Below are 112277 nucleotides of genomic sequence, written 5' to 3' on the forward strand. Positions count from 1 at the left end.
GATCGTCGCGACCATCGGGATGCCGACCCGCGCCGACTTGCGCACCAGCTCGTAGCTCGCGCGGCTCGACAGGAACACGAAGCCGTCGGTTGCGTCCGCACGCGCGAGCACGAGCGAGCCGATCAGCTTGTCGAGCGCGTTGTGGCGGCCGACATCCTCGAACGCCATCCGGATCGCGCCCGTTGCGTCGCACCATGCGGCCGCGTGCAGGCCGCCGGTGAGACGCGTGAGCGCCTGGTGCACCGGCAGCGCATGGGCCGCGCGCGCGAGCGCATCGGGCGCGAGGCGCGCGAGGAAACCGGTGTCGGGCACGCGCTCGGGCGCGAGATCGAGCAGGTCGATGCTCTCGATGCCGCACACGCCGCAGCCGGTCCGGCCCGCGAGCGCGCGGCGGCGGTCCTTCAGCGCGGCGAACGCCTGCTGGACGACCTCCAGATGCACTTCCGCGTGCGGCAGCGGCGCGTCGGCGTGCAGGATCACCTCGATGTCCTTGATGTCGCTGCCGCGCTCGACGATCCCTTCCGAGATCGCGAAGCCGACCGCGAACGCCTCGAGGTCGCGCGGCGTGCACATCATCACCGCGTGCGAGATGCCGTTGAAGACCAGCGCGACCGGCCATTCCTGGCCGACGTAGTCGTGCGCGGTTTCGACGGCGCCGCCGCGCGTGCGGCGCACGGACAGCTCGATCGCGCCGCGCGGTTCTTCTGTTTCAGTCGGATTCACGAGCACTCCCGTTGATTCGATGCATGTGCGGCGACGATCGCGTGCGCCGCTTGCGCGCAGAGGTTCTAAAATACCTCAGGCAGGCCGGCCGCGCCGGCATCCGCCACTCAGGTAACGACCATGGGACTCAGCGACGCTCCGCTGCTATTCGATTTCGAACACGATTCGTCGGAAAACCTGACGTACATCCCGATGATCGTGCGTTTCAATCTCGACCGTTTCGGTCTGCGCATTTCCCTGGAGCAATGGCAGTTGCTGCCGCTCGAGGACCGCAAGCTGCTCGCGCGCTTTCCGGCCGACGACGACACCGCGATCGAGCCCAATTTCGATCACGCGCTGTTCGAAATGCTGCGCACGCACGCCGATCTCGAACCGTCGTGGTTCCAGCCGGACGAGCAGCCGAGCTGGCGTGTGACCGACTCGGTGCCCGACGCGCTCGTGCAGCAGAGCGCGCTGGCCGGGCTGCCGGCGCCCGCGCTCGCGCAGTGGCAACGGCTCGCGCCGTTCCAGCGCTACGTGCTGATGAAGCTGTCGCGCAAGCCGACGCTCAATCACGACTTCGTGCCCGCGATGCGCGAATTCGGGCTGACGGCCACCCACTGACGGGCCGCGCGCGGCGCCGCGGCGTGGATCAGAGCGGCGGCAGTTGCCGCGGCTTGCGGTCGGGGCCGGTCGCGACGTAGGTGAGCGTTGCTTCGGTGACCTTCACGACTTCGCCCATCAGGCGCATGCGCTGCGCGTACACCTCGACGTCGACCGTGATCGACGTGTTGCCGGTGCGCATGATCGTGGCGTAGAAGCTCAGCAGATCGCCGACGAACACCGGCTGCTTGAACACGAACGAATTGACCGCGACCGTCGCGACGCGGCCGTTCGCGCGCTGGCTCGCGGGGATCGAGCCGGCGATGTCGACCTGCGACATGATCCAGCCGCCGAACACGTCGCCGTGGACATTCGCGTCGTGCGGTTGCGGGACGACGCGCAGCGCGGGCTGTTTTTGCGGAAGTTCGAGGGTCGAATCGGTCATGGCGGAGGCTTTCATCCTGTAATAAGTGCGCCGCCACGCGCAGCCCGGCCGGCGAGGGCGCCGGCAGCGGCGCGTAGCGGCTTCTGCGACAATACAACGTTCGCAAATTGTACGAGAAAGCGGGCGAGCCGGCCGTCGCAGCAACGCGTGCCGCACCGCCGCCGATCCTTCCCCCATGCGCCGATATTCCGCTTCCGGCGAGCCCGCGCCGGCTCCGACCGGGCCTCGCAACGACTGGCAGACCATCCGGTCGCTGCTGCCGTACCTGACCACCTACAAATGGCGCGTCGCGCTCGCGCTCGGCTGCCTGATCGGCGCGAAGGTGGCGAACCTCGGCGTGCCGGTCGTGATGAAGCGCATCGTCGATCACTTGTCGGCCGTGCAGCAACTCACCGCGCTCGGGCGCGCGGAGCAATCGGCCGGCATCGTGCTCGCGGGCGGCGTCGGCCTGCTGGTCGTCGCGTATGCGCTCGTGCGGCTGTCGACGTCGCTCTTTACCGAGCTGCGCGAAATCCTGTTCTCGAAGGTCACCGAGAGCGCGGTGCGCCAGCTCGCGCTGCAGGTGTTCCGGCATCTGCACGGGCTGTCGCTGCGCTTCCATCTCGAGCGCCAGACGGGCGGCATGTCGCGCGACATCGAGCGCGGCACGCGCGGCATCCAGCAGCTGATTTCCTATTCGCTGTACAGCATCCTGCCGACGCTCGTCGAGGTCGGGCTGGTGCTCGGCTTCTTCGTCGTGAAGTACGACGCGTACTACGCGTATGTGACGTTCGCGGCGCTCGTCACGTACATCGTGTTTACCGTGAAGGTCACCAACTGGCGCACGCACTTTCGCCGCACGATGAACGAACTGGATTCGCGTGCGAACTCGCGGGCGATCGATTCGCTGATCAACTACGAGACGGTGAAGTACTTCGGCAACGAGGAGTGGGAGGCGCAGCGCTACGACGAGAACCTGAAGCGCTACCGCAAGGCGGCGATCCGCTCGCAGAATTCGCTTTCGCTGCTGAACTTCGGCCAGCAGGCGATCATTGGCACCGGGCTCGTGTTCATCCTGTGGCGCGCGACGCAGGGCGTGCTGGCCGGCAAGCTGACGCTCGGCGATCTCGTGCTGATCAACACGTTCATGCTGCAGCTGTACATCCCGCTGAACTTTCTCGGCGTCGTGTATCGCGAGCTGAAGCAAAGCCTGACCGACATGGACCGGATGTTCGGGCTGCTGTCGGCCGCCAAGGAAGTCGCGGACGCGCCCGACGCGCGGCCGCTCGCGGTCGCCGGCGCGCAGGTTCGCTTCGAGCACGTGAACTTCGCGTACGAAGCATCGCGGCAGATCCTGCACGACGTGACCTTCACGATCGACGCGGGCACGACGACCGCCGTGGTCGGTCACAGCGGGTCGGGCAAGTCGACGCTGTCGCGCCTGCTGTTCCGCTTCTACGATCTGGACCGGCAGACAGGCGGCGCAATCCGGATCGACGGCCAGGACATTCGCGACGTCACGCAGGACTCGCTGCGCGCATCGATCGGGATCGTGCCGCAGGACACCGTGCTGTTCAACGATTCGATCTACTACAACATCGCCTACGGCCGGCCCACCGCGACCCGCGACGAAGTGATCGCGGCCGCGCGCGCCGCGCACATCCACGACTTCATCGAGAGCTTGCCGAAGGGCTATGACACGCCGGTCGGCGAGCGCGGGCTGAAACTGTCGGGCGGCGAAAAGCAGCGCGTCGCGATCGCGCGCACGCTGTTGAAGGATCCGCCGGTGCTGCTGTTCGACGAGGCGACGTCGGCGCTCGATTCGCGCTCGGAGCGCGCGATCCAGCACGAACTCGACCAGATCGCGCGGCACCGCACGACGCTCGTGATCGCGCATCGTCTGTCGACGGTCGTGCACGCGCAGCAGATTCTCGTGATGGATCACGGGCGCATCGTCGAGCGCGGCACGCATGATGAACTCGTGCGCGCGGACGGGCTGTATGCGCAGATGTGGGCGCTGCAGCAGCAGCGCGCGGCGGCGGGCGGGGAGGCGGCCGAGGCCGCGTGAGCGCGAGCGTCGATGCCGTGCGGCGCGGCGCGGGAACGGCCGTTTCGCCGGCGATTCGCGATCGGGCGGCGTTGGGCCGTCACGACCGGATGATCGCGCGTCGCGACCGCCGCACTATTTCGACGGTGGCCTGACGCCGATCGACCGGGCAATCATCGCCCTTTCCGGCCTTTGGCAGCCGCCGCGTCGCCGGATGGCCCGGCAGCCAGCCGCGAAAGGTTCAGCGTGCTGCGGCGCGCAGCCGCGCGTCGAGCTCGCAGAGCTGCGCCGGCGTGCCGACGTTTTCCCAGATGCCTTCGTACAACTCGCCGCTCGCGCGGCCGGCCTCGATGGTCGCCTTGAAGTACGGCGTGAGCGGACGGTGGGTGCCCGGCACGATGTCGCGGAACATCCGCGTGTCGTACACGCCGATGCTGCCGAACGTGACGCGCGGGGCGCCGGCGAGCGCGAGCCGGCCGTCGTCGCAAAGCACGAAATCGCCGTCCGGATGGAACGGCGGGTTCGGCACCATCACGAGATGCATCCCCGGCGCGTCGAGCGCGGCCATCCGCGCGGCCCGGGCGGCGAGCGTCCGGTAGTCGAATGCGCAGTACACGTCGCCCGCGACCGCGGCGAACACCGTCGGACGGCCGTCGCGCTCGAGCAGCGGCAGCGCCTTCGCGATGCCGCCGGCGGTTTCCAGCGCGTCGCCTTCGGCCGAATACGCGAGCCGCACGCCCCAGCGCGAGCCGTCGCCGAGTGTCGCCTCGAGCTGCTCGCCGAGCCATGCGTGGTTGATCACGATCGTTTCGATGCCCGCGCGCGCGAGCGCCTCGATCTGCCAGACGATCAGCGGCTTGCCGCCGGCTTCGAGCAGCGGCTTCGGGCGGGTGTCGGTCAACGGGCGCATCCGTTCGCCGCGCCCGGCGGCGAAGATCATCGCCGTGGTCAGGGTAGTGCTCATGTTCGGCTGAATGTGAGGGCGGTCAGAACGTATAGCCGACGTCGGCCGCGCCTTTGCCCTCGAGCTCGTCGAGCAACTTCGCGAACGGCACGAGCGGGCGGTAGCGCAGCGCGACCTTGCGCGCATAGGCGAGGAAGCGCGGCAGGTCGTTCAGGTAATGCGGCTTGCCGTCGCGGTAGTTGATGCGCGCGAACAGGCCGAGGATCTTGATGTGGCGCTGCAGTCCCATCCACTCGAGCTGGCGGTAGAACTCGCCGAAGTCCGGATCGACCGGCAGGCCGGCCTTCTTCGCCTTTTCCCAGTAGTACGCGAAGCAGTCCAGCTCGAACTCCTCGTCCCAGCTGATGAACGCGTCGCGCAGAAGCGACACGACGTCGTACGTGAGCGGCCCGTACACGGCGTCCTGGAAGTCGAGCACGCCGGGGTTCGGATCGCAAACCATCAGGTTGCGCGGCATGAAGTCGCGCAGCATGAAGCCCTGCGGCTGCGCATGGGCGCTCGCGACCAGCAGCGCGAAGGTGCGTTCGAGCGTGCCGCGCATCGCGTCGGTGACGGGCTTGCCCAGGTGCCGGCCGACGAACCATTCGGGCAGCAGCTCCATCTCGCGGCGCAGGAATGCCTCGTCGAACGGCGGCAGCACGTCGGGTTTCGAGCTCAGCTGGAAGCGGATCAGTGCGTCGAGCGCGTCGCGCATCAACGGGCGCGCCGCAACCGGGTCGGCCGGATCGAGCACCGAGATGTACGACGTGCGGCCGAGGTCGGTCACGAGCATGAAGCCCGCGTCGCAATCGTGGGCCAGCACGTCGGGCACGTGGTCGCCGGCTGCGGCGAGCAACTGCGCGACCTGAACGAATTCGCGACATTTCTCGGGGGGCGGCGCGTCGACCGCGATCAGCGAGCCGCCGGGGCGCGTGGCCGACGCGACCCGGAAATAGCGGCGGAAACTGGCGTCCGACGACGCGGGCGCGAGGGTCGACAGGTCGAGGGCGAAGCGCTCGGCGAGCGGGCGCAGCCACGCGGTCAGTGCGTCGAGGCGGGCGTCGGGCTGGGATGCGGCGGATGGGGGTGTCATGAAACTCGGCGGAGGGGGGAACGTCTTGCCATATAATACCCCACGACTTTTTTGACGCGCCCCGCGTCAGCTTGCGCCGTGCAGGCCCGCCGCCTGTCGCGCCGTCCGCCCGATCGCGTCCCCGGTTTGCGCTCAGCCGCAGTCGCGGTGCGACGGCGCGGCCCGCCGCGCGCGAATGTGCCGTGCCGGTGCGGTTGACAAGGGGCGATTCGCCAAACGATAGATGCCGCCCAAACCGCTATTCCCGAATGTCTTCCCCGGTGACGGGGCGCCGCGCAAACGGCGGCTCGCGCTCGCGCTCCTGGCCGTGCCCGGCCTCGTGCCGGCCGTGTCGCACGCGCAGCTGTCGGGCGCAGCCGCGCAGCCGCAGCCGCTCGACTCGCCGTGGGACCTGCGTCTCGCCCCGCAACTCGAGGATCATCCGCTGAAGGACGGCGCGAAGCCGGCCACCTTCGTGATCGCCGACCATACGAGCGGCACGGCCGATCAGGACCTGGCCGCGAAGGGTTCGGCCGAGCTGCGTCGCGGCGATGCGGTCGTGAAGGCCGACGCGATCCACTACGATCAGGATACCGACATGGCCGACGCGTACGGCCAGGTCAGGGTGGTCAACGGCGGCACGTCGTTCGCGGGCCCCGAGGCGCATCTGAAGGTCGAGGCGAACCAGGGCTTCATGACGGCGCCGAAGTACCACTTCAATGTGACGGGCGGGTCCGGCAGCGCGGAGCGCGTCGACCTGCTCGACAGCGAGCGCTCGGTGTTCGTCAACGGCACCTACACGGCGTGCCAGTGCGCGACGGACCCGGCGTGGTACATCAAGGGCAGCCGCTTCGACTTCGACACGGGTGCCGACGAAGGCACCGCGCGCAACGGCGTGCTGTTCTTCCAGGGCGTGCCGATCTTCGCGAGCCCGTGGATGACGTTCCCGCTGTCGGGCGAGCGGCGTAGCGGCTTGCTGCCGCCGACGTTCTCGATGAACTCGAGCAACGGGTTCGAGCTGTCGCTGCCGTACTACTTCAACATCGCGCCCAACCGCGACCTGACGATCACGCCGCACATCATTTCGCGGCGCGGCGTGCAGACGGAAGCGACGTTCCGCTACCTGTCGCCGTCGTATTCGGGCACGTTTACGGCCAATTACCTGCCGGACGACCGGCTCGCGCACCGCAACCGCTACGCGATCTACTGGCAGCACCAGCAGAACTTCGGCGGCGGTTTCGGCGGCTACGTCTACTACAACAAGGTCTCGGACAATACGTATCCCGAAGACCTTGGGTCGATGAACCAGTTCGTCAACGGGACGCAGACGCTGTACCAGCAGGAAGCCGGCCTCACGTACAACAACGGCCCGTGGTCGGTGCTCGCGCGCTATCAGCACTGGCAGACGCTGCCGCCGTCGATCGCGCCGTACAGCCGCGAGCCGCAGTTGAACGTGAAGTACACGAAGTACAACGTCGGGGGCTTCGACTTCGGCGCCGAAGCCGACTATTCGCGCTTCCGCATCACGACCGCCGATTCGACCGAAGGCGACCGGATCGCCTTCAATCCGTATATCGCGTACGGCGTGTACGGCCCCGGCTATTTCGTCGTACCGAAGGTGCAGTATCACTTCGCTTCGTACGACCTGAACCATCTGTCGTCGAGCACGCCGAACAACCCGAAGCGCTTCACCGAGTCGATCCCGACCGTGAGCTTCGACTCGGGCCTGATCTTCGACCGCTCGGTGCGCCTGTTCGGCCAGGACTTCATCCAGACCCTCGAGCCGCGCCTGTACTACGTGTACACGCCGTATCGCGACCAGTCGAACGCACCGCTGTTTGACACCGCGGAATCGGACTTCGGCCTCGCGGAGATCTACCAGCCGAACACGTTCGTCGGCAACGACCGGATCGCCGACGCGAACCGGATCACGGCCGGGCTGACGTCGCGCTTCATCGATCCGCGCACGGGCGACGAGCGCGCGCGCTTCGTGGTCGCGCAGCAGTACTACTTCGCCGATCAGCGCGTGACGCTGAACTCGGGGCAATCGGCCGTGCAGGCCCGCCACTCGGACCTGATCGTCGGCGCGGCGCTGAAACTGGGCTCCGGCTTCATGTCGGAGACGGCGTTCCAGTACAACCAGAACAACAACCAGCTCGTGAAGTCGAGCGTCGGTTTCGGGTTCAGCCCGGGCGAGCGCAAGGTGATCAACGTCGGCTATCGCTACACGCGCGCGAACACCACGCTCGACGGCCAGCCGATCAACCAGTTCCTGGTATCCGCGCAGTGGCCGCTCACGCGTCGCCTGTACGCGATCGGCCGTTTCAATTACGACCTCGCGGGCGATCGCGTGGTCGACGGTCTGCTCGGCTTACAATACGACGCGGATTGCTGGGCGCTCGGGGTCGGCGTGCAGCGATTTGCGAACGGCATCAACTCGTCGGGACAGCAGAACTCGTCGACGCGATTCATGATGCAGCTGACGCTCAAGGGCTTGTCGACGATCGACAACGGCCTCGTGGCCGCATTCCGCGCCGGGGTGCCGGGCTACACGCCGCTGCCGTCCTCGCCGCCGCCGATGTCCCGCTTCAGCAACTACGAGTAACGCCGGCTTGTCTGCACCGGTCAGCACGATTTCAATGGAGTTCCAGTGGCAATGAAGAAAACCCTTCGTTTCGCGGCAGTCGTGTCCAGCCTTGCCGCCGCCGCCGCGCTGCTCGCCGCCGCGCCGGCCTCGGCGCAGGCGCTCGGGTCGCAAGGTGCGCAGCTCGCCGACGAAGTCGTCGCGGTCGTCAACAACGACGTGATCACGGGCCGCGAACTCGACCAGCGCGTCGGCCTGATCGCGCGCCGGCTGCAGCAGCAGAACGCACCCGTGCCGCCGGCCGATCAGTTGCGCGCGCAGGTGCTGAACCAGATGGTGCTCGAACGCATCCAGGTGCAGAAGGCCAAGGACGACGGGATCCGAATCGACGACGCGACCGTGCAGTCCACGCTGCAGCGCCTCGCGCAGGCGAACGGGATGACGCTCGACCAGTACCGCGCGCGGATCGTCGCGCAAGGCGTGCCCTGGAGCGTGTTCACGAGCGACGCGCGTACCGAGCTGATGCTGTCGAAGCTGCGCGAGCGCGAGGTGGACGGCAAGATCACCGTGTCGGACGCCGAGGTCGCGAACTACATCGCGAGCCAGCGCGGGCCGAACGCGTCGCAGCAGCAGGACCTGCGCTTCCAGCACATCTTCATCAAGGCGCCGACCAACGCGCCGCAAGCCGAGATCGAAGCCGCGCAGAAGAAGGCCGAAGCGCTGCTGCAGCAGGCCACGTCGGGCGCCGATTTCGAGAAGCTCGCGAAGAGCAACTCGGAAGCGAACGACGCGAAGAAGGGCGGCGATCTCGGCTTCAAGGCACCGTCCGCGTTGCCGGCCGACGTCGTCGAGGCTGCATCGAAGCTGCGCCCGGGGCAGGTCAACCCGACGCTGATCCGCGTGCCGGACGGCTTCGAGATCGTGCGTCTCGTCGACCGCCGCCAGAGCCAGGGCGCGACCGCCGCGGCACCGAAGATCGTCCAGACGCACGTGCGCCACATCCTGTTGCGTGTCGGCGAAGGCAAGTCGGAAGGCCAGGCGCGCCAGCAGCTGCAGGACATCCGCCGCCAGGTCGAGGCGGGCGGCGATTTCGCGAAGTTCGCGCGCACCTACTCGCAGGACGGGTCGGCGTCGCAGGGCGGCGATCTCGGCTGGATCAGCCCGGGCGAGACCGTGCCCGAATTCGAGCGCGCGATGAACAACCTGCAGGACGGCCAGATCAGCCAGCCGATTCGTACCGAGTACGGCTACCACCTGATTCAGGTGATGGAGCGCCGCGAGGCGGAAGGCTCGGTGCAGCAGCAGATGGATATCGCGCGCCAGGCGATCGGCCAGCGCAAGGCTGAGCAGGCGTACGCCGACTGGCTGCGCGAACTGCGCGATTCGTCGTACGTGCAGTACAAGATCGGCGGCGTCGGCCCGGCGAACTGAGCGAGCTTCACATGACGGCATCCGCGCTGCAGATCGCGATCACGACCGGCGAACCCGCGGGTGTCGGCCCGGAGCTGACCGTGCAGGCGTTACAGGATGCCGCGCGGCGCTGGCCGGGCGCGCATTTCACCGTGCTCGGCGACGCCGCGTTGCTCGACGCGCGCGCGGCGGCCGTCGGTGCCGACCGAGCGGTGCTCGCCGGCGGCGGGCCGGTGTCGGTCGAGCATCATTCGCTTGCCGTGCCCGCGCGGGCCGGCACGCTCGACGCGGCCAACGGCCGCTACGTGCTCGCGCTACTCGATGCCGCGATCGACGGCGCGATGGCGGGCCGCTTCGACGCGATCGTCACCGCGCCGCTGCAGAAGAGCACGATCAACGATGCCGGCGTGCCGTTTACCGGCCATACCGAATACCTTGCGGAACGCACGCACACACCGCGCGTCGTGATGATGCTGGCGGGCACGGGCGTGCGGCCGCTGCGCGTGGCGCTCGCGACCACGCACTTGCCGCTGAAGGACGTGTCGGCCGCCCTGACGATCGACGGGCTCGTCGAGACGCTGGCGATCGTCGATCGCGACCTGCGGCGCGACTTCGGCCTCGCATCGCCACGCATCCTCGTGACCGGGCTCAACCCGCACGCGGGCGAGAACGGCTATCTCGGGCGCGAGGAGATCGACGTGATTGCGCCGGCGCTCGCGCGCGCGCAAGCGCAGCGCATCGACGCGCGCGGCCCGTATCCGGCCGACACGCTGTTCCAGCCGCGCTATCTCGAGAATGCGGATTGCGTGCTCGCGATGTTCCACGATCAGGGCTTGCCCGTGCTGAAGTATGCGACCTTCGGCGAGGGCATCAACGTCACGCTCGGGCTGCCGATCATTCGCACGTCGGTCGATCACGGCACCGCGCTCGATCTCGCCGGCACGGGCCGCGCAGATCCGGGCAGCATGGTCGCCGCGCTCGACACGGCCGTTACGATGGCGCGCCATCGCCGCGCGGCCTGACGCGCACGGGCCCGGGCCTGACCTCATTCGTCGTATTTTTCGTTTTTCTCAGTCGATGTCGAACAGCAGACAGCACCAAGGCCACTTCGCGCGCAAGCGCTTCGGGCAGAACTTCCTCGTCGATCACGGCGTGATCGATTCGATCGTTGCGACGATCGGCCCCGCGCGCGGCCAGCGCATGGTCGAGATCGGCCCCGGCCTCGGCGCGCTGACCGAGCCGCTGATCGCGCGTCTCGCGACGCCCGAGTCGCCGCTGCATGCGGTCGAGCTCGACCGCGACCTGATCGGGCGCCTGCAGCAGCGCTTCGGTGCACTGCTGGAGCTGCACGCGGGCGACGCGCTCGCGTTCGACTTCGGCTCGCTCGCGGCACCTGGCGACAAGCCGTCGCTGCGCATCGTCGGCAACCTGCCGTACAACATTTCCAGCCCGCTGCTGTTTCATCTGATGACGTTCGCCCACGTGGTCATCGACCAGCATTTCATGCTGCAGAACGAGGTCGTCGAACGGATGGTCGCCGAGCCGGGCACCAAGGCGTTCTCGCGGCTGTCGGTGATGCTGCAGTACCGCTACGTGATGGACAAGATGCTCGACGTGCCGCCGGAGTCGTTCCAGCCGCCGCCGAAGGTCGATTCGGCGATCGTCCGGATGATTCCGTACGAGCCGCACGAACTGCCGGACGTGGATCCCGTGCTGCTCGGCGAAGTGGTCACCGCGGCGTTCTCGCAACGTCGGAAGATGCTGCGCAACACGCTCGGCGACTATCGCGAGTCGATCGATTTCGACGGGCTCGGCTTCGACCTCGCGCGACGTGCGGAGGATGTGGGCGTGGCCGAATACGTCGGCGTCGCGCAGGCGCTCGCGAAGGTGCGCAAGCCCGCGGAGTAACCGGACCACGCGGGCCGCGCGCGCGTGGTGCGCGCCGGCCCGAGATTCACGAGGCTGCCCCGATGGGCAGCCTTTTTGTTTGCCGCGCCATGCTCGCCGAGGCCGGAGCGCGGCCTGACGGCGTTACGCGCGCCCGCGCGGCGGCGCGTTGACGAGCGCGATTCCGGTCAGCACCAGCGCGGCCGCGGACATGAAGCGCCAGCCGACCGATTCGCCGAGCAGCAGCACGCCGAACGCGACGCCGAACAACGGCGACAGGAACGTGAACACCGACAGCCGCGAAGCGCTGTAGCGCGTCAGCAACCAGAACCACGACAGATAGCTGACGAACGCGACGATCACCGACTGGTACGCGAGGCTCGCGAGCGCGATCGGCGTGACCTGCGCGAACGACATCTGGCCGAGCAGTGCGGCGAGCGCGATCAGCACGACGGCCGACACCGCGAGCTGGTAGAACAGCGTCTTGCTCGCGCTGGCACGCGCGAGCGACGTCGAGCGCACGACGACCGTCGTCGCGGCCCACATCGCGCCGCCGAGGATGCCGAGCGCGTCGCCGGCCAGCCCGGCCAAGACCGATGCGCCGGGTGCGCGCGGCTTGAGGAAGCCGTCCGCGAATGCAAGCGCGATACCGGCGAACGCGAGGCCGACGCCGGCCCACTGGACGCGCTGCAGCCGCTCGCCCGGCGCGAACAGGTGCAGGCCGAGCGCGGTGAAGCACGGTGCGGTGTACAGGAAGATCGCCATGTGCGACGCGCTCGTCAGCGTCAGCCCGAAGAACACGCAGACGAACTCGCCGGCGAACAGCGCACCGGCCGCGATACCGGCGCCGAGCGTGCCGTCCGCGCGGAACAGCGGCGTGCCGCGCGAGCGGGCCCAGCACCAAAGCAGGAGCGCGGCGATCACCGAGCGCAGCCCGGCCTGAAACATCGGCGGGATCGCCGCGTTCGTGCTCTTGATCGCGACCTGCTGGAAGCCCCAGATCGCGCAGAGCAGCAGCATCACGCCGATGGCGCGCGTGTCGAGCGTGCGGCGCGCGGGCGTGCCGGCGAGCGCGGTCATCGGCGGACCTCCGCGATGCGGCGGCAACGGGGCACGGACATGGGCAGCGGCGGACGGATGTCGCGTCCGGCGCGCTCGATTCGGCGGTTTCGCACGGCAGGGTGTGGCTGAAAGAGGAGGTGGTCGCGTTCGAGCGGCGGACGGGATGCCCGCTTTTGGTGCGAGGTGGGACGATGTTACCCGATCGGTGGACTTGCCGGGGGGCCGTCGGGCACCCGTGACGACTGGCGCCGCACGCGCATCGCGCATCGCGCACGCCGTGCGGATGCCCGCTAGCGGCCATGGCGGCGCACGGGGCGCCGGCGGCGGGATTCACCCGACTCCGGTAGAATTTCCGCTTCTGGAAAGTCCCCACAGGAGTACAACACATGCGTTTGCTGCATACGATGCTGCGAGTCGGCGATCTCGACCGCTCGATCAAGTTCTATACCGAATTGCTCGGCATGAAGCTGCTGCGTCGCGAGGATTATCCGGAAGGCAAGTTCACGCTCGCGTTCGTCGGGTATGAAGCGGAAAGCACGGGCACCGTGATCGAGCTCACCCATAACTGGGATACGTCGTCCTACGATCTCGGCAACGGTTTCGGCCATCTGGCGCTGGAAGTCGACGACGCGTACGCGGCCTGCGACCGGATCAAGGCGCAAGGCGGCAAGGTGACCCGCGAGGCGGGCCCGATGAAGCACGGCACGACCGTGATCGCATTCGTCGAGGATCCGGACGGCTACAAGATCGAGTTCATCCAGAAGAAGGTGCACTGAGCGCGCAATGAACGGCGCGCGACGCACGACAGGCGTCGCGGGCAACGAAAACGGGCGATGCGGAGAAATCCGCATCGCCCGTTCGTATTTTTGGTTTGATCGATCGCGTTACAGCGCCGGCAGCAGCTCGGGCGGGTGATGCTTGAGCGTGTGACGCGCTTCGCGGAATTCCGGGAAGATCGATTCGACGGTTTGCCAGAAGGCCGGGCTGTGATTCATTTCGCGCAGATGCGACAGCTCGTGCGCGACGACGTAGTCGATGATCGACATCGGGAAGTGGATCAGCCGCCAGTTCAGCCGGATCTTGCCGTCGCTCGAGCAGCTGCCCCAGCGCGTCGCGGCCGACGACAGCGCAACCATCGAATACGTGACGCCGAGCTTTTGCGCGTAGACGACGAGGCGTTCGCCGAAGATCCGCTTTGCTTCGCCCTGGAGCCAGCCCTGCACGCGATCCTTGATCTGCTGCATGTCGGCTTGCGCGGGCAACGGCAGCGACAGGCGCTGCGCATCGGCGTCGAATGCGAGCGCACCGGCGCCGAGCGCGATCGTGATCGTCTTGCCGAGATACGGAAGTTGCGCGCCGTCGCGCCAGTCGATCTGCGGCAGCGCGCGCTGCTCGGTGCGGGTCTTCCACTCCGCGAGCTTCGCGAAGATCCAGCGTTGCTTCTCGGCGATGGCGGCTTCGATGTCGGCGAGCGTGACCCAGCGCGGCGCGGTGATCGACAGCCCGCTGCCGTCGATCGTGAATCCGATCGTGCGGCGCGCGGAGCGCTTCAGCCGATATTCGAGCACACGGCTGTCGATTGCGAGCGTGCGGACGCGGGAGCGATCGGGCGCGGGGCCAGGATCGAGCGGCGCGGCGGGCATCGCGGGCGCGGCAACCGCTTCAGGCGGCGAGGGCGGTGCGGCGGGCACCGGCGACGCCGGCGGCGCCGACGATGCGGCCGGCCCGTCGAAGAGCGGCAGGTCCATCTGGCGATGATCGAGGGCCACGACGGCAGGCCGTGGCCGCGGACGCTTTTTCATCAGTTCGCTTCGTTTCGTCGTTCGCAACGGCTGCAATCCGGGTGACTCAGACGCGCGCGGCATCGCGCGCGCCGGCATTGCCCGGCTGGCGATAGGCATCGGGATCGATGCGGCGCATTTCCGCTTCGATCCATGCTTCGACCTGCGAGTTCAATACGTCGGGCGTCTTGCCGTCGACCGGAATCGGCTTGCCGATCGACACGGTGACGACGCCCGGGAATTTCGTGAACGAATTGCGCGGCCACACGTGACCGGCATTGTGCGCGATCGGCACGACCGGCGTGCCGGTTTCGATCGCGAAGCGCGCGCCGCCCGTCTTGTACTTGCCCTGCTTGCCGACCGGCGTGCGCGTGCCTTCCGGAAACATGATCATCCACGCGCCTTCGGACAGGCGCTTCTTGCCCTGGCGGATCACCGACGCGAACGCGTTCTTGCCTTCCTTGCGGTTGATGTTGACCATGTGCAGCAGCCCGAGCGCCCAGCCGAAGAACGGCACGTACAGCAGTTCGCGCTTGAACACGTAGCAGAGCGGCTTGGGCATCAGCGCCGGAAACGCGAGCGTCTCCCACGCGGACTGGTGCTTCGACAGCAGCACGGCCGGACCGTCGGGCAGGTTTTCCATCCCTTCGATCCGGTAGCGGATGCCGTTCAGCCAGCGCACGACCCACAGCGTCGACTTGCACCAGCCGGCCGCCATCCAGTAACGCGCGTCGGGACGCATGAACGGGAACGCGATGAAGCACGCGGTGGCGTAAGGCACCGTGTACACGATGAAGTAGATCAGCAGCAGCAGGGAGCGGACAAAGCGCATCGGCGTGAGTCTGACAGTAGGGAGGATGCGCGCGGCGGCCGCATCACTCGTGTTCGTGTGAAAGGAAGTCGAGCGCGAACGCGCGCAGATCGTCGTGGACCTTCGTGCCGGCCGGCAGATTGCCTGCGGCGAGCGTTTTCTTGCCCTTGCCGGTCAGCACGAGGTGCGGCTGGAAGCCGACCGCGGCGCCGGCCTGCAGGTCGCGCAGGGAATCGCCGACGGCCGGCGTGTGACCGGGATCGGCCTCGAAGCGCTCGGCGATCATCTGCATCATGCCGGGTTTCGGCTTGCGGCACTCGCAGTGGTCTTCCGACACGTGCGGACAGAAGAACACCGCGTCGATGCGTGCGCCGACGGCGGCCGCCGCGCGATGCATCTTCAGGTGCATCGCGTTGAGCGCGGCCATGTCGAACAGCCCGCGGCCGATGCCGGACTGGTTGGTCGCGACGACCACGCGGTAGCCCGCGTGGTTGAGTCGTGCGATCGCCTCGAGGCTGCCGGGCAGCGCGATCCACTCGTCGGGCGTCTTGATGAACGCGTCCGAATCGACGTTGATCACGCCGTCCCGGTCGAGGACGACGAGCTTGCGGTTGGGGCTGGTCGGCATCGTTCGGCCCTTATGCGGCGAGCTTCGAGATGTCGGCGACGCAGTTCATCTGCTGATGCAGCGCGGCGAGCAGCGCAAGGCGGTTCGCGCGCAGCGCGGGATCCTCGGCGTTGACCATCACGTCGTTGAAGAACGTGTCGACCGGCGCGCGCAGCGCGGCGAGCGCCGACAGCGCGCCCGTGTATGCCCGCGCCTCGAGCTGCGACTGCACGTGCGGCGTCACGGCCGCGAGCTGTTCGTGCAGCGCCTTTTCGGCGGCCTCGACGAGCAGCGTCGGCTGCACCGCGCCGTTCGCGCCGCCTTCCGATTTCTTCAGGATGTTGGAGATCCGCTTGTTCGCGGCCGCGAGCGCTTCGGCTTCCGCGAGGCGCGTGAATTCGCGCACCGCGTCGAGGCGCGCGACGAGATCGTCGACGCGCGTCGGGTTCAGGCTCAGCACCGCATCGACTTCGCCGGCCGTGTAGCCGCGTTCGCGCAGCAGGCCGCGCAGGCGATCCATGAAGAATGCGAAGATCGCGTCGGTCGATTCCGCGACGCCCGGCACGCCTTCGAAACGCGCATGGGCCGTGCGCAGCAGCGACACGAGATCGAGCGGCAGTTGCTTCTCGACGAGCAGGCGCAGCACGCCGAGCGCGTGACGGCGCAGCGCGAACGGATCTTTCTCGCCGGTCGGCGCGAGGCCGATGCCCCAGATGCCGACGATCGTCTCGAGCTTGTCGGCCAGCGCGACGGCGGTGGACACCGGCGTGGTCGGCAGCGCATCGCCGGAGAAACGCGGCTGGTAGTGCTCGGCGCATGCGAGCGCGACGTCGTCGGGCTCGCCGTCGTGGCGCGCGTAGTACGTGCCCATCGTGCCCTGCAATTCCGGGAACTCGCCGACCATGTCGGTCAGCAGGTCGGCCTTCGCGAGGCGCGCGGCGCGCTTCGCGTGCGCGGCGTCGGCGCCGATCGCGGGCGCGATCTCACCGGCCAGCGCTTCGAGGCGCTCGACGCGCGCGAGCGCCGAACCGAGCTTGTTGTGATAGACGACGTTCGCGAGCAGCGGCACGCGTTCGGCGAGCGGCTTCTTCTTGTCCTGCTCGAAGAAGAACTTCGCATCCGCCAGGCGCGGGCGCACGACGCGCTCGTTGCCTTCGACGATTTCCTCGGGCGTCTTCGTCTCGATGTTCGACACGATCAGGAAGCGCGAGCGCAGCTTGCCGGCGCTGTCGGTCAGCGCGAAGTATTTCTGGTTCGTCTGCATCGTGAGGATCAGGCATTCCTGCGGAACCTGCAGGAATTCGTCCTCGAAGCGGCACGGATAGACGACCGGCCATTCGACCAGCGACGTCACTTCGTCGAGCAACGCTTCGGGCATCACGACGGTGTCGCCGTTCGCGTGCTCGTTCAGCTGCGTGCGGATCGTTTCGCGGCGATCGGCGAAGTGCGCGATCACGCGGCCCTTGTCGCGCAGCGTGTCGGCATACGCGCGCGCATGCTGGATCGCGACGAGGCCGTCGGACAGGAAGCGGTGGCCGAGCGTGGTGTCGCCGGCATCGACGCCGAACGCGGTGACGGGCACGATGCGATCGTCGTGCAGCACCGTCAGGCGATGCACCGGGCGCACGAACTTGACGTCGGTGCCGTCCGGGCGCTGGTAGGTCATGACCTTCGGGATCGGCAACTTCTCGAGCGTTTCGTCGAGCGCGGCCTGCAGGCCGTCGGCGAGGGTCGCGCCGGCCGCCGAGTAGTTGACGAAGAACGCTTCGGCCTTGCCGTCCTGCGCGCGCTCGAGATCGGCGATCGTCAGGTTCGGATGGCCGAGCGCCGCGAGTTTCTTCGCGAGCGGGGCGGTCGGCTTGCCTTCGGCGTCGAGCGCGACGGACACGGGCAGGACCTTTTCGCGGACCTGCTTTTCAGGTGCGACGGCGCGCACGTTCTGCACGACGACCGCGAGGCGGCGCGGCGTGGCGTAACGTTCGAATACGAGTTCGCCTTCGACGAGGTCGCGCGCCGCGAGGCGTTGCGCGAGACCTTCGGCGAATGCGTCGCCGAGGCGCGCGAGGGCCTTCGGCGGCAGCTCTTCGGTCAGCAGTTCGACGAGCAGGGGGGCGGGATGATTGTGCGTCATGTGTGGAATAAATCTCGTCTCGTCAGTCCTGATCGATCTTGCGTTCGACCTTGAGCGGCGGCGCCCAGGCCGGCTGGGCGGCATCCTGGGCGTCGGTGGTGAGGCCCGGCACGCCCGGCGGGTTGCCGAGCATCGGGAAGCCGAGCTTCTCGCGCGAGTCGTAGTAGGCCTGCGCGACGAGACGCGACAGCGCGCGGATGCGGCCGATGTACGCCGCACGCTCGGTTACCGAGATCGCGCCGCGCGCGTCGAGCAGGTTGAACGTGTGGCCGGCCTTCAGCACGAGCTCGTACGCGGGCAGCGCGAGCTGCGCGTCGATCATCTTCTTCGCTTCCGCCTCGTAGCTGTTGAAGAACGTGAACAGCAGGTCGACGTTCGCATGCTCGAAGTTGTAGGTCGATTGCTCGACTTCGTTCTGGTGGTAGACGTCGCCGTACGACAGGCGGCGCAGCTCCGGGCCGTTCGGGCCTTGCTCTTCCCACTCGGTCCATACGAGGTCGTACACGTTCTCGACTTTCTGCAGATACATCGCGAGGCGCTCGAGGCCGTACGTGATCTCGCCGAGCACCGGCTTGCAGTCGAGGCCGCCGACCTGCTGGAAATACGTGAACTGCGTGACTTCCATCCCGTTCAGCCACACCTCCCAGCCGAGGCCCCACGCGCCGAGCGTCGGGTTCTCCCAGTCGTCCTCGACGAAGCGCACGTCGTTCTGCTTCAGGTCGAAGCCGAGCGCTTCCAGCGAGCCGAGGTACAGGTCGAGGATGTTTTCAGGCGCCGGCTTGAGCACGACCTGGTACTGGTAGTAATGCTGCAGGCGGTTCGGGTTCTCGCCGTAGCGGCCGTCCTTCGGGCGGCGCGACGGCTGCACGTAGGCGGCGCGCCACGGCTCGGGGCCGACCGCGCGCAGGAACGTGTGAACGTGCGACGTGCCCGCGCCGACTTCCATGTCGATGGGCTGGAGCAGGGCGCAACCCTGCTTGTCCCAGTAGGACTGCAGCGTCAGGATGATTTGCTGAAACGTAAGCATGAAGAGCCTTCGTGGCGCTGGCGCTCCGTTGCGGGCGGCGCTCCGGGCGGGGCCCGGAGGGTCGGCTCGCGCGGCGGCGCGGCTTGTTAGTGTGCTGAAACGTGCAATTTTACCGGATCGGCGGGCGGATGCGGCCGGAACGCGGACGAAGGGGCCGCCGGCGCTGTTCCGGCGAGCCGGGCGCAGGCCGTGCACGCGTTGCCGGCATGCGCGGCGCGCTCGCGCGGGCGACGTGGCGATGCGCATGTTGCGCCGCGTGCCGCGCCGCCTCGCGCGGGCGTTAAGATGCGCGTATCGCGGTGCGCGCGACACCTGCCGCGCGACCGATTTTCCACTCCGGGCCGCATGGACGATTCGAACGACCTCCTCATTCCGTTGATGCCGCCGCTGCTCGCGCTGCTGGGGCAGGCCGCCGACGCGCAAGCGCGCGGCGAGCATGACGCGCACGCACTCTGGCTCGCCGCCGCCGACCATCTGCACGCGGTCGACATGGCCGCGCTCTCGCAACTTACCGTGACGCTCGTCGCGCGGCAGCGCACGGCCGACGCGCTTGCGCTGGCCGAGTGCGCGGCACGCATCCATGCGGACGCCGGCGCCCGTTTCAATCTCGGCTACGCGTTGCAGATGCTCGGCCGGCACGCGGATGCCGTCGCGCCGTACCGCGCCGCCTATGCGCTCGATCCGCGCTTGCCGTCGCTGCGCAACAACCTGGCGATCGCGCTGCGGCTGTCGGGTGGCGATCGCCGCGAGGAAATCGCGCTGCTCGCAGCGGCCGTGGAAGCCGACCCGCACGACGTGCAGGCATGGATCAACCTGATCGTCGCGCGGCTCGCGGCGCTCGACCTCGACGGCGCGCTGGCCGCCGCGGCGCGGCTCGCGGAGATCGCGCCCGACAATGCGCTCGCGTTGAACAACATCGCGATGGCGATGAAGGAGGCGCAGCGCTGGGACGACGCCGAGCGCTACGCGGCGCGTGCGTGCGAGCTGGCGCCCGACGACGCGTCGTTTCGTTTCAATCTCGCGATCATCCAGCTCGTGCGCGGCAACTACGCGGCCGGATGGCGCGGCCACGAGGCGCGCTGGGACGGCGCAGGCGAGCTGCGCGGCCGCCGCCCGGTGCTGCCCGGCCCGCGCTGGCAGGGCGAGCCGCTCGCGGGCAAGACGCTGCTCGTCTGGGGCGAGCAGGGGCTCGGCGACGTGCTGCAGTTCGCGCGCTTCGTCGCGCCGCTCGCCGAGCGCGTGCACCGCGAGGGCGGCCGGCTCGCGTGGAACACGTTCCCGCAAGTGGGCACGCTGATGCGGCGCAGCCTCGGTTCATGCGCGGATGCGTTCAGCGCGGGCGGCGGCGCCGACGAGCTGCCTGCCTTCGACTATGAAGTGCCGCTCATCGGCCTGCCGCTGATGCTCGGGATGGAGACGTCGACGCTCGGCGCGTCGGTGCCGTACCTGCACGCCGATTCGCGTGCGCGCGACGCATGGCGGGCGCGGCTCGCGGGCGACGGCCGGCTGAAGGTCGGGCTCGTGTGGACGGGCAGCGCGCAGCACCAGCGCAATCCGTTCCGGCGCGTCGGGCTCGAACGCTATGCCGATGCGTTTCGCGGTATCGACGGCGTCGCGTTCCATTCGCTGCAGCCCGGCGCGGACGCGGATGTCGCCGCGGCGCGCGCGGCCGGTTTCCCGATCGAGGACTTCACTGCCGAACTGAAGAGTTTCGACGATACGGCCGCGTTCATCGGCGCGCTGGATCTGGTGATCACGGTGTGCACGTCGGTTGCGCACCTGTCGGGCGCGCTCGGCGCGCGCACGTGGGTGCTGCTCGACGTGAATCCGCACTGGCCGTGGCTGCTCGAGCGCACCGACAGCCCGTGGTATCCGACCGCGACGCTGTACCGGCAGCCGACGTTCGGGGATTGGGCGACGGTGATGGACGCGGTGGCGCGGGATTTGCGCGGTCTGGCCGCGCACGCGTAGCGGGGGGCGGAGCGGCCGCCGCGTGGCACGCCGCGGCCGCCCGATGTATTACACGTTCCGGTCGTCGCCGGCTTTCGCGCCGTCGCGTCGCCGCAGCCCCGGCCCGAACGTGAACCCGAACGCAAGCAGGATCAACGACACCGCAAGCACGATGTTGTTGCCGCTCGTCACGTACGGCGTGAAGCCGCTCGTGCCTTCGATACGCACGTCGAGCGAGCCGACCGTGAACGGCTTCAACTGGCCGAGCAGGCGGCCGTGCGCGTCGATCGCGGCCGTCATCCCCGTGTTGGTCGAGCGCAGCATCGGCCGCCCCGTTTCGAGCGCGCGCATCCGCGCGATCTGCAGATGCTGGTCGAGCGCGATCGTGTCGCCGAACCACGCGAGGTTCGTCACGTTGACGAGCACACCGGGCGGCTGCGGGTTGTCGCGGATCGTCGCGGCGATTTCCTCGCCGAACAAGTCCTCGTAGCAGATGTCGGCCATCACCGGCTGGTTGTGCACGAGGAACGGCTTCTGCACCGGCGCGCCGCGCGCGAAGTCGCCGAGCGGCATCTTCATCAGGTCGACGAACCACCGGAAGCCCCACGGGATGAATTCGCCGAAGGGCACGAGATGATGCTTGTCGTAGTGATAGATGTCGCGCGAATGCGGCGTCACGCCGTAGAGGCTGTTCGTGTAATCGACGTAGTGGCCGTCCGGCGTCACCGACGCCCCCACCGCGCCGAACAGCACGGCCGAGCCCGTCGTGTCGCTGAACTTGCGGATCGCGACGGCGAACGGCTCGGGCAGCTCCTGGATCATCACCGCGATCGCGGTCTCGGGCGTGACGATCAGGTCGGCGGGCTTCTCGACGATCATCTGCGTGTACATCTTGATCGCCGCGTCGATGCCTTCCTGTTCGAACTTGATGTCCTGCTTCACGTTGCCTTGCAACAGCCGCACTGTGAGCGGCGCGTTCGCGGGCACGGTCCACGTGGCCTGCGACAGCCCGATGCCGGCCGAGACGAGCGCGACGGCGATGCCGGCCGGCGCGACGACGCGCACGCGTGCAGTGCCGGCGCCGCCGGATCCGGATGCGGGCGACCGGCGCGCGGCGACGAGCGCCTGCACGACCAGCGCCGCGAACAGCGCGAGCACCCACGCGATCCCGTAGACACCGACGACCGGCGCGAAGCCCGCGAACGGGCCGTCGACTTGCGGATAGCCGCTCGCGAGCCACGGGAAGCCGGTAAAGACGGTACCGCGCAGCCATTCGCCGAGCGCCCATGCGCTCGCGAACGCGAATGCACCGTGCCAGGTCGGCGAGAACGGCCGCGGATCGGCTTCGCGGCGATGCCATGCATGGCCCGCGCAGAACGACCAGAGCGCGGCCGAGAACGCCGGGTACAGCGACAGATAGAGCGAGAACAACACCAGCGCGCCGCCCGCGAGCGGCGCGGCCATCTCGCCGTACACATGCATGCTGATGTACAACCACCAGATGCCGGTGATGAAGTTGCCGAAGCCGAACGCGCCGCCGGTGAGCGCGGCGCCGCGCCAGCTCGACGTGCGTGTCAGCTGCGCGAAAAGCCAGACGAATACGGCGAGCTGCAGCCAGCCGCCGTGCGGAGTCGGTGCGAAGCTGAGCGTATTGGCCGCGCCGGCGAGCAGCGCGGCCGGATAGTGCCAGCGCGGCAGCGTGCGGCCGGGGGCCGGCGCGAAAAGGCCGCCAGCCGGGCGGGACGGGATCGGATCGTCCATGTGAAGCGAAAGAGGGCGAGCGGTTGAAGGAGACGCGGCCGGCGCGAGACGGTCAGTCTTCGTGCGAGGTTTCGGCGCGACGGCTCGCGAGCGGATTGCGGCGCACCAGCAGCACGTGGACCTGGCGCGCATCGCCGCGCTGGATCTCGAACACGAGATTGCCGAGCTGCAGCTTCTCGCCGCGATGCGGCACGCGGCCGAAGTGATGGGTGATCAGGCCGCCGATCGTGTCGACCTCGTCGTCGGGGAAGTCGGTGCCGAACGTCTCGTTGAACTGTTCGATCTCGGTGAGCGCGCGCACGCGGTAGCGGCCGTCCGGCCCCGAGATGATGTTGCCGGCTTCCTCGTCGAAGTCGTATTCGTCCTCGATGTCGCCGACGATCTGTTCGAGCACGTCCTCGATCGTGATCAGGCCCGCGACGCCGCCGTATTCGTCGACGACGATCGCAAGGTGGTTGCGGTTCACGCGGAAGTCGTGCAGCAGCACGTTCAGGCGCTTCGATTCGGGAATGAACACGGCGGGGCGCAGCATCCCGCGCACGTCGAATTCTTCTTCCGCATAGAAGCGCAAGAGGTCCTTCGCGAGCAGCACGCCGATCACGTTGTCGCGGTTCTCCTCGTACACCGGGTAGCGCGAGTGCGCCTTCTCGAGGACGAACGGGATGAAATCTTCGGGCTTGTCGGCGATGTTGATCGCGTCCATCTGTGCGCGCGGCACCATGATGTCGCGCGCGCACAGGTCGGACACCTGGAACACGCCTTCGATCATCGACAGCGAATCGGCGTCGATCAGATTGCGTTCGTGGGCGTCCTGGAGGATTTCCAGCAACTCGGTCCGGGATTCCGGCTCGGGCGAGATGAAGTCGGTCAGGCGCTCGAGCAGCGAGCGCTTTTCTTGCGGTTTGTCGGTGAGCTTACGACTGGGATACGAATCGTTCATGGTGGTGCGCCCGGGTCATGCCGGAGCGCGCGGTCACGGAGTAGGCAAGGATACACCAAGGGCATGGCGCGGCCGTGTCACACCGGCCGTCCGGCCAGGGGCACGCGGCGCGCGAGCCCCGCTCGGGAACGGCCGCGCCGGGCGCGGCGCGGTCCGTCGTCTCCATCCTATCTCAGAAAGAGGCGGCGGGGCAGCGGCGGCAAAAATGCGCGCGGCGACCGGCCGGCCGGTCAGTCGGCGTCAGCGGCATTTCGTCGCGTACGGGCTGAACCGACGTTCGGACCCTCAAAAGCGCATGCCGGCGGAACAGCCGCCCGCTGCCGCGCCGTTGGTCGCGGCGCCGCCGCAGCCGAAGATGCCGCAGCCGGACAGCGCGACGCTCGCGGCGACGAGCAGTGCGGCGAGCGTGATGCGCGATGTGCGTGACGGTTTCATGGGTGCAGTGCCTCCTTCGCATGCATGGGCGGTGCGGCCCGCGAGTCGAGCCTCACCGGCATCGCGCGAGCAGCCCTTCCAGCGCGCGATCGGGGATGCCGCTCGCGCGCAACGCGTCGACGGTGCGGCTCACGTAGTCGAGTGTCGTGCCGTAGCGGCCGGCCGCGCAGCTGAACACTTCCTTGACGACGGAGTCCGTCAGCTTGCCGGTGTAAGTGGGCACGTCGCGGCGCATCACGAACGCAAGCGCGTTCACGCGTTCGCCGGTCTCGAGCGAGCACGGCAGCCACGCGGGCCGGTACGAGCCCATCGGCATTTCGCGTTTCCACAACGTCTCGAGATGCGGCCGCGCGGTCGGGCCCGCGAGCCGGAATGCGATGCCGGCGCACGAGCCGCCGCGATCGAGCGCGAGCACGAGGCCCGGACGTTCGGGCGTGCCGCGGTTCACGCGCGACCACAGGTAGAGCCCGCGATGGTAGCCGTGCACCTTGCCGCGCACGGCGGCGACGGTCGGCAACCCCGGGTTCCAGATCAGCGAGCCATAGCCGAACAGCCAGAGATCCTGCTGCCCGTCCCAGTCGCGCATCGTGTGCGCGAGCGACGCGGCGAGCTCGTCTTCCGTCAGCAGCCGTCCCTCGCCGATCGACGGCGGGTAGGCGGGCGGCAGCATCGCGGCATGGTGCATGGTGCGGACGGCTTTACTGTTACCGGTACGGGTTCGGAAAGCCCAGTTTAGCGAGGATGTCGATTTCGAGCGCCTCCATCGCGGCGGCGTCCTCGTCGCTCGTCTCGTGATCGTAGCCCTGCGCGTGCAGCGCGCCGTGCACCAGCAGGTGCGCGTAGTGGGCCGCGAGCGGCTTGCCCTGTTCGTGCGCTTCCTTCTCGACGACCGGGCAGCACAGCACGAGGTCGCCGATCACGGTGCCGTCCGGCGCCGGATCGTACGCGAAGGTCAGCACGTTGGTCGGGTAGTCCTTGTGGCGGTAGCCGGCGTTCAGCGTACGGCCTTCTTCCTCGCCGACGAAGCGCACGGTGAGCTGCGCGCTCGCGAACAGCGCCGGCTCGATCCATTCGGCGATCAGCTTGCGCTTGGGCAACGTCTTGCGGACGTCGCCGGTGATTTCGTCGCCGTACTGCACGGACAGGTCGAGCTCCAGCTCGCGCACTTCGTCCGCCATCTCCGCGATTTCCTCGTCGCGCGGCGCGGGTTCGGCACCCACGTGCAGCGTCACGCTGTCGTAGTGCTCGGGCTGCAGCGCGAGCTTTGCGCGCATCGCCGGATCGTTGTGCTGCGCGACGATCGCGACGGCCGCCTCGCCGGAACTGCCCGACAGGTCGAACATCAGGCTGCGGCCGTCGGGGAAGTCGATTCGAAGCCCTTGCGCGTTGACGGCGCGGGCCTTGCCCTTCGCATCGAACAGCGAGAGACGGGGGGAATCGGGCGCGGCGGACTGGTCGCGCCCGGACTTGCGAGAACGGGAAGATTTCATGACGGGTGCGGCGATTGGAACGCGTTGAGGATACACCAAACGGCCGATCGCGCCCGAATTCGAACCGGCCGCGCGCAGGCGAAAAAAAGCCCGGCGCGCCGTCGGGCGGGCCGGGCCGTCGGCCGGGTGCGGCGCGCGGGCGCCGCCGGCTCGTCATGCGTCCTTGTGCTGCGCGTGGAAGTCGTCGTACGCCTCGACGATGCGCGCGACGAGCGGATGCCGCACGACATCGGCGCTCGTGAAGCGCGTGAGCGCGATGCCGCGCACGCCACCGAGCACCTGCTGCGCCTCGACGAGGCCGCTCTTGTGCCCGCGCGGCAGGTCGACCTGGCTCGTGTCGCCGGTGACGACGGCCTTCGAGCCGAAGCCGATACGCGTGAGGAACATCTTCATCTGCTCGGGCGTCGTGTTCTGCGCCTCGTCGAGGATGATGAACGCGTGGTTCAGCGTGCGGCCGCGCATGTACGCGAGCGGCGCGATCTCGATCATCTGGCGCTCGAACATCTTCGCGGTCTTGTCGAAGCCGAGCAGGTCGTACAGCGCGTCGTACAGCGGCCGCAGGTACGGGTCGACCTTCTGCGCGAGATCGCCCGGCAGGAAGCCGAGCCGCTCGCCGGCCTCGACGGCCGGGCGCGTCAGCACGATCCGCTTGACCTGGTCGCGCTCCAGTGCGTCGACCGCGCACGCGACCGCGAGGTAGGTCTTGCCGGTGCCGGCCGGCCCGATGCCGAACGTCACGTCGTGCTGCAGGATCTGCTTCAGGTATTCGCGCTGCGCGGGCGTGCGGCCGCGCAGGTCGGCGCGCCGCGTATAGAGCTTCGGCGCGGGCTCTTCGTCCGGCATGTCCGCGTCGAGCTGCACGACGGGCTCGTCGAACGGATGGTCGGGGTCGCCGCGAAAGCGCACGTCGATCGCGTCCTGGCGGCCGTTGCCGGACGTGTGGCGCACTTCGACCAGCGCAAGCTGGATATCGTCGACCGACAGCGGATCGCGCGCGCGGTTGTAGAAGTTCTCGAGCGCCGCGAGCGCGAGCTTCGCGCCGCGCCCGCGGATCGTGATCCGGTGGCCGCGCCGCGCGAGCGTGACGTCGAGCGCCTGTTCGATCTGCCGCAGGTTCTCGTCGAGCGGGCCGCAGAGGTTGGCGAGGCGCGCGTTGTCGTCGCGCGGCGCGGTGAATTCCAGTGCTTGGACGGTCTTCAAAGTAGCGTCGGGCTCCTGTTGAGCGTCAGTCGGTCAATGGGTGGCGGCGCTCGCGTCGTCGCTCACGAGCACGAGCTCGCCGCGCAACGAGTGCGGGTACGCATGGTTGATCTTCACGTCGATCATCTGGCCGATCAGGCGCGGGTGCGACGCGAGCGGCGCCGGGAAATTCACGACCCGGTTGTTCTCGGTGCGGCCCGACAGTTCGTTCGGATCCTTGCGCGACGGCCCCTCGACGAGGATCCGCTCGACCTTCCCGACCATCGACTGGCTGATGCGCGCGACGTTTTCCTCGATGGTCGCCTGCAGATGTTGCAGGCGTTTGAGCTTGACCTCGCGCGGCGTGTCGTCGTGCAGGTTCGCGGCCGGCGTGCCGGGGCGCGGGCTGTAGATGAACGAGAAGCTGGTGTCGTAGCTCATCTCGTGCACGAGCGCCATCATCTTGTCGAAATCTTCCTCGGTCTCGCCGGGGAAGCCGACGATCATGTCGGTCGACAGCGACAGGTCCGGGCGGATCGCGCGCAGCTTGCGGATCACCGACTTGTATTCGAGCACGGTGTAGCCGCGCTTCATCGCCATCAGGATGCGGTCGGAGCCGTGCTGGACCGGCAGGTGCAGGTGGCTCACGAGCTTGGGCACCTTCGCGTAGGTGTCGATCAGGCGCTGCGTGAATTCCTTCGGGTGCGACGTCGTGTAGCGGATCCGCTCGATGCCGGGGATGTCGGCGACGTATTCGATCAGCGTCGCGAAATCGGCGATCTCGGTCGAACCGGCCGTCAGCGCGCCGCGATACGCATTCACGTTCTGGCCGAGCAGCGTGACTTCGCGCACGCCCTGATCGGCGAGGCCGGCCACTTCGGTCAGCACGTCGTCGAGCGGACGCGATACTTCGTCGCCGCGCGTGTACGGCACGACGCAGTAGCTGCAGTACTTCGAGCAGCCTTCCATGATCGACACGAACGCGCTCGGCCCTTCGACGCGCGCGGGCGGCAGATGGTCGAACTTCTCGATCTCGGGGAACGTGATGTCGACCTGCGCGCGGCCGCTTGCGCGGCGCGCGTCGATCATCTGCGGCAGGCGGTGCAAGGTCTGCGGGCCGAACACGAGGTCGACGTACGGGGCGCGCGACACGATCGACGCGCCTTCCTGGCTGGCGACGCAGCCGCCGACGCCGATCAGCAGGCCCGGCTTCGCTTCCTTCAGCTCGCGCACGCGGCCGAGGTCGGAGAACACCTTTTCCTGCGCCTTCTCACGCACCGAGCACGTGTTGAACAGGATGATGTCCGCGTCTTCCGGGGTATCGGTCTTCTCGAGGCCTTCGGCCGCATTGAGCACGTCCACCATCTTGTCCGAGTCGTACTCGTTCATCTGGCAGCCGAAGGTCTTTACGTAAACTTTCTTGGTCATGGGGATTCGCCGTTCGCAGTGGTTGACCTGGGGGCGTCGTCAAGGGTGAATCGGGACGGCTGCTGCCGGTGCAGCGGCTCGTGCCGGTGCCGCGTGGCGGACCGGGTGCGCGGTGCGCGTCGTGCGAGCCTGTCGCGAATACGCGCGAACGCCTGAAAAGCCGTCGGGAAAGCCTTCCATTATAGCTTTACGCGCTGTCCCGGGCGGCATGCGGGTTGCAGCCGCGCGACGCCAGCGTGGCGCTCCGACCCCGATATGGCGACCACGCAGCCGTCAGCGGCAAGCGTTCAGCAAGTCGTCGAGCGCCGCTTCCTCGCGCGCGAAGCGTTCGGCGAGAAAGTCGAGCAGCACGCGCACGCGCGGCGCCATGTAGCGTTTGCCGTGATAGAGCGCGTGCAGCGGCGCGTCCTGATGGCGCCACTCGGGCAGCAGCACGCGCAGCCGGCCGGCGCGCACGTCGTCGGCGATGTCCCACAGCGACTTCAGGGCGATGCCGTGGCCGCGCAGCGTCCATTCGCGGGTAAGGCCGCCGTCGTTGGTTTCGAACGCTGTCGACACCGGGACCGTGTGAGTCTGCACCTCGTCGCCGCGCTTGAAGCGCCACGTGTTCATCGGGCCCGACGCGATCGTGATCACGTTGCAGGGAAAGCGGGCCAGATCGTGCGGGTCGGCCGGCATGCCGTGGCGCTCGACGAACGACGGCGCCGCGCACAGCACGCGCCGGTTCGCGGCGAGGCGGCGTGCGATCAGCGCGCCGTCGGGTGGGGCGGCGAAGCGGATCGCGAGGTCGATTTCGTCCTGCCACAGGTTCGACGACGAATCGGACGCGGTCAGCGAGAACGTGACGCCCGGATGCAGCGTGGTGAATTCGTCGAGCCAGTCGAGCAACTGATTGCGGCCGAAATCGGACGTCGACGACAGCCGCACCTTGCCGGCCACCACGTTGCGGCCTTCCTGCAGCAGCGCGTGCGCGTCGTCGAGTGCCTGCAGCGCCTGCCGGCAGCAGTTGAGGTAGAGCCGGCCCTCGTCGGTGAGGCGCAGCTGCCGCGTCGAGCGTTCGAACAGCCGCGTCGCGATCTTCGCCTCCAGCTTCGCGAGGCGCGCGCTCGCGGCGGCCGGCGTGAGGTTCAGCTTGCGCCCCGCCGCCGACAGGCTGCCCAGTTCCGCCGCCTCCACGAACAGCCGGATGTCGCCCAGTCGATCCATCGGATTTTCCAGAAATTTTTGAAAATGGTTCAAAGGCCACGCCAATTATCAAAGATAGGCGTATTCGGGACAATGCGCGCACATCCCGCCTTTTTGTGCGGTGCGGTACGGACCGGTTTGCGCGTCCGCCGCCTTTTCGGAGAACGTCATGCCCATTCCGCTCCTGGCGCTTGCGATCAGCGCCTTCGCCATCGGCACCACCGAATTCATCATCATGGGACTGCTGCCCGAAGTCGCGCACGACCTCGCCGTGTCGCTGCCGTCGGCCGGCCTGCTGGTCACCGGCTATGCGCTCGGCGTCGCGGTCGGCGCGCCGCTGCTCGCGGTGCTGACCAGCCGCATGCCGCGCAAGGCCGCGCTGCAGTTGCTGATGGCGATCTTCATCGTCGGCAACGTGCTGTGCGCGACCGCGTCCGGCTACGCGATGCTGATGGTCGCGCGGGTCGTCACGTCGTTCGCGCACGGCTCGTTCTTCGGGATCGGCGCGGTGGTCGCCGCGTCGCTCGTGCCGGCCGACAAGCGTGCGAGCGCGATCGCGCTGATGTTCACCGGCCTCACGCTGTCGAACGTGCTCGGCGTGCCGTTCGGCACGTTCGTCGGCCAGTTGCTCGGCTGGCGCGCGTCGTTCTGGATCGTCGCCGCGCTCGGCGTGCTGTCGCTCGGCGGCGTCGCGCTGCTGGTGCCGAACCGCCACGACAGCGGGCCCGTCGGCCTCGGCCATGAAGTGCGCGTGCTGAAGGAGCCGCAGGTATGGCTCGCGCTGCTGATGACCGTGCTCGGCTTCGGCGGCGTATTCGTCGTGTTCACGTACATCGCGCCGATCCTCGAAACCGTCACCGGCTATTCGCCGCGTGCGGTCGCATTGATCCTCGTGCTGTTCGGCGCGGGGCTGACGGTCGGCAATACGCTCGGCGGCAGGCTGGCCGATCGCAAGCTGATGCCGTCGCTGATCGCGATCCTGGTCGCACTGATGGCCGTGATGGCCGTGTTCGCGAAGACGAGCCACCTGCCGGTCGCGGCCGCGGTGACCGTGTTCGTCTGGGGAATCGCCGCGTTCGCGACGGTGCCGCCGCTGCAGGCGCGCGTGGTCGAAAAGGCCGCGAGCGCGCCGCATCTCGCGTCGACGCTGAACATCGGCGCGTTCAACGTCGGCAATGCGGGCGGCGCGTGGCTCGGCGGCCTTGCGCTGTCGCACGGCTTCGCGCTCGACGCGTTGCCGTGGGTCGCCGTCGCGGTGACGTTCGCGGCGCTCGTCGTCACGTGGCTCGCGATGCGGCTCGATGCGCGCGCACCGGCGCGCGGCGCGGCACCGGCCGCGCATTGAGCGGCGCGTCGGGCGGCGGGGCGCCGACGCGATGACGGCGCGCAAAGGTTCGCGAGAAACGCATTCCTCCGCGATGCTGATAACGGTGTGAAGATAACTTCGTTTGCCGGGTCGGGGCCCGGTGATAGCGTCTCGATACGCGCCGTTCGTGGCGCAACCCGATTCCGGCTTACCCCATTCGCAGGGCCGCGCGGCGGCCCGGAGGCCATGCTATGTCTTCACCCCTGGCGCTGGTGCGCGACGTGTCTTCCTTCGAGTCCGGCAATGCCGCCGACGCGCGGACGTCCGCGTCGCTCGACGTCCTCGAGCAGGTCGTCGGCGTGAATCTCGCGCGCCTGCGGGCCGAGCGGCAGTTGTCGCTCGATGCGCTCGCGCGGCTGTCCGGTGTGTCGCGCGCGATGCTCGCGCAAATCGAATCCGCGCGCAGCGTGCCGTCGATCAAGGTGCTCTGCAAGATCGCCGCGGCGCTGAAGGTATCGGTCGCCGCATTCCTGCGCCGCCATGCGGTGAACGGCTTCGAGCACCTGGCGGCCGAGCGCGCGGCCCGCGTCGTCAGCTCGAACGGCCGCTTCTCGGCGCGCGCGCTGTATCCGGAAGGCGAGCCCGCCGCGGCCGAATTCCACGAGCTGCGGATCGCGCCGCTGCACACGGAACCCGGCACGCGCCGTGCGCCGGGCACGACGGTCAACCTGGTCGTCAGCGAGGGCACGCTCGAAGTCAGCGTGCACGATCGCCGACAGTTGCTCGCGACCGGCGATGCGATCGTGTTCGATGCCGATCAGCCATACAGCTTGCGCAATCCCGGCGACAGCGAGGCGCGCGCGTTCCGCGTGACGGTGAGCCCCGAGGTGCCGCCGCGCTGGCACGTGCCCGACGCCGCGCACGCGGCCGGCTGAGCGCGCGAGGGCGCCGCGCCGCCGGCGCGGGTTCCGCTGGCGGCGGGCGCGAAGGCTGGATACCGGCCGTTCGGACGATGCCGTTAGACAGCGTCGTCGGTAAGGTTTTAGGTGTAGTGCGCTGCGCGGTGCGCGCAGCTGATGTATGCTTGGCCCGCCGGTCACGGGTAGATCCCGGCCGGCAATCAGTGCGTCTTCAGGGCGGGGCGAAATTCCCCACCGGCGGTAGGCTGGCGAAAGCCGGCGAGCCCGCGAGCGCCCGCGCATCCGCGCGGGGTCAGCAGATCTGGTCGAATGCCAGAGCCGACGGTCACAGTCCGGATGAGAGAAGATGTGCAGATAGTCATGTCCGTCAGGGCCGCTTTGCCATGCGTGCGAAGCGGGTTGTCGTTCTGTCTGTTTGCAATGCCCTGAAACGTTTTTCGCCCAAATCATCATTGCGAGGAGCGTTTCACATGTCCTTCATGTCCGTTTCGTCGGCACCCGCCGACGCCTTTGCCGATCTCCCGTTGCTCGATTCCGAACCGGTGCCGCCGCGCATCGCCGCCGCGCTCGACGCGTTGCGCGCGGGCCGCGCGGTCGTGTTGCAGGACGATCACGACCGCGAAAACGAGGCCGACCTGATCGTCGCCGCCGAGCGCATCACGCCCGAGACGATGGCGCTGCTGATCCGCGAGTGCAGCGGCATCGTGTGCCTGTGCCTGACCGACGACAAGGTCCGCGCGCTCGAGCTGCCGCCGATGGTGCAGACCAACGAGAGCCGCAACGGCACCGCGTTCACCGTGTCGATCGAGGCGCGCGAAGGCGTGCATACCGGCGTGTCCGCGGCCGACCGCGTGACGACCATTCGCGCGGCGATCGCCGACGATGCGAAGCCGTACGACATCGTGCGGCCCGGCCACGTGTTTCCGTTGCGTGCGCAACCGGGCGGCGTGCTGGCGCGGCGCGGTCACACCGAAGGGACGGTCGATCTGTCGATCCTCGCCGGCCTGAAGCCGGCCGGCGTGCTGTGCGAGCTGATGAATCCGGACGGCACGATGACGCGCGGCGACGACGTCGAGCACTTCGCGCGTCGGCACGGGCTGCCCATGCTGACGATCGCGGAACTGGTCGAGTTCCGCCAGGCGCTAGCAGCCGCGCGCGAGCGCTGCTGCGAACCGGCCTGAGTATCGTTCGGGCGGGCGCGGTTCGAGCGGGCGCGTCGATGCGCCCGCGATACGGCGTGCGCATCGCGCCGCACGCCGGTCGCGCCGGTTCGGCGCGGACGTCCGTCAGGACTGCACGTCGCCGAATTCGCCGCGCAGGCCGGCCGCGACGAGCGCCGGCAGTTCATCCATCCTTCGCATGATGCGCGTGATGCCCATCGCGCGCAGCGCGTCCGCGTAGTTGTCGGGGATGTGGCTCGCGCCGACGAACGCGATCGTCTTCATGCCCGCCGCGCGCGCGGCGTTCAGGCCCGACACGCTGTCCTCGACGACGATGCAGCGCGCCGGCTCGACGCCGAGCGTCTGCGCGGCGTGCAGGTACACGTCCGGGTAAGGTTTCGGTCGCGCGACCTGCTCGGAGCTGAACACGCGATCGCCGAAGATTTCGGTGAGCGACGCGCGCTTGAGCGAGCTGCGCACGCGCACGAGCCGGCTGTTCGATACCACCGCCGCCGGCAGGCCGACCTTCAGCAGCGCATCGCGCACGCCGGTGATCGGCGCGAGCGATTGGGCGAGACCGGTCTCGATGTTGCGCTCGACGGTCTCGATGAAGTTCTCGGGCATCCGGATGCCGAAATGCGCTTCGAGCCCGGCGAGAAAGCGCGACGTCTGCTGGCCGAAGGCGGACTTCGCGGCGTCTTCGAAATCGAGGTGAGGGAAGGTGGCGGACAGCGTTTCGAACAGCACGCGGTCGGCAATGACTTCGCTGTCGACGAGGACGCCGTCGCAGTCGCAGATAAGGTGATCGAGCATGATGGTGAAGAAGCGGAGTGTCGGCGACGCCGGGCATCCCGCCATGATACGTGCTTTCGCGGTGGCGCCGCGCTACCCGGGACGGCTGGATGCCGGGAGGAATCGTGCAGGCCGGTCGAGCGCGAAATCGACGCGACGCCGGATGCGTTCGCGCTCGCGAACGTGAAGCTGAAGTCGCGGGTGTCGGCCGTGGACGGTCGCCAGCGGCGGTGTGCGGTGCCGGCGCAGCAGCGGCAGTGGGCCGGGGGAAGGCGTTCGCGTTCGCGAACGTGAAGCTGAAGTCGCCCGTGTCGGCCGCGGGTGGTCGCCAGCGGCGGTGTGCGGTGCCGGCGCAGCGGCGACCGGGGGGAGGGGATCGGCGCTCGAGCGCGCGGCAGCCGTGGCCGCACGCTCGAGCACGCATTCTCGAATGAAACCGCGCTCAGGCCATCGCGTGCAGACGCAGATACAGGCCGGCCGCCGCGGCGCCGCCGAGCAGCGGGCCGACCACCGGCACCCATGCGTAGCGCCAGTCGCTGTCGCGCTTGCCGGGGATCGGCAGCAGCGCATGCATCAGGCGCGGCGACAGGTCGCGCGCCGGGCTCATCGCATAGCCGGTCGGGCCGCCGAGCGAGATGCCGATGCCGAGCACGAGCAGGCCGACGGGCAGTGCGTCGAGCGCGCCGAGGCCGACCTGCGGCGACGCGAGATACAGCACGCCGAGAATCAGCACGAACGTGCAGATCGCTTCGGTCAGCACGTTGTGCGTCGTGCTGCGGATCGCGGGCGCCGTGCAGAACACGGCGAGCTTCAGGTCGGCATCGGCTTCCTTCGCGAAGTGCTGGCGATACGCGAGCCACACGAGCAGCGCGCCGGCCATCCCGCCGAGCATCTGCGCGACGATGTAGCCGCCGACCTTCGACCACGCGAACTTGCCCGCGAGCGCGAGGCTGATCGTGACGATCGGGTTCAGGTGCGCGCCGCTGAACGACGCGGTCACGTAGACGGCGACGAATACCGCCATCGCCCAGCCCATCACGATCACGATGAGGTCCGCGCCTTTGCCCTTGGTCTTCGCAAGCAGCACGTTCGCGACCGCGCCGTTGCCGAGCAGCACGAGGATCGCGGTGCCGATGAATTCAGCAATATAAGGTGACATGTTGTCTCTCGTAGAGGACGGCGGACTCGCGCGCCGCGCGGTCCGCCGGTGTTGTTTTATTTCGTTCGGATTGCTTCCGGCTGCTTCGGGTTACTGCGTGTCGTCGGCCCACGCCTTGGCGGCGCGCACCGCGCGTTGCCAGCCGGCCATGCAGCGTTCGACCTGCTCCTTGGGCATCGACGGCGAGAAGCGGCGATCGAGCTGCCACTGGCTGCGCACTTCGTCGAGGTTCTTCCAGTAGCCGATCGCGAGACCGGCGAGGTAGGCCGCGCCCAACGCGGTCGTCTCGGTGATCTGCGGACGCACCGCGTCGACGCCGAGCAGGTCCGCCTGGAACTGCATCAACAGATTGTTCGCGCTCGCGCCGCCGTCGACGCGCAGCTCGCCGATGCTGATGCCGGAGTCGGCTTCCATCGCGGCCAGCACGTCGAGCGACTGGTAAGCGATCGCGTCGAGCGCCGCGCGCGCAAGGTGCGCGGACGTCGTGCCGCGCGTGACGCCGAACACCGAACCGCGCGCCCGTGCATTCCAGTGCGGCGCGCCGAGGCCCGCGAACGCCGGCACGAGATAGACGCCGTCGGTGTGCGGCACGCTCGCGGCGAGCGCTTCGATCTCGGCGGCGGTCTTGATGATGCCGACGCCGTCGCGCAGCCATTGCACGACCGCGCCCGCGATGAAGATGCTGCCTTCGAGCGCGTACTGCACGTCGTCGCCGATCTGCCAGGCGATCGTCGTGACGAGGTTGTTCTTCGACTCGATCGGCTTGTTGCCGGTGTTCATCATCAGGAAGCAGCCGGTGCCGTACGTGTTCTTCACCATGCCCGACGTCGTGCACATCTGCCCGAACAGCGCCGCGTGCTGGTCGCCGGCGATGCCCGCGAGCGGAATCTTCGACGCGAACACCGTGGTTTTCGTGTGGCCGTAGATTTCCGACGACGCCTTCACTTCCGGCAGCATGCTGCGCGGAATGTCGAGCAGCTCGAGGAGCTCGCTGTCCCATTCGCGCGTGTGGATGTTGAACAGCATCGTGCGCGACGCGTTGGTCACGTCGGTCACGTGCAGTTCGTGCTTCGTGAAGTTCCACACGAGCCAGCTATCGACGGTGCCGAACGCGAGCTTGCCCTGGCGCGCCTTGTCGCGCGCGCCCGGCACGTTGTCGAGGATCCAGCGGATCTTGGTCGCGGAGAAGTACGAGTCGATCGGCAGGCCGGTCTTCGCGCGCACCTTCGCTTCGAGGCCCTGCTTCTTCAGCGAATCGCAGAAGTCGGCGGTGCGGCGGTCCTGCCACACGATCGCGTTGTAGACGGGCTGGCCCGTCTCGCGATCCCAGACGATCGTCGTCTCGCGCTGGTTGGTGATGCCGATCGCGGCGATCGACGTGCCGTTCAGGCCCGTGCGCGTGACGGCTTCGGCGGCGACGCCCGCCTGCGTCGACCAGATTTCCTGCGGGTCGTGCTCGACCCAGCCGGGTTGCGGGTAGATCTGTTCGAACTCCTTCTGGGCGATCGATACGATGTTGCCCTGACGATCGAACAGCATCGCGCGGGAGCTGGTCGTGCCCTGGTCGAGCGCGAGGATGTACTGATCCTGCATGTCTCTCATCTCCATCCGTGGATTGGCGTAGTTGTGATGCGCGCCGCATGTTACGCGGCGCGTCGGTGAATCAACGTCGGTCAAGCAACTGCAACTGCAAACGAATCACGCGTGCGGCGCGTGCGCGGCGGCGAACCATGCGTCGAGCGCGGCCGTCACCGCGTCGAGCGTGCCGGGCGCTGCGTGCAGCCCGAGCTTCGAGCGGCGCCACAGCACGTCCTGCGCGCAGGTCGCCCATTCGACGTCGCGCAGGTAACGCAGTTCGGCGTCGTGGATGCCCGGCGCGACTTCGGCGCCGAGCTCGGCGAGCGAGGTCGCGCCGTCGATCACGCGTTCCGCGCGCGTGCCGTACGCGCGCGCATAGCGGCGCGCGAGTGCGGCGGGCAGCCACGGGTGGCGCTTCGCGAATGCGTCGGCGAACGTGTCGAACTTCGCGTTCGCGATGTCGCCGCCGGGCAGCGGCGCGCCGGCCGTCCAGGTTTTCGCATCGCGGCCGAGCGCGCGGCACAGCAGGTCGCCGGCTTCTTCCGCGAGCTTGCGGAAGGTCGTGATCTTGCCGCCGAACACCGACAGCAGCGGCGCGCCGGCCCCGTCGTCCATCTCGAGGCGGTAGTCGCGCGTGACGGCCGATGCGTTCGCGGCGTTTTCGTCCTCGAGCAGCGGGCGCACGCCCGAATAGGTCCAGTGCACGTCGGCCGGCGAGATCTTGCGCTTGAAGTAGCGGTTGATCGAATCGCACAGATACTGCGTCTCGTCGCGATCGATCGCGACCTTCGCGGGATCGTTCGTGTATTCGACGTCGGTCGTGCCGATCAGCGTGAAATCGTGCTCGTACGGAATCGCGAAGATGATCCGCTTGTCCGGGTTCTGGAAGATGTATGCGTGATCGTGATCGAACAGGCGGCGCGTGACGATGTGGCTGCCCTTCACGAGCCGCACGCTGTGTTGCGCGCCGCGGCCGAGCGCGCCGTGCAGCACTTCGCCGACCCACGGGCCGGCCGCGTTCGCGACCGCGCGCGCATGCACCACGCGAATCGAGCCGTCCGCGTGCCGCAGCCGTGCTTCCCATTCGTCGCCGCGTCGTTCCGCCGACACGAGCTTCGTGCGGGTCAGGATCTCGGCGCCGCGCTCCTTCGCATCGAGCGCGTTCAGCACGACGAGGCGTGCGTCGTCGACCCAGCCGTCCGAATACACGAAGCCGCGCTTGATCGAGTCGATCAGCGGTGCGCCGGCCGCATGGCGGCGCATGTCGATGCCACGCGAGCCGGGCAGCAGTTCGCGCTTCGCGAGGTGATCGTAGAGGAACAGGCCGATGCGGATCAGCCAGGCCGGCCGCAGGTTCGGCATGTGCGGCATCACGAAGCGCAGCGGCCACATGATGTGCGGCGCCGCGCGCAGCAGCGTTTCACGCTCCTGCAGTGCTTTGCGCACGAGGCCGAATTCGTTGTATTCGAGGTAGCGCAGGCCGCCGTGAATCAGCTTCGTGCTGGACGACGACGTGTGCGACGCGAGGTCGTCCTGCTCGCAGAGCAGCACCGACAGGCCGCGGCCGGCCGCATCGCGCGCGATGCCCGCGCCGTTGATGCCGCCGCCGACGACGAGCAGATCGTAGCGATTCGGTTGGGTCACCTGCTGTCCTTATCGTCTGATGGAAATGGGCGAACACGAAATGTTCGAATTCGAAATTTAACGAACGAAATCGAAAAAGTAAAGTTCGAAAAAGCGGGGCCAGTAGCGCGCGGCGCGATCCCGGACGATACTGACGGAATCGACCGTTTCGCGAGGTGAATCATGCGTATTGGGATGTGGGCCGGTGCGTGCGCCGTCGTTCTGGCAGGGTGCAGCGCCGGCATGCCGCCGCTGGCCGGGAACTGGCGCGCGCCGTCGTTCGTCGACCTGGAGACGTCGTGCGGCGGCGCCGCGCGCGACTGGGGCGCGGACGCGCAGCCGGTCTATTCGACGCTTTACGACGCGTACGTGGCGAAACGGTATCGCGGGCTGACGCAGGAGAACTATTGTGCGTTCGTAAACGAACTTTCGGCGCACTACGCGGCACCGGACGCGGCGGGGCGCGCCGGATGGATCGCGTATTTCAACGGCGCACGCGCGCAGGCCATCAGCTGGCGGGCCGCGGTCGATCCGACGCTGCGCGGCGGCTGACGCGGGAAAGCTGCGGGAGGCGGGAAAACCGGAAAAGGCGGCACGGCCGGAAATCCGGCCGGGGCGCTCAGGTCAGGAACAGCGGAGCTTTACGAATAGCGGTATTTGATGGATCGCAGCGCGGCGTCGCCGGTCTCGGTCACGCAGTATTTGCGTCCCGATCCCAGCCCTTCCAGCCGAACGAGCTGCTGTTCGAGCAGCGCGTCGAGTTCATCCCGATCCATGTCGCCCTGGTCAGGGGCGTCCTTCACAAGCAGTAGCGTGGCGAATTCATGCGGACTCAGCATCGTTCTCTCCATGGCAATCGGTCTGCCCGCGCGACCGGCGCGAACGCCGGTGCGCGATACCCCGCGGGGTATGGCTTGGGGGGAAAGCTGTATTCGCCGGCCTTGGGATTCGCACACGCCTTGGCACGGGCGTAACGGGCGAACGGGCCGGGGAACTGGAGTCTAGTCGAACGCGCGGGCAACGACAAATCGTGCCCCGTTAATTTTCAGTTTGACAGGCAGATGTGCCGCAAGCGGTTCAGTCGGCGCGCCAGCTTCTTGATTTCACTTGAAGTTTCAGGTGCGGTGCAGCAACGCAAGCATTATTCCGCGACATACACCTGGGTACCCGCGTTCGCCACCGCGTCGGCCATCTCCGGCGGCAGCGGCTTGTCGGTGAAGAGCGCATGCACCTGGCTCAGGTGCCCTTGACGCACCAGCGCCGGGCGGCCGACCTTCGAATGATCGGCGACGAGGTAGACCGTGCGCGCATGCTGCATGATCGCCTCGGCCACGCGCACCTCGCGCGTGTCGAAGTCGCGCAGTGTGCCGTCGGCCTCGATCGCCGACGTGCCGATGATCGCGTAGTCGACCTTGAACTGGCGGATGAAGTCGATCGCGAGTTCGCCGACGATGCCCTTGTCCCACGGCCGCACGATGCCGCCCGTGATCAGCACCTCGCAGTCGGGGTAGCCGCTCATCATCGACGCGACGTTCAGGTTGTTCGTGATCACGTGAAGGCCGTGATGGCGGTTCAGCGCGCGGGCGACTTCCTCGGTCGTCGTGCCGAGATTGATGAACAGCGATGCCTGGTCGGGGATGTGCGACGCGGCGAGTGCCGCGATGCGCCGCTTCTCGTCGTGGAACATCCGCTGGCGCGCGGTGTACGACACGTTCTCCGAGCTGGTCGGCAGGCTCGCGCCGCCGTGGTAGCGGCGCAGCAGGTTCAGGTCGGCGAGCCAGTTCACGTCGCGGCGGATCGTCTGCGGCGTGACCGCGAAGTGCGCGGCGAGATCGTCGACGGTCACGAAGCCGTCGCGCTGCACCCATTCGAGCAGTTCCTGCTGGCGCGCGTTGAGGGTGAGGCGGGGATCTCGGGTCATGGCTCGGCGGTCGGGTCGTGAGGCGGAGCGGGTATTGTAAGGGCGCGAAGGGCATTCGACCGGCCTGCGGCCTATCGCGGTCCGCAATTCATGCGCGAAGCACATGGATTCATGTCACAAATGAATTTGTGCGATCGCTCGGATCGCGCTGCAATGGCGGACTGTCCGCGCGCGCCGGTGGTGCGCGCGGCGCGTTCATTGAGCTTTCGACGAGGTGGAACCGATGACTGGCTTCAACTGGCACAACCCGTATCCGACGACCCGCATTCCGGTGTTCGCGCGCAACGTCGTGTCGACATCGCACCCGCTCGCGGCGCAGGCCGGGCTGCGGATGCTGTGGAAGGGCGGCAATGCCGTCGATGCGGCGCTGGCCGCCGCCGCCGCGATCACGGTGGTCGAGCCGGTGTCGTGCGGGCTCGGCGGCGATGCGTTCGCGCTTGTATGGGACGGCGCGCGGTTGTCCGGGCTGAATGCGTCGGGCGTCGCGCCGGCGGCGTGGAACCCGGACTACTTCCGCCGGCGCCACGGCGAGGACGCGCGCGGCATCGCGAACAAGCCGACGCGCGGCTGGGACACCGTCACGGTGCCGGGCGTGATCGCCGGCTGGGAAGCGCTGCACGCGAAGTTCGGTTCGCTGCCGTTCGCGGACCTGCTCGAGCCGGCGATCGAGATCGCCGAGCGCGGCTATTCGGTGCCGCCGATCGTCGCGCACAAGTGGGCGGCCGCGGTGCCCGAGCTGCAGGGACTGCCGGGTTTCGCCGATACCTTCATGCCGCGCGGGCGCGCGCCGCTCGTCGGCGAGCGCATGTGCCTGCCCGGTCACGCGCGCACGCTGCGCGCCCTCGCGAAGGACGGCCCGCGCGCGTTCTACGAGGGTGCGCTCGCCGGGCAGATCGCGGCCTTCGCGCGCGACGGCGGCGGCGCGCTGACCGAGGCCGACCTGAGCGCGTACCGGCCGGAATGGGTCGAGCCGATCGGCAAGCGCTTCGGCCGGCACACGATTCACCAGATTCCGCCGAACGGGCAGGGCATCGCCGCGCTGATCGCGCTCGGGATCGCCGAGCATGCGGGCGTGGCCGAATGGCCGGTCGATTCGGCCGACTCGCAGCACCTGCAGATCGAGGCGATGAAGCTCGCGTTCGCGGATGTCTATCGCTACGTCGCCGATCCGCGCGCGATGGACGTGACGCCCGCGCAGATGCTCGACGACGCGTATCTCGCGGAACGCGCGAAGCTGATCGATCGCGCGCGCGCGACGCACTTCGCTGCCGGCCGGCCGCATTCGGGCGGCACGATCTATCTGTCGGCGGCGGACGAGCGCGGGATGATGGTGAGCTTCATTCAGTCGAACTACATGGGTTTCGGTTCGGGGCTCGTCGTGCCGGGTACGGGCATTGCGTTGCAGAACCGCGGGCACGGCTTCTCGATGGACCCGGCGTCGCCGAACGTCGTCGCGGGCGGCAAGCGGCCGTTCCATACAATCATTCCGGCGTTCGTCACCGAGGAAGTCGACGGGCGCACCGAGGCCGTGATGAGCTTCGGCGTGATGGGCGGCGACATGCAGCCGCAGGGCCACCTGCAGACCGTCGTGCGGATGCTCGGCTACGGGCAGCAGCCGCAGGCCGCCTGCGACGCGCCGCGCTGGAAGGTCAATCGCGACTTCACGCTCGACGTCGAGTCGACGATGAATCGCGACACGATCGACGCGCTCGCCGCGCGCGGCCACACGATCAAGTCGATCGACGATCCTTACATGGATTTCGGCTCGGGACAGTTCGTGTGGCGCCTTGACCGCGACGATCCCGAGTGCGGGTACGTGGCCGCGAGCGACGGCCGTCGCGACGGCCTCGCGGCCGGTTTCTGACGGAACGCTTCCAGTCTCGGTCTCGCGCTCGACGGGCGGCCGCATGGCTGCCCGTCCTGCTTCATGCGGGGCATCTCGTCGAACGCGCGCAGCCGGTTCGAGCAACCCGTCTAACGAACCGCAACATGCGCGGCGGAACTGCGCCCGTCGGGTATGGTCAGTGCTTTGAAGCACGAACATAAAAGTCCGGCTAAGATGCCTGAATGGTTCGGCCGGACCAACTCACTAAAAACGCAAGCAAAACGTCGCCTGCGGGCGCGCCGGGCCTGTGCCGAAGATCGGGCCGGCCGGCCGCGCGACGACTGGGAGCGCACCACCATGCCTACTGAAACGACGCATGTCATGCCGTGGCGTATCGAGGACATCGACCTGAACCGGATCGATCGTCAGCGCGCCGCCGCGAACGAGGATCTGCTGCTGTTGCTGTGCGCGTCGTCGTTCATCGAGAGCGGCTCGGATCTCTACACGAGCAATCTGAGCGAGTTCTTCAACGACGATCCGGAAGTGTCCGCGTGGCTCAACAATGCATGGGAGCACGAGGAACTGCAGCACGGGCGCGCGCTGAAGGCGTACATCGCGCATGTATGGCCCGAGTTCGACTGGGATACCGCGTTCGCGAATTTCTTCGCCGAATATTCGAAGACGTGCTCGGTCGAAGCGTTCGAGAAGACCCGCGCGCTCGAGATGGTCGCGCGCTGCGTCGTCGAGACGGGCACCGCCACGCTCTATCGCGCGATCAACGAATGCTCGGACGAGCCCGTGCTGAAGGAAATCACCGACAACATCCGCACGGACGAAGTGCGTCACTACAAGCACTTCTTCAAGTTCTTCAAGAAGTACAACAAGCTCGAAGGCAACGGCCGGCTCGCGGTGCTCGGCGCGTTGATGCGCCGCGTGCTGGAAATCAAGAACGAGGATTCCGAGATCGCGCTGCGCCACGTGTTCGCGGTCCGCTACCCGGAGCGGGTCGGCGACGACCAATACAACCGCGAGCGCGCCGCGCGCATCAGCTCGCTCGTGCGGCGCAACCTGTCGGCCGACATGTGCGTGAAGATGCTGCTCAAACCGCTCGATCTTCCCGCGAAGATCCAGCCGAGCGTCCACTATCCGCTGACGAAGATTACGCGGCACGTGTTCATGCGCTGAGTGTCACTGAGTGTCACCGCCGGCCCCGCGGCGCGCGTATGCTTCGGCATCATCGACCGCTTTTCACCGGGGCCGCCATCATGACCGATACCCATCGCCACGCGCTCGAACAATGGACGTTCGACGCGTGGCCGCCGGCCGTCGTTTCGCTGTTCGACGGCACGGCGCTTGAACGCCATGCCGACTTCGCCGCATCGCTGATCGTCGCGACCGACGATGGCCAGTTGCGCACGACGCTGCTCAGCGTCGGCGAGATCCATGCACGCGACGCGCGCACGCTGCTGCTCGCGCTCTGGCCGCAGTCGCGTGCGGCGCGCGCGCTGGCGCAACGGCGCACGGCCGCGTTGACGCTCGTCGCGGACGGCGCATTCTTTCAGGCACAACTAAGGATCGAGCCGCTCGAAGGAGATTTCGGCGGGCTGGCCGGCTTCGCTGCGACGATCGCGCATGGCGATGCGCAGCGGGTCGGCTATGCGCGTCTCGCGACGGGTGTCACGTTCGCGCTGGAAGGGCAGGCGCGCGCCGAGGTGCTCGCGCGCTGGCAGCGCCAGGTCGAGCACCTGCGGCGCGCGGCCGCGCGGCTTCAGTGACCGCGCTGGCCGCTGCGCGACGAACGGTTGCGGTTCGCATGCGCGGCATTGCCGTTCGCGGGACGCGCGCCATTGCCGCCTGACGGGCGCGCACCGCCGCCGGCGTTGCCGCTCGCGCCGCCGCCCGTGCGCGGCTTGGCCGCCTTCGCGGCCTTCGGCTGCGCATTGCCGTCGCGCTTCGCGGCCGGCTGGCCGGAGCCGCCCGCGCGCGGCTGGCGATTGCCGCCGCCGCCGCCGCCGCCACCGTTGCCGCCACGCGGTTGCTGCCCGCGGCGTTGCTGGATCGGCTCGGGCTTCGCGTTCGGATCGGGTTCGAAGCCCGCGATCACTTCCTGCGGAATCTCGCGCTTGATCAGCCGCTCGATGTCGCGCAGCAGTTGCTTCTCGTCGACGCACACGAGCGACACGGCTTCGCCCGTCGCGCCCGCGCGGCCCGTGCGGCCGATCCGGTGCACGTAATCTTCCGGCACGTTCGGCAGGTCGAAGTTGACGACGTGCGGCAACTGGTCGATGTCGATCCCGCGCGCGGCGATGTCGGTCGCGACGAGCACCTGCAGCGTGCTGTTCTTGAATTCCGCGAGCGCGCGCGTGCGCGCCGACTGGCTCTTGTTGCCGTGGATCGCCATCGCGCTGATGCCGTCCTTCGTCAACTGTTCGGCGAGCCGGTTCGCGCCGTGCTTGGTGCGCGTGAACACGAGCACCTGGAACCAGTTGTGCTCGCGGATCAGATGCGTGAGCAGTTCGCGCTTGCGGTCGCGGTCGACCGGGTGGATCTTCTGCGCGACGGTCTCGGCGGTCGTGTTGCGGCGCGCGACCTCGATCAGTGCCGGCGAATCGAGCAGGCTGTCGGCGAGCGACTTGATCTCGTCGGAGAAGGTGGCCGAGAACAGCAGGTTCTGGCGCTGCGGCGGCAGCTTCGCGAGCACGCGCTTGATGTCGTGGATGAAGCCCATGTCGAGCATCCGGTCGGCTTCGTCGAGCACGAGGATGTCGAGATCCGACAGGTCGATCGTCTTCTGCTGCATGTGGTCGAGCAGACGCCCGGGCGTCGCGACGACGATGTCGACGCCGCGCTTGAGCGCATCGATCTGCGGATTGATGCTGACGCCGCCGAACATCACGGTCGAGCGCAGCTTCAGGTATTTGCTGTACGCACGCACGCTTTCCTCGACCTGGGCGGCGAGTTCGCGCGTCGGCGTGAGGATCAGCGCGCGCACCGCGCGTTTCGCGCCGCGATGTTCGGCGTAGAACGTGTGCAGGCGCTGCAGGATCGGCAGCGTGAAGCCGGCGGTCTTGCCGGTGCCGGTCTGCGCGCCGGCGAGCAGGTCGCCGCCGCCGAGGACGGCGGGGATCGCCTGCTGCTGGATGGGAGTCGGCGACGTGTAGCCGAGCTCGTTGACCGCCTTGACCAGCGGTTCGGCCAGGCCGAGAGATTCGAAAGACATAGATACCACTCTTGAGTTTTATGATCGGCGACGCCTCGCGCGGCCCGCGCGGGGAACGGCGTCGCAAAAAGCAAAGGGGCGCGGCTGCGGTTTCCCGCAGCCGCGCCCCCGTTTGTGTCGCGCGTTATTTAGTCAAGCGGCGCGGAACGCAGGTCGCTCACCTGTTGCGGCGAGATCGGCGTACCGTTGTTGCCCCACGACATCCGGATATACGTGACGACCGCCGCGACTTCCTGGTTCGACAGCGATTGCGCGAACGGCGGCATCCCGTAAGGACGCGGATTCTTGAACGTGCTCGGCGGATAGCCGCCGTTCAGGACCATGCGGATCGGGTTGACCGCCGATTCCATCACGATCGAATGGTTGCCCGCGAGCGGCGGATATGCCGGCGGCTTGCCCGCGCCGGTTTCGGCGTGGCAGGTCGCGCAGTTGTCCGCGTAGATCTTCTTGCCCTGGTCGAACAGCGCGTTGCCGAATTGCTTCGACGGCTCGTACTGCATGTTCTTCGGCGCTTCAGCCTTCTGCGGGATCGACTTCAGGTACGTCGACATCGCGCGCGTATCCTCGTCGCTCATGTACTGCAGGCTGTTGTGCACGACGTCGGCCATCGGGCCGAACACCGCGCCCTTGTTCGACACGCCGGCTTGCAGCAGGTCCGACAGCTCCTGCACGTGCCAGTCGCCGAGGCCGAGTTCCTTGTCGTTCGTCAGCGACGGCGCATACCAGTTCTGCAGCGGAATCAGGCCGCCCGCGAAGGCTGCCGAATTCACCGGGCCGCCCATCATGTTGATCGACGTGTGGCACATCGAGCAGTGGCCGAGGCCTTCGACGAGGTACGCGCCGCGGTTCCATTCGACCGACTTCGTCGGATCCGGCTTGTATTCGCCTTCCTTGAAGAACAGCGTGCGCCAGCCGATCAGCAGGTTGCGGTTGTTGAACGGGAACTTCAGTTCGTGCGGACGGCTCGGCACCGATACCGGCGGGACCGAACGCAGGTACGCGTAGATCGCGTCCGAGTCGGCGCGCGTGACCTTCGTGTAGCTCGCGAACGGGAAGCCCGGGTAGAGCAGGCTGCCATCCTTCGAACGGCCGGTGTGCATCGCGCGGTAGAAGTCGTCCGACGTCCACTTGCCGATGCCGTCCTTGTCGTCCGGCGTGATGTTCGGCGTGTACATCGTGCCGAACGGCGTCGCCATCGGCAGGCCGCCCGCGAACGACTTGCCGCCGCGCACGGTGTGGCACGCGATACAGTCGCCGACGCGTGCGAGGTATTCGCCCTTCTTGATCAGCGCGGCCTGGTCGGCCGGCGTTGCCGCGACGGCGGCATTGCCGTGCAGCGTGTCGCTGGCCGGCCACAGGACCGGCACGAGGGCGGCAGCCGCGACGATCGCGACGGCCGAGAGTGCAAACAGGGACTTGCGTTTCATTGTGTCTGTCTCCCTTGCCTTATTGCGGTTCGCTGCCGCAGGCGAGCGGAGTCTTCATCGAACGCGCCGGGGCCGGCACGGGGTTGGCGGGCGCCGGTTGCGCGGCGAGCCATGCGGTCACGGCCGTCACGTCTTCGTCCGACAGCTTCGACGCGATTTCATGCATGCAATCCGGTGCCTTCGCGTGGCGGTTGCCCGAGCGCCATGCGCCGAGCTGTGCGCTCAGGTAGTCGGCGTGCAGGCCGACGAGGCCCGGGATCGCCGGCTGCATGCCGGTCAGCCCCGCGCCGTGGCAGGCCACGCAGGCCGGCAGCTTGCGCGACGGATCGCCTTGCGTGACGAGCTGCTTGCCGCGCGCGAGCGTGGCCGCCGGCAGCGTCGGCTTGGCCGGCGTCGGGTACGGCGGGCGCTCGGCCGAGAAGTGCTCGGCGATTTCCTTCAGGTAATCGTCGTTCAGGTACGTCAGCAGATAGTTCATCGGCGGGTACTTGCGCCGGCCGTCACGGAAGTTGACGAGCTGGTTGTACAGGTACTCGGCGGGCTTGCCGGCAAGCCGCGGGAAATAGTCGTTGTCCGTGCCCTGGCCGTGGACGCCGTGGCATGCGGTACAGCCGCGCACGCGCTCGGCCATCGTATCGGGTGCCTTGAGCGGCGCCTGCTGGGCGTGCGCTTGCTCCGTGGGCTTGGTCTGCGCTTGGGCAGCGCTCATAAGGCCCGCGCCACCGATCAGGAGAACGGCAAGCAACGGACGGAAGAGGCGTCTTGAAGACACACGAGACTCCATGTTTATTCGTCGGGGACCTGTCCGGGCTACGATCGGCTCGGCGCATGGACGGCAGGACAGCCGGGCTGCTGCGACGCGGCATTCTATCATCGATGGGTAATGACGGCTATTTGGCGAAAGGACATCGGTTCCTGTCTGTTTGCGACTTGCGACAATTTGACGCGCTTTGTGCGCCGATCGTGTGAACCGGCGTGCGCTTTGACCATCGAAGACCGTACACTCGCGGGTCGCGCGGCGCCGCCTCCGCCGCAGACCCAGTCATTTCCCACGTTTCCGGATTCATCGATGACGTTCCCTATCGTGCCGTTGCCATCTTTCCGCTGTCGTTCCACTTGCCGCCGCGCCGCGGGCCGGCCGTTCCCGGGAGGGCGCGCACGATGAGGATCGACAGCTTGTGGATCGGGCAGGTCGCGTTGGCGGCGCTGATGGACGCGACGTTCGCGATGGCCGTCGGCTCGGCGTTGCTCAAGGCATGGCTCGGCAAGGACGGTGCGCGGCCGGTCGTCGCGCCGTCGCATCCTGCGTGGCTGCGCGCGCAACATTCGCTGGTCGCGGCGGCGCTGGCGCTCGTGCTCGCCGATCTCGGCTGGCTGGTGTACGAAGCCGCATCGATGAGCGGCGCGGGGCTCGGCGGCGCGTTCGCCGCGATTCCCGTGATGCTCGCGCAGACGCACACGGGCTTCGCATGGAGCGTCGCGTTCGGCGGCGCCGTCGTGCTCGCGATCGTCGCGCTGGCAAAGCCGGAGGGCCCGGTCGCGCACGCGGTGCTGTGGCTCGCGGTGATCGTGATCGCGGCCGGCAAGGCATCGCTTGGCCATGCGGCCGACACCGGCCCGCTGTCCGCGGCGGTCGGCGTGCAGACGCTGCACCTGCTCGCCACCGCGGTGTGGGGCGGCCTCGTGCTCGCGGGCGGGCTCGCGGTGCTGCCGGTGCTCGGCTCGTCGGTTGCGCGCGGCGCGCTGATCCGGATCGGCCAGCAATTGTCGCGTACGTCGGTGATCGCGGTCGTGTTCGTGCTCGGCACGGGCGTGCTCAACGCGCTGCGCGGGCTCGGCGGCTCGCTCGCGCCGCTCGACGGCAGCACGTGGGGGCGCGTGCTGTTGCTCAAGCTGCTGCTCGTCGCGCTCGCGCTCGTGCTCGGCGGCCTGAACCGCTTCTCCGCGCTGCCGCGCCTGCGCCGCACCGCGTCGACCGAAGACGCGCACACGTTCCGCAACATCCTGCATCTCGAGGCGCTGACGATGATCGGCGTGTTCGTCGCGGCCGCCGTGCTGTCGTTCAGCGTGCCGGGGTTCGCCGCGCTCGGCTGACGGGCGGGCGGCGGCGCGGTGCCGGGCCGGGTGCCCGCACGTCACGTGCCGCAGATGCGCGAACGGCCGCCTGTCGGGCGGCCGTCTCGAAGCCATTGCGCGGCATGCGCGCCGCGCAACGCACTTCCCCTCACTTCCTCATCACCATTCGGCGACGCTGCCGTCCGCGTGACGCCACACCGGGTTGCGCCAGCGATGTCCCGTCTTCGCCATCTCGCGCACCTTCTCCTCGTTGACGTCGATGCCGAGCCCCGCGCCCTGCGGGATCGCGACGAAGCCGTCCTCGTAGCGGAACACCTCGGGGTTGCGCAGGTAGTCGAGCAGGTCGTTGCCCTGGTTGTAGTGGATGCCGAGGCTCTGTTCCTGGATGAACGCGTTGTAGCTGACCGCATCGAGCTGCAGGCACGCGGCCAGCGCGATCGGCCCGAGCGGGCAGTGCAATGCGAGCGCGACGTCGTAGCTTTCCGCGAGCGTCGCGATCTTGCGGCACTCCGTGATGCCGCCCGCGTGCGATGCATCGGGCTGGATGATGTCGACGTAGCCGCCCGCGAGGATGTGCTTGAAGTCCCAGCGCGAATAGAGTCGCTCGCCGAGCGCGATCGGCGTGTTGGTCTGGTTGACGATGTCGCGCAGCGCCTCGGCATTCTCCGACAGCACCGGCTCCTCGATGAACATCAGCTTGTACGGATCGAGCTCCTTCGCGAGGACCTTCGCCATCGGCTTGTGCACGCGGCCGTGGAAGTCGACGCCGATACCGACGTGCGGGCCGACCGCGTCGCGCACCGCCGCGACGTTCGCGATCACCTGCTCGACCTTGTCGTAGGTGTCGACGATCTGCAGCTCCTCGGAGCCGTTCATCTTCACGGCCTTGAAGCCGCGCTCGACCACCGCGCGCGCGTTGTTCGCGACGTCGCTCGGCCGGTCGCCGCCGATCCACGAATAAACCTTGATGCGCTCGCGCACCTGGCCGCCGAGCAGTGCGTGCACGGGCACGCCGTGATGCTTGCCCTTGATGTCCCACAACGCCTGGTCGACGCCCGCGATCGCGCTCATCGTGATCGGGCCGCCGCGGTAGAAGCCGGCGCGGTACATCACCTGCCAGTGATCCTCGATCAGCAGCGGATCCTTGCCGACGAGATAGTCGGCGAGTTCGTGCACCGCGGCCTCGACCGTGTGCGCGCGGCCCTCGACGACCGGTTCGCCCCAGCCGACGATCCCTTCGTCGGTTTCGATCTTGAGGAACAGCCAGCGCGGCGGGACGACGAAGGTTTCGAGGCGGGTGATTTTCATGTCGCGAGTCTCCAGGAGTGACCGGCGCGGACGTGCGGATGCGGCGCCGGTCGAATACGTGACGGTTATCCTAGCGTAGCCCGATAAAAAATAGTATTAATAGCACTATTGTGCAGATAGTGGGCAGCCGCGGCGTTGCCCGTCACCGGAGAACGATCATTCAACGCGACCTGCATGGACAGACGGCCTTCCGGCTGGCGACGGCGATCTTGCGCGGCGACTATCCGCCCGAGTCGTTGCTGCCGCGCGAGCCGGACCTGATGGAGATGTTCGGCGTGAGCCGCACGGTGCTGCGCGAGGCGCTGCGCACGCTGACGTCGAAAGGGCTGGTCGAATCGCGGCCGAAGGTCGGCACGCGCGTGCGCCCGCGCCGCGCATGGAACCTGCTCGATGCCGACCTGCTCGACTGGTACGCGCGCGTCGCGCCGCCGCTTGCGTTCGCGCTGAAGCTGCAGGAGATGCGCGAGATGATCGAGCCGCATGCGGCCGCGCTGGCCGCGCGCACGCACGGGCCGGACGCCTTCGCCGCGATCGAGGACGCCGTGCGCGCGATGGCCGCCGCGCGCAACGTCGACGAATGGGTGCGCGCGGACCTGCGCTTTCACCTGAGCGTGCTGGAGGCCGGCGGCAACGAGCTGCTGGTGCCGCTCGGCGCGCTGATCGACCGCACGCTCGAGGCTCAGCTGCATCTGAACGCGCGTCGCGCGCATGTGTTCAATGCATCGCTCGCCGAGCACACGGCCGTCAGCGACGCGATCCGTGTGCGCGACGAGAACGGCGCGCGCCGCGCGATGGCGTCGCTGCTTGCCATCACGCGCGCGCGAATCGAGATGTCCTGAAGGGAAGGGCGGTGCAGGCGGTCAGTGGTTCGCGCAGCCGCCCGGTTTCAGCACGCGTTGCGTCGACGCCGGATACTTCGCGAGCAGGCCCGCCGGGCGGCGCGGCCGCGCGACCAGATCGCCGCCGCAGTTCGGGCAGCGGCCCTTCAGCACGTCGTCCGCGCAGCTCGCGCAGAACGTGCATTCGAAGGTGCAGATGCGTGCGTCGGGCGAATCGGGCGGCAGGTCCTTGTCGCAGCATTCGCAGCCGGGGCGCAGTTCGAGCATGGCGGTTTTCCTCTTGGTCGGAACGGATCGGAAGGGCGCTGCGGCACGACGCGCGCGGCGCGGTGCGCGTTACTCTACGCGCTTGGATCGTCCACGCCAATGTGTCCGGCCGGAGCGTCGCCCAAACGTGCGGGCAGCCGTCACGAAGGCTCGACGGGCGCGGCCTGCGGCGCCGGCGTTTCCGCCTGCGGCGCGGGGCCTGCCGTGCGCGTGCCGGCCGTGACGGGGCGCTCGATCAGCGGCGCGAGCGCCGGCGCCATCGACTTCAGCAACTGCACCGCCATCGCGCTCGTGAAGTCGTAGCGGGCCGCGTATGGCTCGTGCGCGGTCGCCGTCAGCACGCCGAAGAAGCGGTCGCCCAGCACGAACACGAACGTGCCGCTGCGATTGACCTTGCGCGATTCGATCAGCCGCGCGCCGCGCGCATAGACGTTGAAGCGCTGGTCGCCCGTCCCGGTCTTGCCGTACACGTCGAGCGTCTTGCCGTCGGGCAGCGTGAAGCCGCCCGCGAGACGCCGTGCGGTGCCGTTGAGCACGACGTCGCGCAGCAGCGTGCGCGTGACGTTGACGATCTCCGGCGACAGCATCGGTTGCGGCTGCGCGGCGGCGCGCACGAAACGCGTTTCGTACGGCGTGCCTTTCGCGAAGTCAAGGCGCGTGATTGTCTCGGTCGGCGCCTTCTGGCCGCCGTTGGCGATCAGGCCGATCAGTTTCGCGAGCGCGTCGGGCTGGTCGCCCGACGCGCCGATCGCGGCCGCGTACGACGGCGTGACTTCCGCGAACGGGTAGCCGAGCGCACGCCACGCTTTCGTGATCTCCCCGTATGCGCGCAGCTCGACCATATGGCGAATCCGCCGGTCCTGGGTTGCGTGGTAGCGCGTCTTGTACAGCCACGAGTACGTGTAGAAGCGCGCGTCGCGGCTGTCGCGCTGAACGTCACCGAGCGGCGCGTCCGGGTGCGCGCGCAGGTAGTTGAGCGTCCACAGCGCGAGCGGGTGGACGCTCGCGATATAGCCGCGATCGTTCAGGTTGAACCGGTCGATCGCATATTTCGCGTAGAGCGCGGCGAGATCGTCGTCCGACAGCGTCGCGGCCGGCGTGCCCTTCAGTTGCGCGCGCATCTGCGCACTGAACCACGCGAGCGATTCGTTCGGCGCGACGCTGCGCAGCACCGTCGCGATCTTCGGCGGCGACTTGCGCACGTCCTTCAGCATCAGCGCGAGCGCGTCGTCGGGTGCCTTGCCCGCATAGCGCGTGTAGTAGCGCTTCACGTAGACCTTGCTCTCGCCGTCGACGAACTGCTCGAGATAATGCTTGCGCTGCTCCGGATCGCCGAGCCACGACGACGACGGGCCGGCCGCCTGCAGCATCTCGTAATGGACGATGTCGCGCATCAGCCGCACGAACACGAGGTTGACCGAGTGCTCGAACGCCGCATGCAGCGTCAGGATGCGGCCGTTGTCCGACTTCTCGAAGTTCGAGAACACCTGCGCGCCGCCGCCCGTGTAGAACACGTCGGGGCTCGCCGAATACTTGCGTTCGACCGCCGCGTCGAGCATCGCCCGCAGCGAGCGATCGCGCGTATGCGACAGGTAATCGAGCGCCCAGCGCGACAGCCCGTCGATCGGATCGGGCTTCACCTTCGCGAGTTGCGCGTTCGACAGGTTGCCGTAGCGCGCATGCAGGTCGGAGACGATCTGCAGGTAGGTGATCAGCGTGCGCAGCTTCGCGGTCGAGCCGAGGTTTATGCGGCCGCCGCGGTTCACGTCGAACGGCTGGTTCACGCTGTCGGTCTGCACGCGCAGCATGTTTGCGCCGTTGCGGTGCTCGTACAGCGTGAAGCTGTACGTGAGATGCGACGGGTCGTCCTTCGGCGCGAGCATCTCGAAACCATACAGGCCGGCGGCCTGTGCGCCGTCGCGGGTCGACGCCCGCGCGAGCCGTTCGGCGACCGCCTGCTGCACGCCGTTGTCGAGTGTGCTGGTGGCTTCCAGGTCCAGTTGGTCGAGCTGGTAGAGGTCGCTCATCCCGAGTGCCGACAGCAACGAAGCACGCGCGGACGACACGGCCTTGCGCGACACGAACGACTGCACGCGCGCGGCCGCCGGCGGCGCGCTGCGCTCGATCTGCGCGGCGAGCGCCGCATCGCGCAGCGCGGGCGAGATCACGCCGCCGTTCGACAGCAGCCGCAAGTAGCTGTCGGTCAGCTTCTGCAACGCCGGATAGCCGCGATTCAGGAAGTACGACGGCGCGCGCTGCGCGATGATCAGCGACAGCACCTCGCGGAAAGTCTTGCCCTGTTCGTCGACGTTGTCGCCGGTCGTCGGCGCGGACAGGATCCGGTTCACGTCGTTGAAGTCGCGGCCGTACCACGCGGCGAGACCGTCGCCGATGCCCGTGATTTCGCCTACGTGCGGCCGCGCGGCGAGCGGCACCGAGTTCAGGTAGCGCACCAGGATCGCGCGCCGCGCGAGCATCGTCTGCGGGCCGTTGAGATAAGCGAGCACCGACGCCGACGCAATCTGCCGCAGCTTCTCCGGCGGCGTCGCGGTGCGGCCGTCGGGCGAGTGGCGGAACTTCTCGATCTGCGTCGCGAGCGTGCTGCCGCCCGGGCGCGCCTGGTGATGGTTGACGACGTGCAGCGCCTGGTCGGCGAGCGCGCGGCTGAAGCGGCCCCAGTCGATCGCCGGGTTGCGGTTCGGCTGGTTCGCGTCGAGCAGGTAGCGATCCTCGATGAACAACAGCGAATCCGCGACCACACGCGGCACCGTGTCGAAGTCGGCATAGACGCGCTGCGGGAACACGGTCGCGAACAGCGGCGAGCCGGTCGAGTCGAACAGCATCAGCCCGGCCTGGTCTTTCTCTTCGTAAGGCAGGAACAGGCCGTGATCGGCGAGCGACAGCATGCGTTGCGAATCGCGCGCCTGCTTGCCGACGACGAAGCCGCGCGCGAGCAGGCGCTGCTGAAACGCGGGAATCATCGAGTAGCCGAGGCGCTGGTCGTACGGCCCGTTGGCAGGGAAGCGGATATGGTCGCTTGCGCCGGTCTCGACGGTGTAGCCGACGTCGCGCGTGAGCTCGGACAGGTAGTGCGCCTGCAGGCGCGACGTCTCGATCTCGGTCATCACGAGCCGCGCGAGGATCGCGATCGCGATCACCAGCGCGGCCAGCAAGGACCACTTGATCCACGTCCAGACCGAGGCACTCCCGGTCACGCGCGGCAGGATGCGATTCAGCGGCCGATTCATGGCGGCGTCTCCCTGAAGGCGCAGGCTCCAGCCGCACCTCATTAAGGATTAGTGTAGTCCTCCGCAGCGGGCTGCCAAGGGTGGTTCATTACCGAGATGCGTCGACGCAACGCGCATGCCTGTGACATGCGGCAAGCGGCGTTGCGGCGCGGTGCGCATGGCGTCTTGGCGTAACGTTTGCGCGTGCCGTTTGCGTCCCGGGCGCGACGGCCGCTGGCGGCGCCGGCGGTCCACGCACCGGCGTCGTGCATTGCCGTGTCGGGCGCAAAACGGGTCAGATCCGGCTGCGATCCACCGCCGCATGAGGAAGCTGCGGGTTTCCGCGATAGCCGGCGGCTGCGGCTGCAGGTACGATCGCCGGATGTGCGGCGCATGTCCGCTTTCATCGGGGTTTCCATGTCGATCCATCCCGTCGCGCTCGTTTGTACGGCGGTCCTGGGATTGCTGCTGTTCGGGCTTGGCCTGGTCGTGTCCGTCACGCGCTTTCGGCACACCACCGGTTCCGGGTGTGCGTCCGATCCGACCGACGGGTTGCACAAGGTCGTGCGCGCGCACGGCAACACGGCCGAATACGCGCCGTTTCTCGCGGTGCTGTTTCTCTATTTCGGCGCGCACGACCCATCGCGCGCGATCGTGTCGTTGATCGTCGCGGCAACCGCGTGCCGCTGTCTGCTCGTGATCGGGCTGCTCGCATGGCCGACGATGGGCAGGCCGAACCCGTTGCGCTTTATCGGCGCGCTCGGCACGTATCTGTGCGGCGCCGCGCTTTGCGTCGCGCTGTTCGTTTGAGCACGCCGCTATCGCGATGGCCGCTTCGGGATCGTACCGGCGCACGGTTTCGGCCAGGCAGCGAATCGGTTGGCCGCCCGCGCGCGTGTGCGGCGCATCGCGCCGCGCGAGCACGCCAGCCGACACGGTCGGGAACGCCTCCTTCATCCGCTCGCGTATCCGTCGACTTCCATGACGACCTTCGGCGCGCACGACACGGCGTCGGCGTGCAACGACAGCGCGAACGCCGCGCCGAACACCGTGCATTCGACGATCGGCCGCGCGGTGATATCCTCGCGAAACGCCCGCGACCGACGGGCGGATACCGACTGCCCGCGCGCGGCCCGACGCCGTGTTGCGCGGCGTTTCCGAGGGAGAGCCGAACCATGAGCCGCAAATTCATCCTGAAGGGCGATACGACCGATCACGGCGGCGTCGTGCTCGACGGCATCGCCAATTCGTCATTCGACGGCCGCGAACTCGCGTATCTCGGTGCGCCGGTGTTCTGCGCCGCATGCAAGAGCCAGGGCGTGATCGTGTCCGACGGCGGCGAGCGGACGATGACCGTGATGGGCAAGGTCGTCGCGCTCGAACACGACCTGTGCCAATGCCTGTGCACGCCGCAGCCGAAGCTGATCCCGTCGCAGGGCACGGGCACCATCTCGGGCTGACGCCCGTCGTCAGTCGCTGCCTTCGGTCTCGATCACGAGGATGCGCGCTTCGCCGAGCGGGTGCGCGACGTGTTCGGTGCCGATCGTCGCGTGGAATACGTCTCCCGTTTCGAGCACCGTCGCGTGCTCGATGCCTGCCGAGCGGTAGCGCATCTCGACGCGGCCGTCGAGCACCGCGAAAACTTCCTCGCCATCGTTCACGTGCCACCGGTATGGCCGATCGGTCCAGTGCAGGCGGACCGTGATGCCGTTCAGGGTCGCGATGTCGAGCGCGCTCCACGGGCGTTGCGCGGTGAATGCGGTGCTGCGGATGATCTTCATCGGTCGATCTCGGTGCGTCGATGCGAATGCCATGAAACTCGGGCAGACGGCGTAGCCTGGTGGCTCGCCCGCCATCGGTTTGAGCTTGCTCGTCTTCAGTGCGACATCGCGCGCAAGGCCGCGTCGATCGTCTGCCGGCGCTTCTCCAGTCCTGCCGCCGTGCGTTCGGTCACGCGCTTCAGTACCGACGCCGGCGCGGTATCCGGCGAGCCCGCATCGAACGGCGGCGCGGGCGCGTATTCGAGCGCGAGCTGGATCGACTGTGCCTCTTCGTCGCCGGCCAGTTCGGCGGCGATTGTCAACGCGAAGTCGATGCCGGCCGTCACGCCGCCGCCGGTGATCAGGTTGCCGTCGCGCACCACGCGCTCGTGTACGGGCACGGCCCCGAGCGGCGCGAGCAGCGAATGAAACGCCCAGTGCGTCGTCGCGCGGCGGCCTCGCAGCAGGCCGGCCACGCCGAGCAGCAGCGCCCCCGTGCAGACCGACGTGACGTAGCGCGCGGCGGCCGCGCGCCGTAGCACGAACGCGATCGTTTCGGCATCGAGCAGCAGGTCGTTGATGCCGATCCCGCCGGGCACGCAGATGACGTCGAGCGGCGGGCAATCGTCGAACGTGCAGGTCGGCGCGAGCGCGAGGCCGCTGCTCGACACGACGGTGTCGCGCGATTTCCAGACCAGATGGACAGTCGCGTCGGGCAACGACGCGAGCACGTCGTGCGGGCCGGTGAGATCGAGTTGCTGGACGCCCGGAAACACGAGAAGGCCGATATGCAGGGTCATGCGAATGCTCCGAAGGGAAGGGGATGCGCCGCGGCCGGCGCACGATGGACAGATGGATTCTAGGCGCGTAGTGTTTGGCGAAATTGCCATATCACCCACGTTTTCAGCCAATCGCCATGCCTGCCGCTCCACGTTCGATCGTCGTCCTCGCGTTTCCCCGCGCGCAATTGCTCGACGTGACCGGGCCGCTGCAGGTGTTCGCATCCGTCAACGAACTCGCGCTGGAGCGCGGGCGGCCCGCGCCGTATGCACCGCGCGTCGTCGCCGCCGAGGCTGGGCCGGTCGAGACGTCCTCCGGCGTCGTGGTGATGGCCGATTCGCTGCGCTCGGCCGGGCGGCCCGACACGGTGATCGTGGCCGGCGGCAAGGGCGTGCACGCCGCTTCGCGCGATGCGCGGACGGTGCGCTGGGTCCGGCAGCAGGCGCAGCGCGCGCGACGTGTCGCGTCGGTCTGCACCGGCGCGTTCCTGCTCGCCGAGGCCGGCCTGCTCGACGGGCGGCGCGCGGTCACGCACTGGGCGCGCTGCGACGAATTCGCGGCGCGCTATCCAAACGTGCGCGTCGAGGCCGATCCGATCTTCATCCGCGAAGGCGCGCTGTGGACCTCGGCCGGCGTGACGGCCGGCATCGATCTCGCGCTCGCGCTGGTCGAGGAGGATCTCGGGCGGGCGATCGCGCTCGACGCCGCACGCGAGCTCGTCGTGTTCCTGAAGCGGCCGGGCGGGCAGGCGCAGTTCAGCGCGATGCTGTCGATGCAGCGCACCGACGACCGTTTCGGCGAACTCCACGCATGGATCGCCGAGCACCTGACGGCCGACCTGTCGGTGCCGGCGCTCGCCGAGCGCGTCAGCATGAGCGAGCGCAGCTTCGTGCGCCACTACCGAGCGGACACCGGCCGCACGCCTGCGCGCGCGGTCGAGCAGATTCGCGTCGAGGCCGCGCAGCGTCTGCTGGGCGAAACCGAGTGGCCCGTCAAGCGGATCGCCTCGCGGTGCGGCTTCGGCTCGGAAGAGACGCTGCGGCGCAGTTTCGTGCGTGTGCTCGGTGTGTCGCCGCAGGGTTATCGCGAGCGGTTCGTGCGGTGATGGGCAGGTGAGCGGCGAAGGGCGAGTGGCGAATGCGCCGCCGCCGGGGCGGAGCCGTCGCATCCGGAGCTGCATGAATCCGCGTCACTTTCCAGTCCGAAATGCCGCGACTATTCGGAAGTTGAGAACAATAGCCTGGGGCTTGTGCCGCGTGGGTGGCGCGCTCTATTCTGTCCCGTTGGCGATTCGAAGGGGGCGCAGCATGGACCGCATCCAGGCAATGGAAGTTTTCACCCGCGTGGTCGACGCAAACAGCTTCACGCGCGCGGCCGAGACGCTCGCGATGCCGCGCGCGTCGGTGACCACCATCATCCAGAATCTCGAGGCGCTGCTCGGCGTGCGCCTGATGCACCGGACGACGCGCCGGCTGTCGCTGACGCCGGAAGGCGCCGCGTATTACGAGCACTGCATGAAGATCATCTCGGAAATCGCGGAGGCCGACGCGAGTTTCCAGACCGGCAACCGCAAGCCGAGCGGCGTGCTGCGCGTTCACATGCCGAGTTCGCTCGGGCGGCGCGTCGTGTTGCCGGCGCTGTCGATTTTCCGGCAGCGCTATCCGGACATCACGCTCGATCTCGGCTTGTCGGACCGCTACGTGGATCCGGTCGAGGAGGGCATCGACTGCATGATCCGGGTCGGGCCGCTCGAGGATTCGTCGATGGTCGCGCGACGGATCGGGATGCTCAAGCGCGTGACCTGCGCGTCGCCCGACTATCTCGCGCGCCACGGCGAGCCTCAGGAAATCGCCGACCTGGCCGACCATCATGCGGTGAATTTCCGCGCAAGCCACGGCGCGCGGGCGGTTCCATGGGTGTTCATGATCGAGGGCAAGCCGGTCGAGGTGCGGATGAACGGCAGCGTCACCGTCAACGATTCGGATGCGTACGTGACATGCGGGCTCGAAGGGTTCGGGATGATCCAGCCGACGCTGTTCATGGTGCTGCCGAACCTGCGCGACGGCTCGCTGGTCGAGGTGCTGCCCGACTGCAATCCGAAGCCCAAGCCGATCTCGATCGTGTATCCGCACAACCGGCATCTGTCGCAGAAGGTGCGCGTGTTCGCGGACTGGATCGCGGAGCTGTTCGAATCGACGCCGGCGCTGGAGGGCGGGGAGAACTGGCGGGGGAAGGTGCGGGCGGAAGTGCCCGATGCGCAGCGCGGAGCGGTGGTGGCTTAGGGCGCTGGCCGCACTTGCTTGATGGACAGGCGACGCGCGAAGGCGCGCACGCCGGGGCGATGCAATGAAAAAAGCCGCTGATCCTTGCGGAACAGCGGCTTTTCGCATTTGGTGGCGAATCAGGGACTCGAACCCCGGACCTGCGGATTATGATTCCGTCGCTCTAACCGACTGAGCTAATTCGCCGAAGACTTGAATTATGTAGATATGCCGCCGGGCTGTCAACACCTTTTTTCGGGAAAGTGAAAAAAAGGTGCCGGTAGCCCGTGCCGGCACGGGTCGCGGGCGAGGTGCCGCCCGCCGCGCGTCAATCCTGCGCGTAGATATTCGAGTTCTTCGTGTCCTTGACGAACAGCAGACCGATCACGAACGTGACCAGCGCGATCACGATCGGATACCAGAGCCCCGAATAGATGTCGCCCTTCGCCGCGACGATCGCGAACGCGGTCGCCGGCAGGAAGCCGCCGAACCAGCCGTTGCCGATGTGATACGGCAGCGACATCGACGTGTAGCGAATGCGCGTCGGGAACATCTCGACCAGCATCGCCGCGATCGGGCCGTAGACCATCGTCACGTAGATCACGAGGATCGTCAGGATCACGATCGTCATCGGCCAGTTGAGCTGCGACGGGTCGGCCTTCGCCGGGTAGCCGGCCGCCTTCAGCGTCGATGCGAGCGTCTTGTCGAACGCCGCGCCCTGCGCCTTCGCGTCGGCCGCCTTGCCGTCATACGCGGGGATCACCGTGTCGCCGACCTTGATCTGCGCGGTCGTGCCAGCCGGCGCCGCGACGTTCTCGTAGTTCAGGCCGGCCTTCGCGAGCGCGCTCTTCACGATGTCGCACGAGCTCGTGAACTTCGACGTGCCCACCGGGTTGAACTGGAACGAGCAGGTGGCCGGATCGGCGAGGACCGTGATCGGCGCCTTCTGCGTCGCGAGTTCGAGCTGCGGGTTCGCGTAGTGCGTGAGCGCCTTGAACAGCGGGAAGTAGGTGAGTGCCGCGATCAGGCAGCCCGCGAGAATGATCGGCTTGCGGCCGATCTTGTCCGACAGCGAACCGAAGAACAGGAAGAACGGCGTGCCGATCAGCAGCGCGATCGCGATCAGGATGTTCGCGCTGGCACCGTCGACCTTCAGCGTCTGCGTCAGGAAGAACAGTGCATAGAACTGGCCCGTGTACCACACGACGGCCTGGCCGGCGGTCAGGCCGACGAGCGCGAGGATCACGATCTTCAGGTTCTTCCACTGGCCGAACGCTTCGGTCAGCGGCGCCTTCGACGTCTTGCCTTCCGCCTTGATGCGCAGGAACACCGGCGATTCGTTCAGTTGCAGCCGGATCCACACCGACACCGCGAGCAGCAGGATCGACGCGACGAACGGCACGCGCCAGCCCCAGCTGCCGAACGCTTCCTCGCCGATGAACGTGCGCACGCCGAGGATCACGAGCAGCGACAGGAACAGGCCGAGCGTCGCGGTCGTCTGGATCCACGCGGTGTAGAAGCCGCGACGGTTCGCCGGCGCATGCTCGGCGACGTAGGTCGCCGCGCCGCCGTACTCGCCGCCGAGCGCGAGGCCCTGCAGCAGCCGCATCGCGATGAAGATCACGGGTGCCGCGATGCCGATCGATGCGTAGCCGGGCAGGAAGCCGACCACGAAGGTCGAGATGCCCATGATCACGATCGTCACGAGGAACGTGTGCTTGCGGCCGACGAGGTCGCCGAGCCGGCCGAACACGATCGCGCCGAACGGCCGCACCGCGAAGCCGGCCGCGAAGCCGAGCAGCGTGAAGATGAACGCGGCGGTCGGATTGACTCCGGAGAAGAAGCTCTTGCTGATGTAGGCCGCGAGTGATCCGGCCAGGTAAAAGTCGTACCACTCGAACACGGTGCCGAGCGACGACGCGAAGATCACCTTCTTCTCTTCGCCCGTCATCGGCGAGTGCGAAATTTGCTCGCCTAACGTTGCCATGAATCGTCTCCAAGTCCCTTGATATAAATGTGCGGCCGCCTTGGGAGGGCGGGCCTGTCGACGATTATTGGCACGGAAACTTACGGCGCACTGACTCGCGGGCACAAAACGACTGCGCGTTAACCCGTGTCGAATCGACCGTTTCGCATCCCGATCGTGTCGCAATCGGAAGGAAAACGCCGGTTTCGATGCGATCGCGGCGCGCGGCACGTACCCACGCGTATCAGGATTGGTTCGGCGCGGTGTCCGACAGCGGCAGGGTGATGCGCACGAGCGTGCCCGCGAGGCGCGGTTCGCTCTGATAGACGTGATCGTCGAGCATCAGCGTGCCGCCGTGCTGCGCGGCGATCTCGCGGACGATCGCGAGCCCGAGGCCGCTGCCGTCGCCTTCGCGGCCGAGGATCCGGTAGAAGCGCTCGACCACGCGGTCGCGTTCCGCGGCCGGAATGCCGGGCCCGGTGTCCTCGACCTCGAGATGCACGCGCCGCGCCGCATGCTCGGCCCGCACGCGCACGGTGATGCGGCCGCCTTCGGGCGTGTAGCGGATTGCGTTGTCGACCAGGTTGCCGAGCATCTCGCGCAGCATCACGGGATTGCCGTCGACCTCGAGCGGCGCGTCGTCCTCCGGGCCTTCGTAGCCGAGGTCCATGCGCTTCGCGAGCGCGGCCTGCACCCAGTCGCGCACCGTGCGGCGCGCAAGCGCGGCAATCTCGACCGGCTCGAACGTCAGCCCGCTCGCGCGGTTCTCTGCGCGCGCGAGCGCCAGCAGTTGCGTGACGAGCCGCGCGGCCTGCTCGGAGCTCGTCGCGATCTGTTCGAGCGAACGCTGCACGTCGGGCGGCACGGGATGGCGCAACGCGAACTCGGCCTGCGTGCGCAGCCCGGCGAGCGGCGTCTTCATCTGGTGCGCGGCGTCGGCGATGAAGCGCTTCTGCAGCGCCATGTTCTGTTCTAGGCGCGCGAGCAGGTCGTTGAACGACGTGACGAGCGGCTCGATCTCGGGCGGCGCGCGCTGCGCCTCGACGGGCGACAGGTCGTCGGGCCGGCGTGCGCGAATGTGCGCCTGCAGCGCATTGAGCGGCGCGAGCCCGCGCGACAGCCCGAACCAGAGAAGCAGGACCGCGAGCGGCAGGATCACGAACTGCGGCAGGATCACGCCCTTGATGATGTCGTTCGCGAGGGTGTTGCGCTTGTCGAGCGTCTCGCCGACCTGCACGAGCACGGGCTGCGTGCCGTTCGACTCCGGCAGCGCGACGGTCGTATACGCGACGCGCACGTCGTTGCCGCGCAGCAGGTCGTTGCGAAATGCGACGACGCCCGGCGCCGGGCGGTCCTCGTCGCGCGGCAGCGGCATGTCGGCCTCGCCCGCGACCAGCTCGCCGCGCGTGCCGAGCACCTGGAAGTAGACGCTGTCGACGTTGTCCGCGCGCAGGAAGTCGCGTGTCTGCTGCGGCAGCGTCAGCTCGGCGACGCCGTTGACCGGATGGATCTGCCGCGCGAGCACGTACGCATTGGTCTCGAGCGCGCGGTCGAAGGGGCTGTCCGCGATCGACTTCGCGACGAGGTAGGTGACGGCGATGCTCATCGGCCACAGCAGCAGGAGCGGCGCGAGCATCCAGTCGAGGATTTCGCCGAACAGCGAGCGCGGACGCGCGGCCTCGGGCGTGTCGATTTCGTCGGGCGGCGCGAACGGGTTCTCGTAACGCGCGTCGCGCGCGGCGTCGGCGGCGGACGGTTGATCGCCGGTCGGGTGGCGGGAACGGGCCGGCGTGGCCATCGCGGCGACGGCCGGGTTCAGCGCAGCGGCGTGCCGGCGGCCGCGGACGGGGGCGCGGCCGCGGGCGAGTCGGCCGGCGCCGCGGGCGCGGCTTTCTCGAGACAGTAGCCGAGGCCGCGCACGGTCGAAATCCGCACGCCGCTCGGCTCGATCTTCTTGCGCAGCCGGTGCACGTACACTTCGATCGCGTTGTTGCTGACTTCCTCGCCCCATTCGCACAGATGGTCGACGAGCTGTTCCTTCGACACGAGCCGGCCGATGCGCTGCAGCAGCACTTCGAGCAGCCCGAGCTCGCGCGCCGACAAGTCGAGCACGCGCTCGTTCGCATACGCGATACGGCCGACCTGGTCGAACGCGAGCGAGCCGTGGCGCACGACGGTCGGGCCGCCGCCCGCGCCGCGCCGGGTCAGCGCACGCACGCGTGCCTCGAGCTCGTTGAGCGCGAACGGCTTGGCCATGTAGTCGTCCGCGCCGAGGTCGAGCCCCTTCACGCGCTCGTCGACGCTGTCGGCGGCGGTCAGGATCAACACGGGGAGATTGGAATTGCGCGCGCGCAGGCGCTTGAGCACGTCGAGCCCGGACATCCTGGGCAGCCCGAGATCGAGGATCAGCAGGTCGAAGGACTGCATCGACAGCGCGGTATCGGCCTCGACGCCGCTCTTCACGTGGTCGACGGCATAGCCCGATTGGCGGAGTGACCGGGTGAGGCCGTCCGCGAGTATGCTGTCGTCTTCGGCGATGAGAATTCGCATGTTGCTGACCGATGGCCGGCGGGCGCTCACGCGTGCGCGGCTGTCTCCGAAGTTATCCGTGTACAACGCAGCCTGCATTGCGGGCTTGCATAAAACACTGTTTTTTTATACAGTGTCTGCATTCGTGGGCAGCGCTTGAAAGCGGGCGCGCCTCTGACAGACGCTGCTCATCATAGCAAAGGACGATTCATGGAAGATAGCAAGAAGGGCTCCGGGATGACCGCCGAGAAGAGCAAGGCGCTGGCGGCCGCACTCGCGCAGATCGAAAAGCAGTTCGGCAAGGGATCGATCATGCGGATGGGCGACGGCGAAGCGAAGGAAGACATCCAGGTCGTCTCCACGGGCTCGCTGGGTCTCGATATCGCGCTCGGCGTCGGCGGCTTGCCGCGTGGCCGGGTGGTCGAGATCTACGGTCCGGAATCGTCCGGTAAAACCACGCTCACGCTGCAGGTCATCGCCGAACTGCAGAAGCTGGGCGGCACGGCAGCCTTCATCGACGCCGAGCACGCGCTCGACGTCCAGTATGCGGCGAAGCTCGGCGTGAACGTGCCGGAGCTGCTGATCTCGCAGCCGGACACCGGCGAGCAGGCGCTCGAAATCACCGACGCGCTGGTGCGCTCGGGCTCGATCGACATGATCGTCATCGACTCGGTCGCGGCGCTCGTGCCGAAGGCGGAAATCGAGGGCGAGATGGGCGATTCGCTGCCGGGCCTGCAGGCTCGCCTGATGTCGCAGGCACTGCGCAAGCTGACGGGCACGATCAAGCGCACGAACTGCCTCGTGATCTTCATCAACCAGATCCGGATGAAGATCGGCGTGATGTTCGGCAACCCGGAAACCACGACGGGCGGCAACGCGCTGAAGTTCTACTCGTCGGTGCGTCTGGATATCCGCCGGATCGGTTCGATCAAGAAGAACGACGAGGTGATCGGCAACGAAACCCGCGTGAAGGTCGTCAAGAACAAGGTGTCGCCGCCGTTCCGCGAAGCGATCTTCGACATCCTGTACGGCGAAGGCATTTCGCGCCAGGGCGAGATCATCGATCTCGGCGTGCAGGCGAAGATCGTCGACAAGGCGGGCGCCTGGTACAGCTACAACGGCGAGAAGATCGGCCAGGGCAAGGACAACGCGCGTGAATTCCTGCGCGAGAATCCGGAAATCGCACGCGAGATCGAAAACCGCATTCGCGAATCGCTCGGCGTTGCCGCCATGCCGGATGGTGCAGGGCTCGACGAAGCCGAGGCGATGGACGAAGAAGAGTGATGGTCGGGCGCCGAGGTCAGGCTGGCGAACAGGAACCGAGCGACGCGCCCGACACGGCGGGTCGCTCCGGCCGGCAAGCCGAATCCTCGGGGGCCCACCGGCGGAGCGCGGGCAGCGATGCCGCGAGCCGCACCGCGACGAGGGCATCCGAGGATGCCCTCGTTTCGTTTGAGATCACCGCGCCGGTCGATCCGTTCGACGACGACGAATCGTTCGACGCGCACGACCGGTCGCGCCGTCGCGTGTCCGGTGTCAATTTCCCGGGCGCGCGCGCGGCCGATGCCTCTGCGTCGGCCAAGGAAGATGTGTATACGCGCAGCAGCCAGCATCCGCGTCGCACGCGCCGTGCGCCCGGTGGTTCTGCCGGCGACGAATCCGGCGCCGCCGAGCGCAAGTCGTCGAAACCGCCGCGTTCGCTGAAGGGCCGCGCGCTCGGCTATTTGTCCCGGCGCGAGTACAGCCGGGCCGAACTCGCGCGCAAGCTCGCACCGTACGTCGGTGAGGACGAATCCGTCGAGCCGGTGCTCGATGCACTGGAAAAGGAAGGCTGGTTGTCCGACGCACGCTTTGCCGAGAGCCTCGTGCATCGCCGTGCGTCGCGCGTCGGCGTCGCGCGCATCGTCAGCGAGCTGAAGCGTCATGCGGTCGGCGACACGCTCGTCGAGGAAGTGAATGCGCAATTGCGCGAGACCGAATGGGCCCGCGCGCAGGCCGTCTGGCGCAAGAAATTCGGTGCACTGCCGCAAACACCCGCCGAGCGCGCGAAGCAGGCGCGCTTCCTTGCCGCGCGCGGCTTCTCGAGCTCGACCATCGTGAAGTTGCTGAAAGTCGGCGACGATTTCCCGATCGACGACTGACCGGTTCGGTCGCGCGCGCTGCGCGCGATTTTGCTGCAATGCAACCGTTTCCCGACAGGCGGGAATACCCGCCTTCGCGGCCGGATGCCTCGAATACCCAATATGCTAAAATCCACGGGTTTTCCTCTTCGGCCTCAACCTCCAGCATGCCGCTATCCGAGCCCGTGCCCCGTCAGTTGCGACATCGACGCGCAATCCGAGCGGAAGCCTACGAGCGCGGCGACGGCTTGTGGGACATCGAAGCCTGCCTGACCGACCACAAGCCGCGCGATGTCGCGCTTGCGTCGGGCATCCGGCCCCAGGGCCTGCCGATCCACGAACTCTGGCTGCGCGTGACCATCGATCGTGACCTCAATGTCGTTGACGCCGAAGCGTCGTCGGAGTGGGTTCCCTATCCCGGTCACTGTCAATCCGCCCCTCCCGCCTATCGGGCCCTCATCGGGCTCAATCTCTTCCGCAATTTCCGCCGCAACGCGAACCGGCTGCTCGCCGGCGTCGAAGGCTGCTCCCATCTCACCGAACTGTGCGCCGTGCTGCCCACGGCAGCGATCCAGGCGTTCGCCGGTGATGTGTGGAACGTGCGCGAGGAGGGCGGCGAAGGGCCGGATCACGACGGCGAGCACGCCGAACCGCCTTTTCAGCTCGGCCGCTGCCGCGCGTTGCGGTTCGACGGCGAAGTCGTGCGGCAGTACTACCCGCGGTGGTATGGGCCGATTCGGCCGGATCTGCCCGGTGAAGGCAGCCCGAAGGAATGAACGGAAATCATTCGAAGAAGCGTCTTAAGCGACATTTCATCCAACTCTCAGACTGAAGGGAATCACGCATGAAGATTCACGAGTACCAGGGTAAGGAAATCCTGCGGAAATTCGGAGTCGCGGTACCGCGCGGCAAGCCGGCGTTCTCGGTTGAAGAGGCCGTCAAGGTGGCAGAAGAGCTCGGCGGCCCGGTGTGGGTCGTGAAGGCTCAGATTCACGCGGGTGGCCGTGGCAAGGGCGGCGGCGTGAAGGTGGCGAAGTCGATCGAGCAGGTTCGCGAATACGCGAACCAGATCCTCGGCATGCAGCTCGTCACGCACCAGACCGGTCCGGAAGGCCAGAAGGTCAACCGTCTGCTGATCGAAGAAGGCGCCGACATCAAGCAGGAACTGTATGTCAGCCTCGTCGTCGACCGCGTGTCGCAAAAGATCGTTCTGATGGGTTCGAGCGAAGGCGGCATGGACATCGAGGAAGTTGCCGAAAAGCACCCGGAACTGATCCACAAGGTCATCGTCGAGCCGTCGACGGGCCTGCTCGACGCACAGGCCGACGACCTCGCCGCGAAGATCGGCGTGCCGGCTGCCTCGATCCCGCAAGCGCGTGCGATCCTGCAAGGCCTGTACAAGGCATTCTGGGAAACCGACGCATCGCTGGCGGAAATCAACCCGCTGAACGTCTCGGGCGACGGCAAGGTCATCGCACTCGACGCGAAGTTCAACTTCGACTCGAACGCGCTGTTCCGCCATCCGGAAATCGTCGCATACCGCGACCTGGACGAAGAAGATCCGGCTGAAATCGAAGCGTCGAAGTTCGACCTCGCGTACATCTCGCTCGACGGCAACATCGGCTGTCTCGTGAACGGCGCAGGCCTCGCGATGGCGACGATGGACACGATCAAGCTGTTCGGCGGCGAGCCGGCGAACTTCCTGGACGTCGGCGGCGGCGCGACGACCGAGAAGGTCACCGAAGCGTTCAAGCTGATGCTGAAGAACCCGGGCCTGAAGGCGATCCTCGTGAACATCTTCGGCGGCATCATGCGCTGCGACGTGATCGCGGAAGGCGTGATCGCCGGTTCGAAGGCCGTGAACCTGAACGTGCCGCTCGTCGTGCGCATGAAGGGCACGAACGAGGACCTCGGCAAGAAGATGCTGGCCGATTCGGGCCTGCCGATCATCTCGGCGGACAGCATGGAAGAGGCTGCGCAGAAGGTTGTCGCGGCTGCCGCAGGCAAGTAAGCGCGCTAATGAACACGCATGGCGGCGCGCTTCGCACGCGACGCCAATCGAACAGAGGTCAAAATACATGTCGATTCTGATCAACAAGGACACGAAGGTCATCACGCAGGGCATTACCGGCAAGACCGGTCAGTTCCATACGCGCGCCTGCCGTGAATATGCAAACGGCCGCGAAGCATTCGTCGCGGGCGTGAACCCGAAGAAGGCCGGCGAAGACTTCGAAGGCATTCCGATCTACGCGAGCGTCAAGGAAGCGAAGGCGGAAACCGGCGCGACCGTGTCGGTCATCTACGTTCCGCCGGCAGGCGCTGCCGCAGCGATCTGGGAAGCGGTCGAAGCCGACCTGGATCTCGCGATCTGCATCACGGAAGGCATCCCCGTGCGCGACATGATCGAAGTGAAGGACCGCATGCGTCGCGAAGGCCGCAAGACGCTGCTGCTCGGGCCGAACTGCCCGGGCACGATCACACCGGACGAACTGAAGATCGGCATCATGCCGGGTCACATCCACCGCAAGGGCCGCATCGGCGTCGTGTCGCGTTCGGGCACGCTGACGTATGAAGCCGTTGCTCAGCTGACGGCACTGGGCCTCGGCCAGTCGTCGGCAGTCGGCATCGGCGGCGACCCGATCAACGGTCTGAAGCACATCGACGTGATGAAGATGTTCAACGACGATCCGGATACGGATGCGGTCGTGATGATCGGCGAAATCGGCGGTCCGGACGAAGCCAACGCCGCTCAGTGGATCAAGGACAACATGAAGAAGCCGGTCGTCGGCTTCATCGCTGGCGTCACGGCGCCTCCGGGCAAGCGCATGGGCCACGCCGGCGCGCTGATCTCGGGCGGTGCGGATACGGCCGAAGCGAAGCTGGAAATCATGGAAGCGTGCGGCATTACCGTCACGCGCAACCCGTCGGAAATGGGCCGTCTGCTCAAGAAGGCGCTGTAATTTCCCCGCGGTTTCGTCCTGCAAAAAACGCCGGCCTTGCCGGCGTTTTTTGTTATGCTCGCGCAATGAATTTGTAAGCACCGGGCATGCGCGATGGCCGTCCCGGTGTTCATCCGGGCACCCAGTCCTGCAACCGCTCCCTCCATCCGATACCGCTCATGCTTGAATTCCTGACGTCGCTCCACTGGGGCGCCGTGTTCCAGATCGTCATCATCGACATCCTTCTCGGCGGCGACAACGCGGTCGTGATCGCGCTCGCGTGCCGCAACCTGCCGGCCAATCAGCGGCTGCGCGGCGTCGTGTGGGGCACGGCCGGCGCGATTCTGCTGCGGGTCGCGCTGATCGCGTTCGCGGTCGTGCTGCTCGACGTGCCGTTCCTGAAGTTCGGCGGCGGCTTGCTGCTGCTGTGGATCGGCATCAAGCTGATGGCGCCGGACGCCGATGCGCACGACAACGTGAAGCCGGCCGACCGGCTGTGGGACGCGGTGAAGACGATCGTGATCGCCGATGCCGTGATGAGCCTCGACAACGTGATCGCGATTGCCGGTGCGGCCGAGCAGGCCGATCCGGCGCATCGGCTGGCGCTGGTGATCTTCGGGCTCGTCGTCAGCGTGCCGATCATCGTATGGGGCAGCACGCTGGTGTTGAAGCTGCTCGATCGGTTCCCGGTCGTCGTGGCGCTCGGCGCCGGGCTGCTCGGCTGGATCGCCGGCGGGCTGATGGTGCACGACCCGGTCGGCGACCGCTGGCCGGCGCTCGATACGCCGGAGGCGATCTACGGAGCGAGTATCGCCGGCGCGCTGTTCGTCGTCGCCGCCGGTTATGCGCTGCGGCGCCGTCGCGGTGCCTCGCACGCGCATTGACGTCTGGCCGTCCGGCCGACTGCCGGGGCCGCGGCCCGCTGGCTACGATCGAAACGCCTGCCTGATTCGGCAGGCGTTTTTCGTTTCCGGAGCCAGTCATGTTCGAAGCCTTTTCCGTTTCCCTGTTCCGGCGCATCGCCGCCGATCTGCGGCGCGCGCGCCGGCCGGCGCCGCGTTGGCGGCCACACGGCTTCACGCTGATCGAATTGATGATCGTGCTTGCGATCGTCGGCGTGGTCGCGGCCTACGCGATTCCCGCGTACCAGGATTACCTCGCGCGATCGCGCGTCGGCGAGGGGCTCGCGCTCGCGTCGTCCGCGCGGCTCGCGGTTGCCGACAACGCTTCGAGCGGCGCGAGTCTCGACGGCGGTTACAGCCCGCCGGCCGCGACCCGCAACGTCGAATCCGTCGCGATCGACGGCGACACCGGCCAGATTACGGTGGCGTTCACCGCCCGCGTCGCCGCGGCCGGCGCGAATACGCTCGTCCTGGTGCCGTCCGCCCCGGACAAGGCCGACACGCCGACCGCACGCGTGCCGCTCAAAAAGGGCACGATGCAGGCGGGCGCGATCGCCTGGGAATGCTTTGCGGCCGGCAAGTCCGCGTCGTCGCTTCCGGCGCCGGGTGCGGGCCCATTGCCGGCCGAAGCCGCGACGTTGCCGGCGCAATATGCACCGGCGGAGTGCCGAGCGTAGTGTCGGGGGGGGGGGGGGCCGCAGCCGCATGCGTGGGGCGGCGCCCGCCATGCCCGTGGGCCGGCTGCGCCCGCTCCACCGGCTGGGTGATGGCACGACGGGCCCGCACAGAGGGGGGAAAGTTTTGTATAGTGCGCCGGTTGCTGACATCCGGTTCGCTCATGCCTTCTACTTTTTCCCGTTCGTTGCCGCTCGTTGCACTGGCTGTCGCCCTGATCGTGCCGTACTCGATCACGAATCACACGTATCCGATCCCGACCTTCTATTCCGAGTTCGCCGCGCTCGTGCTGTATCTGCTGGTCGGTCTCTCCGTCGTGCTGCTTGCACGCACGGGGCGCCCGGCAGCGCCGTTCGCCGCGCCGGCCGCGTTCGTCGCGCCGCTCGGGTTCGCGGCGGTGCTGATCGCGCAGGTCGCGCTGATGCCGCTGAAGGTGCCGTCGATGAACTGGCTGGCGGTCGGCTATCTGGCTGCCGCGCTGGTCGCGATGCAGGCCGGCTACACGCTCGCGCGCGAGGGGCTTGCTGAGGCCGCCGCGCAAATGATGTCCGGCGCGTTGTTGCTCGGCGGGATGCTCGCGGTCGCGAGCCAGATCGTGCAGCTGTTCCATCTCGAATCCGCGGTGTCGCCGTTCGTGGTGGTGTACAACATCGCGGTCGATCGCCGTCCGTACGGCAACATGGCGCAGGCGAACCACCTGGCCACCTACATCGCGTTCGCGCTCGCAAGCGCGATGTATCTGGTGCAGACGCGCCGGCTCGCGGTATGGGCGTGGCTCGCGCTGTCGATCGCGCTGTCGGTCGGGCTCGCGCTGACGGTGTCGCGCGGCCCGTGGCTGCAGGTCGCGGTGCTGGTCGTCGCGGGCTTCTGGACGGCATGGCTCGAGTCGCGCCGTGCGCCGGGCAACCGCCGTGCGTGGGTGATGCCGGTCGCGCTCGCGGTGACCTTCGTCGCGGTGAACGTCGCGGTGCGCTGGGCCAACGTGCATTTCCATCTGGGGCTCGCCGAGTCGGCGGCCGAGCGGATGCGCGATGCGGGGCAGATCGCGCCGCGCCTCGCGCTGTGGAAGTACGGGCTCGCGATGTTCCGCGAGCATCCGGTACTGGGCGTCGGCTGGGGCGAGTTCCCGTCGCACCAGTTCGCGCTCGTGCGCACGCTCGGCGGTGTCGAGATCGCGAACAACTCGCACGACATCTTCATCGACCTGCTCGCGAAGTCTGGCCTCGTCGGTCTCGGCGTGCTCGTCGTCGCGCTCGTGATGTGGTTCGTGCGCGCGGTGCGCGCGCCGCAGTCGAGCACGCGCGTGTTCGGCCTCGCGCTGATCGGCATCCTGTTGATGCATGCGCTCGTCGAATACCCGCAGCAGTACATGTTCTTCCTGCTGCCGGCGATGTTCGTGATCGGCCTGCTCGACGTGAAGCCGCTGCGCCTCCTGCCGGGCCGAGCGGCGTTCGGGCTGTTCGCGGTGTTGTCGATCGGCGGCGTGCTGGCGGCGGTCCCCGTGCTGCGCGACTACCAGCGCGCGGAAGTGCTGTATTACGGCAGCGATCCGGCCGCGCAGTACCGCGATGCGCCGTCGCTGCTGTTCGGTGCGTGGGGCGATTACGGGGCGGCCACGTTGCTGACGATCTCGCCGGACAACCTGCCGCTCAAGCTCGTCGCGCATGAGCGTGCGATCGCGCTGCTGCCCGGCGAGACGGTGCTGCGCCGTTATGCGGCGCTGCAGGCGCTGGCCGGTCGCGAAGCCGATGCCCTCGATACGGTCGCGCGCCTGCATGTGTTCGCGAAGGAGTTGAAGGACTGGCCGCAGCAGCTCGCGGCGCTGTACAAGCTGTGCGACCAGCAGCCGGCGCTGAAGGCGTTCAAGGCGGCCGTCGTCGCGAAGTACGGGGAAGTCCCTGCCGACGCCGAAGACGACGACACGGACGACGACTCGGAGTGATGCCGGGAGGCGCCGGGCGGGGAATCCCGGCGCTGGTTCGAACACGGCGAGGCACGCGCGCGGTTGCGGCCCGGGACGGTGGTGCGATTGCTTCTCGTGGGGAAGGGATGCCCGCCGAACCTGATGCGATTCGCGTCAACCATTGTCAAATCGCCGCCACGCATGAGGCGGCGCGTGCACAATGCGCGAAAGCGTTCGGATGCAAGGTCGCCCGCGCGAACGCAGCCCGGGCTCTGCGTGAACCCGCCGAGCAGGACCGCGACCGGGCAGCCATCGGTCGCGCGGTCGTCGCGGGGCGCCCGTCCGCTGGCCGCGGCGTGGGGCAATGCATGCGATGCTGCCGGACGATGTCCACCGGCGCGGCGCTTGTCCGGAACGGAACAGTACTGAAGAACGACATTCGACCATGACCCTTCGCTCGACCATCCTGATCCTGCCTGCCGTCGCCGTGCTGTCGTCCGGCTGCGCGATGCTGTCGTCGTCGCAGGAAAGCAAGCTGACCTGCCACATTCCACGTGCGGTCTATCCCGAAACCGCGAAGCCGCTCACGCGCTCCGTCACCGTGCTCGTGCGCGCGCTGATGACGACGTCGGGCGAAGCGCAGAACGTGACCGTGACGACGAGCAGCCGCAATGCGGCGGCGGACCGCGCAGCCGTCGACGCGATGACGCACGCGACCTGCGCGCAGACGGGCGCCACCGCGAATCCGTTTCTGCTCACGCAACCGTTCGTGTTCGAGCCGCGACGGGGCGAATGATGCGCGGAACCGGGGCCGCCGACGTGCGTGCGGTCAAGGTCGTCGGGCACGAGAGAAGATCGCTGCGGCACGCTGCCGTGACGGTCGCGCGGCCGCATTGAGGTCCGGCCGCCGAGGCGGCCGGCGCGCGATCAGAACGTCCGCTTCTTCAACGTATAGCCATGCAGCCAGTACAGCGTGTTGGTTTGCGCGTCGAAGTAGCCGCCCTGTGCGGTCTTGTCGGTCGTTTTATTCCACGTTTTGCCGGCGTCGGTGCTGCTGAACGTGAGGTCGATCGGTGCGCCGCCGCCGGTGCCGCCGCTTCCTGAGTTCGGATCGGTTGCATAGACGAGCAGGAGGCCGTTGCGACCGATGCTCATGCTGTCGAGCGTGAGCTTCTCGTCGAACGTGCGCAGTTGCTGTACCGCCTCGGGATGGTTGTTCGTCCACGTGGAAATGGCGCCTGTCCGGTGGCCGTTGTCGCGGCCCTCGCCGTTTTGCGGTTTGTCGAGATGTGATAGCGCGTACAGAGAGTAATGTGGTCCCGGTTCAGGCGTGGTGTCGAGCGCTGTGATGACCTGGTCTGGCACCACGACCTCGTTCACGAACGCGTGCTGCCCCCAGTCGAGCCGATCGACCACGCTGTGGCCCGGTGCTTCTGCCGTCGGTGCGACATAGTAGGCGATCCGCAGAACACCGTCCGGGCCGAGGCTGATGGCATTGAATTCCTGGCGCGTTTCACTGCCAGCGTGTGCATCGGCCGGCACGTCGATCGCCTGCCACGTGTTTCCGCCGTCCGAGGTTCGCCATATGCGGGGGCCCCAGCCTGCCGCGTAGCCCCGCTGCGGATCGAGAAAGAGCAGGCGGCCGATGTTCTGGTTTTCTGGCCACTGGAGTTGCGACCATGTCTGGCCGCCATTACTGGATTTCCACAGCTTGGTGATTTGCGGCGCATCGCCGCCTTGCGCCTCGGGGGCCTTGTAGTTCATCCACGATGTGCTGATGAACTGAACGGTCCAGTCCCGCGAGTACCACCAGGCGGCTTCCTGGCCGACCTGCTGGAAATGGCGCTTCATCCCGCCGTCGATGGTGCCGCGGAAGAAACTGATCGTCATGCGGTTCAGCAACTCGCCCGTGTCGTTCATCCATGCTTCGGTCGGCTCGGGCCGCTGCGGCTCGTTCGATTCGACTCGGGGCTTGAACGTCACTTCGGGGTTGGCAAGCTTGACGCTCATCACGTCATTGCCCCTGATGCGGAAGTTGCCGCCGCCATAGGGCGTGTCGTCCCGCATGAAGCTTGTCGAAATCGTCTCCCAGCCCGTCGTCATATTTACGTACCCGTATGTTGCAATGGCCAGGGCAACGAGGCCACCGGCGATCCATGTCCAGCGCTTGAGTTTTCGCATGTCACTTTTTCAGCAAACGTTCGAGCGCGCGGTTAACTTCGTCGGCCGCTTCCGAACTCCACTCGCGTGCTTTGTCGGCGGCATCCGAACCCCACTCGCGTGCTTTATTGGCTGCGTCCGAGCCCCATTCGCGCGCCTTGTCAACCGCATCCTTGCTCCATTCGCGTGCTTTCGCCTTCGCGACGGGAATGCCTGCGTCGATTGCCTGTTTGCGCGTGCGCGCGTCGGCCCATTCTTCTATGTTCGGTCGCCTGCCGATCTTGACGAGATCGGAGACCGGTAGGCCGGCCAGCCCTCCATCCAGATATGCCAATGGGTGAGTGACAAAGGCGAAGGTCTTGAACGTCTCTCCGTCTTTGTCCAGTTCCAGTTCGTATCGCTTCACCTGCATCGAGAGCTTGCCGTTTCCCGGTTTCGCGCTTTTGAATGCGATCTGGTTTCCCTGCATGTTCTGATACAGCCCGATTTCGATGTATTTCTGAAGCCACCATCGCGCGCTATCGAGCCATTGCTTCCCCTTTGCCGTGAGGGTGGGATAGAGATTGGCGCCGTAATCCGAGCAATAGTAGTAGCCGTAACTCACATAGTAATCGGGCGGTTTATGCCCGCATCCGATATGGCGCATCATGAAATTGCCGTGGCGCGACCAGTCCGAATCGGTGCTTTTCGGTTTGATCAGTTCCTCTCGCCGATGCAGCAGTTCATGGACGACTTTCTTGTCTTTCCACGGATCCCATGATGTCGCGAATTTCTTCACGGTTTCCCATGCGCTCGATACGCTGACCTTCTCGACCGTTGCCCAGTACTCGCCGTGAAGCGGCAGGTAGTAGAACGGGCAAGTACCAATGATGGAATCCGCCGCCGGCGTGACATGCTTGTCACAGATCTGGATCGCCACTTTCGGCCGATCCTTGTACCCGGTCGGCGTCAGCATCCCGGCGCCGGTACCCAGCACGTTGTCCTTCTGTTGCACGTCAGCCATTCGATTTCCCTAAAAACTTGACGACGACGTCATGCGGCACGTGGCTCTGCGTGAGCCCCGTCTCGCCTGCCGCGTTGGTGACGCCTTCCGAGATCAGCGTGCCGTTCGAGAACATCTGGTATCGCGTATTCGCGACCGGAATGTCGGTGCCGGCCCAGTGCGCGATGAACGCCTGGTCGTAGTTGCCGCTCGAGTTCGGCAGCGTCGGCAGGGTTTGCGACAGGTGCGTGGGGCCGTCGAACACGTGCTGCGCTCCCTTGATGTCGATCTTGCCGGGCGCGTGCACTTCGATGTTGCCGTCCGCGATGCGGATGTAGGCGCCGCCGGACGTCAGCAGGATCTCCTTCGCTGCCGCGCCTTCGATCGACTGCGTAGCCGCCAGCAGTTTCAGCGCCTTTTGCGCCGTCAGTTCGATGTTGTCCGCGTGCGCCTGGATTTCCACCTTGCCCTTGCCGGCGAACAGCTTCATGCCCGCGTTCTGCGCGAACAGGCTGATCCGGTCGAGGACGCTCGCGATGAGCGACTTCCCGGCAGCGACGTGCAGGCTTTGTCCGCTGACGAGGTTGACGTGCTGGTCCGCGGCGAACTGCACGGATTGTTGCGTCGACAGCGCGATGCCGGCCGGGCTGCCGAACAGCATCACCGGCTCCTTGAATGCATTGGCGCTTCCGGTTCCGCCGCCACCGGTTCGCCCGCCCGACGCGCTGCCGCTCACGCTGTTCTGCGTCGCGTTGCTGAACTGCTTCAGCGCCGAATGACCGGCGTCGAGCGACTCGCCCTGATGCTGCGTGCTGAGTTCCGACATCGCTTCCATCAGGCCTTCCGCCCTGACGAGCTGCTGTTGCGTTTCCTTCACGTCGAGCGGCTGGCTCGCCGGCTGTTTCGGATGCGTCGTGACGTACAGGCCGCGGTTCGCGCGGACCGCGCCGAATGCATCGGAGCGCAGGTCGAAGCCGCTGCCGAGATAGCCGCCGCGGTCGTTGCCGGTATGGTCGATCAGGTAGCCGAGGTGCAGGTGCGTGTTGGCCTGACTGCTGTACAGATGCACGCGGTTCTGCGATGTTGCATCGTCGAGCACCAGCTGGTTGTAGCCCGCGCCCGCATATTCCCTGGATCGGTATCCGGACAGGATCCCGTTACTGTGCCATTGCGGACGCGTCGCGCCGTTGTACACCTTTCCGACGACGATCGGACGATCGCAGTCGCCACCGAGGAAATCGACCAGCACTTCCTCGCCGCTGCGATGCGGATGAACGGCGCCATAGCCATTGCCCGAATCCGACGCGGCGGCGCGCAGCCAGCACGAAGCCTTCTCGTCGCCGTCATTGAGACGATCCCAGTGGAATCGGACCTTGATGCGGTTGAGTTCGTCGGTGTGGACTTCCTCGCCCTGCGGCGCGACGACGATCGCCGATTGCAGATGCATCGGCGGCTTCGGATGCTCGAACGGGCTGCGGAAGGGCACGGTCGTGCGCTGCGCTTCGATGCTGACCTGGAAAATGCCTTCGCTGCCGTCCGGATGCCGGACGTGCGGCAGGTCCGTGCCGCCAGCCCGCACCAGTTCGTCGATTTCGGCCTCCAGGCTGTGCGGGAACCTGGCCTGGCGATCGGCGACGGGCAGGTTGTTGACAATGCGCCAGACCGTCTCGATCACGGCGAAGCGGCGCTGGCCGACATCGTCCTTGTCGTGTTCCGGGTGATCGGCGAGTTCGAACGTGCGACCCGCGTCCATGCGCCGGACGCCGCCCACGCCGTGAAAACGCTTCGCAAGCGACTCTTGCTGCTCCATCCAGATCTTCGACAGATGATCGCCACGAGACTGTTCGGCGTACGTGTAGGCGCCGGTGTATTCGTAGACTTCGAGCTGCTGCGGCAGGTCGCCCTGGTTCGCGATCGTCGGCGTGTGGGTTGCCTTCGGATTCGACGCAGTGGGCGGCTGCTTGTAGTCGAACGTGCGCGTCGTGCGCTCGACACTGCGCAGCGTGCGCGTGCCGGAGAACTGGACGAGCGTGTCGGCCTCGTCGCGCGCGCCGGCGTGATGAAAGCGCACGGTCTGCGGCGACAGCGCGGGCAGCGCGTCGATCGTGTCGACGACGACGAGCTTGTGCGACTTGCCGTCTTGCGCCTGCTCCCAGAAGCCGTACAGGCCTTCCGATTCCAGCAGGCGATGCACGAAGTTCCAGTCGTCCTCGTATTGCATGCAGAACGATCGGGGCGGCAGCGGCCGGTAGAGCCTGAACTCGAAGCAGCCCCTGGCCTGCGGATGCTGGTTCAGCACGTCGGCGATGATCTCGTCGGCCGGCTTGTCCTGCCAGATGCGCTGGTCGCGGCGGAACTTCAGGAAATGCAGGAATGACGCGAAGACGATCTGGTAGTGCGTGAGGCCGCTGTCCGACCCGAGCCGGCGTGCCGCGTGCACGTATCCGTGGTGCGGTGCGTACGACCGGTCGGCCTGCTGGATCCGCAGCGTGACGGGTTGGGCGATCAGTTTCTTGAGCGCGATGTCGTCGGATACCGACACGGCATCGACGGTGAACTCGAAATGACGCCCGAGCCGCGATCGTCCCTTGACGCGATGGGGCAGCAGGACGTCAGGGCCGAGCGGCGTCTCCAGCTTGACGAGTCGTTCGTCCTGGATTGGCCCTGCGTGCAGTGCGTTTCTCAATGCTTGCGAATTCATCACCCGTGCTCGATTTTTTTGTGCTGGGTCGCACGCTCTCCCGTGCGGAATCAGGTAATTGTATGAGAAAAACGACAGTTATCTCGAATTTGCCTTTCAACGATATTTCAAGGACGGTCAGAGCGTCGGCGTGGCGGGGCAGGGCACGCACGCCGACCGGTCGGGCATGGTCGTGCAAGCCGGATCGACCGGCTCTGCGCCGCTCAATCCGCCGCGTCCTCCGCCTTCCAGTCCCCCGACTTCCCGCCGCGCTTCTCCCTGACGCTCACGTCGGTAATCACCATCCCTCGATCGACCGCCTTGCACATGTCGTACACGGTCAACAACCCGACCTGCACGGCGGTCAGCGCTTCCATCTCGACGCCGGTACGCCCGAACGTCTCGACCTGCGCGACGCAGTGCACGCCCGGCAGAGCGTCGTCGAGCTCGAAGTCGACGGCCACGCGCGTCAGCGCGAGCGGGTGACACAGCGGAATGAGCTCGGCCGTGCGCTTCGCGCCCTGGATCGCCGCGATGCGCGCGACGCCGAGCACGTCGCCTTTCTTCGCCTTGCCGTCGCGGATCAGCGCGAACGTCGCCGGCAGCATCCGGATCGTGCCGCGCGCGATCGCGATGCGTTGCGTTTCCTCTTTGCCGCCGACGTCGACCATGTGTGCGTGGCCGGCGGCGTCGAAATGGGTGAGTCCTGACATGTCTTGCTCCAGTGGAACGGAGTACGCGCGCGAGCGCGCCCCTCGCTCCTGCTTCGCGATCGGCCCGGGGCGCCGAATCCCGTCTTCGCACCCGATCCGATCCAACGTTTCAACGGGCGCCTATCATAGCAGTGGCCTTCGCGGCACCGAGCGCGCAGATGGCGCATATGCCGCGCGGGACAGTCGCGCTGTCGCCGGTACAATGCCCCGAATATTCAGACCAGACAGACCAAACGCCGCGATGCGCGCCCGGCGCGCGGGACGGCGTCGCTTTCATCCTGCCATGCGTGTCAAACAGTTGGTTGCCGTGCTGCTGTCGGCGTCGTTCGTGCTGCCGCCGAGCGGGCATGCGCAGCGCGCGTCCGCGCCGCCGCTCGAGCCGGCGGCCGGCGCTTCGCCGTCGATTTCCACGGTGCCGTCCGGCATCGCAGCCGGCGTATTCGGCACTTACGGCGGCGCGGAGAGCCGGTTTTCCGGCGCCGACGGCGCGTCCGCACCCGTCGCGAGCCTGCGCGCACCGCTGCGCGCGCTGGAGCTGCCCGACCTCGGCGACGGTTCAGGCGGTTCGCTCACGCCGCAGGCCGAGCGCCGTCTCGGCGAGCGCGTGATGCGAGAGGTGCGGCGCGACCCGGACTATCTCGACGACTGGCTCGCGCGCGACTACCTGAACGCGATCGCGAAGCGGCTCGCGGCCGCGGCGGCGGCGCGCTACATCGGCGGCTACATGCCGGACTTCGAACTGTTCCCGGTGCGCGATCCGCAGATCAACGCGTTCTCGATGCCGGGCGGCTTCATCGGCATCAACAGCGGGCTGGTCGTCACGACGCAGACGGAATCGGAACTGGCGTCGGTGGTCGGCCATGAAATGGGCCACGTGCTGCAGCGGCACATTGCACGCATGATCGGCGCGAACGAGAAGACCGGCTACACGGCGCTCGCGACGATGCTGCTCGGCGTGCTGGCGGGCGTGCTCGCGCGAAGCGGCGATCTCGGCAGCGCGATCGCGATGGGCGGGCAGGCGTACGCGGTCGACAACCAGCTGCGCTTCTCGCGCTCGGCGGAGCGGGAGGCCGATCGCGTCGGCTTCCAGCTGCTCGCCGGCGCCGGCTACGACCCGTACGGCATGCCGGGCTTCTTCGAGCGGCTCGAGCGCGCATCGATGGGCGACGCGGGCGTGCCGGCCTATGCGCGTACGCACCCGCTGACGGGCGAACGGATCGCCGACATGGAGGATCGCGCACGCCGCGCGCCATATCGGCAGCCGCGCCAGTCGGCGGAATACGGCTTCGTGCGCGCACGGCTGCGCATTCTGCAGAACCGCGCACCGAACGACATCGCGGCCGAGGCGCGCCGGATGCAGCTCGAGCTCGACGATCGCACCGCGCCGAACGTCGCGGCGAACGAGTACGGGATCGCGCTCGCGAACACGCTGCTCGGCCAGTACGACGCGGCCGACAAGGCGCTCGCGTCGGCCCGCGCCGCGTTCGACGCGCGCGAGCGGCGCGCGGACGATCCGGAGACGAGTTCGCCGAGCCTCGATGTGCTCGCCGCCGACATCGCACGCCGCGCGGGCCGGACCGACGACGCGGTGCGGCTCGCGGCGCTCGCGCAGCGGCGCTGGCCCGCGTCGCACGCGGCGATCGTCGCGCACCTGCAGGCGCTGATCGCCGCGCGCCGCTTCGCCGAAGCGCAGACGCTCGCGCGCAAGGAGGCGCAAGCGGATCCCGAGCAGCCGGACTGGTGGGACTATCTCGCGAAGGCGAGCGACGGCCGGGGCGACGTGCTCGCGCGGCGCCGCGCGCTCGCGGAGAAGCTGGCGCTCGACGGCGCGTGGCCGTCGGCGATACGCCAGCTGAAGGAGGCGCGCGACGCGAAGGACGTGTCGTTCTACGACCAGTCGATCATCGGCGCGCGGCTGCTGGAGTTCGAGGCGCGCTACAAGGAAGAGCGCGAGGACGAGAAGAACGGCCGCGGATAACGACCGTCAGGCGAGCGCGGAGCGTGCGTGTCAGCCTTCGACAGGACCGTTGCGGCCATCCGATGCGTCGCGCTGCGCCCGCTGCGCGGGACTCGCGACGAAGCCGAACGTCGCCGGAACGTCGGCGCGGGCGAGATTGCCGAGCGACAGCGTATGCCCGTCGCGCCAGCGCAGCACGGGCGGTGTCGCGTCGAAGTCCGCGTGATCGGCGAACAGGCCGAGGTCGTGGTCGTGCAGCGCCGCGATGCGCGGCGGCGAGCCGGCCGCGCGAAACAGCACGCCGCCCGCATCGTCGAGCCACGCGGCGTCCGGCTCGAACGGCGCGCCGGTCTGGTCGGTCAGCGCAAGTTGGCCGTCGCGTTCGGCCAGTCGCACGACCCACGGCGTATAGGCGAGCTCGACGTACACGCGCTGCGGCCCGTTCTGGAAGAACCACTGGCCGTGCGCGTCGCAGTCGTAGTTGCGTCCGATGAACGCGTTCAGTGCCGCATGCCGCACCGGCGAGCCGAGCTCGCCGGCGGCTTGCGCGGCGTCGTCGCGCAGCCGCCACTGGCCGCGCCGGTCGAGCAGCAGCCAGCCGGTGCAGTGCGGCACGTTCGGCCACTTGGCGAGGGCCTGCCTGACGATGTCATCCATGGTCGACGAATTTCGAGCAATAGCCGAACACGCGCGCCGACAGCCAGTCGAGGCGCCCGGGGAACGGCCCGGTCATGAATCCCGCGTGGCCGCCGTGCGCGGGCTGGTCGAGCTCGATGGCCGGCGACACGTCGGCGGCGCTCGGCAGCGCGGATTCGGGCAGGAACGGATCGTTGCGGGCGTTGAGAATCAGCGTCGGCACGTCGATCGCGGGCAGCAGCGGGCGCGTCGTGGCCTGGGTCCAGTAGTCGTCGGCGTTTGCGAAACCGTGCAGCGGCGCGGTCACGACTTCGTCGAAGTCGCGCATCGTCACGGCCCGCAGCATCGCGTCGCGGTCGAACAGCCCCGGATACTGATCGAGCTTCGCGAGCGCCTTGCGCTTCAGCGTCTTCAGGAAGCTGCGCGTATAGACCATCGCGAAACCCTGCGACAGCGCGCGGCCGCCCGCGTGCACGTCGATCGGCGTCGAGATCGCGGCGGCCGCGTGCACGATCGACGTGTCGCTGCGATGCTCGCCGAGCCAGCGCAGCAGCACGTTGCCGCCGAGCGACACGCCGGCCGCGACGATCGGCCCGCGATGCTGCGCGGCGAGCCGGCGCAGGATCCAGTCGACTTCGGCGCTGTCGGCGAGATGGTAGAAGCGCGGCTGGCGGTTGAGCTCGCCGCTGCAACTGCGAAAGTGCGGGACGACCGCGTGCCAGCCCTTCGCGCGCGCGGCGGCCATCATCGCCAGCGCGTAGTGCGAGCCGGAAGAGCCTTCGAGGCCGTGGAACAGCACGAACAGCGGCGCGTCGGGCGGCGGCGCGGCGCTGTCGAGATGCGCGACCCAGTCGAGATCGATGAAGTCGTGGTCGGGGGTTTCCCATCGCTCTCGTCGGTACGCGACCGCCGGACGCCGTGCGAACAGCGCAGGCACGATGGTTTGGGCATGGCTGTTCGGCAGCCAGCGCGGTGCGCGATAGCGCAATGAATCGTCGTCGGGGGCCGGGGCCCCGGTCAGCGGCGAGGTGGGCGGAGAAGCCGTACTCATGATCGCCCCGCTAATGCGTTGCTTCGTTCTTCGTCAGTGCAGCGGACCCTGCCCGTGACGGATCTTCGCGGCGAATTGTCCGGCCGCTTGTTCGGGAATCGGGCTCGCGTGGATGTGCGCGATGCGCCACTCGCCGCGTTCGTGGATCATCACGTACGTGGCGAAAACCATGTCCGGTTCGGCCGTCAGGTCGGCCTGCTGGTGCGCTTCGGCGATCGTGTAGACGACGGTGCCGAGACTGTCGTACACGCGGATGTCGAGCGGCTCGATCGTCACGGGGCGCGTCGCGAGGCGGTTCGCCAGCCCGCTGCGGATCTGGTCGAGGCCGTGCAGATGCTCGCCGTCGGCCCAGACGCAGCTGGCGAAGTCCTCGTCGATCCACAACCCCAGCAACGCGTCGAGATTGGCATCGGCGACGGCCTGGTAGTAAGCGTTCAGCGTATCGGCAGCGGCTTCGAAGAGGCGGGCAAAACGTGGCATCGGGGTTATCTCTCGCGCGCGTCGCGCGCCGTATTCAGCACGGCGGCCCGGGTGGAGCCGCCGTACACCGGTGAATCGGATTGCCCGGCGCGTCGTGCGACGCTGCCGGCCAGGGTCAGCGCTGCCCGACGAGCATGCCGCGCAAATCGCCGAATACCTGCTCGGGACCGAGTTCGCGCAGGCAGTTCAGATGGCCGAGCGGGCACTCGCGTTGGAAGCAGGGACTGCATTCGAGATGCAGCCATTGTACCTTCGCCAGCTCCGACAGCGGAGGGGTGTGGCGCGGATCCGTCGACCCGTACAGCGCGACGAGCGGCCGGCGCAACGCGGCCGCGACGTGCATCAGCCCCGAATCGTTGGTCACGACCGCGTTCGCGCGCGCGATGAGCGCGCACGCCTCGGACAGCGACGTCTGCCCGCACAGATTGCGCACGTTCGGCGCGTGGTCGGCGATCGCCTGCGCGGCGGCGGCATCCTTCTGCGAGCCGAGCGCGACGATCTGCGTGTACGGGAACGACTGGTGGACGATCGTCGCGAGCGTCGCGAAATGCTCGGGCGGCCAGCGCTTGGCCGGCCCGTATTCCGCGCCGGGGCAGAACACGACGAGCGGCTTGCGCGTATCGAGATTGAAACGTGCGGACACGCGCGCCGTCTCGTTCAGGTCGGCGTCGAGGCGCGGCGCGGGCAGCGTCTTCATCGACTCGGGCAGCTTCGCGCCCGGCGCATACGCGAGGGCCGCGTAGTGGGTCGTCATCGGCGCACGCTCGGCCGACTTGTCGGGGTTCGCGTGCCGCACATTCAACAGGCCGTAGCGGTGCTCGCCCGTGTAGCCGATGCGCAGCGGGATGTTCGCGAGCCACGGGATCACCGCGGACTTCAGCGAATTCGGCAGCACGTAGGCCGCGTCGTAGCCGACGTCGCGCAGGTCGGTCGCGAGCTGCCAGCGGCGCAGCAGCTGCAGCTTGCCGTGCGCGAGGTCGGTCGCGTAGACATCGTGGATCTCGGGCATCCGCTCGAGCACGGGCGCGACCCAGGTGGGCGCGACGGCATCGATCGCGATGCGGGGATGGAGCTTCTTCAGCAGCGCAAAAAGCGGCTGCGCCATCAATGCGTCACCGATCCAGTTCGGTGCGATAACCAGCGCTCGACGCATCAGGTCGACTTCCGATGTCGTAATGAAGCACGGCGCGCATGCGCCGCGTTCGGGTTGTCAGAACAGGAAAAGGGCGGCGCGCCGGGGTTCCGGCTGCGCCGCCTCGCGTGCGGCGGGCCCAAGGGCCCGGTCGCGGCTCAGTGGCCCTTGACCACCTCGCCGTCGCGCAGCTTGTAGCGCGTGCCGCAGTACGGGCAGCGTGCCTCGCCGTGCGACACGTCGATGAACACGCGCGGGTGCGCACTCCAGCGCGCCATCGCGGGGTTCGGGCAGTAGGCGGGGAGATCCTTGGCCGTCAGCTCGACCAGCGGCATTTCCTTGATTTCACTCATGAGACTTTCTCTTATCACTCTTTTGTGGGGCGGTCGGTGGCGCAGCGCGCTCAGACCTTCGTCAGCCAGTGCGCGTACTTCGCGTTCTTGCCCGACACGATATCGAAAAATGCCGACTGGAGCTTTTCCGTGACCGGGCCGCGCGCGCCGCTGCCGATCGTGCGGTTGTCGAGCTCGCGGATCGGCGTGACTTCGGCGGCCGTGCCCGTGAAGAACGCTTCGTCGGCCGTGTAGACCTCGTCGCGCGTGATGCGCTTCTCGATCACCTCGATGCCGGCGTCCTTCGCGAGCGTGATGATCGTGTCGCGCGTGATGCCGTCGAGGCACGACGAAAGATCCGGCGTGTACAGCTTGCCGTTGTTCACGAGGAAGAAGTTCTCGCCGGAGCCCTCCGACACGTAGCCGTCGACGTCGAGCAGCAGCGCTTCGTCGTAGCCGTCGGCGGTCGCTTCCTGGTTCGCGAGGATCGAGTTCACGTACCAGCCCGACGCCTTCGCGCGCACCATGGACACGTTCACGTGGTGGCGCGTGAACGACGACGTCTTCACGCGGATGCCCTTCGCGAGGCCGTCCTCGCCGAGGTACGCGCCCCACGGCCATGCGGCGATCGCGACGTGGATCGTGTTGCCCTTGGCCGACACGCCGAGCTTTTCCGAGCCGACCCAGATGATCGGGCGCAGGTAGCACGACTCGAGCTTGTTCTCGCGCACGACTTCGAGCTGCGCGGCTTCGAGCGTTTCCCGGTCGAACGGCACGTCCATCTGGAAGATCTTCGCCGAATTCAGCAGACGTTTGGTGTGCTCGCGCAGACGGAAGATCGCGGTGCTGCCGTCGGCCGTCTTGTACGCACGCACGCCCTCGAAGACACCCATGCCGTAGTGCAGCGTATGGGTCAGGACGTGGATCTTGGCGTCGCGCCAGTCGATCAGCTTGCCGTCCATCCAGATCTTGCCGTCGCGGTCGGCCATTGACATAGGATTCTCCTGGGAAGCGGTTGTACAGCGGGTTGTGTGCAGCATTGAGCCGGAAAGACGCTTATTTTAGCGTCATTTGAAGGCGATCCGGTCGGTCGGCAAGGTGCCGGCGCTATAATCGCCCGGTACCGATTCCAATAACGACGGGTCGTACCGGCAGGAGGCGCCGGCGGCCCGGCGAACTGCCCGCCGCGGCCCGCTTCCCATGCTCGCTCGATTGTCCGCCACCGACCGCTTCGCGCTGATCCAGGGCGCGCGCGACTATTCCCCGACACTGATGGCGATCCTGTCCTGGGGGCTCGTGACCGGGGTCGCGATGAGCAAGTCGGTGATGACGCTCGGGCAGGCGAGCGCGATGTCGATCTTCGTCTACGCGGGCTCGTCGCAGCTCGCGGTGCTGCCGCTGCTCGTCGCGAAGCTGCCGATCTGGACGATCCTGCTCACGGCCGCGATGGTCAACCTGCGCTTCGTGATCTTCAGCGCCGGGCTTGCGCCCCATTTTTCCTACCTGCCGCTGTGGCGGCGCCTCGCAATCGGCTATTTCAACGGCGACGTGATCTACCTGCTGTTCCAGAAACAGGGCTTCGCTTACGGGCACGTGCCGGGCAAGGAGGCGTATTTCTGGGGGATGGCGCTCGCGAGCTGGGCGTCGTGGCAGGTGTCGTCGCTCGCCGGCATCCTGCTCGCGAGCCTTTTTCCCGCGAGCTGGGGGCTGGAGCTGGCCGGCACGCTCGCGCTGCTGCCGATCATCGTGTCGGCGGTCGCGAACCGCTCGACGGTCGCGGCCGTTGCCGTCGCGGGCATCGTGTCGCTGATCGCGTTCGACCTGCCGTACCGGCTCGCGCTGCCGATCGCGGTGCTGGCCGCGCTCGCGGCCGGCTGCATGGCCGATTTCTTCGTCGAACGCGCCGACTGGCGCCGCATCCGCACCGAAACCGTCCACGAGAAGGAAGTCGAATGAGCGCGACGGAAATCTGGATCGTGATCGTCGGAATGACGATCGTCACCGCCGTCACGCGCGCGCTGTTCCTGATCGGCGGCGAACGCACCGTGCTGCCCGAGCGCGCGCAGCGCGCGTTGCGCTACGCGCCGGCCGCCGCGCTCGTCGCGGTCGTGCTGCCCGACCTGCTCGAAACGCCGGCCGGGCTGTCGTTCGCGCTGTCCAACCATCCGTTCTATGCCGCGCTCGCCGGCCTCGGCTGGTTCTTGTGGCGGCGCAGCATGCTCGGCACGATCGTCGTCGGCATGCTCGTCTTCACCGTGCTGCGACTGATCTTCTGACGAATCGCCGTGCCGGCGCACCGGGCGCCGGCCGCTCGCGCGCATGGATTGCTGCATTGCGGAAAAAGGTCGGTGGCCGCGCGCGATCCCAAATAGGCGGAATTCGCCGCCGCACGGGTCAGTCTGCCGGATGGATCGGCTAGAATGCCCGTTCGAGATTTTTTACCCGTGCGCGTCATGCGAACCGCCAGCCACGGCCGCATCCGGCGCCCTTTCGCGGCAGCCCGCGCACGTCCAGCGTGAAACCCCCTTTCCCCATCCACTACTTCAATCTGTTCAACATGAGCCAAGTCAAGCGTCTTACCGACCTGATCGCCGCCGGCCAGCTCGCCGGCAAGCGGGTGTTCATCCGCGCCGACCTGAACGTCCCGCAGGACGATCACGGCAACATCACCGAAGACACGCGCGTGCGCGCGTCCGTGCCGGCCATCAAGGCCGCGCTCGACGCCGGCGCGGCCGTGATGGTCACGTCGCACCTCGGCCGTCCGACCGAAGGCGAATTCAAGCCGGAAGACTCGCTCGCGCCGGTCGCGAAGCGTCTCGCCGAGCTGCTCGGCCGCGACGTGCCGCTCGTGTCGAACTGGGTCGACAACGGCGTGAACGTCGCGCCGGGCCAGGTCGTGCTGCTCGAGAACTGCCGCGTGAACAAGGGCGAGAAGAAGAATTCGGACGAGCTCGCGCAGAAGATGGCAAAGCTCTGCGACGTCTACGTCAACGATGCATTCGGCACCGCGCACCGCGCGGAAGCGACCACCCACGGGATCGCGAAGTACGCGCCCGTCGCGTGCGCGGGTCCGCTGCTGGCCGCCGAACTCGACGCGCTCGGCAAGGCGCTCGGCAACCCGGCCCGCCCGCTGGTCGCGATCGTCGCCGGCTCGAAGGTGTCGACCAAGCTGACGATTCTGAAGTCGCTCGCCGGCAAGGTCGACCAGCTGATCGTCGGCGGCGGCATCGCGAACACGTTCATGCTCGCGGCCGGCCTGTCGATCGGCAAGTCGCTCGCGGAAGCCGATCTCGTCGCCGAGGCGAAGGCGATCATCGACGAGGCGCGCGAGCGCGGCGCGTCGGTGCCGATCCCGACCGACGTCGTGACGGCCAAGGAATTCTCGCCGACGGCCGCGGCCACGGTGAAGCAGGTCGCCGACATCGAAGCGGACGACATGATCCTCGACATCGGCCCGGACACCGCCCGCGCGCTCGCCAGCCAGCTCGAGAAGGCCGGCACGATCGTGTGGAACGGCCCGGTCGGCGTGTTCGAGTTCGACCAGTTCGGCAACGGCACCAAGACGCTCGCCGAAGCGATCGCCAAATCGTCCGCGTTCTCGATCGCGGGCGGCGGCGACACGCTCGCGGCCATCGCGAAGTACGGCATCCACGACCAGGTCAGCTACATCTCGACGGGCGGCGGCGCCTTCCTCGAGTTCCTCGAAGGGAAGAAGCTGCCGGCAGTGGAAGTGCTCGAAACGCGGGCGGCCTGAGCGTGGCGGCGCGCGCAGGGGTGACGAGGGCCGCGCGCTCCGCGAAAGCGGAGCAGCCGGCCGGCGCGGGCAAGCGCAAACGCGCGCCCGCGCGGGCGAACTCGACCCCGCGCGCACCGGCGGCCGCCGGCGACGCGGTCGTGCAGCACCACGAGATTCAGAACAAAGCGATGCCGGGCGCAAGCACCGGCACGCCCCCCGGAACGGCCGCCGCTGGGCCCGCCGATTCCGGCTCTCGCAGCGTTTCACCCAGCGCATCCACCTTGATCCAGATGAGGAGTTTCATGCAGCGCGCCACCAAGATAGTCGCCACGATCGGCCCGGCTTCCAGTTCGCCGGAGATTCTGCTGCAGATGATGCAGGCGGGCCTCGACGTCGTGCGGCTCAACTTTTCGCACGGCACGGCCGACGATCACCGCCAGCGCGCCGAGATGGTGCGCGAGGCCGCCCGCAAGGTCGGCCGCGAGATCGCGATCATGGCCGACCTCCAGGGCCCGAAGATCCGCGTCGGCAAGTTCGAGAACGGCAAGACGACGCTCGTGCCGGGCCAGGCCTTCATCCTCGACGCGGGCTGCGAACTCGGCAACGACGAGCGCGTCGGCCTCGACTACAAGGAACTGCCGCGCGACCTGAAGCCGGGCGACCTGCTGCTGCTGAACGACGGCCTGATCGTGCTGACCGTCGAGCGCGTGCTCGGCGACGAGATCCACACGATCGTCAAGGTGGGCGGCGAGCTGTCGAACAACAAGGGCATCAACCGCCAGGGCGGTGGCCTGTCGGCGCCCGCGCTGACCGCGAAGGACATGGAGGACATCCGCACGGCGATGTCGCTCGGCGCGGATCTCGTCGCGGTGTCGTTCCCGAAGAACGCAACGGACATGGAAATGGCGCGCCAGCTCGCGAACATCGCGGGCGCGCCGTACGGCATCAAGCCGAAGATGATCGCGAAGATCGAGCGCGCGGAAGCGATTCCGGCGCTGCAGAGCATTCTCGACGCGTCCGACGGCATCATGGTCGCGCGCGGCGACCTCGCGGTCGAAGTCGGCAACGCGGCCGTGCCGGCGCTGCAGAAGCGCATGATCCGGATGGCGCGCGAGTCGAACAAGCTCGTGATCACCGCGACGCAGATGATGGAATCGATGATCCACGCGCCGGTGCCGACCCGCGCGGAAGTGTCCGACGTCGCGAACGCGGTGCTCGACGGCACCGACGCGGTGATGCTGTCGGCCGAGACGGCCGCCGGCAAGTACCCGGTCGTCACGATCGAGACGATGGCGGCCGTATGCGTCGAGGCGGAAAAGTCCGAGCACGTCGAGCTGGACAAGGATTTCCTCGACCGCACGTTCACGCGGATCGACCAGTCGATCGCGATGGGCGCGCTGTTTACCGCATATCACCTCGGTGCCAAGGCGATCGTCGCGCTGACCGAATCGGGCGCGACCGCGCTGTGGATGTCGCGTCACTACACGCACGTGCCGATCTTCGCGCTGACGCCGCGCGTCGGCAGCGAGCGCACGATGGCGCTGTACCGCAACGTGACGCCGCTGCACGTCGACTTCAACAGCGACCGCGACTCGGCGCTGCAGGCCGCGCTCGAGATCGTCGTCAAGCAGGGCTACGTGCAGCACGGCGACATGGTCGTGCTCACCGTCGGCGAGCCGATGGGGCAGGCGGGCGGCACCAACACGCTGAAGATCGTGCGGGTCGGCGAGCATTACTGAGCGCCGGCGCGCGCCGGCGCGCGCCGGGGCGGCCGGTTGGCCGTCCACCGGCCGCCGGAGCCGATCCGGCACCGTTTTTTGACGAAAGCCGCGCGGGGTCCGATGCCCCGCGCGGCTTTTTTTCTGTTTTTTGGCCCGATTGTGCCGTGCGAAGGTAACAAATTGCGAGTACGCGCCACCGGCCGGTCGGAATCGGAGGCGCTTCGCGATAAAATGCGGCTATTCGACGCTCAGCCGCGCCGCGCCGTCCCGGCTCACAAGGGAGCGAGCGCCGCGCCGGCGTCAGGGCGCACCGGTTTTCATTCCAAGGAGTTCCACAATGCCTCTCGTATCAATGCGTCAATTGCTGGACCACGCGGCAGAGCACGGTTACGGCCTGCCGGCCTTCAACGTGAACAACCTGGAGCAGGTCCAGGCGATCATGGCGGCGGCGGATCAGGTAGGCGCGCCCGTGATCATGCAGGCATCGGCCGGCGCGCGGAAGTACGCGGGCGAGCCGTTCCTGCGTCACCTGATCGAAGCGGCGGTCGAGTCTTATCCGCACATCCCGGTCGTGATGCACCAGGACCACGGCCAGTCGCCGGCCGTTTGCATGGCCGCGATCCGCAGCGGCTTCACCAGCGTGATGATGGACGGTTCGCTCGAAGCCGACGGCAAGACGGTCGCCTCGTACGAATACAACGTCGACGTATCGCGCAAGGTCGTCGAGATGGCGCACTCGATCGGCGTGACGGTCGAGGCTGAACTCGGCGTGCTCGGCTCGCTCGAGACGATGAAGGGCGACAAGGAAGACGGCCACGGCGCGGAAGGCACGATGACCCGCGAGCAGCTGCTGACCGACCCGGAGCAGGCCGCCGACTTCGTGAAGCTCACGCAGTGCGACGCGCTCGCGATCGCGATCGGTACGTCGCACGGCGCGTACAAGTTCTCGAAGAAGCCGACGGGCGACATCCTGTCGATCCAGCGCATCAAGGAAATCCACGCACGCATCCCGAACACGCACCTCGTGATGCACGGTTCGTCGTCGGTGCCGCAGGAGCTTCTCGCCGAGATCCGCGAATTCGGCGGCGACATGAAGGAAACCTACGGCGTGCCGGTCGAGGAAATCCAGGAAGGCATCAAGCACGGCGTGCGCAAGATCAACATCGACACCGACCTGCGCCTCGCGATCACCGGCGCGATCCGCCGCTACATGTTCGAGAACCCGGGCAAGTTCGACCCGCGCGACTACCTGAAACCCGCGCGCGAAGCGGCGAAGAAGGTGTGCGTCGACCGTTACCTCGCGTTCGGCTGCGAAGGCCAGGCCGCGAAGATCAAGCCGGTCTCGCTCGACAAGATCGCCGAGCAGTACAAGTCCGGCGCGCTTGCGCAGGTCGTGCGCTGAGACTGTAGTACGATTGCCCCGCCCGGTCCTGCCGCCGGGGCGAGGCTGGCCGCCGCGGCGCCGGATTCGGTCCGGGCCCCGGGGCGGCCGCTCCATCCGGCCGAACGAGGGCCGGCCGGCAGCCGGCGAGCCTGAGCGCCCGCCGGCGCGCCGACGCATTGCAAGACCGCCGTTCCCGCCTGCCGCGGGGAACGGCGTTTCCCTTTTGTTTGGCTCCTTATCTGCGAAAAGACGATGTCTACCCTTTACGAATCCACGCTCCGCTCGCTGCCGCTCCTCGGTCGCGGCAAGGTCCGCGACAACTACGCGGTCGGCAACGACAAGCTCCTGATCGTCACGACGGATCGCCTGTCGGCATTCGACGTGATCATGGGCGAGCCGATTCCGAACAAGGGCCGCGTGCTGAACCAGATGGCGAACTTCTGGTTCGACAAGCTCGCGCACATCGTGCCGAACCACCTGACCGGCGACGCGCCGGAATCGGTCGTCGCGGCTGACGAAGTCGAGCAGGTGAAGGGCCGCGCGGCCGTCGTCAAGCGCCTCGAGCCGATCATGATCGAGGCGGTCGTGCGCGGCTACCTGGCCGGCAGCGGCTGGAAGGAATACCAGCAGTCGGGCGCCGTGTGCGGCGTGAAGCTGCCGGAAGGGCTGCAGAACGCGCAGAAGCTGCCCGAGCCGATCTTCACGCCGGCCGCGAAGGCCGAGCTCGGCGAGCACGACGAGAACATCACGTTCGAGGAAACCGAGCGCCGCATCGGCACCGAGCTGGCCGCGACGATCCGCGACATCTCGATCCGTCTGTACAAGGAAGCGGCCGACTACGCGGCGACGCGCGGCATCATCATCGCCGACACGAAGTTCGAATTCGGCCTCGACAACCACGGCAAGCTGTACCTGATGGACGAAGTGCTGACCGCCGACTCGTCGCGCTTCTGGCCGGCCGACCAGTACCAGGTCGGCACCAACCCGCCGTCGTTCGACAAGCAGTTCGTGCGCGACTGGCTCGAGGCGCAGCCGTGGGGCAAGACCGCGCCGGCACCGGCACTGCCGGCCGACGTCGTCGAGAAGACGGCCGCGAAGTACCAGGAAGCGCTCGAGCGCATCACCGGCCAGCCGCTCGCCTGAAGGAAGGAACGCACGAAATGAGTGAAGTCCAGACTGCCCACACGCACAGCGCGCCGCTCGTCGGCGTGCTGATGGGTTCGAGTTCCGACTGGGACGTGATGAAGAACGCGGTCGCGATCCTGCAGGAATTCGGCGTGCCGTACGAAGCGAAGGTCGTGTCCGCGCACCGGATGCCCGACGAGATGTTCGACTATGCGGAGAAGGCGCGCGAGCGCGGGCTGCGCGCGATCATCGCGGGCGCGGGCGGCGCCGCGCACCTGCCCGGCATGCTCGCCGCGAAAACCACGGTACCGGTGCTCGGCGTGCCGGTCGCGAGCAAGTACCTGAAGGGCGTCGATTCGCTGCACTCGATCGTGCAGATGCCGAAGGGCGTGCCGGTCGCGACGTTCGCGATCGGCGAGGCCGGCGCCGCGAATGCCGCGCTGTTCGCGGTGTCGATCCTGTCCGGCACGTCGGTCGACTACGCGAACCGCCTCGCCGCGTTCCGCGTGCGCCAGAACGAAGCCGCGCACGCGATGGTGCTGCCGCCGCTCGAATGACGGTGCACCGGCGGCCGCACGGCGATTCGGCGGCCGCCCGATTTTCCCCACTGCGGCGGGCATTGCCCGTCGCGACCGACCACTGACATGACCGCAACTCCTGATTCCGTTTCCCCGATCCTGCCCGGCGCGTGGCTGGGCATGGTCGGCGGTGGCCAGCTCGGCCGCATGTTCTGCTTTGCCGCCCAGTCGATGGGCTATCGCGTCGCCGTGCTCGATCCCGATCCGACGAGCCCCGCCGGCGCGGTCGCCGACCGTCACCTGCGCGCGGCCTACGACGACGAAGCCGCGCTCGCCGAACTGGCCGGGTTGTGCGATGCCGTGTCGACGGAATTCGAGAACGTGCCGGCCGCGAGCCTCGATTTCCTCGCGCGCACGACGTTCGTCGCGCCGGCCGGCCGCTGCGTCGCGGTCGCGCAGGACCGGATCGCGGAGAAGCGTTTCATCGAGGCGTCGGGCGTGCCGGTCGCACCGCACGTCGTGATCGAATCGGCGCAGGCGCTCGCCGCGCTCGACGACGCCGCGCTCGACGCGGTGCTGCCGGGCATCCTGAAGACGGCGCGCCTCGGTTACGACGGCAAGGGCCAGGTGCGCGTGAGCACCGCGCGGGAAGCGCGCGACGCGCATGCATCGCTCGGCGGCGTGCCGTGCGTGCTCGAGAAGCGCCTGCCGCTGAAATACGAAGTGTCCGCATTGATCGCGCGCGGCGCGGACGGCCGCTCGGCCGCATTTCCGCTCGCGCAGAACGTGCATCACAACGGCATCCTCGCGCTGACCGTCGTGCCGGCGCCGGCCGCCGACGCCGCGCGCGTCGAGGAGGCGCAGCAGGCAGCCGTGCGGATCGCCGACACGCTCGGCTACGTCGGCGTGCTGTGCGTCGAATTCTTCGTGCTGGAGGACGGCTCGTTCGTCGCGAACGAGATGGCGCCGCGCCCGCACAATTCCGGCCATTACACGGTCGATGCGTGCGCCACGAGCCAGTTCGAGCAGCAGGTGCGCACGATGACGCGCATGCCGCTCGGCAACCCGCGCCAGCATTCGCCGGCCGCGATGCTGAACATCCTCGGCGACGTGTGGTTCCCCAACGGGGCGGCCGAGGCCGTCACGCCGCCGTGGGACACGGTCGCCGCGATGCCGGCCGCGCACCTGCACCTGTACGGCAAGGAAGAGGCGCGCGTCGGCCGCAAGATGGGCCACGTCAACTTCACGGCGCCGACGCGCGACGAAGCCGTCGCCGCCGCCAACGCGTGCGCGCAACTTCTGCGCGTGCCGCTCGACTGAGGCGCCAGCCGATGTCCATCGATCTCCCGAAGTCGGTGACGCCCGCGCAGATCGACGCGGCCGCCGCGCTGCTCGACGCCGGCCAACTCGTCGCGTTCCCGACCGAAACCGTCTACGGGCTCGGCGGCGATGCGGCGAATCCCGAGGCCGTCGCGCGCATCTACGCGGCGAAGGGGCGCCCGGCGAACCATCCGGTGATCGTGCATCTGCCGCCCGCCGGCGATCCCGCTTACTGGGCCGAAGAACTGCCCGCCGATGCGCAGGCGCTGATCGATGCATTCTGGCCGGGCCCGCTGACGCTGATCCTGAAGCGCCATGCACGCATACCGGACGCCGTGAGCGGCGGCCAGGATTCGGTCGGCCTGCGCTGTCCGTCGCATCCGGTCGCGCAGGCGCTGCTGGCCGCGTTCAGCGCGCGGCGGGGCGGCCATGGCGGCGTCGCCGCGCCGTCCGCGAACCGCTTCGGGCACGTGAGCCCGACCACCGCACAGCACGTGCGCGACGAATTCGGCGACACCGTGCACGTGCTCGACGGCGGCCCGTCCGAGGTCGGCATCGAATCGACGATTCTCGACCTGTCGCGCGGTTTCCCGGCGCTGCTGCGCCCGGGCCACGTGACGCCGCAGCAGATCGCCGACGTGCTCGGCCGCGCGCCGCGCCTGCCGGACGGCAGCGATGCGACCGCGCCGCGCGCGTCCGGTACGCTGAAGGCGCATTACGCGCCGCGCACGCCGCTCGCGTTGCTGCCGTTCGACTCGCTCGAGCCGCTGCTCGCGGCCGCGCAGACGGACGGCGAACGTGTCGCGCTTGTCGCACGCGCCTCGCGCGCGGGACGCTGGGCCCAGGCCGACGGCGTGCATTTCGTCGCGGCACCGGAAGATCCGCAGGCGTATGCGCGCGACCTGTACGGCATGCTGCGCGCGCTCGATCGTGCGCAGGTCGCACGCATCCTCGTCGAGAAACTGCCCGAGACCGTCGAGTGGATCGCGGTCAACGATCGTCTCGGCCGCGCGGCGGCGGCGTTCGAAGCGCGCGACTGACGCAGCCGCTCGGATCCGGCGAGCCAGCGAAGAACCAGCAAAAAAAACGCCTGACCGGCGCGAACCGGTCAGGCGTTTTCGTTTGTGCGCGTGGCCGGCGGCTTACTTGCCGACGCCGGACTTCGCGATCTGCTGCTCGACGTATTGCGCGAACAGCGCGTGCAGGCGCGTGGTCGGGTGGACCGTATCGGCGAACATGTACGTCTGGTCCGCGTTGGCGGTCGTGTAGGTCTGCGGCGAGCAAAACAGCGACGAGCCGAACGCGGTCGCGTTCGCGACGCCGTACTGCGTGGCGGCCTGGACCATCGCCTTCAGGTTGCACGCCGTATCGGTATTCGACACGCTGAAGCCGTTCGCCTGGTAGTTGGCCGCGATGCCGTCCTGCCACGTAAACGCGTCGACCACTGCGTATTTCGTCGTGTCGACCTTCAGTGCGGCCAGCGTGCCGACCAGCGTCTTGTTGAAGAGGCCCGACAGTTGCGTGAACGCGGCCTGCGTGCCGCCTTGCAGCGCGAGCGGCGTGCCGCCGATGTCCGGCACGGTCGCGACGAACACGTGCGTTGCACCGGCCGCGACGATCTGCTGGACGATGCCGCCGAGCTGCTGGGCGGCGAGGCCGATCGCCTGCGCGGCCGCGAGTTGCGCGGCCGGCGTGTTGCCTTGCGCCTGCGCGACCTGCGCCTGATAGAAGATGTCGTTCGCGCCACCGTTGATCAGCACGATCTGACCGGCGTTGAAGCTGCCGTGCTGCGACAGGTACTGCTTGACCTGATCGGCGATCGGCGTCGTCGTCGCCTGTGCATAGTCCGAGTTCGCGACGCTGGCGTCCGCGTGGCCGATGCCCGGTTGCAGCGTCACGCGCGAGCCGCCCTGCGCGTAGCCGAGGCCGCCCGTGGCCTGCAGCGGAATGCCGAAGCCGCCCTGGTTCGCGGGTTGCAGCGTGTCGCCGTAGTACTGCGCGACGTCCTGCGTCCACACCTGGCCCGGGTTGGTCGTGAAGCGGCCGCCGCCGAAACCAAGCTTGATCTGCGAGTAGGTGCCGACGTCCGACAGGCTGTCGCCGAACGACACGATCTGCATCTTCACGCCGGACGGCGGCGTGTTCGACGCGCTGCTGCTGTTGTTGTCGTCGCCGCCGCCGCACGCGGCGAGCAGCGCGAGCGCGGCGCCCGCGATCGCCACCTGCGCGGTACGCAACAGGCGTTGACGGTGGCGCGTCGGGATTTGTCGTTGTGACTGCATCGTTCGATCTCCTCGTAGATATGGCCCGATGTGTTTCTCATCTGCCGCGCGCCGGCTCGGATCCGGGCTGCGCGGCGGCCGTTGGCTGAAACGGTTATTGGTCGCGAACGGCCGCAAGCGGCGCGGTGCGCGGATCGTGATTCGCGGCCTCGGCGATCTGCGCATGATAAGCGCTCGCCCATTCGGGCGGGCCGAAAATCGCGCGCAGCTTGTTGCGCCATCCTTGGACGCGCAACGCGTCGGCCGCCATCGACACCCACTCGTGAAAGGTCGCGACGAGCGGGTTGTTCGAGCCCAGCGGCTCGACGATTCCGTATTGCGGCGGATCGTCGGGCGACTCCTCGACGTAGCTGCCGAACAGGCGGTCCCAGATCACGAGCACGCCTGCGTAATTGCGGTCGATGTAGCGCGGGTTGCGCGCATGGTGCGCGCGATGGATCGACGGCGTGTTGAGCACGTATTCGAGCCAGCCGAGCTTGCCGATCGCCTGCGTGTGCACGAAGAACTGGAACGCGAGGTTGATCAGCACGATGCCGACGATCTGCTGCGGCGGAAAACCGAGGAACGCGAGCGGCAGCCAGAACGCCCACATGCCCGCGACGGGATACATGAGGCTCTGCCGGAACGCGGTCGAGAAGTTCATCCGCTCGGACGAGTGATGCACGACGTGCGCGGCCCACAGCCAGCGCACGCGATGGCTCGCGCGATGGAACACGTAGTAGAGGAAGTCCTGGCCGACGAACAGCACGGCGAACGACAGCCAGCCGTCGTGCCACGTGAACAGCCGGAAATGTGCGTAGCAGTACGCATAAACGGGGATCACGAACAGCCACGCGAGCTTGTCGGCGCCCTGGTGCATCAGGGCGAGCACCGCGTTGCACAGCGTGTCGCGCCACGCATAAACATGGTCCTGCGCGCGCGTGCGGGCGAGGTGCCAGGCTTCCCACGCGATGCAGAGCAGGAAGACGGGTGCCAGCGCGAGCAGAAGCAATTCGACGTCGAATCGCATGGGCGTGTCTCCTCCTTTCCCCTGCAAGCCGTGAGGCCGGGCGTACGGCCCGTTGTAGATATCGGTCAGGCCAACAGCCTACGCAATCGCCACGCGCTAGGCGAGGGGGCAGCGTAGAGGGTTCCCTCTGAGGACAGGGTTCTACGGAAGTCATGCGCAACGGGGCCGCGCGGTGCGGCCCCGTTTTATGGTCGGCGCCGGCGGGCGATGGAACGTTGGCGGGCGGCCGATGCCGTTTCAAACCGTGCCGGCGAGATTCCGGTGCCGTGCGCGGCCCGGCGGATGCTGCCGTGGCGCGATCGACGCAGGCCGGTGGCGGGGCGCTGGCGCGCCGCGTGCGGCGTCAGTGCGCGCCCGCGTAGATCCATTCGAGCAGCGTGTCGTGCGCGGCGCGCGCGGCTTCCGCGTGATCGTCATTGATGAAACTGACGACGATGTAGCTCTGGCCGTCGGCACCGGCGACGTAGCCCGCGATCGCGCGCACGTCGCGCAGCGTGCCGGTCTTGATGTGCGCGTTGCCGAGCACGCCGGCGTTGGTCAGGCGGTTCTTCATCGTGCCGTCGATGCCGGCGATCGGCAGCGAATCGATGAACGCCTGCGCGACCGGGCTTGCGTTCGCGGCCTGCAGCAGCGCGGCGAGCGACTGCGCGCTCACGCGCTCGTCGCGCGACAGGCCCGAGCCGTTCTCGAGCTCGAGGTCGGGCATCGCGATCCCGCTCTTCTGCAGGAACGCGCGAATCGCGCGGCTCGACTGTTCGGGTGTCGCGGGCGGCTTGCCGGCAACCGCGCCGATCGTCAGGAACAGGTTGCGCGCCATCACGTTGTTGCTGAACTTGTTGATGTCGTAGACGATGCTGCCGAGCACGGGGCTGTGATGGACGGCGAGCGGGCGCGCGGAGGTCGGCACCTTGCCTTCGCTGACGGGGCCCGCGATCGTGCCGCCGTCCTGCTGCCACAGCGCAAGGAAGCCGCGCGCGAAGAACGTCGTGTGATCGAGGATCGCCAGGTTGGTCGTGCGCGCGCCGCAGCGCAGCGGGTAGTCGCCGACGAACGACGCGGTCATGATCCCGCCGCCGGCCGACAGCGTCGGACGCGCGGCCGCGGCGGCCGCGCCGCACGACCCCGTGCCTTCGTACAGCTGATTGTCGATCGACAGGTTCGCGAGCGGCGGCAGCACGTCGACGGCGACCTTGCCGTCGTCGCCCGGCGTGACCGTGAACGACACGGCCTTGAACGCGTACAGCAGCGGATCGGGGCCGACGTTGTACGGCGCGCTCGCGTCGTCGTCGAACGACGGCAGGTCGCGCGTCGACGCGGCGAAATAGCTCTTGTCGAGCACGAGGCCGCCGGCCACGCGCTTGATGCCCGCCTTGCGCAGCTTGTCGACGAGGTCGATCAGTTCCTCCGGCACGAGCTTCGGATCGCCGGTGCCCTTGATGTACAGGTTGCCCTGCAGCGTGCCGTCCGGATCGACCGGGCCGTCCGCATACGCGGTGGTGCGCCAGCGGTAGTCGGGGCCGAGGATCGACAGGCCCGAGAAGGTCGTGACGAGCTTCATCGTCGACGCCGGCATCATCGGCCGGTTCGCATTCCATGCGATCAGCGGCTCGGGGTCGCCGACGCGCTCGACGACGACGCTCATCGCCGATGCCGGCACCTTCGCGCGCTGCAGCGCGACGAGCACCGACGCCGGCAGGCCGGCCGCCCGCGCGGCGGGCGACACGACGGCGGTCTTGCGCGCTTCCTTGTGGGACTTCTTGCGGGCCTGCGCGGACGGTGCGAACGCAAGGGCCGTGCAGGTGGCGACGACGGCGGCCGCGCGCAGGAGCGGGCGGGCGCGGGGGGCGAACCGGGTGGAAAGATCGGAAATCGGCATGGGCGAATACGGGAAAAGCACGGAATTCGGGCGGGGCGCGCGCGGCGCCGGAGCGCACATTGTAGAGACAAGTGCGGACATGTCCGTTGAATCCGCCTTTCTATTGCATTGCACCGGGCGCACGCGATTCGCGGCGCTACAATGATCGCCATGTTTGACTCGCCCGATGGGTTCCAGCTCCGATGCGGATTCTGCTTGTTGAAGACGATCGCATGATTGCCGAGGGCGTACGCAAGGCGTTGCGCGCCGACGGCTTCGCGGTCGACTGGGTACAGGACGGCGACGCCGCGCTCACGGCGCTCGGCGGCGAGACGTACGACCTGCTGCTGCTCGACCTCGGCCTGCCCAAGCGCGACGGCATCGACGTGCTGCGCACGCTGCGCGCGCGCGGGCTGTCGCTGCCGGTGCTGATCGTCACCGCGCGCGATGCGGTCGCCGATCGCGTGAAGGGCCTCGACGCGGGCGCCGACGACTACCTCGTCAAGCCGTTCGACCTCGACGAACTGGGTGCGCGGATGCGCGCGCTGATTCGCCGCCAGGCAGGGCGCAGCGAGTCGCTGATCCGTCACGGCGCGCTGACGCTCGACCCTGCTTCGCACCAGGTGACGCTCGACGGCGCGCCCGTCGCGCTGTCCGCGCGCGAGTTCGCGCTGCTCGAGGCGCTGCTCGCGCGGCCCGGCGCGGTGCTGTCGAAGAGCCAGCTCGAGGAAAAGATGTACGGCTGGGGCGAGGAGATCGGCAGCAACACGGTCGAGGTCTACATCCACGCGCTGCGCAAGAAGCTCGGCTCGGATCTGATCCGCAACGTGCGCGGGCTCGGCTACATGGTCGTCAAGGAAAGCTGACGCGTGAGGTCGATTCGTCATCAATTGCTGATCTGGCTGCTCGCGATCGTCGTCGCGGGCGTGGGCGCCGCGGGCTGGCTCATCTACCGGCAGGCGCTCGCCGAGGCGAACGAGCTGTTCGACTACCAGCTGCAGGAAATCGCGGCGGCGCTGCCGTCCGAGCCGTTCTCGCAGGTGTTCGGTTCGCGCACCAACGGCGACGAAGGCATCGTGATCCAGATCTGGAACCGCAACGGCGTGCTGATGTACTTCTCGCATCCGCGCGCGCCGATCGCGCCGCGCGCGGAGCTCGGCTTCTCGACCGAGCGCACCGATCGCGGCGAATGGCGCGTGTACGGCGCGATCGTCGGCGACAACGTCGTGCAGCTCGCGCAGCCGCTGTCGGTGCGCAACCGGCTCGCGGCGAACGTGGCGCTGCGCACGCTGTGGCCGTTGATCGTGCTGCTGCCGTTCCTCGGCGCGGCGGTGTGGATGATCGTCGGGCGCGGGCTCGCGCCGCTTGGCCGCGTGACGCACGCGGTCGAGGCGCGCCGGCCCGAAGCGCTCGATCCGTTGCCCGATGCGCGCCTGCCGCTCGAGGTGCAGCCGCTCGTGCGCGCGCTGAACGGGCTGCTCGCGCGGCTGTCGGCGGCGCTCGATACGCAGAAGGCCTTCGTCGCCGATGCCGCGCACGAGCTGCGCACGCCGCTCGCGGCCGTGCAGATCCAGGCGCAGCTCGTCGCGCGCGCGAAGGACGACACGTCGCGCCGCGAGGCGCTCGCCGATCTGCAGGACGGCGTCACGCGCGCGACGCGCCTCGCCGAGCAGTTGCTCGCGCTGGCGCGCGCCGAACCGGACGGCGCGACGATGCGCGAGCCGGTCGACCTGCAGGCGCTGCTGGTCGAATGCGTGGCCGCGTATGCACCGCTCGCGCAACGGCACAGCATCGATCTCGGCTTCGAGGACAGCCACGCGGCGACCGTCGTCGCGGACGTCGGCGCGCTGCGCGTGATGTTCGGCAACCTGCTCGACAACGCGGTGAAGTACACGCCGGACGGCGGCCGCATCGACGTGTCGCTGACGCGCGACGCGGCCGGCCGCATCTGCGTGCAGATCGGCGACAGCGGCCCCGGCATCCCGGCCGACGAGCGCGAGCGCGTGTTCGACCGCTTCTATCGCGACAGCTCCGCGCGCGCGCGCGCCGACGTGTCGGGCAGCGGGCTCGGGCTGGCGATCGTCAAGCGCGTCGCGGCGCAGCAGGGAGCGACGGTAACGCTCGGCGACGCGGCCGCGGGCGGCCTGCTCGTGAGCGTCGTGTTCCGCGACGCCGAGACGCCGGCGCCCGTGCCGGAGGCGTCCGAATCGGTATGACGAACGGCGCGGGCGACGGCCTAAGCCTCGTTTAAGGTTGATTAAGCCTCCTTTAAGTCAGGGTCGATACGCTGCGTCCTAACAACGAGGAGGTCCTACGATGAACACCCGATTCCTTGCGCGCGGCGCCGTCGCGGTCGCCGTGGCGGCCGCGCTGTCCGCCGGCTACGTCGCGGGCACCCGCCGTGCCGATCCGCAGATCATCACGCCCGCGCAGGCCGCGGCGCTGATGCCGGCCGAAGCCGCGGCGAAGACCGGCATTCCCGATTTCTCCGGGCTGGTCGAAACCTATGGCCCGGCGGTCGTGAACATCAGCGCGAAGCACGTCGTGAAGCAGGTGTCGCGGCGCGTGCCGCAGCCGCAGCTGCCGATGGATCCGAGCGATCCGTTCTACCAGTTCTTCAAGCACTTCTACGGCCAGGTGCCGGGCATGGGCGGCGACACCCAGCCGGACGACCAGCCGAGCGCGAGCCTCGGTTCGGGATTCATCGTCAGCGCGGACGGGTACATCCTCACCAACGCGCACGTGATCGACGGCGCGAACGTCGTCACGGTCAAGCTGACCGACAAGCGCGAGTACAAGGCGAAGGTCGTCGGCTCCGACAAGCAGTCCGACGTCGCGGTGCTGAAGATCGACGCGAGCGGCCTGCCGACCGTGAAGATCGGCGACCCGGCGCAGAGCAAGGTCGGGCAGTGGGTCGTCGCGATCGGTTCGCCGTACGGCTTCGACAACACGGTCACGTCCGGCATCATCAGCGCGAAATCGCGCGCGCTGCCCGACGAAAACTACACGCCGTTCATCCAGACCGACGTGCCGGTCAATCCCGGCAACTCGGGCGGCCCGCTGTTCAACCTGCAGGGCGAGGTGATCGGCATCAACTCGATGATCTACTCGCAGACGGGCGGCTTCCAGGGGCTGTCGTTCGCGATTCCGATCAACGAGGCGATCAAGGTCAAGGACGAGCTCGTGAAGACGGGCCACGTGAGCCGCGGCCGCCTCGGCGTCGCCGTGCAGGGGCTGAACCAGACGCTCGCCAGCTCGTTCGGCCTGCAGAAGCCGGACGGCGCGCTCGTCAGTTCGGTCGACCCGAACGGCCCGGCCGCGAAAGCGGGCTTGCAGCCGGGCGACGTGATCCTCTCGGTCAACGGTTCGCCGGTTGCCGACTCCACGTCGCTGCCCGCGCAGATCGCGAACCTCAAGCCGGGCTCGAAGGCCGATCTGCAGGTGTGGCGCGACAAGGCGAAGAAGTCGGTCACCGTGACGCTCGGCGCGATGACCGACGCGAAGCTGGCATCGAACGACGGCGGCCCCGTCGAGCAAGGGCGCCTGGGTGTCGCAGTGCGTCCGCTGACGCCGCAGGAGCGCAGCGCGACCAACCTGTCGCACGGGCTGATCGTGCAGCAGGCGGGCGGCCCGGCAGCCAGCGCGGGCATCCAGCCCGGCGACGTGATCCTCGCGGTGAACGGTCGCCCGGTCACGAGCCCGGAGCAGCTGCGCGACGCGGTCAAGGGGGCAGGCAACAGTCTTGCTCTGCTGATCCAGCGCGATAATGCACAGATCTTCGTGCCGGTCGACCTGAGCTGACCGGTGGTCGCTGCGGGCCGGCTGCGCCGGCCTGAGCGGGCGCCGCCGGCGGTCCGCCCGCGGTGCTGTGTTCCGACCCGAAAGGAGGGAGCCATGCAATATCTACGCAACGTGTCCCGATTTGCCGTCGCCGCGGCGCTGGCCGCCGGCTTCGCCGTCGCCGCGCCCGGCGCGTACGCACAATCGGACGGCTTGCCGGCGGCGAGCCAGCAGGGCGATGTCAGCTACGTGTCGGGCGGCATCGGCAAGGATCAATCGACGGCATTCGAGCGCAACGAAGCGGCGTGGCCGCTCGCGCTGCGTTTCACCGGCAAGGGCGGCGAATATCTGGCCGACGTCCATGTGCGGATCGTCGATGGCAAGGGCACCGAGCTGCTGGCGACTGACGCGCGCGGCCCGTACATGCTCGTGAAGCTGCCGCCCGGGCGCTACACAGTGCATGCGTCGTACCAGGGAAGCGACGAATCGCGCGCGGTCACGGTCGGTACGAAGGGCGGCGCGAAGGCCGCGTTCCAGTGGAGTGCGCAGTAGCGCATCGCGCGGGCGCGGCGAGGCCGCGCAATCGGATGCGGTTTCGCCCATAATGAGAGCCACGGCACCTGTGCCGTGGCTTTTTCGTTTCCTGCGCCCGGCCTGCCCGCCGGGGCCGCCGACCGGAGGAGAAACGATGTCCGACGCTGCCGACCCTCGCCTCGAAATCGTGCCGAACCGCCATCGCGTGCGCGTGATCCATCGCGGCATCACGTATGCCGATTCGCACGGTGCGCTGACCGTGCGGGAGACGGGCCTGCCGGACATCCATTACCTGCCGCGCGGCGACGTCAACATGCACCGGCTCGTGAAGTCGAGCGTCACGTCGGTTTGCCCGCTGAGGGGCCGTGCCGTGTATTTCAACCTGCAGACCGAAGACGGCGTGATCGAGAACGCCGCATGGAGTTACGAGGAACCGGGGGAGACGGCGTTCGCGCTCGCGCACTACGTCGCCTTCGACGTCGCGCGGGTCGACAGTCTCGTCGAGACGTCCTGATGCGGCGCGCGTTCATCGGGGAGGCATCATGGAACTGAACGACGCGTTACGCGTGCCGCTCGCGCCGGCCGTCGTGCGGGAGGCATTCGAGGACCTCGCCTTGCTGCGGGCGAGCTTCGACCATTGCGAATCGTTCGTGGAGCACCCGCACGGCGAATTCGCGCTGACCATCACGGTGCCGCTCGGGCCGCTGCGTGCGCGCTACGACGTGCGTGCGCATTCGGCGAGCGAGCAGGGCGACGCGGAAGGCCAGCCGCGCCGCCTGCTGAACTTCAAGGCGCGGGCCGACGGCCTCGGCGCGCTGCGCGGGCAGGTCGAGCTGGTGCTGCGGGCGGACGATGACGACGCGGCCGCGACGCGCATCGAATACGTGGTGTGGGCGACCGCGAGCGGGCCGCTTGCCGAACTGCCGGCACGGCAGATCGAGAACGCGCTGCACGAGTGGACCGACGATTTCTTCCGCGAATTCTGCGCGGTCGTGCAGGCGAAGCACGGTCTCGTGCCGAATCGCGCGCGTTCGAGCCCGCACCGTCGCCAGCATGTGTTTCTGCGGCCCGCGTCGCTGCTGGCCGCGGCGAAGCGCCCGCTGCCGCCGCACCTCGGCGGTGCGTTGAGCGGCCGCGTCGCGAGCGCCGTGCATCATCGCGAATCCGGGCCGCTGCCCGTCTGGGCGTGGGCGGCGATCGTCGTGTTCGTCGCGCTGCTGCTGTACGCGGCGCGCTGGATCAACGGCGCCTGAGCGGCCCGCCGGCGTGCCCGGGCGTCACCCGGCCGCGCGCCGGCGACGCGACGGCCATCAGCCTCGCGCGTCGGCCCCGGCGTCGCGAAATTCCCTCCGATACGCCGATGGCGACGTGCCGAGCGCTCCCGCGAAATGCTGGCGCAGCGACACGCTCGAGCCGTAGCCGGCCGCCTGCGCGATCGCGTCGATCGAATGCCCGGTGGTTTCCAGCAGATGCTGCGCGCGCGCGAGCCGCTCGGCCTGCAGCCACGCGGTGACGGTCGTGCCGGTCGCCTGGCGGAAGTGGCGCGTGAACGTGCGCCGGCTCATCAGCACGCGCTGGGCGAGCGAATCCACGCTGTGTGCGATGTCCAGATGCGCGCGTACCCAGTCGAGCAGGCCGGCGAGCCGCTCGTCGCGCGGATGCGCGGCAACCGGCTGCGGTACGTATTGCGCCTGTCCGCCCTGGCGGTGCGGCGGGATCACGAGACGGCGCGCGATCTGGTTCGCGGCGTCCGAGCCAAAGCGCCGCCGCACGACGTGCAGGCAGCAGTCGAGCCCGGCAGCCGTGCCGGCCGACGTCATCAGGTTGCCGTCGTCGACGTACAGCACGTCGGGATCGAGCTTCACGCGGGGAAAGCGCTGCGCGAAGTCGTCGGCCCACGCCCAGTGCGTCGTGGCCGGGCGCCCGTCGAGCAACCCGGCCGCCGCGAGCACGTACGCGCCGAGGCACAGGCCGACGACCTGCGCGCCGCGCGCGGCGGCCGCGCGTACGGCATCGACCAGCACGTCGGGCGGTGCTTCGTCGGGATCGCGCCATGACGGCACGATGACGATGTCCGCGTCGTCGAGCGCATCGAGCCCGTAGGGCGTGGTGATCGTGAAGCCGCCCGTCGTCGACAGCGGGCCGCGCTCGGCCGAGCACACGCGAAACTCGAACACCGGCATCGCGGCCACATCGCGTTCCTTGCCGAACACGACGGACGGCACCGACAGGTGAAACGGACTGATGCCGTCGTACGCGATCACGGCGACGACGGTCGGGGCAGCGGCAACGGACGACGCAGCGGCGCGCATGGCAGGCTCCCGAATGGCGATGGCCCGATTTTATCGAAGAATGGCTATCGGGCCACTGTCTGTCGGCGCGGCGAGATCCGACAATGCATCGCATCGCGCTGCTGGCCGCCCCGTTCCGGAGCGGGGTGGCGCTACCGAAACCGGAGCCTGCCATGTCGAATGCCAAATTGCCTTCCGCTTCCCGCCGTGCGCTGATCGTGATCGATGTCCAGAACGAATATGTGACGGGCAACCTGCCGATCGAATATCCGCCCGTCGACGTGTCGCTGGCGAACATCGGCCGCGCGATCGATGCCGCGCATGCGGCCGGCGTGCCCGTGATCGTCGTCCAGCACGTCGCGCCGGCCGGTGCGCCGATCTTTGCGCCGGGCACGGACGGTGTCGCACTGCATCCGGTCGTCGCCGACCGGCCGTATGCGCACCTGATCGTGAAGGCGCAGGCCAGTTCGTTCGCCGGCACCGATCTCGCCGCATGGCTCGACGCGCACGGCATCGACACGCTCACGGTCGCCGGCTACATGACGCACAACTGCAACGCGTCGACCGTCTATCACGCGGCGCATGCGGGGCTCGCCGTCGAGTATCTGGCGGACGCGACCGGCGCGTTGCCGTACGCGAACGAAGCGGGTGCTGTGAGTGCCGAAGAGATTCACCGCGCGTACACGGTGGTGTTTCAGTCGAATTTCGCGGCCGTGATGTCGACCGATGCGTGGATCGCCGGACTCGGCGGCGCGGCGATGCCGGCGCGCGACTCGGTGGCCGCGTCGAACCGGCGAGCCCGCGCGCAACGCGCGAAGGCGGCCTGAAAGAACCGGGGTAACAGCGGAACCGGGTGCGTCGGGGCAAGCGCGGCGCTGCCGTCCGCGCGTGGCCTCATCGGCCGGCCGGCGATGGCCCGGCGCGCGGTGTGCACCGGCGCAGCGGCCGTTGGTCAGTCGCCCGTCTTCAGCATCGCCGGGCTGTAGCGCATCATGTCGAAGCAGCCGTCGACGAGCTGTTCCGCGTGCTGCTCGGCGTCGATCTCGTCGGGCAGCATCAGCATGTCGCGCACGAAACCGCTGACGAGCGTGTGCAGCATCAGCGTCGCGCGCCATGTGTCGAGCCGCTCGGGCAGCAGCTTGAGCCGCACGGCACCCGCGAGATCGGCATCGATCGCATGCAGCGCCTCGCTCATCCCCGCGCGATTGCGCTGCAGCAGCGGCTCCATGTCCGCGACGTACTCGCACTTCATGAACAGGATGCTGAACACGCGCCGCAACTGCGAGTCGCGCTGCACGCCGAGCAGGCACCAGATCACGATCTTGCGGATCTTCTCCAGCGGATTGCCGCCGGGCGCGTCGAGCGGCATCCGCTTGAGCTCGTCGATCGGCAGGAACACGCGATCGAACATCGCGTCGAACAGCTCGCTCTTGTTCGCGAAATGCCAGTAGATCGCGCCGCGCGTCACGCCGGCGTGCTGGGCGATGTCCGCGAGCGACGTGTGCGACACGCCCTTCTCGAAGAACACGTGCTCGGCGGCGTCGAGAATGCGGTTGCGCGTCTCGAGCGCCTCCTCCTTGGTGCGTCTGACCATGTGCAGGCCTGAATGAATCTGTCGTGGATGAATATAGGGTCCGTAACCCTCGTCGTCGCCGTGCGGACGGGCTATGCTTGCGACTGGAAATAATTCGTAAGACTTGGCGGTCGGCGATGGGCGGGCGGGCTTTTTACATACATTCGTGAATGTATATACAATACCACCCTACGATCGAATGACCAAAGTGGCAATCAGTTAATATCCCACTCTGCTGATTCCCGCCAAAGTACCAGTCCGCAGTTCGCGGCATCTCGTCGGCATGGAGGTCTCGTGCCGACTTGCTGTATCCAGCAGTCCAGTAATTCAGGTGTTCGATCTGCGCCGCGAGGCGCATCCGTGTTGCGCTCCCGTCGGGTGCTGCACTTATTCCATTGGTTACACACAGAGGTCGCTCCATGCGCGTCGAACGGGTTCCATACCGCTTGATCACTGTCGCGGCAGCCGCGGTTTTCCTGGCTGCATGCGGAAAAAAAGAATCGGCACCTCCGCCGCAAACGCCGGAAGTCGGCGTCGTCACCGTCCAGCCGCAAGCCGTTCCGGTCTTCAGCGAGCTGCCGGGGCGCACCAGCGCATTCCTGGTCGCGCAGGTCCGCGCACGGGTCGACGGCATCGTGCTGCGCCGTGAATTCACCGAAGGCACCGACGTCAAGGCTGGCCAGCGTCTGTACAAGATCGATCCGGCGCCGTACATCGCGGCATTGAACAGCGCGAAGGCGACGCTCGCGAAGGCGCAGGCGAACCTCGCCACGCAGAACGCGCTCGTCGCGCGCTACAAGGTGCTCGTGGCCGCGAACGCGGTCAGCAAGCAGGACTACGACAACGCGGTGGCCGCCCAGGGGCAGGCCGCGGCGGACGTCGCGGCCGGCAAGGCGGCGGTCGACACCGCGCAGATCAACCTCGGCTACACGGACGTGGTCTCGCCGATCACCGGCCGCGTCGGCATTTCGCAAGTGACGCCGGGCGCCTACGTGCAGGCGAGCCAGGCGACGCTGATGTCGACGGTGCAGCAGCTCGACCCCGTGTACGTGGACCTCACCCAATCGAGCCTCGAGGGGCTGAAGCTGCGCCAGGACGTGCAGAGCGGCCGCCTGAAGACGAGCGGCCCGGGCGCGGCGAAGGTGTCGCTGATCCTCGAGGACGGCAAGACCTACTCGGAAGCCGGCAAGCTGCAGTTCTCCGACGTGACGGTCGACCAGGCAACCGGCTCGGTGACGATCCGCGCGGTCTTCCCGAACCCGGGCCGCGTGCTGCTGCCGGGGATGTTCGTGCGCGCGCGGATCGAGGAAGGCGTGAACGAGAACGCGTTCCTCGTGCCGCAGATCGGCGTCACGCATGACCAGAAGGGCCAGGCGATCGCGATGGTGGTGAACGCGAACAACAAGGTCGAGCCGCGTCCGCTGAAGACGGCGGGCATGCGCGGTCAGGACTGGATCGTCGAAGGCGGTCTGCAGGCGGGCGACCACGTGATCGTGCAGGGCGGCGAGAAGGTGCGTCCGGGCGCGACCGTGAAGTCGGTGGAGGCACAACTCGCACCGGCGCCCGGTGCCGCATCGGGTGCCGCCGCTGCCACCGCCGCACCGGCTGCCGCCGGTTCCGGCGCCGCCGCCGCGTCCGGTGCCGCTGCATCGGGTGCCGCGCCGGCGAGTGCCGCCGCTGCTTCGAGCGCGCAATAACAGGGAGCCTGTTTCATGGCAAAGTTTTTTATCGATCGCCCGATCTTCGCGTGGGTGATCGCCATCATCCTGATGCTGGCCGGGGTCGCGGCGATCTTCACGCTGCCGATCGCGCAGTATCCGACGATCGCGCCGCCATCGATCCAGATCACCGCGAACTACCCGGGAGCTTCCGCGAAGACGGTGGAAGACACGGTGACGCAGGTGATCGAGCAGCAGATGAGCGGTCTCGACAACTTCCTGTACATGTCGTCGACCAGTGACGACTCGGGCAACGCGACGATCACGCTGACGTTCGCGCCGGGCACCAACGCCGACATCGCGCAGGTCCAGGTGCAGAACAAGCTGTCGCTCGCGACGCCGGTTCTGCCGCAGGTCGTGCAGCAGCTCGGTCTGTCGGTGACGAAGTCGAGCAGCAGCTTCCTGCTGGTGCTCGCCTTCAACTCCGAAGACGGCAGCATGAACAAGTACGACCTCGCGAACTTCGTGGCGTCGCACGTGAAGGATCCGATCAGCCGGCTGAACGGCGTCGGTACCGTCACGCTGTTCGGCTCGCAGTACGCGATGCGGATCTGGCTCGACCCGACCCGCCTGACGAACTACGGCCTCACGCCGGTCGACGTGAGCTCGGCGATCACCGCGCAGAACGTGCAGATCGCGGGCGGCCAGATCGGCGGCACGCCGGCCACGCCCGGCACCGTGCTGCAGGCGACGATCACCGAATCGACGCTGCTGCAGACGCCCGAGCAGTTCGGCAACATCCTGCTGAAGGTCAACCAGGACGGCTCGCAGGTTCGCCTGAAGGACGTCGCGCAGATCGGCCTCGGCGGCGAAAACTACAACTTCGACACGAAGTACAACGGTCAGCCGACCGCGGCACTCGGTATCCAGCTCGCGACCAACGCGAACGCGCTCGCGACCGCGAAGGCCGTGCGCGCGAAGATCGACGAGCTCGCACCGTTCTTCCCGCACGGCCTCGTCGTGAAGTATCCGTACGACACGACGCCGTTCGTGAAGCTGTCGATCGAGGAAGTGGTCAAGACGCTGCTCGAAGGTATCGTGCTCGTGTTCCTCGTGATGTATCTGTTCCTGCAGAACCTGCGGGCGACGATCATCCCGACGATCGCGGTGCCGGTGGTGCTGCTCGGCACGTTCGCGATCATGTCGCTCGTGGGCTTCTCGATCAACACGTTGTCGATGTTCGGCCTCGTGCTCGCAATCGGCCTGCTGGTCGACGATGCGATCGTGGTGGTCGAGAACGTCGAGCGCGTGATGGCGGAAGAGGGCCTGTCGCCGAAGGAGGCGACGCGCAAGGCGATGGGCCAGATCACCGGCGCACTCGTCGGCGTGGCGCTCGTGCTGTCGGCGGTGTTCGTGCCGGTCGCGTTCTCCGGCGGTTCGGTCGGCGCGATCTATCGTCAGTTCTCGCTGACGATCGTGTCGGCGATGGTGCTGTCGGTGCTGGTCGCGTTGATTCTGACGCCCGCACTGTGCGCGACGATCCTCAAGCCGATCCCGCAAGGCCATCACGAAGAGAAGAAGGGCTTCTTCGGCTGGTTCAACCGCACGTTCAACAACAGCCGCGACAAGTACCACGTCGGCGTGCACCACGTGATCAAGCGCTCGGGCCGCTGGCTCATCATCTATCTGGTCGTGATCGTCGCGGTCGGGCTGCTGTTCGTGCGCCTGCCGAAGTCGTTCCTGCCGGATGAAGACCAGGGCCTGATGTTCGTGATCGTGCAGACGCCGTCGGGCTCGACGCAGGAAACGACCGCGAAGACGCTCGCGAACATCTCCGACTACCTGCTGAAGGACGAGAAGGAGATCGTCGAATCGGCGTTCACGGTCAACGGCTTCAGCTTCGCGGGCCGCGGCCAGAACTCCGGTCTCGTGTTCGTGAAGCTGAAGGACTATTCGCAGCGTCAGCATGCGAACCAGAAGGTCCAGGCGCTGATCGGGCGGATGTTCGGTCGCTACGCGGGCTACAAGGACGCCGTCGTGATCCCGTTCAACCCGCCGTCGATTCCCGAACTCGGTACGGCCGCGGGCTTCGACTTCGAGCTGACGGACAACGCCGGTCTCGGCCACGACGCGCTGATGGCCGCGCGTAACCAGCTGCTCGGGATGGCCGCGAAGGATCCGACGCTGCAGGGCGTGCGCCCGAACGGCCTGAACGACACGCCGCAGTACAAGGTCGACATCGACCGCGAGAAGGCGAATGCGCTCGGCGTGACGGCGGATGCGATCGACCAGACGTTCTCGATCGCGTGGGCGTCGAAGTACGTGAACAACTTCCTCGACACCGACGGCCGGATCAAGAAGGTGTACGTGCAGGCCGACGCACCGTTCCGGATGACGCCGGAGGACATGAACATCTGGTACGTGCGCAACGGCTCGGGCGGGATGGTGCCGTTCAGCGCGTTCGCGACCGGTCACTGGACGTACGGTTCGCCGAAGCTCGAGCGCTACAACGGCGTGTCGGCGATGGAAATCCAGGGTCAGGCCGCGCCGGGCAAGTCGACCGGTCAGGCGATGACGGCGATGGAAGGGCTCGCGAAGAAGCTGCCGGTCGGTATCGGCTATTCGTGGACGGGCCTGTCGTTCCAGGAAATCCAGTCCGGTTCGCAGGCGCCGATCCTCTATGCGATCTCGATCCTCGTCGTGTTCCTGTGTCTGGCGGCGCTGTATGAAAGCTGGTCGATCCCGTTCTCGGTGATCATGGTGGTGCCGCTCGGCGTGATCGGCGCACTGCTCGCGGCGACGATGCGCGGCCTCGAGAACGACGTGTTCTTCCAGGTCGGCCTGTTGACCACCGTGGGCTTGTCCGCGAAGAACGCGATCCTGATCGTCGAGTTCGCGCGCGAACTGCAGATGACGGAGAAGATGGGCCCGATCGAGGCCGCGCTGGAAGCGGCGCGCCTGCGGCTGCGTCCGATCCTGATGACGTCGCTCGCGTTCATTCTCGGCGTGATGCCGCTCGCGATCAGCAACGGCGCGGGTTCGGCGAGCCAGCACGCAATCGGTACGGGCGTGATCGGCGGGATGATCACGGCGACGTTCCTCGCGATCTTCATGATCCCGATGTTCTTCGTGAAGATCCGCGCGATCTTCAGCGGCGAGAAGGAAGACGTCGACGAGGCGCTGCGCCTGGCTCAGGAGCACTCGCACCACGAAGAGAAGCCGGGCAACGGCGACGAAGGCAACAAGGGACAGTGATGATGCAAAAACACGCTTTGACTGCAATCGCGGTCGCGCTCCTTGCCACGGGCTGCACGCTGGCGCCGCATTACACGCGGCCCGACGCGCCCGTCGCGCAGGCGTACCCGGCCGGCGGCGTCTATGCGACGCAGCCGGGCGCTGCCGGCGCGCGCAGCGCGAACGGCCAGG

The 112277-nt window shown here is 67.8% G+C and carries 100 protein-coding genes, 1 tRNA gene, 1 pseudogene and 1 riboswitch (1 of these 103 only partly in view); of the genes and pseudogenes, 50 read left to right on the forward strand and 52 right to left on the reverse strand.

All coding sequences use genetic code 11. The features are described 5' to 3' along the window. Nucleotides 1-729: the 5' portion of a formate dehydrogenase accessory sulfurtransferase FdhD gene (gene fdhD / locus HW466_RS21910; protein WP_167358003.1), read on the reverse strand. 102 nt of this gene lie to the left of the window's left edge; 729 of the gene's 831 nt are visible here — the first part of the coding sequence; it begins with the start codon at nt 727-729; the stop codon falls past the left edge of the window. Between the two features lie 114 nt (nt 730-843). On the opposite strand from fdhD, the gene HW466_RS21915 reads away from it, so the two are divergent. After that, nucleotides 844-1326: a nitrate reductase associated protein gene (locus HW466_RS21915; RefSeq protein WP_059447856.1), complete on the forward strand. Its 483-nt coding sequence runs from the start codon at nt 844-846 to the stop codon at nt 1324-1326. Nucleotides 1327-1354: 28 nt separating this feature from the next. Here the strand turns inward: HW466_RS21915 and HW466_RS21920 are convergent, their stop codons facing one another. Continuing rightward, a complete protein-coding gene (locus HW466_RS21920; protein ID WP_006485741.1) occupies nt 1355-1750 on the reverse strand; it encodes an acyl-CoA thioesterase in 396 nt (131 codons plus the stop codon). 175 nt (nt 1751-1925) lie between these two features. On the opposite strand from HW466_RS21920, the gene HW466_RS21925 reads away from it, so the two are divergent. Next, complete coding sequence (locus tag HW466_RS21925) at nt 1926-3797, forward strand: ABCB family ABC transporter ATP-binding protein/permease (RefSeq protein WP_059545357.1); 1872 nt, start codon at nt 1926-1928, stop codon at nt 3795-3797. Between the two features lie 220 nt (nt 3798-4017). On the opposite strand, the gene murU is transcribed toward HW466_RS21925, so the two are convergent. Both murU and HW466_RS21935 read right to left on the reverse strand, forming a co-directional pair. Further along, complete coding sequence (gene murU, locus HW466_RS21930; RefSeq protein WP_151006095.1) at nt 4018-4740, reverse strand: N-acetylmuramate alpha-1-phosphate uridylyltransferase MurU; 723 nt, start codon at nt 4738-4740, stop codon at nt 4018-4020. 22 nt (nt 4741-4762) lie between these two features. Further along, the gene (locus tag HW466_RS21935; RefSeq protein ID WP_151006094.1) at nt 4763-5812 is read right to left on the reverse strand and encodes an aminoglycoside phosphotransferase family protein; all 1050 of its coding nucleotides are present in this window, start codon (nt 5810-5812) and stop codon (nt 4763-4765) included. A gap of 223 nt (nt 5813-6035) precedes the next feature. On the opposite strand from HW466_RS21935, the gene HW466_RS21940 reads away from it, so the two are divergent. Genes HW466_RS21940 through rsmA form a run of 4 tightly spaced genes read left to right on the forward strand, consistent with a single transcriptional unit; the run spans nt 6036 to nt 11693 of the window. Beyond that, nucleotides 6036-8396 (forward strand): LPS-assembly protein LptD, encoded by a 2361-nt coding sequence (locus HW466_RS21940; protein WP_059545362.1) that lies wholly within the window; start codon nt 6036-6038, stop codon nt 8394-8396. Between the two features lie 51 nt (nt 8397-8447). Continuing rightward, nucleotides 8448-9806: a peptidylprolyl isomerase gene (locus HW466_RS21945; protein ID WP_059447851.1), complete on the forward strand. Its 1359-nt coding sequence runs from the start codon at nt 8448-8450 to the stop codon at nt 9804-9806. Between the two features lie 11 nt (nt 9807-9817). Further along, nucleotides 9818-10807, forward strand: coding sequence for a 4-hydroxythreonine-4-phosphate dehydrogenase PdxA (gene pdxA / locus HW466_RS21950; protein WP_059868413.1), 990 nt, complete (start codon nt 9818-9820; stop codon nt 10805-10807). Nucleotides 10808-10862: 55 nt separating this feature from the next. Beyond that, nucleotides 10863-11693, forward strand: a complete 831-nt coding sequence (gene rsmA / locus HW466_RS21955; protein ID WP_059868412.1) for a 16S rRNA (adenine(1518)-N(6)/adenine(1519)-N(6))-dimethyltransferase RsmA — start codon at nt 10863-10865, stop codon at nt 11691-11693. A 123-nt stretch (nt 11694-11816) separates the two neighbouring features. Here rsmA and HW466_RS21960 read toward each other — a convergent pair whose 3' ends face one another. Beyond that, entirely contained in the window at nt 11817-12752 is a 936-nt protein-coding gene (locus tag HW466_RS21960) for a DMT family transporter (RefSeq protein WP_059790038.1), read from the reverse strand. 368 nt (nt 12753-13120) lie between these two features. Here HW466_RS21960 and gloA point away from each other — a divergent pair, with 368 nt between their 5' ends. Then, nucleotides 13121-13510, forward strand: coding sequence for a lactoylglutathione lyase (gene gloA, locus HW466_RS21965; RefSeq protein WP_151006315.1), 390 nt, complete (start codon nt 13121-13123; stop codon nt 13508-13510). A 108-nt stretch (nt 13511-13618) separates the two neighbouring features. Here the strand turns inward: gloA and HW466_RS21970 are convergent, their stop codons facing one another. The 5 genes from HW466_RS21970 to glyQ are packed head-to-tail and all read right to left on the reverse strand — an operon-like array spanning nt 13619 to nt 19091. Beyond that, on the reverse strand, nt 13619-14536 hold the full coding sequence (locus tag HW466_RS21970; RefSeq protein WP_060346356.1) for a M48 family metallopeptidase: 918 nt from the start codon (nt 14534-14536) through the stop codon (nt 13619-13621). Nucleotides 14537-14582: 46 nt separating this feature from the next. Continuing rightward, a complete protein-coding gene (locus tag HW466_RS21975; protein ID WP_059447846.1) occupies nt 14583-15347 on the reverse strand; it encodes a lysophospholipid acyltransferase family protein in 765 nt (254 codons plus the stop codon). Between the two features lie 43 nt (nt 15348-15390). Beyond that, complete coding sequence (gene gmhB, locus HW466_RS21980) at nt 15391-15954, reverse strand: D-glycero-beta-D-manno-heptose 1,7-bisphosphate 7-phosphatase (RefSeq protein WP_060346326.1); 564 nt, start codon at nt 15952-15954, stop codon at nt 15391-15393. A 10-nt stretch (nt 15955-15964) separates the two neighbouring features. Next, nucleotides 15965-18064, reverse strand: coding sequence for a glycine--tRNA ligase subunit beta (glyS, locus tag HW466_RS21985; RefSeq protein WP_151006251.1), 2100 nt, complete (start codon nt 18062-18064; stop codon nt 15965-15967). Nucleotides 18065-18086: 22 nt separating this feature from the next. Then, nucleotides 18087-19091, reverse strand: coding sequence for a glycine--tRNA ligase subunit alpha (glyQ, locus tag HW466_RS21990; protein WP_080294533.1), 1005 nt, complete (start codon nt 19089-19091; stop codon nt 18087-18089). A 345-nt stretch (nt 19092-19436) separates the two neighbouring features. Here glyQ and HW466_RS21995 point away from each other — a divergent pair, with 345 nt between their 5' ends. Continuing rightward, nucleotides 19437-21062 (forward strand): tetratricopeptide repeat protein, encoded by a 1626-nt coding sequence (locus tag HW466_RS21995; RefSeq protein WP_174905863.1) that lies wholly within the window; start codon nt 19437-19439, stop codon nt 21060-21062. A gap of 48 nt (nt 21063-21110) precedes the next feature. Here the strand turns inward: HW466_RS21995 and lnt are convergent, their stop codons facing one another. The 8 genes from lnt to HW466_RS22035 all read right to left on the reverse strand — a co-directional run bounded on the left by lnt (nt 21111) and on the right by HW466_RS22035 (nt 29480). Continuing rightward, nucleotides 21111-22802 carry an apolipoprotein N-acyltransferase gene (gene lnt / locus HW466_RS22000; RefSeq protein WP_174905864.1) on the reverse strand — a complete coding sequence of 564 codons (1692 nt, stop codon included), beginning with the start codon at nt 22800-22802 and terminating at the stop codon, nt 21111-21113. Between the two features lie 52 nt (nt 22803-22854). After that, complete coding sequence (locus HW466_RS22005) at nt 22855-23742, reverse strand: HlyC/CorC family transporter (protein ID WP_059447841.1); 888 nt, start codon at nt 23740-23742, stop codon at nt 22855-22857. A 285-nt stretch (nt 23743-24027) separates the two neighbouring features. Further along, complete coding sequence (locus HW466_RS22010) at nt 24028-24177, reverse strand: hypothetical protein (RefSeq protein ID WP_167358002.1); 150 nt, start codon at nt 24175-24177, stop codon at nt 24028-24030. Between the two features lie 52 nt (nt 24178-24229). Next, nucleotides 24230-24862 (reverse strand): gamma-glutamylcyclotransferase, encoded by a 633-nt coding sequence (locus tag HW466_RS22015; protein WP_151006960.1) that lies wholly within the window; start codon nt 24860-24862, stop codon nt 24230-24232. Between the two features lie 19 nt (nt 24863-24881). Beyond that, entirely contained in the window at nt 24882-25667 is a 786-nt protein-coding gene (ybeY, locus tag HW466_RS22020; protein WP_059773177.1) for an rRNA maturation RNase YbeY, read from the reverse strand. 153 nt (nt 25668-25820) lie between these two features. Continuing rightward, on the reverse strand, nt 25821-26867 hold the full coding sequence (locus HW466_RS22025; RefSeq protein ID WP_059447839.1) for a PhoH family protein: 1047 nt from the start codon (nt 26865-26867) through the stop codon (nt 25821-25823). Nucleotides 26868-26900: 33 nt separating this feature from the next. Next, the gene (miaB, locus tag HW466_RS22030; protein WP_151006242.1) at nt 26901-28274 is read right to left on the reverse strand and encodes a tRNA (N6-isopentenyl adenosine(37)-C2)-methylthiotransferase MiaB; all 1374 of its coding nucleotides are present in this window, start codon (nt 28272-28274) and stop codon (nt 26901-26903) included. A gap of 273 nt (nt 28275-28547) precedes the next feature. Further along, on the reverse strand, nt 28548-29480 hold the full coding sequence (locus HW466_RS22035) for a LysR family transcriptional regulator (RefSeq protein WP_059506822.1): 933 nt from the start codon (nt 29478-29480) through the stop codon (nt 28548-28550). A 148-nt stretch (nt 29481-29628) separates the two neighbouring features. Between HW466_RS22035 and HW466_RS22040 the strand changes: the two genes are divergently transcribed. From HW466_RS22040 to ribB, 3 genes are all read left to right on the forward strand, one after another. Beyond that, nucleotides 29629-30804 (forward strand): MFS transporter, encoded by a 1176-nt coding sequence (locus tag HW466_RS22040; protein WP_059773122.1) that lies wholly within the window; start codon nt 29629-29631, stop codon nt 30802-30804. Nucleotides 30805-31016: 212 nt separating this feature from the next. Then, nucleotides 31017-31700: a helix-turn-helix domain-containing protein gene (locus tag HW466_RS22045; RefSeq protein ID WP_059506820.1), complete on the forward strand. Its 684-nt coding sequence runs from the start codon at nt 31017-31019 to the stop codon at nt 31698-31700. 188 nt (nt 31701-31888) lie between these two features. Continuing rightward, nucleotides 31889-32037: riboswitch (FMN riboswitch) on the forward strand. A 118-nt stretch (nt 32038-32155) separates the two neighbouring features. After that, a complete protein-coding gene (ribB, locus tag HW466_RS22050) occupies nt 32156-32866 on the forward strand; it encodes a 3,4-dihydroxy-2-butanone-4-phosphate synthase (RefSeq protein ID WP_059447834.1) in 711 nt (236 codons plus the stop codon). 105 nt (nt 32867-32971) lie between these two features. Here the strand turns inward: ribB and HW466_RS22055 are convergent, their stop codons facing one another. From HW466_RS22055 to glpD, 4 genes are all read right to left on the reverse strand, one after another. Next, a complete protein-coding gene (locus HW466_RS22055) occupies nt 32972-33658 on the reverse strand; it encodes an HAD family hydrolase (RefSeq protein ID WP_059447910.1) in 687 nt (228 codons plus the stop codon). Between the two features lie 421 nt (nt 33659-34079). Further along, complete coding sequence (locus tag HW466_RS22060) at nt 34080-34796, reverse strand: MIP/aquaporin family protein (protein ID WP_059447833.1); 717 nt, start codon at nt 34794-34796, stop codon at nt 34080-34082. A gap of 90 nt (nt 34797-34886) precedes the next feature. Then, nucleotides 34887-36389 (reverse strand): glycerol kinase GlpK, encoded by a 1503-nt coding sequence (gene glpK, locus HW466_RS22065; RefSeq protein WP_059447832.1) that lies wholly within the window; start codon nt 36387-36389, stop codon nt 34887-34889. 105 nt (nt 36390-36494) lie between these two features. After that, complete coding sequence (gene glpD, locus HW466_RS22070; RefSeq protein WP_059944822.1) at nt 36495-38018, reverse strand: glycerol-3-phosphate dehydrogenase; 1524 nt, start codon at nt 38016-38018, stop codon at nt 36495-36497. A 162-nt stretch (nt 38019-38180) separates the two neighbouring features. Between glpD and HW466_RS22075 the strand changes: the two genes are divergently transcribed. Then, a complete protein-coding gene (locus HW466_RS22075; protein WP_059506817.1) occupies nt 38181-38549 on the forward strand; it encodes a hypothetical protein in 369 nt (122 codons plus the stop codon). A gap of 89 nt (nt 38550-38638) precedes the next feature. Here HW466_RS22075 and HW466_RS22080 read toward each other — a convergent pair whose 3' ends face one another. After that, nucleotides 38639-38836 carry a hypothetical protein gene (locus HW466_RS22080; protein ID WP_040144790.1) on the reverse strand — a complete coding sequence of 66 codons (198 nt, stop codon included), beginning with the start codon at nt 38834-38836 and terminating at the stop codon, nt 38639-38641. Between the two features lie 302 nt (nt 38837-39138). Continuing rightward, nucleotides 39139-39918, reverse strand: a complete 780-nt coding sequence (locus HW466_RS22085; RefSeq protein WP_044846783.1) for a DeoR/GlpR family DNA-binding transcription regulator — start codon at nt 39916-39918, stop codon at nt 39139-39141. A gap of 223 nt (nt 39919-40141) precedes the next feature. Here HW466_RS22085 and HW466_RS22090 point away from each other — a divergent pair, with 223 nt between their 5' ends. The 3 genes from HW466_RS22090 (at nt 40142) to HW466_RS22100 (ending at nt 43518) form a co-directional block, all read left to right on the forward strand. Further along, nucleotides 40142-41782 (forward strand): gamma-glutamyltransferase family protein, encoded by a 1641-nt coding sequence (locus HW466_RS22090; protein WP_174905865.1) that lies wholly within the window; start codon nt 40142-40144, stop codon nt 41780-41782. Nucleotides 41783-42100: 318 nt separating this feature from the next. Continuing rightward, nucleotides 42101-42928 (forward strand): ferritin-like domain-containing protein, encoded by an 828-nt coding sequence (locus HW466_RS22095; protein ID WP_059447828.1) that lies wholly within the window; start codon nt 42101-42103, stop codon nt 42926-42928. 80 nt (nt 42929-43008) lie between these two features. After that, nucleotides 43009-43518: a hypothetical protein gene (locus HW466_RS22100; protein WP_059773131.1), complete on the forward strand. Its 510-nt coding sequence runs from the start codon at nt 43009-43011 to the stop codon at nt 43516-43518. On the opposite strand, the gene HW466_RS22105 is transcribed toward HW466_RS22100, so the two are convergent. The 3 genes from HW466_RS22105 to HW466_RS22115 form a co-directional block, all read right to left on the reverse strand. Continuing rightward, nucleotides 43512-44963, reverse strand: coding sequence for a DEAD/DEAH box helicase (locus tag HW466_RS22105; RefSeq protein ID WP_059545383.1), 1452 nt, complete (start codon nt 44961-44963; stop codon nt 43512-43514). The genes HW466_RS22100 and HW466_RS22105 overlap by 7 nt on opposite strands. A gap of 128 nt (nt 44964-45091) precedes the next feature. After that, on the reverse strand, nt 45092-46390 hold the full coding sequence (locus tag HW466_RS22110) for a c-type cytochrome (protein WP_059506813.1): 1299 nt from the start codon (nt 46388-46390) through the stop codon (nt 45092-45094). A 19-nt stretch (nt 46391-46409) separates the two neighbouring features. Further along, nucleotides 46410-47174: a c-type cytochrome gene (locus HW466_RS22115; RefSeq protein WP_059447825.1), complete on the reverse strand. Its 765-nt coding sequence runs from the start codon at nt 47172-47174 to the stop codon at nt 46410-46412. A gap of 377 nt (nt 47175-47551) precedes the next feature. Between HW466_RS22115 and HW466_RS22120 the strand changes: the two genes are divergently transcribed. Continuing rightward, nucleotides 47552-48484, forward strand: coding sequence for a CopD family protein (locus tag HW466_RS22120; protein ID WP_059790018.1), 933 nt, complete (start codon nt 47552-47554; stop codon nt 48482-48484). Between the two features lie 141 nt (nt 48485-48625). Here the strand turns inward: HW466_RS22120 and dgoD are convergent, their stop codons facing one another. Further along, nucleotides 48626-49774 (reverse strand): galactonate dehydratase, encoded by a 1149-nt coding sequence (gene dgoD / locus HW466_RS22125; protein WP_151006766.1) that lies wholly within the window; start codon nt 49772-49774, stop codon nt 48626-48628. A gap of 155 nt (nt 49775-49929) precedes the next feature. Between dgoD and HW466_RS22130 the strand changes: the two genes are divergently transcribed. Then, complete coding sequence (locus tag HW466_RS22130; RefSeq protein WP_059447908.1) at nt 49930-50613, forward strand: FadR/GntR family transcriptional regulator; 684 nt, start codon at nt 49930-49932, stop codon at nt 50611-50613. Nucleotides 50614-50634: 21 nt separating this feature from the next. Here HW466_RS22130 and HW466_RS22135 read toward each other — a convergent pair whose 3' ends face one another. Continuing rightward, nucleotides 50635-50880, reverse strand: coding sequence for a DUF1272 domain-containing protein (locus HW466_RS22135; RefSeq protein ID WP_059447822.1), 246 nt, complete (start codon nt 50878-50880; stop codon nt 50635-50637). A 140-nt stretch (nt 50881-51020) separates the two neighbouring features. Then, a complete protein-coding gene (locus HW466_RS22140) occupies nt 51021-54128 on the reverse strand; it encodes a biosynthetic peptidoglycan transglycosylase (protein ID WP_059773139.1) in 3108 nt (1035 codons plus the stop codon). Between the two features lie 396 nt (nt 54129-54524). Here HW466_RS22140 and HW466_RS22145 point away from each other — a divergent pair, with 396 nt between their 5' ends. Beyond that, a complete protein-coding gene (locus HW466_RS22145; protein WP_059447820.1) occupies nt 54525-54917 on the forward strand; it encodes an MAPEG family protein in 393 nt (130 codons plus the stop codon). Nucleotides 54918-55282: 365 nt separating this feature from the next. Beyond that, nucleotides 55283-55567 carry a PAAR domain-containing protein gene (locus HW466_RS22150; RefSeq protein WP_059506811.1) on the forward strand — a complete coding sequence of 95 codons (285 nt, stop codon included), beginning with the start codon at nt 55283-55285 and terminating at the stop codon, nt 55565-55567. 9 nt (nt 55568-55576) lie between these two features. On the opposite strand, the gene HW466_RS22155 is transcribed toward HW466_RS22150, so the two are convergent. Continuing rightward, nucleotides 55577-55888: a cupin domain-containing protein gene (locus tag HW466_RS22155; RefSeq protein ID WP_059868408.1), complete on the reverse strand. Its 312-nt coding sequence runs from the start codon at nt 55886-55888 to the stop codon at nt 55577-55579. Nucleotides 55889-55983: 95 nt separating this feature from the next. Next, on the reverse strand, nt 55984-56667 hold the full coding sequence (locus HW466_RS22160) for a DJ-1/PfpI family protein (RefSeq protein WP_059868407.1): 684 nt from the start codon (nt 56665-56667) through the stop codon (nt 55984-55986). 116 nt (nt 56668-56783) lie between these two features. On the opposite strand from HW466_RS22160, the gene HW466_RS22165 reads away from it, so the two are divergent. Further along, nucleotides 56784-57752, forward strand: coding sequence for a GlxA family transcriptional regulator (locus tag HW466_RS22165; protein WP_059506809.1), 969 nt, complete (start codon nt 56784-56786; stop codon nt 57750-57752). Nucleotides 57753-57954: 202 nt separating this feature from the next. Continuing rightward, complete coding sequence (locus HW466_RS22170) at nt 57955-58929, forward strand: LysR family transcriptional regulator (protein WP_059545389.1); 975 nt, start codon at nt 57955-57957, stop codon at nt 58927-58929. A 109-nt stretch (nt 58930-59038) separates the two neighbouring features. Here HW466_RS22170 and HW466_RS22175 read toward each other — a convergent pair. From HW466_RS22175 to HW466_RS22190, 4 genes are all read right to left on the reverse strand, one after another. Then, nucleotides 59039-59115: transfer RNA gene (locus HW466_RS22175), tRNA-Met, on the reverse strand. Between the two features lie 121 nt (nt 59116-59236). Then, nucleotides 59237-60895 carry an MFS transporter gene (locus tag HW466_RS22180; protein ID WP_059447796.1) on the reverse strand — a complete coding sequence of 553 codons (1659 nt, stop codon included), beginning with the start codon at nt 60893-60895 and terminating at the stop codon, nt 59237-59239. Between the two features lie 223 nt (nt 60896-61118). Beyond that, nucleotides 61119-62672: a sensor histidine kinase gene (locus tag HW466_RS22185; RefSeq protein WP_059807663.1), complete on the reverse strand. Its 1554-nt coding sequence runs from the start codon at nt 62670-62672 to the stop codon at nt 61119-61121. A gap of 17 nt (nt 62673-62689) precedes the next feature. Beyond that, on the reverse strand, nt 62690-63424 hold the full coding sequence (locus HW466_RS22190) for a response regulator transcription factor (protein WP_059447794.1): 735 nt from the start codon (nt 63422-63424) through the stop codon (nt 62690-62692). A 189-nt stretch (nt 63425-63613) separates the two neighbouring features. Between HW466_RS22190 and recA the strand changes: the two genes are divergently transcribed. The 9 genes from recA (at nt 63614) to HW466_RS22235 (ending at nt 72738) form a co-directional block, all read left to right on the forward strand. Further along, on the forward strand, nt 63614-64687 hold the full coding sequence (gene recA, locus HW466_RS22195) for a recombinase RecA (protein WP_059447793.1): 1074 nt from the start codon (nt 63614-63616) through the stop codon (nt 64685-64687). Then, nucleotides 64687-65544: a recombination regulator RecX gene (gene recX, locus HW466_RS22200; RefSeq protein ID WP_060298640.1), complete on the forward strand. Its 858-nt coding sequence runs from the start codon at nt 64687-64689 to the stop codon at nt 65542-65544. Before recA ends, recX begins: the two co-directional genes overlap by 1 nt. A gap of 146 nt (nt 65545-65690) precedes the next feature. Next, a complete protein-coding gene (locus tag HW466_RS22205; protein ID WP_151005775.1) occupies nt 65691-66299 on the forward strand; it encodes a DUF2889 domain-containing protein in 609 nt (202 codons plus the stop codon). Nucleotides 66300-66367: 68 nt separating this feature from the next. Next, the gene (gene sucC / locus HW466_RS22210; protein ID WP_059447790.1) at nt 66368-67534 is read left to right on the forward strand and encodes an ADP-forming succinate--CoA ligase subunit beta; all 1167 of its coding nucleotides are present in this window, start codon (nt 66368-66370) and stop codon (nt 67532-67534) included. 67 nt (nt 67535-67601) lie between these two features. Continuing rightward, on the forward strand, nt 67602-68483 hold the full coding sequence (gene sucD, locus HW466_RS22215; protein WP_010090788.1) for a succinate--CoA ligase subunit alpha: 882 nt from the start codon (nt 67602-67604) through the stop codon (nt 68481-68483). A 158-nt stretch (nt 68484-68641) separates the two neighbouring features. Then, complete coding sequence (locus HW466_RS22220) at nt 68642-69346, forward strand: TerC family protein (RefSeq protein ID WP_059447789.1); 705 nt, start codon at nt 68642-68644, stop codon at nt 69344-69346. Between the two features lie 98 nt (nt 69347-69444). Then, nucleotides 69445-70041 carry a pilin gene (locus HW466_RS22225; protein ID WP_151005777.1) on the forward strand — a complete coding sequence of 199 codons (597 nt, stop codon included), beginning with the start codon at nt 69445-69447 and terminating at the stop codon, nt 70039-70041. A gap of 161 nt (nt 70042-70202) precedes the next feature. Further along, on the forward strand, nt 70203-71981 hold the full coding sequence (locus HW466_RS22230; protein WP_059868404.1) for a PglL family O-oligosaccharyltransferase: 1779 nt from the start codon (nt 70203-70205) through the stop codon (nt 71979-71981). Between the two features lie 406 nt (nt 71982-72387). After that, on the forward strand, nt 72388-72738 hold the full coding sequence (locus tag HW466_RS22235) for a TonB family protein (protein ID WP_059506799.1): 351 nt from the start codon (nt 72388-72390) through the stop codon (nt 72736-72738). 131 nt (nt 72739-72869) lie between these two features. On the opposite strand, the gene HW466_RS22240 is transcribed toward HW466_RS22235, so the two are convergent. The 4 genes from HW466_RS22240 to moaC form a co-directional block, all read right to left on the reverse strand. Beyond that, a complete protein-coding gene (locus tag HW466_RS22240) occupies nt 72870-74045 on the reverse strand; it encodes a WD40/YVTN/BNR-like repeat-containing protein (RefSeq protein WP_151005344.1) in 1176 nt (391 codons plus the stop codon). Between the two features lie 79 nt (nt 74046-74124). After that, nucleotides 74125-75105 carry a hypothetical protein gene (locus HW466_RS22245; protein ID WP_059773152.1) on the reverse strand — a complete coding sequence of 327 codons (981 nt, stop codon included), beginning with the start codon at nt 75103-75105 and terminating at the stop codon, nt 74125-74127. Beyond that, entirely contained in the window at nt 75098-77785 is a 2688-nt protein-coding gene (locus HW466_RS22250) for a type VI secretion system Vgr family protein (RefSeq protein ID WP_151005342.1), read from the reverse strand. Before HW466_RS22250 ends, HW466_RS22245 begins: the two co-directional genes overlap by 8 nt. 203 nt (nt 77786-77988) lie before the next feature. Beyond that, nucleotides 77989-78477: a cyclic pyranopterin monophosphate synthase MoaC gene (gene moaC, locus HW466_RS22255; RefSeq protein WP_059447783.1), complete on the reverse strand. Its 489-nt coding sequence runs from the start codon at nt 78475-78477 to the stop codon at nt 77989-77991. A 283-nt stretch (nt 78478-78760) separates the two neighbouring features. On the opposite strand from moaC, the gene HW466_RS22260 reads away from it, so the two are divergent. Next, entirely contained in the window at nt 78761-80455 is a 1695-nt protein-coding gene (locus tag HW466_RS22260; protein ID WP_174905691.1) for a M48 family metalloprotease, read from the forward strand. Nucleotides 80456-80485: 30 nt separating this feature from the next. Here HW466_RS22260 and HW466_RS22265 read toward each other — a convergent pair whose 3' ends face one another. The 6 genes from HW466_RS22265 to HW466_RS22290 all read right to left on the reverse strand — a co-directional run bounded on the left by HW466_RS22265 (nt 80486) and on the right by HW466_RS22290 (nt 85060). Next, entirely contained in the window at nt 80486-81091 is a 606-nt protein-coding gene (locus HW466_RS22265) for a DUF2946 family protein (RefSeq protein ID WP_059792107.1), read from the reverse strand. Next, the gene (locus tag HW466_RS22270; RefSeq protein ID WP_059506793.1) at nt 81084-82121 is read right to left on the reverse strand and encodes a hydrolase; all 1038 of its coding nucleotides are present in this window, start codon (nt 82119-82121) and stop codon (nt 81084-81086) included. The genes HW466_RS22265 and HW466_RS22270 overlap by 8 nt, the downstream gene beginning before the upstream one ends. Nucleotides 82122-82154: 33 nt before the next feature. Continuing rightward, nucleotides 82155-82601 carry a nuclear transport factor 2 family protein gene (locus HW466_RS22275; RefSeq protein WP_006749968.1) on the reverse strand — a complete coding sequence of 149 codons (447 nt, stop codon included), beginning with the start codon at nt 82599-82601 and terminating at the stop codon, nt 82155-82157. A 115-nt stretch (nt 82602-82716) separates the two neighbouring features. Beyond that, complete coding sequence (gene waaF, locus HW466_RS22280; protein ID WP_059465704.1) at nt 82717-83754, reverse strand: lipopolysaccharide heptosyltransferase II; 1038 nt, start codon at nt 83752-83754, stop codon at nt 82717-82719. A 137-nt stretch (nt 83755-83891) separates the two neighbouring features. After that, nucleotides 83892-84086 (reverse strand): zinc-finger domain-containing protein, encoded by a 195-nt coding sequence (locus tag HW466_RS22285; protein ID WP_006749970.1) that lies wholly within the window; start codon nt 84084-84086, stop codon nt 83892-83894. Nucleotides 84087-84136: 50 nt separating this feature from the next. Further along, on the reverse strand, nt 84137-85060 hold the full coding sequence (locus tag HW466_RS22290; protein ID WP_059447778.1) for a branched-chain amino acid transaminase: 924 nt from the start codon (nt 85058-85060) through the stop codon (nt 84137-84139). A 205-nt stretch (nt 85061-85265) separates the two neighbouring features. On the opposite strand from HW466_RS22290, the gene HW466_RS22295 reads away from it, so the two are divergent. From HW466_RS22295 to HW466_RS22305, 3 genes are all read left to right on the forward strand, one after another. Beyond that, the gene (locus tag HW466_RS22295; protein WP_059447777.1) at nt 85266-86021 is read left to right on the forward strand and encodes an AzlC family ABC transporter permease; all 756 of its coding nucleotides are present in this window, start codon (nt 85266-85268) and stop codon (nt 86019-86021) included. Then, entirely contained in the window at nt 86018-86341 is a 324-nt protein-coding gene (locus HW466_RS22300; protein WP_059447776.1) for an AzlD domain-containing protein, read from the forward strand. The genes HW466_RS22295 and HW466_RS22300 overlap by 4 nt, the downstream gene beginning before the upstream one ends. A gap of 281 nt (nt 86342-86622) precedes the next feature. After that, nucleotides 86623-87819, forward strand: coding sequence for a phosphoglycerate kinase (locus HW466_RS22305; protein ID WP_059792112.1), 1197 nt, complete (start codon nt 86623-86625; stop codon nt 87817-87819). Between the two features lie 157 nt (nt 87820-87976). On the opposite strand, the gene HW466_RS32120 is transcribed toward HW466_RS22305, so the two are convergent. Further along, entirely contained in the window at nt 87977-88105 is a 129-nt protein-coding gene (locus HW466_RS32120) for a hypothetical protein (RefSeq protein WP_256097633.1), read from the reverse strand. Between HW466_RS32120 and pyk the strand changes: the two genes are divergently transcribed. The 6 genes from pyk to HW466_RS22335 all read left to right on the forward strand — a co-directional run bounded on the left by pyk (nt 88104) and on the right by HW466_RS22335 (nt 94909). Next, entirely contained in the window at nt 88104-89540 is a 1437-nt protein-coding gene (gene pyk / locus HW466_RS22310) for a pyruvate kinase (protein ID WP_059447904.1), read from the forward strand. The genes HW466_RS32120 and pyk overlap by 2 nt on opposite strands. Before the next feature lie 319 nt (nt 89541-89859). Then, entirely contained in the window at nt 89860-90924 is a 1065-nt protein-coding gene (fba, locus tag HW466_RS22315) for a class II fructose-bisphosphate aldolase (RefSeq protein ID WP_059447775.1), read from the forward strand. A gap of 234 nt (nt 90925-91158) precedes the next feature. Next, on the forward strand, nt 91159-92049 hold the full coding sequence (locus tag HW466_RS22320; protein ID WP_059447774.1) for a phosphoribosylaminoimidazolesuccinocarboxamide synthase: 891 nt from the start codon (nt 91159-91161) through the stop codon (nt 92047-92049). 17 nt (nt 92050-92066) lie between these two features. Continuing rightward, the gene (purE, locus tag HW466_RS22325) at nt 92067-92588 is read left to right on the forward strand and encodes a 5-(carboxyamino)imidazole ribonucleotide mutase (protein WP_059447773.1); all 522 of its coding nucleotides are present in this window, start codon (nt 92067-92069) and stop codon (nt 92586-92588) included. Between the two features lie 87 nt (nt 92589-92675). Beyond that, complete coding sequence (locus HW466_RS22330; protein WP_059447772.1) at nt 92676-93869, forward strand: 5-(carboxyamino)imidazole ribonucleotide synthase; 1194 nt, start codon at nt 92676-92678, stop codon at nt 93867-93869. 11 nt (nt 93870-93880) lie between these two features. Further along, nucleotides 93881-94909 carry an L-threonylcarbamoyladenylate synthase gene (locus HW466_RS22335; RefSeq protein WP_174905690.1) on the forward strand — a complete coding sequence of 343 codons (1029 nt, stop codon included), beginning with the start codon at nt 93881-93883 and terminating at the stop codon, nt 94907-94909. Nucleotides 94910-95011: 102 nt separating this feature from the next. Here HW466_RS22335 and HW466_RS22340 read toward each other — a convergent pair whose 3' ends face one another. The 3 genes from HW466_RS22340 to dacB form a co-directional block, all read right to left on the reverse strand. Then, complete coding sequence (locus HW466_RS22340) at nt 95012-96151, reverse strand: SGNH/GDSL hydrolase family protein (protein ID WP_059545410.1); 1140 nt, start codon at nt 96149-96151, stop codon at nt 95012-95014. Nucleotides 96152-96245: 94 nt separating this feature from the next. Further along, nucleotides 96246-97160, reverse strand: a complete 915-nt coding sequence (locus HW466_RS22345; RefSeq protein ID WP_059447769.1) for a sterol desaturase family protein — start codon at nt 97158-97160, stop codon at nt 96246-96248. Between the two features lie 343 nt (nt 97161-97503). Then, nucleotides 97504-99036 carry a D-alanyl-D-alanine carboxypeptidase/D-alanyl-D-alanine endopeptidase gene (gene dacB / locus HW466_RS22350; protein ID WP_174905689.1) on the reverse strand — a complete coding sequence of 511 codons (1533 nt, stop codon included), beginning with the start codon at nt 99034-99036 and terminating at the stop codon, nt 97504-97506. 182 nt (nt 99037-99218) lie between these two features. Here dacB and HW466_RS22355 point away from each other — a divergent pair, with 182 nt between their 5' ends. The 6 genes from HW466_RS22355 to HW466_RS22380 all read left to right on the forward strand — a co-directional run bounded on the left by HW466_RS22355 (nt 99219) and on the right by HW466_RS22380 (nt 104582). After that, nucleotides 99219-99881, forward strand: coding sequence for a response regulator (locus HW466_RS22355; RefSeq protein ID WP_040141750.1), 663 nt, complete (start codon nt 99219-99221; stop codon nt 99879-99881). Between the two features lie 3 nt (nt 99882-99884). Then, entirely contained in the window at nt 99885-101231 is a 1347-nt protein-coding gene (locus HW466_RS22360; RefSeq protein ID WP_059447767.1) for an ATP-binding protein, read from the forward strand. A gap of 100 nt (nt 101232-101331) precedes the next feature. Then, on the forward strand, nt 101332-102816 hold the full coding sequence (locus HW466_RS22365) for a DegQ family serine endoprotease (RefSeq protein WP_151006517.1): 1485 nt from the start codon (nt 101332-101334) through the stop codon (nt 102814-102816). Nucleotides 102817-102909: 93 nt separating this feature from the next. Continuing rightward, a complete protein-coding gene (locus tag HW466_RS22370; protein WP_059506786.1) occupies nt 102910-103347 on the forward strand; it encodes a carboxypeptidase-like regulatory domain-containing protein in 438 nt (145 codons plus the stop codon). Nucleotides 103348-103483: 136 nt separating this feature from the next. Beyond that, nucleotides 103484-103843, forward strand: coding sequence for a DUF427 domain-containing protein (locus HW466_RS22375; protein ID WP_151006518.1), 360 nt, complete (start codon nt 103484-103486; stop codon nt 103841-103843). Between the two features lie 28 nt (nt 103844-103871). After that, a complete protein-coding gene (locus HW466_RS22380) occupies nt 103872-104582 on the forward strand; it encodes an SRPBCC family protein (RefSeq protein WP_059447763.1) in 711 nt (236 codons plus the stop codon). Between the two features lie 57 nt (nt 104583-104639). Here the strand turns inward: HW466_RS22380 and HW466_RS22385 are convergent, their stop codons facing one another. After that, entirely contained in the window at nt 104640-105641 is a 1002-nt protein-coding gene (locus HW466_RS22385; protein WP_174905688.1) for a helix-turn-helix domain-containing protein, read from the reverse strand. A 152-nt stretch (nt 105642-105793) separates the two neighbouring features. Between HW466_RS22385 and HW466_RS22390 the strand changes: the two genes are divergently transcribed. Further along, nucleotides 105794-106447, forward strand: a complete 654-nt coding sequence (locus HW466_RS22390) for a cysteine hydrolase family protein (protein ID WP_151007170.1) — start codon at nt 105794-105796, stop codon at nt 106445-106447. 125 nt (nt 106448-106572) lie between these two features. Here HW466_RS22390 and HW466_RS22395 read toward each other — a convergent pair whose 3' ends face one another. Then, the gene (locus tag HW466_RS22395; RefSeq protein WP_059447760.1) at nt 106573-107214 is read right to left on the reverse strand and encodes a TetR family transcriptional regulator; all 642 of its coding nucleotides are present in this window, start codon (nt 107212-107214) and stop codon (nt 106573-106575) included. Between the two features lie 398 nt (nt 107215-107612). Here HW466_RS22395 and HW466_RS22400 point away from each other — a divergent pair, with 398 nt between their 5' ends. The 3 genes and pseudogenes from HW466_RS22400 to HW466_RS22410 form a co-directional block, all read left to right on the forward strand. Further along, complete coding sequence (locus HW466_RS22400) at nt 107613-108890, forward strand: efflux RND transporter periplasmic adaptor subunit (RefSeq protein WP_059506783.1); 1278 nt, start codon at nt 107613-107615, stop codon at nt 108888-108890. 15 nt (nt 108891-108905) lie between these two features. Then, nucleotides 108906-112106 (forward strand): efflux RND transporter permease BpeB, encoded by a 3201-nt coding sequence (gene bpeB, locus HW466_RS22405; protein WP_060346351.1) that lies wholly within the window; start codon nt 108906-108908, stop codon nt 112104-112106. Beyond that, nucleotides 112106-112277, forward strand: a pseudogene (locus HW466_RS22410) (multidrug transporter); the annotation flags it as partial. The gene bpeB and the pseudogene HW466_RS22410, both read left to right, overlap by 1 nt.

Origin of the sequence: Burkholderia territorii (assembly GCF_902833055.1) — a bacterium.
In the GTDB taxonomy this organism is placed as follows: Bacteria; Pseudomonadota; Gammaproteobacteria; order Burkholderiales; family Burkholderiaceae; genus Burkholderia; species Burkholderia territorii.

Coding starts and splice junctions, on each gene's coding strand:
- HW466_RS21915 (WP_059447856.1), top strand. CDS start 844: ATGGGACTCAGCGACGCTCCGCTGCTATTCGATTTCGAACACGATTCG.
- HW466_RS21920 (WP_006485741.1), bottom strand. CDS start 1,750: ATGACCGATTCGACCCTCGAACTTCCGCAAAAACAGCCCGCGCTGCGC.
- HW466_RS21925 (WP_059545357.1), top strand. CDS start 1,926: ATGCGCCGATATTCCGCTTCCGGCGAGCCCGCGCCGGCTCCGACCGGG.
- murU (WP_151006095.1), bottom strand. CDS start 4,740: ATGAGCACTACCCTGACCACGGCGATGATCTTCGCCGCCGGGCGCGGC.
- HW466_RS21935 (WP_151006094.1), bottom strand. CDS start 5,812: ATGACACCCCCATCCGCCGCATCCCAGCCCGACGCCCGCCTCGACGCA.
- HW466_RS21940 (WP_059545362.1), top strand. CDS start 6,036: ATGCCGCCCAAACCGCTATTCCCGAATGTCTTCCCCGGTGACGGGGCG.
- HW466_RS21945 (WP_059447851.1), top strand. CDS start 8,448: ATGAAGAAAACCCTTCGTTTCGCGGCAGTCGTGTCCAGCCTTGCCGCC.
- pdxA (WP_059868413.1), top strand. CDS start 9,818: ATGACGGCATCCGCGCTGCAGATCGCGATCACGACCGGCGAACCCGCG.
- rsmA (WP_059868412.1), top strand. CDS start 10,863: ATGTCGAACAGCAGACAGCACCAAGGCCACTTCGCGCGCAAGCGCTTC.
- HW466_RS21960 (WP_059790038.1), bottom strand. CDS start 12,752: ATGACCGCGCTCGCCGGCACGCCCGCGCGCCGCACGCTCGACACGCGC.
- gloA (WP_151006315.1), top strand. CDS start 13,121: ATGCGTTTGCTGCATACGATGCTGCGAGTCGGCGATCTCGACCGCTCG.
- HW466_RS21970 (WP_060346356.1), bottom strand. CDS start 14,536: ATGAAAAAGCGTCCGCGGCCACGGCCTGCCGTCGTGGCCCTCGATCAT.
- HW466_RS21975 (WP_059447846.1), bottom strand. CDS start 15,347: ATGCGCTTTGTCCGCTCCCTGCTGCTGCTGATCTACTTCATCGTGTAC.
- gmhB (WP_060346326.1), bottom strand. CDS start 15,954: ATGCCGACCAGCCCCAACCGCAAGCTCGTCGTCCTCGACCGGGACGGC.
- glyS (WP_151006251.1), bottom strand. CDS start 18,064: ATGACGCACAATCATCCCGCCCCCCTGCTCGTCGAACTGCTGACCGAA.
- glyQ (WP_080294533.1), bottom strand. CDS start 19,091: ATGCTTACGTTTCAGCAAATCATCCTGACGCTGCAGTCCTACTGGGAC.
- HW466_RS21995 (WP_174905863.1), top strand. CDS start 19,437: ATGGACGATTCGAACGACCTCCTCATTCCGTTGATGCCGCCGCTGCTC.
- lnt (WP_174905864.1), bottom strand. CDS start 22,802: ATGGACGATCCGATCCCGTCCCGCCCGGCTGGCGGCCTTTTCGCGCCG.
- HW466_RS22005 (WP_059447841.1), bottom strand. CDS start 23,742: ATGAACGATTCGTATCCCAGTCGTAAGCTCACCGACAAACCGCAAGAA.
- HW466_RS22010 (WP_167358002.1), bottom strand. CDS start 24,177: ATGAAACCGTCACGCACATCGCGCATCACGCTCGCCGCACTGCTCGTC.
- HW466_RS22015 (WP_151006960.1), bottom strand. CDS start 24,862: ATGCACCATGCCGCGATGCTGCCGCCCGCCTACCCGCCGTCGATCGGC.
- ybeY (WP_059773177.1), bottom strand. CDS start 25,667: ATGAAATCTTCCCGTTCTCGCAAGTCCGGGCGCGACCAGTCCGCCGCG.
- miaB (WP_151006242.1), bottom strand. CDS start 28,274: ATGACCAAGAAAGTTTACGTAAAGACCTTCGGCTGCCAGATGAACGAG.
- HW466_RS22035 (WP_059506822.1), bottom strand. CDS start 29,480: ATGGATCGACTGGGCGACATCCGGCTGTTCGTGGAGGCGGCGGAACTG.
- HW466_RS22040 (WP_059773122.1), top strand. CDS start 29,629: ATGCCCATTCCGCTCCTGGCGCTTGCGATCAGCGCCTTCGCCATCGGC.
- HW466_RS22045 (WP_059506820.1), top strand. CDS start 31,017: ATGTCTTCACCCCTGGCGCTGGTGCGCGACGTGTCTTCCTTCGAGTCC.
- ribB (WP_059447834.1), top strand. CDS start 32,156: ATGTCCTTCATGTCCGTTTCGTCGGCACCCGCCGACGCCTTTGCCGAT.
- HW466_RS22055 (WP_059447910.1), bottom strand. CDS start 33,658: ATGCTCGATCACCTTATCTGCGACTGCGACGGCGTCCTCGTCGACAGC.
- HW466_RS22060 (WP_059447833.1), bottom strand. CDS start 34,796: ATGTCACCTTATATTGCTGAATTCATCGGCACCGCGATCCTCGTGCTG.
- glpK (WP_059447832.1), bottom strand. CDS start 36,389: ATGCAGGATCAGTACATCCTCGCGCTCGACCAGGGCACGACCAGCTCC.
- HW466_RS22075 (WP_059506817.1), top strand. CDS start 38,181: ATGCGTATTGGGATGTGGGCCGGTGCGTGCGCCGTCGTTCTGGCAGGG.
- HW466_RS22080 (WP_040144790.1), bottom strand. CDS start 38,836: ATGCTGAGTCCGCATGAATTCGCCACGCTACTGCTTGTGAAGGACGCC.
- HW466_RS22085 (WP_044846783.1), bottom strand. CDS start 39,918: ATGACCCGAGATCCCCGCCTCACCCTCAACGCGCGCCAGCAGGAACTG.
- HW466_RS22090 (WP_174905865.1), top strand. CDS start 40,142: ATGACTGGCTTCAACTGGCACAACCCGTATCCGACGACCCGCATTCCG.
- HW466_RS22095 (WP_059447828.1), top strand. CDS start 42,101: ATGCCTACTGAAACGACGCATGTCATGCCGTGGCGTATCGAGGACATC.
- HW466_RS22100 (WP_059773131.1), top strand. CDS start 43,009: ATGACCGATACCCATCGCCACGCGCTCGAACAATGGACGTTCGACGCG.
- HW466_RS22105 (WP_059545383.1), bottom strand. CDS start 44,963: ATGTCTTTCGAATCTCTCGGCCTGGCCGAACCGCTGGTCAAGGCGGTC.
- HW466_RS22110 (WP_059506813.1), bottom strand. CDS start 46,390: ATGAAACGCAAGTCCCTGTTTGCACTCTCGGCCGTCGCGATCGTCGCG.
- HW466_RS22115 (WP_059447825.1), bottom strand. CDS start 47,174: ATGGAGTCTCGTGTGTCTTCAAGACGCCTCTTCCGTCCGTTGCTTGCC.
- HW466_RS22120 (WP_059790018.1), top strand. CDS start 47,552: ATGAGGATCGACAGCTTGTGGATCGGGCAGGTCGCGTTGGCGGCGCTG.
- dgoD (WP_151006766.1), bottom strand. CDS start 49,774: ATGAAAATCACCCGCCTCGAAACCTTCGTCGTCCCGCCGCGCTGGCTG.
- HW466_RS22135 (WP_059447822.1), bottom strand. CDS start 50,880: ATGCTCGAACTGCGCCCCGGCTGCGAATGCTGCGACAAGGACCTGCCG.
- HW466_RS22140 (WP_059773139.1), bottom strand. CDS start 54,128: ATGAATCGGCCGCTGAATCGCATCCTGCCGCGCGTGACCGGGAGTGCC.
- HW466_RS22145 (WP_059447820.1), top strand. CDS start 54,525: ATGTCGATCCATCCCGTCGCGCTCGTTTGTACGGCGGTCCTGGGATTG.
- HW466_RS22150 (WP_059506811.1), top strand. CDS start 55,283: ATGAGCCGCAAATTCATCCTGAAGGGCGATACGACCGATCACGGCGGC.
- HW466_RS22155 (WP_059868408.1), bottom strand. CDS start 55,888: ATGAAGATCATCCGCAGCACCGCATTCACCGCGCAACGCCCGTGGAGC.
- HW466_RS22160 (WP_059868407.1), bottom strand. CDS start 56,667: ATGACCCTGCATATCGGCCTTCTCGTGTTTCCGGGCGTCCAGCAACTC.
- HW466_RS22165 (WP_059506809.1), top strand. CDS start 56,784: ATGCCTGCCGCTCCACGTTCGATCGTCGTCCTCGCGTTTCCCCGCGCG.
- HW466_RS22170 (WP_059545389.1), top strand. CDS start 57,955: ATGGACCGCATCCAGGCAATGGAAGTTTTCACCCGCGTGGTCGACGCA.
- HW466_RS22180 (WP_059447796.1), bottom strand. CDS start 60,895: ATGGCAACGTTAGGCGAGCAAATTTCGCACTCGCCGATGACGGGCGAA.
- HW466_RS22185 (WP_059807663.1), bottom strand. CDS start 62,672: ATGGCCACGCCGGCCCGTTCCCGCCACCCGACCGGCGATCAACCGTCC.
- HW466_RS22190 (WP_059447794.1), bottom strand. CDS start 63,424: ATGCGAATTCTCATCGCCGAAGACGACAGCATACTCGCGGACGGCCTC.
- recA (WP_059447793.1), top strand. CDS start 63,614: ATGGAAGATAGCAAGAAGGGCTCCGGGATGACCGCCGAGAAGAGCAAG.
- recX (WP_060298640.1), top strand. CDS start 64,687: ATGGTCGGGCGCCGAGGTCAGGCTGGCGAACAGGAACCGAGCGACGCG.
- HW466_RS22205 (WP_151005775.1), top strand. CDS start 65,691: ATGCCGCTATCCGAGCCCGTGCCCCGTCAGTTGCGACATCGACGCGCA.
- sucC (WP_059447790.1), top strand. CDS start 66,368: ATGAAGATTCACGAGTACCAGGGTAAGGAAATCCTGCGGAAATTCGGA.
- sucD (WP_010090788.1), top strand. CDS start 67,602: ATGTCGATTCTGATCAACAAGGACACGAAGGTCATCACGCAGGGCATT.
- HW466_RS22220 (WP_059447789.1), top strand. CDS start 68,642: ATGCTTGAATTCCTGACGTCGCTCCACTGGGGCGCCGTGTTCCAGATC.
- HW466_RS22225 (WP_151005777.1), top strand. CDS start 69,445: ATGTTCGAAGCCTTTTCCGTTTCCCTGTTCCGGCGCATCGCCGCCGAT.
- HW466_RS22230 (WP_059868404.1), top strand. CDS start 70,203: ATGCCTTCTACTTTTTCCCGTTCGTTGCCGCTCGTTGCACTGGCTGTC.
- HW466_RS22235 (WP_059506799.1), top strand. CDS start 72,388: ATGACCCTTCGCTCGACCATCCTGATCCTGCCTGCCGTCGCCGTGCTG.
- HW466_RS22240 (WP_151005344.1), bottom strand. CDS start 74,045: ATGACGACGGGCTGGGAGACGATTTCGACAAGCTTCATGCGGGACGAC.
- HW466_RS22245 (WP_059773152.1), bottom strand. CDS start 75,105: ATGGCTGACGTGCAACAGAAGGACAACGTGCTGGGTACCGGCGCCGGG.
- HW466_RS22250 (WP_151005342.1), bottom strand. CDS start 77,785: ATGAATTCGCAAGCATTGAGAAACGCACTGCACGCAGGGCCAATCCAG.
- moaC (WP_059447783.1), bottom strand. CDS start 78,477: ATGTCAGGACTCACCCATTTCGACGCCGCCGGCCACGCACACATGGTC.
- HW466_RS22260 (WP_174905691.1), top strand. CDS start 78,761: ATGCGTGTCAAACAGTTGGTTGCCGTGCTGCTGTCGGCGTCGTTCGTG.
- HW466_RS22265 (WP_059792107.1), bottom strand. CDS start 81,091: ATGGATGACATCGTCAGGCAGGCCCTCGCCAAGTGGCCGAACGTGCCG.
- HW466_RS22270 (WP_059506793.1), bottom strand. CDS start 82,121: ATGAGTACGGCTTCTCCGCCCACCTCGCCGCTGACCGGGGCCCCGGCC.
- HW466_RS22275 (WP_006749968.1), bottom strand. CDS start 82,601: ATGCCACGTTTTGCCCGCCTCTTCGAAGCCGCTGCCGATACGCTGAAC.
- waaF (WP_059465704.1), bottom strand. CDS start 83,754: ATGCGTCGAGCGCTGGTTATCGCACCGAACTGGATCGGTGACGCATTG.
- HW466_RS22285 (WP_006749970.1), bottom strand. CDS start 84,086: ATGAGTGAAATCAAGGAAATGCCGCTGGTCGAGCTGACGGCCAAGGAT.
- HW466_RS22290 (WP_059447778.1), bottom strand. CDS start 85,060: ATGTCAATGGCCGACCGCGACGGCAAGATCTGGATGGACGGCAAGCTG.
- HW466_RS22295 (WP_059447777.1), top strand. CDS start 85,266: ATGCTCGCTCGATTGTCCGCCACCGACCGCTTCGCGCTGATCCAGGGC.
- HW466_RS22300 (WP_059447776.1), top strand. CDS start 86,018: ATGAGCGCGACGGAAATCTGGATCGTGATCGTCGGAATGACGATCGTC.
- HW466_RS22305 (WP_059792112.1), top strand. CDS start 86,623: ATGAGCCAAGTCAAGCGTCTTACCGACCTGATCGCCGCCGGCCAGCTC.
- pyk (WP_059447904.1), top strand. CDS start 88,104: ATGCAGCGCGCCACCAAGATAGTCGCCACGATCGGCCCGGCTTCCAGT.
- HW466_RS32120 (WP_256097633.1), bottom strand. CDS start 88,105: ATGAAACTCCTCATCTGGATCAAGGTGGATGCGCTGGGTGAAACGCTG.
- fba (WP_059447775.1), top strand. CDS start 89,860: ATGCCTCTCGTATCAATGCGTCAATTGCTGGACCACGCGGCAGAGCAC.
- HW466_RS22320 (WP_059447774.1), top strand. CDS start 91,159: ATGTCTACCCTTTACGAATCCACGCTCCGCTCGCTGCCGCTCCTCGGT.
- purE (WP_059447773.1), top strand. CDS start 92,067: ATGAGTGAAGTCCAGACTGCCCACACGCACAGCGCGCCGCTCGTCGGC.
- HW466_RS22330 (WP_059447772.1), top strand. CDS start 92,676: ATGACCGCAACTCCTGATTCCGTTTCCCCGATCCTGCCCGGCGCGTGG.
- HW466_RS22335 (WP_174905690.1), top strand. CDS start 93,881: ATGTCCATCGATCTCCCGAAGTCGGTGACGCCCGCGCAGATCGACGCG.
- HW466_RS22340 (WP_059545410.1), bottom strand. CDS start 96,151: ATGCAGTCACAACGACAAATCCCGACGCGCCACCGTCAACGCCTGTTG.
- HW466_RS22345 (WP_059447769.1), bottom strand. CDS start 97,160: ATGCGATTCGACGTCGAATTGCTTCTGCTCGCGCTGGCACCCGTCTTC.
- dacB (WP_174905689.1), bottom strand. CDS start 99,036: ATGCCGATTTCCGATCTTTCCACCCGGTTCGCCCCCCGCGCCCGCCCG.
- HW466_RS22355 (WP_040141750.1), top strand. CDS start 99,219: ATGCGGATTCTGCTTGTTGAAGACGATCGCATGATTGCCGAGGGCGTA.
- HW466_RS22365 (WP_151006517.1), top strand. CDS start 101,332: ATGAACACCCGATTCCTTGCGCGCGGCGCCGTCGCGGTCGCCGTGGCG.
- HW466_RS22370 (WP_059506786.1), top strand. CDS start 102,910: ATGCAATATCTACGCAACGTGTCCCGATTTGCCGTCGCCGCGGCGCTG.
- HW466_RS22375 (WP_151006518.1), top strand. CDS start 103,484: ATGTCCGACGCTGCCGACCCTCGCCTCGAAATCGTGCCGAACCGCCAT.
- HW466_RS22380 (WP_059447763.1), top strand. CDS start 103,872: ATGGAACTGAACGACGCGTTACGCGTGCCGCTCGCGCCGGCCGTCGTG.
- HW466_RS22385 (WP_174905688.1), bottom strand. CDS start 105,641: ATGCGCGCCGCTGCGTCGTCCGTTGCCGCTGCCCCGACCGTCGTCGCC.
- HW466_RS22390 (WP_151007170.1), top strand. CDS start 105,794: ATGTCGAATGCCAAATTGCCTTCCGCTTCCCGCCGTGCGCTGATCGTG.
- HW466_RS22395 (WP_059447760.1), bottom strand. CDS start 107,214: ATGGTCAGACGCACCAAGGAGGAGGCGCTCGAGACGCGCAACCGCATT.
- HW466_RS22400 (WP_059506783.1), top strand. CDS start 107,613: ATGCGCGTCGAACGGGTTCCATACCGCTTGATCACTGTCGCGGCAGCC.
- bpeB (WP_060346351.1), top strand. CDS start 108,906: ATGGCAAAGTTTTTTATCGATCGCCCGATCTTCGCGTGGGTGATCGCC.